The 85,161-nt window shown below is 53.6% G+C and carries 78 protein-coding genes, 7 tRNA genes, 1 rRNA gene, 1 other RNA gene and 1 pseudogene; 21 read left to right on the top strand and 67 right to left on the bottom strand.

The annotated features are described in order from the left end of the window. Positions 1 to 357 (top strand): hypothetical protein (locus F3J29_RS22675; RefSeq protein ID WP_205246884.1); only part of this gene is annotated, 357 nt, incomplete at its 5' end. Here F3J29_RS22675 and hemG read toward each other — a convergent pair. The 4 genes from hemG to pepQ are packed head-to-tail and all read right to left on the bottom strand — an operon-like array spanning position 343 to position 4,326. Then, on the bottom strand, positions 343 to 876 hold the full coding sequence (hemG, locus tag F3J29_RS21910; protein ID WP_166869249.1) for a menaquinone-dependent protoporphyrinogen IX dehydrogenase: 534 nt from the start codon (positions 874 to 876) through the stop codon (positions 343 to 345). The genes F3J29_RS22675 and hemG overlap by 15 nt on opposite strands. Before the next feature lie 11 nt (positions 877 to 887). Next, positions 888 to 2,339, bottom strand: coding sequence for a Trk system potassium transporter TrkH (trkH, locus tag F3J29_RS21905; protein WP_008455438.1), 1,452 nt, complete (start codon positions 2,337 to 2,339; stop codon positions 888 to 890). Between the two features lie 41 nt (positions 2,340 to 2,380). Continuing rightward, the gene (locus F3J29_RS21900; RefSeq protein ID WP_166869247.1) at positions 2,381 to 2,995 is read right to left on the bottom strand and encodes an IMPACT family protein; all 615 of its coding nucleotides are present in this window, start codon (positions 2,993 to 2,995) and stop codon (positions 2,381 to 2,383) included. After that, positions 2,995 to 4,326, bottom strand: coding sequence for a Xaa-Pro dipeptidase (gene pepQ / locus F3J29_RS21895; protein ID WP_166869245.1), 1,332 nt, complete (start codon positions 4,324 to 4,326; stop codon positions 2,995 to 2,997). The genes F3J29_RS21900 and pepQ overlap by 1 nt, the downstream gene beginning before the upstream one ends. A gap of 190 nt (positions 4,327 to 4,516) precedes the next feature. Between pepQ and fadB the strand changes: the two genes are divergently transcribed. Next, complete coding sequence (gene fadB / locus F3J29_RS21890) at positions 4,517 to 6,706, top strand: fatty acid oxidation complex subunit alpha FadB (RefSeq protein WP_166869243.1); 2,190 nt, start codon at positions 4,517 to 4,519, stop codon at positions 6,704 to 6,706. 9 nt (positions 6,707 to 6,715) lie between these two features. Continuing rightward, positions 6,716 to 7,879, top strand: a complete 1,164-nt coding sequence (gene fadA, locus F3J29_RS21885; protein WP_008455446.1) for an acetyl-CoA C-acyltransferase FadA — start codon at positions 6,716 to 6,718, stop codon at positions 7,877 to 7,879. A 118-nt stretch (positions 7,880 to 7,997) separates the two neighbouring features. On the opposite strand, the gene fre is transcribed toward fadA, so the two are convergent. Beyond that, a complete protein-coding gene (gene fre, locus F3J29_RS21880) occupies positions 7,998 to 8,699 on the bottom strand; it encodes an NAD(P)H-flavin reductase (RefSeq protein WP_166869241.1) in 702 nt (233 codons plus the stop codon). Positions 8,700 to 8,746: 47 nt separating this feature from the next. Next, positions 8,747 to 10,240: a 4-hydroxy-3-polyprenylbenzoate decarboxylase gene (ubiD, locus tag F3J29_RS21875; RefSeq protein ID WP_166869257.1), complete on the bottom strand. Its 1,494-nt coding sequence runs from the start codon at positions 10,238 to 10,240 to the stop codon at positions 8,747 to 8,749. A gap of 179 nt (positions 10,241 to 10,419) precedes the next feature. Between ubiD and rfaH the strand changes: the two genes are divergently transcribed. Continuing rightward, positions 10,420 to 10,908: a transcription/translation regulatory transformer protein RfaH gene (gene rfaH, locus F3J29_RS21870; protein WP_166869239.1), complete on the top strand. Its 489-nt coding sequence runs from the start codon at positions 10,420 to 10,422 to the stop codon at positions 10,906 to 10,908. 46 nt (positions 10,909 to 10,954) lie between these two features. On the opposite strand, the gene hemB is transcribed toward rfaH, so the two are convergent. The 10 genes and pseudogenes from hemB to udp all read right to left on the bottom strand — a co-directional run bounded on the left by hemB (position 10,955) and on the right by udp (position 19,950). Continuing rightward, on the bottom strand, positions 10,955 to 11,977 hold the full coding sequence (hemB, locus tag F3J29_RS21865; RefSeq protein ID WP_166869238.1) for a porphobilinogen synthase: 1,023 nt from the start codon (positions 11,975 to 11,977) through the stop codon (positions 10,955 to 10,957). Continuing rightward, positions 11,974 to 12,774: a 3'-5' ssDNA/RNA exonuclease TatD gene (gene tatD / locus F3J29_RS21860; protein ID WP_166869236.1), complete on the bottom strand. Its 801-nt coding sequence runs from the start codon at positions 12,772 to 12,774 to the stop codon at positions 11,974 to 11,976. The genes hemB and tatD overlap by 4 nt, the downstream gene beginning before the upstream one ends. Before the next feature lie 43 nt (positions 12,775 to 12,817). Beyond that, positions 12,818 to 13,600: a Sec-independent protein translocase subunit TatC gene (gene tatC, locus F3J29_RS21855; protein ID WP_008455457.1), complete on the bottom strand. Its 783-nt coding sequence runs from the start codon at positions 13,598 to 13,600 to the stop codon at positions 12,818 to 12,820. Positions 13,601 to 13,602: 2 nt separating this feature from the next. Continuing rightward, positions 13,603 to 14,160, bottom strand: a complete 558-nt coding sequence (tatB, locus tag F3J29_RS21850; RefSeq protein ID WP_166869234.1) for a Sec-independent protein translocase protein TatB — start codon at positions 14,158 to 14,160, stop codon at positions 13,603 to 13,605. 3 nt (positions 14,161 to 14,163) lie between these two features. Next, positions 14,164 to 14,418 carry a twin-arginine translocase TatA/TatE family subunit gene (tatA, locus tag F3J29_RS21845; RefSeq protein ID WP_039289241.1) on the bottom strand — a complete coding sequence of 85 codons (255 nt, stop codon included), beginning with the start codon at positions 14,416 to 14,418 and terminating at the stop codon, positions 14,164 to 14,166. Between the two features lie 77 nt (positions 14,419 to 14,495). Then, the gene (ubiB, locus tag F3J29_RS21840; RefSeq protein ID WP_166869232.1) at positions 14,496 to 16,136 is read right to left on the bottom strand and encodes a ubiquinone biosynthesis regulatory protein kinase UbiB; all 1,641 of its coding nucleotides are present in this window, start codon (positions 16,134 to 16,136) and stop codon (positions 14,496 to 14,498) included. After that, on the bottom strand, positions 16,133 to 16,738 hold the full coding sequence (gene ubiJ / locus F3J29_RS21835) for a ubiquinone biosynthesis protein UbiJ (protein ID WP_166869230.1): 606 nt from the start codon (positions 16,736 to 16,738) through the stop codon (positions 16,133 to 16,135). The genes ubiB and ubiJ overlap by 4 nt, the downstream gene beginning before the upstream one ends. A gap of 13 nt (positions 16,739 to 16,751) precedes the next feature. Further along, positions 16,752 to 17,522: a bifunctional demethylmenaquinone methyltransferase/2-methoxy-6-polyprenyl-1,4-benzoquinol methylase UbiE gene (gene ubiE / locus F3J29_RS21830; protein WP_008455469.1), complete on the bottom strand. Its 771-nt coding sequence runs from the start codon at positions 17,520 to 17,522 to the stop codon at positions 16,752 to 16,754. 181 nt (positions 17,523 to 17,703) lie between these two features. Beyond that, a pseudogene (gene rmuC, locus F3J29_RS21825) lies at positions 17,704 to 19,047 on the bottom strand (DNA recombination protein RmuC); the annotation flags it as partial. 141 nt (positions 19,048 to 19,188) lie between these two features. Beyond that, the gene (gene udp, locus F3J29_RS21820) at positions 19,189 to 19,950 is read right to left on the bottom strand and encodes a uridine phosphorylase (RefSeq protein ID WP_166869226.1); all 762 of its coding nucleotides are present in this window, start codon (positions 19,948 to 19,950) and stop codon (positions 19,189 to 19,191) included. Positions 19,951 to 20,204: 254 nt separating this feature from the next. On the opposite strand from udp, the gene F3J29_RS21815 reads away from it, so the two are divergent. Continuing rightward, positions 20,205 to 21,032: a dienelactone hydrolase family protein gene (locus F3J29_RS21815; protein WP_166869225.1), complete on the top strand. Its 828-nt coding sequence runs from the start codon at positions 20,205 to 20,207 to the stop codon at positions 21,030 to 21,032. A gap of 69 nt (positions 21,033 to 21,101) precedes the next feature. Here the strand turns inward: F3J29_RS21815 and F3J29_RS21810 are convergent, their stop codons facing one another. From F3J29_RS21810 to metE, 3 genes are all read right to left on the bottom strand, one after another. Continuing rightward, a complete protein-coding gene (locus F3J29_RS21810; RefSeq protein WP_286175470.1) occupies positions 21,102 to 21,383 on the bottom strand; it encodes a hypothetical protein in 282 nt (93 codons plus the stop codon). 1 nt (position 21,384) lies between these two features. Next, positions 21,385 to 21,963, bottom strand: coding sequence for a peptidoglycan-binding domain-containing protein (locus F3J29_RS21805; protein ID WP_286175469.1), 579 nt, complete (start codon positions 21,961 to 21,963; stop codon positions 21,385 to 21,387). Positions 21,964 to 22,173: 210 nt separating this feature from the next. Then, positions 22,174 to 24,435 (bottom strand): 5-methyltetrahydropteroyltriglutamate--homocysteine S-methyltransferase, encoded by a 2,262-nt coding sequence (gene metE / locus F3J29_RS21800; protein ID WP_166869221.1) that lies wholly within the window; start codon positions 24,433 to 24,435, stop codon positions 22,174 to 22,176. Between the two features lie 117 nt (positions 24,436 to 24,552). Between metE and metR the strand changes: the two genes are divergently transcribed. Continuing rightward, entirely contained in the window at positions 24,553 to 25,506 is a 954-nt protein-coding gene (gene metR, locus F3J29_RS21795) for an HTH-type transcriptional regulator MetR (protein WP_166869219.1), read from the top strand. Here metR and F3J29_RS21790 read toward each other — a convergent pair. The 3 genes from F3J29_RS21790 to pldB form a co-directional block, all read right to left on the bottom strand. Then, positions 25,394 to 26,293, bottom strand: a complete 900-nt coding sequence (locus F3J29_RS21790) for a carboxylate/amino acid/amine transporter (RefSeq protein ID WP_008455487.1) — start codon at positions 26,291 to 26,293, stop codon at positions 25,394 to 25,396. The two genes, metR and F3J29_RS21790, sit on opposite strands and share 113 nt — an antisense overlap. 111 nt (positions 26,294 to 26,404) lie before the next feature. Beyond that, positions 26,405 to 27,211: a sugar/pyridoxal phosphate phosphatase YigL gene (gene yigL, locus F3J29_RS21785; RefSeq protein ID WP_166869217.1), complete on the bottom strand. Its 807-nt coding sequence runs from the start codon at positions 27,209 to 27,211 to the stop codon at positions 26,405 to 26,407. Positions 27,212 to 27,244: 33 nt separating this feature from the next. Beyond that, positions 27,245 to 28,237 carry a lysophospholipase L2 gene (gene pldB, locus F3J29_RS21780; protein ID WP_166869215.1) on the bottom strand — a complete coding sequence of 331 codons (993 nt, stop codon included), beginning with the start codon at positions 28,235 to 28,237 and terminating at the stop codon, positions 27,245 to 27,247. A gap of 100 nt (positions 28,238 to 28,337) precedes the next feature. On the opposite strand from pldB, the gene rhtB reads away from it, so the two are divergent. Continuing rightward, positions 28,338 to 28,958: a homoserine/homoserine lactone efflux protein gene (gene rhtB, locus F3J29_RS21775; protein ID WP_008455495.1), complete on the top strand. Its 621-nt coding sequence runs from the start codon at positions 28,338 to 28,340 to the stop codon at positions 28,956 to 28,958. On the opposite strand, the gene rhtC is transcribed toward rhtB, so the two are convergent. The 3 genes from rhtC to pldA all read right to left on the bottom strand — a co-directional run bounded on the left by rhtC (position 28,959) and on the right by pldA (position 32,403). Further along, the gene (gene rhtC, locus F3J29_RS21770; RefSeq protein ID WP_166869213.1) at positions 28,959 to 29,579 is read right to left on the bottom strand and encodes a threonine export protein RhtC; all 621 of its coding nucleotides are present in this window, start codon (positions 29,577 to 29,579) and stop codon (positions 28,959 to 28,961) included. Positions 29,580 to 29,643: 64 nt separating this feature from the next. After that, the gene (gene recQ / locus F3J29_RS21765) at positions 29,644 to 31,473 is read right to left on the bottom strand and encodes an ATP-dependent DNA helicase RecQ (RefSeq protein ID WP_166869211.1); all 1,830 of its coding nucleotides are present in this window, start codon (positions 31,471 to 31,473) and stop codon (positions 29,644 to 29,646) included. 63 nt (positions 31,474 to 31,536) lie between these two features. Further along, positions 31,537 to 32,403 carry a phospholipase A gene (gene pldA / locus F3J29_RS21760; RefSeq protein WP_166869209.1) on the bottom strand — a complete coding sequence of 289 codons (867 nt, stop codon included), beginning with the start codon at positions 32,401 to 32,403 and terminating at the stop codon, positions 31,537 to 31,539. 167 nt (positions 32,404 to 32,570) lie between these two features. Here pldA and yigI point away from each other — a divergent pair, with 167 nt between their 5' ends. The 3 genes from yigI (at position 32,571) to F3J29_RS21745 (ending at position 35,413) form a co-directional block, all read left to right on the top strand. Continuing rightward, positions 32,571 to 33,041 (top strand): acyl-CoA thioesterase YigI, encoded by a 471-nt coding sequence (gene yigI, locus F3J29_RS21755; RefSeq protein ID WP_008455502.1) that lies wholly within the window; start codon positions 32,571 to 32,573, stop codon positions 33,039 to 33,041. 52 nt (positions 33,042 to 33,093) lie between these two features. Next, positions 33,094 to 33,987 carry an EamA family transporter RarD gene (gene rarD, locus F3J29_RS21750; protein ID WP_166869207.1) on the top strand — a complete coding sequence of 298 codons (894 nt, stop codon included), beginning with the start codon at positions 33,094 to 33,096 and terminating at the stop codon, positions 33,985 to 33,987. Positions 33,988 to 34,129: 142 nt separating this feature from the next. Next, positions 34,130 to 35,413 (top strand): hypothetical protein, encoded by a 1,284-nt coding sequence (locus tag F3J29_RS21745; protein ID WP_166869205.1) that lies wholly within the window; start codon positions 34,130 to 34,132, stop codon positions 35,411 to 35,413. A gap of 65 nt (positions 35,414 to 35,478) precedes the next feature. Here F3J29_RS21745 and corA read toward each other — a convergent pair whose 3' ends face one another. The 8 genes from corA to lptM all read right to left on the bottom strand — a co-directional run bounded on the left by corA (position 35,479) and on the right by lptM (position 42,421). Then, positions 35,479 to 36,429: a magnesium/cobalt transporter CorA gene (corA, locus tag F3J29_RS21740; RefSeq protein ID WP_166869203.1), complete on the bottom strand. Its 951-nt coding sequence runs from the start codon at positions 36,427 to 36,429 to the stop codon at positions 35,479 to 35,481. 165 nt (positions 36,430 to 36,594) lie between these two features. Further along, the gene (gene ysgD / locus F3J29_RS22890) at positions 36,595 to 36,651 is read right to left on the bottom strand and encodes a YsgD/CorL family protein (RefSeq protein ID WP_353591484.1); all 57 of its coding nucleotides are present in this window, start codon (positions 36,649 to 36,651) and stop codon (positions 36,595 to 36,597) included. A 149-nt stretch (positions 36,652 to 36,800) separates the two neighbouring features. Further along, the gene (uvrD, locus tag F3J29_RS21735) at positions 36,801 to 38,963 is read right to left on the bottom strand and encodes a DNA helicase II (RefSeq protein ID WP_166869202.1); all 2,163 of its coding nucleotides are present in this window, start codon (positions 38,961 to 38,963) and stop codon (positions 36,801 to 36,803) included. 69 nt (positions 38,964 to 39,032) lie between these two features. Then, the gene (gene yigB, locus F3J29_RS21730; protein WP_166869200.1) at positions 39,033 to 39,749 is read right to left on the bottom strand and encodes a 5-amino-6-(5-phospho-D-ribitylamino)uracil phosphatase YigB; all 717 of its coding nucleotides are present in this window, start codon (positions 39,747 to 39,749) and stop codon (positions 39,033 to 39,035) included. Next, complete coding sequence (gene xerC / locus F3J29_RS21725) at positions 39,749 to 40,654, bottom strand: tyrosine recombinase XerC (protein WP_166869198.1); 906 nt, start codon at positions 40,652 to 40,654, stop codon at positions 39,749 to 39,751. The genes yigB and xerC overlap by 1 nt, the downstream gene beginning before the upstream one ends. Beyond that, positions 40,651 to 41,355 carry a DUF484 domain-containing protein gene (locus tag F3J29_RS21720; protein ID WP_166869196.1) on the bottom strand — a complete coding sequence of 235 codons (705 nt, stop codon included), beginning with the start codon at positions 41,353 to 41,355 and terminating at the stop codon, positions 40,651 to 40,653. Before F3J29_RS21720 ends, xerC begins: the two co-directional genes overlap by 4 nt. After that, complete coding sequence (dapF, locus tag F3J29_RS21715; RefSeq protein WP_166869194.1) at positions 41,352 to 42,176, bottom strand: diaminopimelate epimerase; 825 nt, start codon at positions 42,174 to 42,176, stop codon at positions 41,352 to 41,354. Before dapF ends, F3J29_RS21720 begins: the two co-directional genes overlap by 4 nt. A gap of 38 nt (positions 42,177 to 42,214) precedes the next feature. Next, complete coding sequence (gene lptM, locus F3J29_RS21710; RefSeq protein WP_166869192.1) at positions 42,215 to 42,421, bottom strand: LPS translocon maturation chaperone LptM; 207 nt, start codon at positions 42,419 to 42,421, stop codon at positions 42,215 to 42,217. Between the two features lie 305 nt (positions 42,422 to 42,726). Here lptM and cyaY point away from each other — a divergent pair, with 305 nt between their 5' ends. Further along, positions 42,727 to 43,047, top strand: coding sequence for an iron donor protein CyaY (gene cyaY / locus F3J29_RS21705; protein ID WP_166869190.1), 321 nt, complete (start codon positions 42,727 to 42,729; stop codon positions 43,045 to 43,047). Here cyaY and cyaA read toward each other — a convergent pair whose 3' ends face one another. Next, positions 43,048 to 45,597 (bottom strand): class I adenylate cyclase, encoded by a 2,550-nt coding sequence (gene cyaA, locus F3J29_RS21700; protein WP_166869188.1) that lies wholly within the window; start codon positions 45,595 to 45,597, stop codon positions 43,048 to 43,050. A gap of 288 nt (positions 45,598 to 45,885) precedes the next feature. On the opposite strand from cyaA, the gene hemC reads away from it, so the two are divergent. The 4 genes from hemC to hemY are packed head-to-tail and all read left to right on the top strand — an operon-like array spanning position 45,886 to position 49,972. Continuing rightward, on the top strand, positions 45,886 to 46,827 hold the full coding sequence (gene hemC, locus F3J29_RS21695) for a hydroxymethylbilane synthase (RefSeq protein ID WP_166869186.1): 942 nt from the start codon (positions 45,886 to 45,888) through the stop codon (positions 46,825 to 46,827). Continuing rightward, the gene (gene hemD / locus F3J29_RS21690; RefSeq protein WP_166869185.1) at positions 46,824 to 47,570 is read left to right on the top strand and encodes a uroporphyrinogen-III synthase; all 747 of its coding nucleotides are present in this window, start codon (positions 46,824 to 46,826) and stop codon (positions 47,568 to 47,570) included. The genes hemC and hemD overlap by 4 nt, the downstream gene beginning before the upstream one ends. An 18-nt stretch (positions 47,571 to 47,588) precedes the next feature. Further along, positions 47,589 to 48,773 carry a uroporphyrinogen-III C-methyltransferase gene (hemX, locus tag F3J29_RS21685; protein WP_166869183.1) on the top strand — a complete coding sequence of 395 codons (1,185 nt, stop codon included), beginning with the start codon at positions 47,589 to 47,591 and terminating at the stop codon, positions 48,771 to 48,773. Positions 48,774 to 48,775: 2 nt separating this feature from the next. Then, positions 48,776 to 49,972, top strand: a complete 1,197-nt coding sequence (gene hemY, locus F3J29_RS21680) for a protoheme IX biogenesis protein HemY (RefSeq protein WP_166869182.1) — start codon at positions 48,776 to 48,778, stop codon at positions 49,970 to 49,972. Between the two features lie 688 nt (positions 49,973 to 50,660). Here the strand turns inward: hemY and F3J29_RS21675 are convergent. From F3J29_RS21675 to trxA, 19 genes are all read right to left on the bottom strand, one after another. Then, positions 50,661 to 50,774, bottom strand: a non-coding RNA gene (locus tag F3J29_RS21675) — RtT sRNA. Between the two features lie 34 nt (positions 50,775 to 50,808). After that, positions 50,809 to 50,885 (bottom strand) — tRNA-Pro (locus F3J29_RS21670). A gap of 94 nt (positions 50,886 to 50,979) precedes the next feature. After that, positions 50,980 to 51,056, bottom strand: a tRNA-Pro gene (locus F3J29_RS21665). A 33-nt stretch (positions 51,057 to 51,089) separates the two neighbouring features. Then, positions 51,090 to 51,176: transfer RNA gene (locus F3J29_RS21660), tRNA-Leu, on the bottom strand. 15 nt (positions 51,177 to 51,191) lie between these two features. Continuing rightward, positions 51,192 to 51,267: transfer RNA gene (locus tag F3J29_RS21655), tRNA-His, on the bottom strand. A gap of 60 nt (positions 51,268 to 51,327) precedes the next feature. Continuing rightward, positions 51,328 to 51,404, bottom strand: a tRNA-Arg gene (locus F3J29_RS21650). A gap of 114 nt (positions 51,405 to 51,518) precedes the next feature. After that, a complete protein-coding gene (gene thrP / locus F3J29_RS21645) occupies positions 51,519 to 52,904 on the bottom strand; it encodes a bifunctional threonine/serine APC transporter ThrP (protein ID WP_166869180.1) in 1,386 nt (461 codons plus the stop codon). Positions 52,905 to 53,160: 256 nt separating this feature from the next. Beyond that, positions 53,161 to 53,901, bottom strand: a complete 741-nt coding sequence (gene wecG / locus F3J29_RS21640) for a lipopolysaccharide N-acetylmannosaminouronosyltransferase (protein ID WP_166869178.1) — start codon at positions 53,899 to 53,901, stop codon at positions 53,161 to 53,163. A gap of 11 nt (positions 53,902 to 53,912) precedes the next feature. Further along, complete coding sequence (wzyE, locus tag F3J29_RS21635) at positions 53,913 to 55,268, bottom strand: ECA oligosaccharide polymerase (protein ID WP_166869176.1); 1,356 nt, start codon at positions 55,266 to 55,268, stop codon at positions 53,913 to 53,915. After that, positions 55,265 to 56,344, bottom strand: a complete 1,080-nt coding sequence (locus F3J29_RS21630) for a TDP-N-acetylfucosamine:lipid II N-acetylfucosaminyltransferase (protein ID WP_166869174.1) — start codon at positions 56,342 to 56,344, stop codon at positions 55,265 to 55,267. The genes wzyE and F3J29_RS21630 overlap by 4 nt, the downstream gene beginning before the upstream one ends. Beyond that, positions 56,341 to 57,591, bottom strand: coding sequence for a lipid III flippase WzxE (wzxE, locus tag F3J29_RS21625; RefSeq protein ID WP_166869172.1), 1,251 nt, complete (start codon positions 57,589 to 57,591; stop codon positions 56,341 to 56,343). Before wzxE ends, F3J29_RS21630 begins: the two co-directional genes overlap by 4 nt. A 1-nt stretch (position 57,592) precedes the next feature. Continuing rightward, positions 57,593 to 58,723, bottom strand: a complete 1,131-nt coding sequence (gene rffA, locus F3J29_RS21620; RefSeq protein ID WP_166869170.1) for a dTDP-4-amino-4,6-dideoxygalactose transaminase — start codon at positions 58,721 to 58,723, stop codon at positions 57,593 to 57,595. A 4-nt stretch (positions 58,724 to 58,727) separates the two neighbouring features. Beyond that, positions 58,728 to 59,405 (bottom strand): dTDP-4-amino-4,6-dideoxy-D-galactose acyltransferase, encoded by a 678-nt coding sequence (gene rffC / locus F3J29_RS21615; RefSeq protein ID WP_166869253.1) that lies wholly within the window; start codon positions 59,403 to 59,405, stop codon positions 58,728 to 58,730. Positions 59,406 to 59,411: 6 nt separating this feature from the next. Beyond that, positions 59,412 to 60,674, bottom strand: a complete 1,263-nt coding sequence (gene wecC, locus F3J29_RS21610) for a UDP-N-acetyl-D-mannosamine dehydrogenase (RefSeq protein ID WP_166869169.1) — start codon at positions 60,672 to 60,674, stop codon at positions 59,412 to 59,414. Beyond that, positions 60,671 to 61,801: a non-hydrolyzing UDP-N-acetylglucosamine 2-epimerase gene (gene wecB / locus F3J29_RS21605; RefSeq protein WP_166869167.1), complete on the bottom strand. Its 1,131-nt coding sequence runs from the start codon at positions 61,799 to 61,801 to the stop codon at positions 60,671 to 60,673. The genes wecC and wecB overlap by 4 nt, the downstream gene beginning before the upstream one ends. Positions 61,802 to 61,862: 61 nt before the next feature. Next, a complete protein-coding gene (wzzE, locus tag F3J29_RS21600) occupies positions 61,863 to 62,909 on the bottom strand; it encodes an ECA polysaccharide chain length modulation protein (RefSeq protein ID WP_166869165.1) in 1,047 nt (348 codons plus the stop codon). A 22-nt stretch (positions 62,910 to 62,931) separates the two neighbouring features. Next, positions 62,932 to 64,020 (bottom strand): UDP-N-acetylglucosamine--undecaprenyl-phosphate N-acetylglucosaminephosphotransferase, encoded by a 1,089-nt coding sequence (gene wecA, locus F3J29_RS21595; RefSeq protein WP_166869163.1) that lies wholly within the window; start codon positions 64,018 to 64,020, stop codon positions 62,932 to 62,934. Positions 64,021 to 64,272: 252 nt separating this feature from the next. Then, entirely contained in the window at positions 64,273 to 65,532 is a 1,260-nt protein-coding gene (rho, locus tag F3J29_RS21590; RefSeq protein WP_008455558.1) for a transcription termination factor Rho, read from the bottom strand. A 361-nt stretch (positions 65,533 to 65,893) separates the two neighbouring features. Beyond that, a complete protein-coding gene (gene trxA / locus F3J29_RS21585) occupies positions 65,894 to 66,223 on the bottom strand; it encodes a thioredoxin TrxA (RefSeq protein WP_008455560.1) in 330 nt (109 codons plus the stop codon). A 131-nt stretch (positions 66,224 to 66,354) separates the two neighbouring features. Here trxA and rhlB point away from each other — a divergent pair, with 131 nt between their 5' ends. Beyond that, complete coding sequence (gene rhlB, locus F3J29_RS21580; RefSeq protein ID WP_008455563.1) at positions 66,355 to 67,623, top strand: ATP-dependent RNA helicase RhlB; 1,269 nt, start codon at positions 66,355 to 66,357, stop codon at positions 67,621 to 67,623. Between the two features lie 8 nt (positions 67,624 to 67,631). Further along, positions 67,632 to 69,116, top strand: coding sequence for a guanosine-5'-triphosphate,3'-diphosphate diphosphatase (gene gppA, locus F3J29_RS21575; RefSeq protein WP_166869161.1), 1,485 nt, complete (start codon positions 67,632 to 67,634; stop codon positions 69,114 to 69,116). 1 nt (position 69,117) lies between these two features. Here the strand turns inward: gppA and rep are convergent, their stop codons facing one another. After that, positions 69,118 to 71,139 carry a DNA helicase Rep gene (gene rep, locus F3J29_RS21570; protein WP_166869159.1) on the bottom strand — a complete coding sequence of 674 codons (2,022 nt, stop codon included), beginning with the start codon at positions 71,137 to 71,139 and terminating at the stop codon, positions 69,118 to 69,120. Positions 71,140 to 71,222: 83 nt separating this feature from the next. On the opposite strand from rep, the gene ppiC reads away from it, so the two are divergent. Further along, positions 71,223 to 71,504: a peptidylprolyl isomerase PpiC gene (ppiC, locus tag F3J29_RS21565; RefSeq protein ID WP_039289207.1), complete on the top strand. Its 282-nt coding sequence runs from the start codon at positions 71,223 to 71,225 to the stop codon at positions 71,502 to 71,504. A gap of 29 nt (positions 71,505 to 71,533) precedes the next feature. Here ppiC and F3J29_RS21560 read toward each other — a convergent pair whose 3' ends face one another. From F3J29_RS21560 to ilvC, 3 genes are all read right to left on the bottom strand, one after another. Further along, a complete protein-coding gene (locus F3J29_RS21560; protein WP_166869157.1) occupies positions 71,534 to 71,911 on the bottom strand; it encodes a DUF1360 domain-containing protein in 378 nt (125 codons plus the stop codon). Continuing rightward, positions 71,908 to 72,348, bottom strand: a complete 441-nt coding sequence (locus tag F3J29_RS21555) for an Rrf2 family transcriptional regulator (protein WP_166869155.1) — start codon at positions 72,346 to 72,348, stop codon at positions 71,908 to 71,910. The genes F3J29_RS21560 and F3J29_RS21555 overlap by 4 nt, the downstream gene beginning before the upstream one ends. A gap of 89 nt (positions 72,349 to 72,437) precedes the next feature. Beyond that, positions 72,438 to 73,913 carry a ketol-acid reductoisomerase gene (gene ilvC / locus F3J29_RS21550; RefSeq protein WP_008455576.1) on the bottom strand — a complete coding sequence of 492 codons (1,476 nt, stop codon included), beginning with the start codon at positions 73,911 to 73,913 and terminating at the stop codon, positions 72,438 to 72,440. A 165-nt stretch (positions 73,914 to 74,078) separates the two neighbouring features. Between ilvC and ilvY the strand changes: the two genes are divergently transcribed. Continuing rightward, on the top strand, positions 74,079 to 74,972 hold the full coding sequence (gene ilvY / locus F3J29_RS21545; protein ID WP_166869251.1) for an HTH-type transcriptional activator IlvY: 894 nt from the start codon (positions 74,079 to 74,081) through the stop codon (positions 74,970 to 74,972). Here ilvY and ilvA read toward each other — a convergent pair. From ilvA to ilvL, 6 genes are all read right to left on the bottom strand, one after another. Further along, entirely contained in the window at positions 74,969 to 76,513 is a 1,545-nt protein-coding gene (gene ilvA / locus F3J29_RS21540; RefSeq protein WP_166869153.1) for a threonine ammonia-lyase, biosynthetic, read from the bottom strand. The two genes, ilvY and ilvA, sit on opposite strands and share 4 nt — an antisense overlap. A gap of 2 nt (positions 76,514 to 76,515) precedes the next feature. Next, positions 76,516 to 78,366 carry a dihydroxy-acid dehydratase gene (gene ilvD, locus F3J29_RS21535; RefSeq protein ID WP_166869151.1) on the bottom strand — a complete coding sequence of 617 codons (1,851 nt, stop codon included), beginning with the start codon at positions 78,364 to 78,366 and terminating at the stop codon, positions 76,516 to 76,518. Between the two features lie 73 nt (positions 78,367 to 78,439). Beyond that, the gene (locus tag F3J29_RS21530; RefSeq protein ID WP_039289201.1) at positions 78,440 to 79,369 is read right to left on the bottom strand and encodes a branched-chain amino acid transaminase; all 930 of its coding nucleotides are present in this window, start codon (positions 79,367 to 79,369) and stop codon (positions 78,440 to 78,442) included. Positions 79,370 to 79,388: 19 nt separating this feature from the next. After that, entirely contained in the window at positions 79,389 to 79,646 is a 258-nt protein-coding gene (gene ilvM, locus F3J29_RS21525) for an acetolactate synthase 2 small subunit (RefSeq protein ID WP_166869149.1), read from the bottom strand. After that, entirely contained in the window at positions 79,643 to 81,289 is a 1,647-nt protein-coding gene (gene ilvG / locus F3J29_RS21520; RefSeq protein ID WP_166869147.1) for an acetolactate synthase 2 catalytic subunit, read from the bottom strand. Before ilvG ends, ilvM begins: the two co-directional genes overlap by 4 nt. Before the next feature lie 140 nt (positions 81,290 to 81,429). Further along, positions 81,430 to 81,528, bottom strand: a complete 99-nt coding sequence (gene ilvL, locus F3J29_RS21515) for an ilv operon leader peptide (RefSeq protein WP_071530467.1) — start codon at positions 81,526 to 81,528, stop codon at positions 81,430 to 81,432. A gap of 354 nt (positions 81,529 to 81,882) precedes the next feature. On the opposite strand from ilvL, the gene F3J29_RS21510 reads away from it, so the two are divergent. Then, positions 81,883 to 83,403: a YifB family Mg chelatase-like AAA ATPase gene (locus F3J29_RS21510; protein ID WP_166869145.1), complete on the top strand. Its 1,521-nt coding sequence runs from the start codon at positions 81,883 to 81,885 to the stop codon at positions 83,401 to 83,403. 24 nt (positions 83,404 to 83,427) lie between these two features. On the opposite strand, the gene F3J29_RS21505 is transcribed toward F3J29_RS21510, so the two are convergent. Next, the gene (locus tag F3J29_RS21505; RefSeq protein ID WP_039289198.1) at positions 83,428 to 83,766 is read right to left on the bottom strand and encodes a MaoP family protein; all 339 of its coding nucleotides are present in this window, start codon (positions 83,764 to 83,766) and stop codon (positions 83,428 to 83,430) included. 119 nt (positions 83,767 to 83,885) lie between these two features. On the opposite strand from F3J29_RS21505, the gene hdfR reads away from it, so the two are divergent. Next, the gene (gene hdfR / locus F3J29_RS21500) at positions 83,886 to 84,710 is read left to right on the top strand and encodes an HTH-type transcriptional regulator HdfR (protein ID WP_166869143.1); all 825 of its coding nucleotides are present in this window, start codon (positions 83,886 to 83,888) and stop codon (positions 84,708 to 84,710) included. A 78-nt stretch (positions 84,711 to 84,788) separates the two neighbouring features. On the opposite strand, the gene F3J29_RS21495 is transcribed toward hdfR, so the two are convergent. The 3 genes from F3J29_RS21495 to rrf all read right to left on the bottom strand — a co-directional run. Beyond that, positions 84,789 to 84,864 (bottom strand) — tRNA-Trp (locus F3J29_RS21495). 51 nt (positions 84,865 to 84,915) lie between these two features. Then, positions 84,916 to 84,992: transfer RNA gene (locus F3J29_RS21490), tRNA-Asp, on the bottom strand. Positions 84,993 to 85,047: 55 nt separating this feature from the next. Further along, positions 85,048 to 85,161 (bottom strand): 5S ribosomal RNA (rrf, locus tag F3J29_RS21485); the annotation flags it as partial.

Here is an 85,161-nt window from a genome sequence, read left to right as displayed (position 1 = left end):
ATTAAAACTGTTTATAAAATCAGTAGTCACTCTTCAAGACTTGATATTTGTTTGCATCCGGAGATGCTGAGATATCAATCCTGCGAGTGCCCACACAGATTGTCTGATAAATTGTTAAAGAGCAGTGCTACTTTCTCAGTAGCGCGGGGTGTGCATATTACGCTTTCCCGCTGCGTAGTCAAGCATTTATTTTTCGCTTCACTCCGCCTGACACGCCGCTTTGCAAGCCGTTGTTCCGTGTCAGTGGAGGCGCATTATAGGGAGTTCTTCGGCGGTGACAAGCGTTTATTTAAAAAAACTTTCCGACCGCATTCTTTTTCGCCAACCCGCTTATTTACAACGCTATTTGGTGCTTAACTGTGCAATTTCACGGGCAAATCGGGCGACCTGAGGCCAATCGGTATAAACCACTTCTTTACTTGTATCGGTTTCACCATCGGTCATTTTCATAATTAAGCGAATCATGAAGCGATCCAGCCAACCATAACGAGGATAACGCAGTGCACCGGCAAACACGGCACAATGGTCGGGCTGCCAAACCGAGTTAAGCAAAAACTTGCGGGTATAAGGGTTTGTCTGCGGCGAGCGCTTTTCAGGTTTACGGGCAACGAGGTTGACCGCGAAAAATGCACTCGCGCGCTCCTTCAGCTGCAGCTGATACTTTTTCACGAACGCCTCAACGGCAGCATGAAAATGACCGTAACGAATAGAAGCGCCAATGATCACTCGGTCGTAATTAGCCCAGGTAATTTCCTCGCAGCGATGAAGATTGATCACATCACTCTCCACGCCCAGCTCTTTCAGTTCAGAAGAGATATAAGAAGCAATCTCACGAGTTTGACCATCTCGGGTCGAAAACAGAATTAAGGTTTTCACACAGGCTCCGGTTACTCGCGCCAGAAAGTAGGCGTGAACAGTACTAGCAGGGTAAATACTTCAAGGCGGCCAAACAGCATATTCACAATCAGGATCCATTTAGCCACGGGATTCATGCTGGCAAAGTTGTCGGCAACGACGCCAAGGCCCGGGCCCAGGTTATTAAGCGTTGCAGCAACAGAGGCAAAAGCAGAGAAGTCATCGACGCCGGTCGCGATGATAGCCAGCATACTGACGATAAACACCAGCGCATAGGCAGAGAAGAATCCCCATACGGCTTCAAGAATTCGTTCCGGCAGGGCCCGATTCCCAAGCTTAATGCTGTAAACGGCATTCGGGTGCACCAGGCGCTTTAACTCACGGTTGCCTTGTTTAAACAGCAACAAGATTCGAATCACTTTCAGGCCACCACCGGTAGACCCGGCACAGCCGCCGATAAAAGCAGAACAGAGCAGCAAAACCGGCAAGAATAATGGCCAGCGAGCGATACTGTCCGTGGTAAAGCCCGCAGTGGTCGCCATCGACACGACCTGGAAGAAAGCCTGGTTCAAGGTCTGCCATGCTGACTGGTAGGTATTATGGAACCAAAGTACCAGCGTGCAGACCAGAACCAGCGAGAGCTGGACGCCAATGAACATCCGAAATTCCGGGTCGCGCCAGTACACCTTGAGGCTACGCCCGCTCAGCAGTGAAAAGTGCAGGCTATAGTTACAGCCAGAAATCAGCAGGAAGATAGCGATGATGGTGTTGATGGTTGGACTATTGAAGTAGCCCACGCTGGCATCGTGCGTCGAGAAGCCACCAATCGCAATCGTCGAGAAGCTATGTCCGATAGCGTCAAACGCTGGCATCCCCGCGAACCAAAGCGCCAGCGCGCAGGCAATCGTCAGCAGGACATAAATAAGCCAAAGCGTCTTTGCCGTTTCAGCGATGCGCGGGCGCATTTTGTTATCTTTTAGCGGCCCCGGCATTTCTGCCCGGTACAGCTGCAGCCCGCCGACGCCAAGAATAGGCAGGATTGCCACCGCCAGGACGATGATCCCCATCCCGCCGAACCATTGCAGCATCTGCCGATAGAAGAGAATCGCGTGGGGTAAAGAGTCCAGCCCCACCAGCGTTGTCGCCCCGGTCGTTGTCAGGCCAGAAAAGGATTCAAAAAAGGCGTCTGTTACGGTGAGATTTGGCCGCTCGGCGAAGACAAACGGCAGCGCACCCACGCTGCCCAGCACGGTCCAGAACAGGACCACAATCAGGAAGCCTTCCTTCGGTTTGAGATCCCTTTTTTCACGGCGATTCGGCCACCACAGCAAAGAGCCTATCGCCAGCGCAACGAAAAAGGTTTGGGTAAAGGCGCGGCCGGCACCGTCTCGATAGATTAGAGCCACTAAGCCGGGGAGGATCATGGTTCCGGAAAAGAGGATAACCAACAGGCCAACGATTCGGGTAATGGCGCGAAAATGCATTTCAGCCGCTTCCTTAAATATCTATAAATAACGAGGTGGGATTATTGTTCAAACGGCAATAAATGCAACGCACCACGGCTCAAATCACTCAACCTGGCGCTGAAAGTAGCTACCTGGGTTTGCGGCAACGCTACGCGCATAGCAACGATGACCTGGAAGTCGCTTTCCACGATAAGGCCATCACTTTGCTTGAGCAGCGCTTCCACACCCGCCAGCTGCGAATAGTCGCACTGCAAAGTATATTCGGTTAACGGCACTTTAAGCACGGTTGGAAGCTGGTTTAACGCCAGCTGTACGCCACCGCCATAGGCTTTCACCAGGCCACCGGTGCCCAGCTTCACCCCACCGTAGTAACGCACCACCACCGCAGTGATTTCACCAATACCTTTCCCCATCAGCTGGGCAAGCATGGGTTTCCCTGCTGTGCCGGCAGGCTCGCCGTCATCTGAGAAACCTAACTGCTGCGAGTCATCGGGCGCGCCAGCAACCCACGCCCAGCAGTGGTGACGGGCATCCGGGTGTTCGGCCCGGACCTTCTCAACAAACGCTTTAGCCGCTATTACCCCGTCCGTATGAGCCACAAGGGTAATAAAGCGGCTTTTCTTAATCTCCTCGCTGACCGTGACGGGCTCAGCGGGGATTGGCCAGCTTTCCATTACGCGAGCTTCAGGTTACGCGTCATATTTTCGAGGCTGTTTTCATAGATAACCACGTTATCTTCAATGCGGATGCCGCCAAACGGCTTCAGCGCTTCAATACGCTTCCAGTCAAAGTGCTTGCTGTACTGCCCTTCACGCCACGGTGCCAGCAGCGATTCGATAAAGTACAAACCAGGCTCGATGGTCAGTACCATGCGAGGTTCCAGCACGCGGGTACAGCGCAGGTAAGGATGTTGCGAAGGTGCAGCCAGATGCGTGCCGGTATCGTCCTGCATAAACCCGGCGACGTCGTGAACCTGCAACCCAAGCGGATGCCCGATGCCGTGCGGCATGAACGGGGTAGTGATCCCGGCTTCCATCATCGCCTCTTCACTGATGTCGTTCACCAGCTTGTGGCGACGCAACAGCTTAGCCAGGCGCTGATGGAACTGGATGTGGTAATCGGTATAGCGCACGCCGGACTTCATGGTGTCGATCAGCGCCAGTTGCTCTTCGTTCACGTCTTTAATCAGGTGGGCAAAATCGCTGTCGCTTTGGGTGGTCCAGGTACGCGTCAGGTCGGCAGCATAGCCGTTATACTCTGCGCCAGCATCCAGCAGGAAGCTGCGAATTTCGGCAGGTACGCGGTGATCCAGCTTAGTGTAGTGCAGCACCGAAGCATGTTCATTAAGCGCCACGATATTGCCATACGGCACATCGGTATCGCGGTGGCCGGTGGCCGTCAGGTAAGCGATGTTAATATCGAACTCGCTCATGCCGGACAGGAAGGCTTCGTGCGCTGCGCGGTGGCCGACAACTGCCGTTTTCTGTGCTTCGCGCATGCAGGACAGTTCGTAGTCCGTTTTATAAGCGCGATAATAATGCAGATAGTCGATAACCCCTTTCGGGTTGATGTTGGCTGGCGTGATATCCAGCTGCAACGCACGTTCTGGTACCGGGCCAATATAGCCAATATTGCCACGTGCAGCAGGCAGCTGGCTGCCAATACCGTCGGCTTTTGGCAGCGCGATCACGTCAATATCATCTGTCCAGAAGGATTCCGGCAGTGGCTCCACGTTGTGCCAGTAATCCACCGGCAGATAGAACCACAGCTTCGGCTTATTCACGCCGTCCACCAGCAGCCAGCAGTTAGGCACCTGGGTCACCGGCACCCAGGCCTTGAACTGCGGATTTACTTTAAACGGATAGGCATGATCATCGAGGAAGACGTTGAACAGCTCCCCGGAGTGAATAAGTAATGCATCAAGGTTAAAACGCGCCAGAACGTTGCGGGTACGCTCTTGTAGCGTTGCCACATGATCTTTATACAGCGCGGCCAGTGATTCCATAATTTATCCTTCTGTTTTTGTCTCTGTTCGCATCGCATCTTAGCATACCGGACAAACCACCGAGTTATTTCCGCCGCCTGTGATCGAGTTTGCAAATATTTAAAGAGAAATTTGCATTTCATTAACATCAATTCCACACTCCGCTTCATCTGGTACGACCAGATCCCATTGCTGGATTCAGGAGACTGACATGCTCTACCAAGGTGAAACCCTACATCTCGACTGGCTGGAAGACGGCATCGCCGAACTGGTTTTTGATGCCCCCGGCTCCGTCAACAAGCTGGATACGGCGACCGTCGCCAGCCTCGGCGAAGCGTTGGCTGTACTTGAAAAACAGCCGAACCTCAAAGGCCTGCTGCTGAGCTCCAGCAAATCCGCCTTCATCGTTGGCGCCGACATTACCGAATTCCTGTCGCTGTTCCTGGTCCCTGCCGAACAGCTGACCCACTGGCTACAATTTGCAAACAGCGTGTTTAACCGCCTGGAAGATCTGCCCGTCCCAACCATCGCCGCGGTGAATGGTTACGCGCTGGGCGGCGGATGTGAATGCGTGCTGGCAACCGATTATCGCCTGGCAACGCCGGACGCCCGTATTGGCCTGCCTGAAACCAAGCTAGGCATTATGCCTGGCTTCGGCGGTTCCGTTCGCCTGCCGCGTTTATTGGGTGCCGATAGCGCGCTGGAAATCATCACTGCAGGTAAAGATGTCAGCGCTGCAGAAGCGCAAAAACTTGGCCTGGTCGATGGGGTGGTAAAAACCGAAAAACTGCGCGACGGCGCGCTGGCAGTCCTCCGCCAGGCGATCAAAGGCGAACTGGACTGGCAGGCAAAACGCGCCCCGAAACTTGAGCCGTTACGCTTAAGCAAAATCGAAGCCGGGATGAGCTTCACCATTGCTAAAGGCATGGTGGCGCAAATTGCCGGGAAGCATTACCCGGCGCCAATGACCGCGGTGAAAACCATTGAAGCCGCCGCCGGTCTTGGCCGCGATGAAGCCCTTAAGCTGGAAACTCAAAGCTTTGTGCCGTTGGCTCGTTCCAATGAAGCCCGCGCGCTGGTTGGCATCTTCCTGAACGATCAGTTCGTCAAAGCAAAGGCGAAAAAACTTACCAAAGATATCGAAACGCCTGAACACGCGGCCGTACTCGGCGCGGGTATTATGGGCGGCGGCATTGCCTATCAGTCGGCCTGGAAAGGCGTGCCGGTCTTAATGAAAGACATCAACGAGAAGTCGCTGGCGCTGGGCATTAATGAAGCCAGTAAGCTGCTGAACAAGCAGCTTGAGCGCGGCAAAATTGATGGCATGAAGCTGGCTCAGGTTATTTCGACTATTCAGCCAACGCTGGAATACGCCGGGTTCGATCGTGTAGATGTTGTCGTCGAAGCCGTAGTTGAAAACCCGAAAGTGAAAAAAGCGGTGCTGGCAGAAACCGAAGATAAGGTTCGCCCTGATGCCGTGCTGGCTTCCAACACCTCAACCATCCCGATTAGCGAACTGGCCAGCGGGCTGAAACGCCCGGAAAACTTCTGTGGGATGCACTTCTTCAACCCGGTGCATCGCATGCCGCTGGTTGAAGTCATTCGCGGAGAAAAAACCTCAGACGCAACCCTGGCTAAAGTTGTGGCATGGGCAAGCAAGATGGGCAAAACCCCTATCGTGGTCAATGACTGCCCGGGCTTCTTCGTCAACCGCGTGCTGTTCCCCTACTTTGCAGGCTTTAGCCAGCTGCTGCGCGACGGCGCGGATTTCCGTCAGATCGATAAGGTGATGGAAAAGCAGTTCGGCTGGCCAATGGGCCCGGCTTACCTGCTGGACGTGGTCGGGATTGATACCGCCCATCACGCACAGGCGGTCATGGCGGCAGGCTTCCCACAGCGCATGAGCAAAGATTACCGTGACGCGATCGACGTTCTGTTTGATGCCGGCCGCTACGGCCAGAAAACCCAGCAGGGCTTCTACCGCTTTAAAGAAGACAGCAAAGGCAAACCGCGTAAAGAGCAGGACGAAGCTGTTGATAGCCTGCTGGCAGACGTGAGTCAGCCTAAGCGCAGCTTCAGCGAGGAAGAAATTATCGCTCGCATGATGATCCCAATGGTCAACGAAGTGGTTCGCTGCCTTGAAGAAGGCGTGATTGCCAGCCCGGCAGAAGCCGATATGGCGCTGGTTTACGGCCTCGGTTTCCCTCCGTTCCACGGCGGCGCGTTCCGCTGGCTGGACACGTTGGGCAGCGCGAAGTATTTCGATATGGCGCAGCAGTACCAAAACCTCGGCCCGCTGTACGTCGTGCCTGAAGGCCTGAAGGCCAAAGCATCACGCAACGAGCCGTACTATCCCCCGGTCGAGCCTGCCCGCCCGGCCAGTGATCTGAAAAGCGCCTGAGGAGTGAATATGGAAAAGGTTGTTATTGTTGATGCCATCCGTACGCCGATGGGCCGCTCTAAAGGCGGCGCGTTCCGCAACGTTCGCGCTGAGGATCTGTCGGCGCACCTGATGCGCAGTATTCTGTCCCGTAACCCGGCGCTCGAAGCCGCAGCGCTGGACGATATTTACTGGGGCTGCGTCCAGCAGACGCTTGAGCAGGGTTTCAATATTGCCCGCAACGCATCGCTTCTGGCGGAAATCCCTCATTCGGTGCCTGCCACCACGGTGAACCGTCTGTGTGGTTCCTCCATGCAGGCGCTGCACGATGCCGCACGCATGATTCAAACCGGGGACGCACATGCTTGCCTGATCGGCGGCGTGGAACACATGGGCCACGTGCCGATGACCCACGGGATTGATTTCCATCCAGGCCTCAGCCGCAATGTGGCAAAAGCCGCGGGAATGATGGGCCTGACCGCTGAAATGCTCTCCCGCCTGCACGGCATCAGCCGTGAAATGCAGGATCAGTTTGCCGCGCGTTCCCATCAGCGTGCCTGGGCCGCCACAGAAGCCGGGCACTTCAAAGCGGAAATTATGCCAACCAGCGGTCACGATGCCGACGGCGTTCTGAAGCGTTACGACTACGATGAAGTGATTCGCCCGGAAACCACGGTTGAAGGCCTGGCGGCGCTGAAACCTGCTTTTGATCCGGTTAACGGCACCGTCACCGCGGGCACATCTTCGGCACTCTCCGATGGCGCATCCGCGATGCTACTGATGAGCGAGACCCGTGCTAAAGAGCTGGGCCTGAAAATTCGCGCACGCGTTCGCTCGATGGCCGTCGTCGGCTGCGATCCGTCCATCATGGGTTACGGCCCGGTACCGGCATCCCGACTGGCGCTGAAAAAAGCGGGCCTGACTGCCCAGGATATAGACCTGTTTGAGATGAACGAAGCGTTTGCCGCCCAGATCCTGCCGTGTATTAAAGATCTCGGCCTGATGGATAAGATCGACGAGAAGATCAACCTGAACGGCGGCGCGATCGCGCTGGGCCACCCGTTGGGCTGTTCAGGCTCTCGTATCAGCACCACGCTTATCAACCTGATGGAGCGTCGCGACGCGCAGTTTGGCCTGGCGACTATGTGTATTGGCCTTGGTCAGGGCATCGCGACCGTATTTGAACGCGTTTAATAAAAAACGAAACTGAGTTTAGTTGCCGTGTTTCCCGCCTGTCAGGGGCGGGTTTTTTATATTTGAAAGATAAAAAAACCACCGACGATGCGGTGGCTTATTCTGACGAGGAACGGCTTTAAATAAAGGAGAAAGCGTCGCCGAACATGTGCTCAACCAGCGCCCCGCGCTCGTTGCAGAACAGCTCACGGGCGATTTTCGCCATTTCGAAACGGCCCGCGATATAAATATCGTGCCCGCTCAGTGAAGCGTGATCCTGCATAACGGCGGTGAGTACCGTCCCGCTGCGGCCGCGCCATCCCTCTTCCGGCTGCTCCACCACGGCTTCAACGCGAAGATTAGGGTGTTGCAGGCTCAGCCCTTCCAGTTCGGCCAGATCGTAAAGATGCTTCTCTTCACGGCCGCCCCAGTAGATTGCAATTTCACGCTCAGGGTTACGCGCCAGCGCCGTCAGCAGAATCGAACGAACGTAAGAGAACCCTGTGCCGCCGGCAATCAGGATAAGAGGACGATCTTCATCTTCGCGCAGCCACGCATCGCCGTGTGGCATATCAACCACAATTTCCTGTTCTTTCAAAATACGGTCCATTACCGCCATGGCGTAGAGGTTGAGCTCAGAGGCACCAATATGTAACTCAATGAACTCACGCTCGCTCGGCGTGGAAGCCATAGAGAACGGGCGCTTATCCCGCTCATCCATCACCACCATCAAATACTGCCCGGCCTGGAATGAGAAATCGCCTTCCGGCAGCAATCGAACGCGATATACCGTGTCGGTTATCGCTTCTACCGAGGTCACTTTACAGCTTAAGGTTGTCATGCGTCCCCTCTGTCGGGTCAATAATGCTAAACCGTAAAGGTCGCCGCTCAGGCGCCTTTGTCATTATCAAAAATAGCCAGTTCATCCCAGATTGCATCAATACGCGCGCATACCTCAACATCTTTCTTGATTGGGCGCCCCCATTCACGCTGGGTTTCGCCCGGCCATTTGTTGGTGGCGTCCAGTCCCATTTTAGAGCCCAGCCCGGAAACCGGGGAGGCAAAATCCAGATAGTCTATCGGCGTGTTATCCACCAGCACCGTATCACGGGACGGATCCATGCGCGTAGTAATCGCCCAGATAACATCGTTCCAGTCACGCGCATTCACGTCGTCGTCGCACACGATAACAAACTTGGTGTACATGAACTGGCGCAGGAACGACCAGACTCCCATCATCACTCGCTTGGCATGCCCGGCATACTGTTTTTTGATTGTCACTACCGCGAGTCGGTATGAACACCCTTCCGGCGGGAGATAGAAATCAATAATCTCCGGAAATTGCTTTTGCAGGATTGGCACCAGCACTTCATTAAGCGCCACGCCTAGCACTGCAGGTTCATCCGGCGGGCGGCCAGTGTAGGTTGAATGGTAAATCGCGTCCTGCCGCTGGGTGACATGGGTCACAGTGAAGACCGGGAAGCTATCCACTTCGTTGTAGTACCCCGTATGGTCGCCATACGGCCCTTCCGGCGCCATTTCACCAGGCTCAATGTACCCTTCCAGCACAATTTCCGCACCTGCAGGAATTTCAAGATCGTTGGAAATACATTTCACGACCTCGGTTTTGGTCCCGCGCAGCAGCCCGGCAAAAGCATATTCGGACAGCGTATCAGGCACCGGCGTCACCGCCCCAAGAATGGTTGCAGGGTCTGCGCCAAGTGCCACGGAAACAGGGAAACGTTCACCCGGGTGCGCCTCACACCACTCCTGGAAGTCCAGCGCACCGCCGCGGTGAGATAACCAGCGCATAATCAGCTTGTTTTTGCCAATCAGCTGCTGCCGATAAATGCCCAAGTTCTGCCGCTCTTTATGCGGGCCGCGGGTGACCGTTAACCCCCAGGTAATGAGCGGGGCAACGTCTTCCGGCCAGCAGCGCATGATCGGAATACGATTAAGATCGACTTCATCCCCTTCCCAAATCTGTTCCTGGCAAGGTGCATTCCGCAGACGTTTCGTCGGCATATTCAGAACTTGTTTGAACTGTGGCAGCTTATCAAACAGATCGCGGAAACCTTTTGGCGGCTCAGGTTCTTTGAGGAACGCCAGTAGTTTCCCGACTTCACGTAAAGCAGTAACGTCTTCCTGCCCCATCCCCATCGCTACGCGTTTCGGCGTCCCGAACAGGTTACACAGCACCGGCATGCTGTAGCCTTTCGGGTTTTCAAACAGCAGAGCCGGGCCGCCAGCTCGCAGCGTGCGATCGGCAATTTCAGTCATTTCCAGATTCGGATCGACAGGCAATGCGATACGTTTGAGTTCGCCCTGCTGCTCAAGCAGCGCAAGAAATTCGCGTAGGTCGTGGTATTTCATGCAATTTATCGTGACGTCGGATTTTGCCATCATTATACGGACTTCACCGCCGCCATGCTGTATTTTTGTTAAATTAGCGTGAAACTGGCCTCCTGCGGCCGCGCCCGGACAGGTTATACTGAAGCTGAGTATCTCTGCGAAGGACGTTTTGCTATTCTGACGCGCTTAAGCGGGCGAAAAGAGAAATTATGCAATCCTGGTATCTTCTTTACTGTAAACGTGGCCAATTACTGCGCGCCAAAGAGCATCTTGAGCGCCAGGAAGTCAATTGCCTTACGCCAATGATCACGCTGGAAAAAATGGTGCGTGGCAAAAGAACTGCGGTCATCGAGCCTCTGTTCCCTAATTATCTGTTCGTCGAGTTCGATCCGGAATCGATCCATACCACCACGGTGCATTCCACCCGCGGCGTCAGCCACTTTGTTCGCTTCGGTGTGCAGCCAGCAACGGTTCCGGAAACAGTGATTCATGAGCTGATGCACTACCAAATAGAGAATATTACCGACCCGGAAACACCGTATCCCGGGGATAGCGTAGTGATTACCGAAGGTGCCTTCAAAGGGTTAGAAGCCATCTTTGCTGAACCTGACGGCGAAGCCCGCTCGATGTTGCTGCTGAACTTACTGAACAAGCAGGTACAACAAAGCATCAGGAATACCGACTTCCGTAAGGTTTAATGCAAAGAGGCCAGCAAGCGCTGGCCTCTTACTTCCTTGATCGCAACTAGCGCTGCATCTGCTCATCGTGCAGCCATTGAGCAACACGTTTTGAGAAGTACGTCAGCACGCCGTCCGCGCCGGCACGCTTAAAGCACATCAAAGATTCCATAATGGCTGGTTTTTCGGCCAGCCAGCCGTTCTGAATCGCAGCCATATGCATGGCATATTCACCGGATACCTGGTAGGCAAAGGTGGGCACCCCGAAGGTGTCTTTCACACGGCGCACAACGTCGAGGTAAGGCATCCCAGGCTTCACCATCACCATATCAGCCCCTTCCTGTAGATCTTGCGCCACTTCCTGCAAGGCTTCGTCGCTGTTAGCCGGATCCATCTGGTAAGTCTTTTTATTCCCGCCCTTCAGGTTACCGGAAGAGCCAATTGCATCCCGGAACGGGCCGTAGTAGCAGGAAGCATATTTTGCGGCATAAGACATGATCTGGGTATTCACAAAGCCATCAGCTTCTAACTGATCCCGGATGGAGCCAATACGGCCATCCATCATGTCGCTAGGCGCGACAATTTCGGCCCCGGCTTCAGCATGGGAAAGTGCCTGACGAACCAGAATCTCGCGAGTGACGTCGTTTATCACATAGCCATCAGCATCAATTACTCCGTCCTGCCCGTGAGTGGTGTAAGGGTCAAGGGCAACGTCGGTCAGCAACCCAAGCTCAGGCACAGCATCTTTCAGCGCACGCACAGCGCGCTGTACCAGGCCATTTGGGTTATAGGCTTCTTCCGCATGCAGGGATTTCCCGTCGCTTTCAATGACCGGGAACAAAGAGAGCACCGGTACACCCAGTTTCGCGACCGCCTCTGCTTCTTTCAGCAATTGATCGATAGTCATACGATAAACACCCGGCATTGACGGCACTTCCTGCTGCTGGTTGTGGCCTTCCATGACAAACACAGGGTAAATAAGGTCGTTTACCGTCAGCTGGTTTTCAGCCACAAGACGACGGCTGAAGTCATGACGACGTACGCGGCGCATACGGCGCCCAGGAAACGTACCGGGAAATGCATAGCTCATTTAACTTTCTCCTGATTAAAACCCAGTCGGAATAACCGACGAGCATTGTCATCTGTTACCTGCGCAAGCCAGGCCGGGTCTTCACCGCGCCATTCGGCGACCTTATTCAGGATATGGGGCAGATAACAGGGTTCGTTGCGGCGGGACGCAGGTTTTGGTTGTAGATCCCGGGGCAACAAATAGGGCGCATCGGTTTCCAGCAGCAGTTGCTGAGCGGGGATAACCGGAAGTAACTCTCTTAATGCCAGGCCACGGCGCTCATCGCAAACCCAACCGGTAATGCCGATAAATAGCCCGCGCAGCAGGCAATCACGGACTTCTTCTTCAGTTCCGGTAAAGCAGTGCAGCACTACGCCGGGTAGCTGATCAAGCCAGGGGTCAAGCAGCGCAAGAAAGCGTTCGTGTGCATCCCGGCAGTGCAAAAATACCGGCATCATCAGCTCCGCGGCCAGCGCCAGCTGGGCGGTGAAAGCACGTTCCTGCTCTGCCGGAGTGGAGAAGTTACGGTTAAAATCCAGCCCGCATTCACCGATAGCCACGACCTGGGGTGCCGCCGCTAAGCGGCGTATGGCGTCCGCAGTTTCGTCATTCCACTGGCTGGCATCGTGGGGATGCACTCCGGCAGTGGACCAGCAGTTTTCATATTGCTGCGCCATGAGCAATGCTTGCTCACTTTCGTGGAGGTTAGTACCGGTCAACATCATGCCGCTCAGGCCAGCCTGCCATGCGCGAGCGACCACATCCTCGTGATCTTTTGCGAATTGAGAACTGGTCAGATTAACGCCAATATCAAACATATCTCCCTCCAAACGACAACCGCCCCTAAGGGCGGTTATTTAATTACTGCTCTTTTTCCGAGCGCGTCTCTTCAGATTCAGGTTCATCATCTTCATCGCCATTACGCCCTTTGCCGACGTAGAAGCGTGAGAAGAAGACGCCAACCTCAAACAGGCAGTACATTGGCACCGCCAGAAGGGTTTGCGAGAAAACATCCGGCGGCGTTAACAGCATACCGACAACAAAAGCCCCGACCAGAATATAAGGGCGCTTCTGTTTCAATGATTCCGGCGTCGTCACCCCCATCCAGCACAGCAGGATAATGGCAACGGGTACCTCAAACGCCACACCAAAGGCCATGAACAGCGACATCACAAAGTCGAGATATTTCGTGATATCTGTCGAGACAACCACCCCTATTGGCGCGGTTTTTGTCAGGAAGCCAAAGGCAAGCGGGAAGACCACAAAATACGCAAAGGCAATGCCGATATAAAAAAGCAGCGTGCTGGAGAACAGAAGCGGCATCACCAGCTTACGCTCATGCTTGTACAGTGCAGGGGCAACAAAAGCCCAGATCTGATACAGAATGACCGGCGCGGCCAGGAACACCGAAACGTAAATAGTTAACTTTATAGGGGTAAAGAACGGTGACGCAACGTCAGTCGCAATCATCGTTGAGCCCAGTGGCATATGTTTGATCAGCGGCGCGGAAACCACCTGATAGATGTCATTGGCGAAATAAACCAGCGCCAGGAAAATCACCAGCACGGCGATCATGCTGTTCAGCAGGCGCTTACGCAGCTCGATCAGATGGCTAATGAGCGGTTGGGTATCTTCAACAGCCATAGTTACGATTTTTCACCTGGAGGTTGCGTTGGAGTGACAGCAGGTACAGCTTCGGGCAACGGCTTCACCTGAGCCTCGACAGCTGGTTCAACGACGTTTTCGGCCGCCACTTGCTCCGGTGGCACAGCCTCTGACGGTACGGCATCAGGCGCGGCCGCCTGATGTACCGCATTGGCTGGCGTGACGCCTTCATGGCTTTGCTGCTCATCCTTCACCAATGGGTTATGGATGGTATGCGCTTCGTCGCTGTTCTTTTCAGGATCGTGCTGGGTATAAGAACGCTTCATCGACTCGGCGGCCTGGCGCAGTTCGTCCATTGACGCCTTAAGCTCTGGCGTCAAATTATCCATACTGGCTTTCTCGACCTTTTTCAGGCTGTCCTGCAGCTCCTGCAGTTTCAGTTCCTGAGCGAGTTCGTTCTGCACCGTGGTAGCCAGAGAACGCAGCGCGCGCACCCAGCCAACAACTGTTTTTACCGCCACCGGTAAGCGCTGTGGACCCAGAACAATCAGGCCAATCACAAACACCAGCAGCAGTTCGCCAAAACCAATGTCGAACACGGTTTATACCTGCTCTTTATCGTTGCTTTTCGCTTCGTCTTTTTTCACGTCGCTCGGTTTTTCAGAGAGGGATTTGGCTGTGAAATCAGCATCCTTCTCACCATTTTCTTTCTCTTTGCTGTCGTCGTCGCTCATGGCTTTCTTAAAGCCCTTAATAGACGCGCCAAGGTCTGAACCTAAAGAACCCAGCTTCTTGGTGCCAAACAATAAAACAACGATAACAACAATGATTAGCAATTGTGGCCAACTGATGCCCATACCTACTCCTGAATAAAGATGTTAAGGCAATGAGAACCGCTATTATACGGCAATCACCCGTTAATTCCGATTAAAGTTCAGGCAGAGCGCCGCCAGCCAATCAGCCAGACAACGATTCCCCCCGCCATCAACCAGGCAGGCATAAAGTCCCACTCAGGTTTGTTGATCAACAGCAGTGTCCCGCTCAAGATAAGCGTGGCACCAATGCCGAACAGGTAACGCGACTGTCCCTGCCGCACGTGATGAAGTTGCAGGTCGCGCTGAATTTTATCAACGCTAAGCTGTAATTGCTTGCCCTGGCGCAAACTGTTGTACACCAGTTCCGGCAATTCCGGCATTTTTTCCACCCAAAAAGGTGCTTTTTCTTTGAAAGCGCGCACCAGAGCAGGAATACCAACCTGATCTTTGATCCAGCTTTCCAGAAAAGGTTTCGCCGTTTTCCACAGATCCAGCTGCGGATAAAGCTGCCTACCGACGCCTTCGACGTATAAAAGGGTCTTCTGCAGTAAAACTAACTGCGGCTGAACTTCCATGTTGAAACGACGCGCGGTATTGAACAGGTTCAGCAGCACATGGCCAAAGGAGATCTCCGCCAGTGGCTTCTCAAAAATAGGTTCACAAACGGTGCGAATCGCAAACTCGAACTCTTCGACATTCGTATCTGCCGGCACCCAGCCGGAATCCACATGCAGCTCTGCTACTTTGCGGTAATCCCGGTTAAAGAAGGCAATAAAGTTTTCTGCCAGATAGCGCTTATCGTCTTTGTTCAGCGAGCCAACGATACCGCAGTCGATACCAATGTATTGCGGATCTTCCGGATGATCGTAGCTCACGAAGATGTTGCCGGGATGCATGTCCGCATGGAAGAAGCTGTCGCGGAAGACCTGCGTAAAGAAGACCTGCACGCCACGTTCGGCAAGCAGCTTCATGTTGGTGCCCTGAGCTTCGAGCGCCACGGTGTCTGAGACCGGAACGCCGTAAATCCGCTCCATCACCATCATGTTCTCGCTGCAGTAATCCGAATAAACCTCCGGCACATACAACATTGGGCTATTTTCGAAGTTACGGCGCAGCTGGATGGCGTTTGCCGCTTCACGCAGCAAATTGAGTTCATCTATCAAGGTCTTTTCGTATTCACGCACCACTTCCAGCGGGCGGAGACGCCGGCCATCCGGCAGCAAACGCGGCACCCAGCGGGCGAGACGATAGATAAGCTTCATGTCGGCTTTGATCACCGGCAGGATGTCAGGTCGAATAACCTTAATCACGATCTCTTTGCCGCTCTCTTTCAGGCGTGCGGTATGCACCTGAGCAATGGAGGCGGAGGCCAAAGGCTTGATATCAAAATCGTCAAACCAGCTTTCAACGGGAATGCCGCCCATCGCCAGCTCAATCTGCTTTTTCGCCAGCGTGCCGTCAAAGGGCGCAACTCTGTCCTGCAGCATGGCCAGTTGGTCAGCAATGATCGGTGGGAACAGATCGCGACGGGTGGAAAGCATCTGACCAAACTTGATCCATACGGGTCCAAGCTCCTGCAGTGCAAGGCGAAGACGTTCTCCCAAAGGCTTATCGCGGTGACGATTCGGCATCCAGAAAAGGCAGCGCCGCCACAAACGTAACGGCAGCGTAATGCGCATTTTGGGAATCAGTTCATCAAGGCCATAGCTCAGAAAGGTACGGACAATGAAATAGAGGCGGCGAATTTCTCCTGGCGTCATTTACCCTCCAGCTTATCCAGCCGTTTGCTGAGTGCATCCACCGAGCGTGCCAGCGCTTCGGTTTCCTCTGCGAACCAGGCCACTTCCAGCGAACCCGGCGCAACACGCCACTCTTCAGTGAGCGCTTCCCCCAGATACTGCTGATTACGGAGCAATCCTTTTTTCAGCAGCTTTCCGCCTCGACGCGCAAACTTACTGATTCCTTCAGAGGCAATATCGCCTATATACGGAGCCAACAGTTCCGCAGGGTCAAACTCCGCGAGATCCATCAGCGATGCCAGATTTTGGACAACCTGAATGTCACCCGCCACGTCCAGTTCACCGCTGCGAATCAGGGCGGTAAGTTGCTGACGATCGCGCAGTTTCGGCAGCACGCCGATATGGGTTGTGACGCTACAATCCGCCTCACCTTCCCACTGGCTCAGGACGTCCAGCTGTTGTTCACTGAACACCAGCACCAGCGGCGCTGAAAACTCTTTCAGGCTAACGCGTAACGTCTTGCCCTGCAGGCGTTGACGCGCGGATTTCAGGCTACGATCGCGCCAGAGGAAGGTGTTCAACACACCTTCGATTCCAGCAGTCATCAGCGACATAAATGGCATCGCGGCTCCCTGGTTAGAATTTATAGCCACGGTGCAGAGCGACAATCCCACCGGTCATATTGTAATAGGTGGTGTTTTCAAACCCGGCTTCTTCCATCATGCCTTTCAGCGTTTCCTGGTCCGGATGCATGCGAATGGATTCTGCCAGGTAGCGATAGCTTTCGCCGTCCTGAGCGACCATTTCACCGATGCGCGGCAGAATGTGGAAGGAATAAGCGTCGTAGGCTTTGTTCAACGGCTCGAAAGCCGGTTTGGAGAACTCAAGCACCAGCAGGCGGCCACCGGGTTTGAGCACGCGGAACATAGAGCGCAATGCGGCGTCTTTATCCGTGACGTTACGCAGGCCAAAGGAGATGGTGATGCAGTCAAAGGTGTTGTCCGGGAATGGCAACGCTTCGGCGTTAGCCTGCACGTATCTGACGTTCCCCACAATGCCGATATTGCGCAGCTTTTCGCGACCCATTTTCAGCATTGAATCGTTAATATCGGCCAGTACAACTTCACCGGTCTCACCAACCAGACGAGAGAATTTCGCCGTCAGATCGCCCGTACCGCCCGCAAGATCCAGCACGCGCTGGCCACGACGCACACCGCTACAATCTATCGTGTAGCGTTTCCACAACCTGTGGATACCAAAAGACATCAGGTCGTTCATTACGTCGTATTTCGCCGCAACAGAGTGGAACACGTTCGCCACCATATCGACCTTTTGCTCTTTAGCTACGGTACGGAAGCCAAAGTGCGTTGTTTCCTGGGATCCGGACTCCTGGGATTCATCAACCATCTCAATGCCTGCTTAATAAAGAAAATGTTCGGGAAGTGTAACAGAATGGGCGTGAAAGCCCTATGATTCAACCGTGCTACTCGGCCTCAGTTTAACGCTCTTCACCCGTGCGTGATGAAGACAACGCATCGAATTCAGCCTCAGGCTCTTCGCCCTCATGGCCGAACCGAGCTGAATCATCCTCATCTTCCTGACGAGCGCGTTCGACCAGATCTGGATTCATCTCACGTTTGACTTCTACGCCAAGCCCGCGAAACGCATCCGCCTGAACCAGGATATTCCCACGCCCGGATGAAAGTTTTTTCATCGCCTGCCGGTAGTTATCCTGCGCCTTATCGAGACTTTGCCCAATCGCAGACATATCATCCACGAACAGGCGCATTTTATCGTACAAGCGCCCCGCCCTGTCAGCGATTTGCTGGGCATTACGGCTTTGATGTTCATAGCGCCACAGATTGGCAATCGTGCGCAGCGCCACCAGCAGCGTCGTCGGGCTCACCAGCATAATGTTATTTTTCAGCGCTTCGCTAATCAGTTCAGGCTGCCTGTCGATAGCCAGCAGGAAAGCGGGCTCAACGGGAATAAACATCAACACGTAGTCCAGAGAACGTAGCCCCGGCAGCTGTTGGTAATCTTTGCGCCCCAGCAGGCGGATATGGCTGCGGATAGCGGCGATATGCTCATTCAGCGCACTTTCACGCGTGAGTTCATCTTCACCATTGAAGTAACGTTCATAGGCCACCAGCGTCATTTTTGCATCAATAACAACGTCTTTGCCCTGAGGAAGGCGAACGATAACATCCGGCTGCATGCGGCTGTTGTTTTCAAGCTGAATGTTCACCTGAGTCTGGTATTCATGCCCTTCTCGCAGGCCAGAAGCTTCCAGTACTCGTGTTAATACCACTTCCCCCCAGTTACCCTGGGTTTTGTTGTCGCCTTTTAGCGCTTTAGTGAGGTTGAGCGCCTCTTGCGCCATTTGCGCATTCAGCTGCTGCAGATTGCGGATTTCGTGCGTCAGCGTATGCCGTTCGCGGGCTTCCTGGCCAAAACTCTCCTGGACCTGGCGTCGGAAGCCATCGAGCTGTTCTCGAAGTGGGGAAAGCAACACGTTCAGGCTTTGGCGGTTCTGCTCTTCAACCTTACGCCCGCTTTGCTCAAAAATACGGTGGGCCAGATTCTCAAACTGCTCGTTCAGGCGCTGCTCGCTGTTAAGCATTTGGCGATGCTTGTCTTCGGCATTGAGCCTGGTTTGCTCGAGCAACGTGGTCAGCTCACGAATATCTGCTTCCTGCCCGCTGTTAATTTCCATTTGAGCACGGACTTCACGGTTAAGCTGGTCGCACTCATCTCGCCAGTGCTGGTTTTGCTGAAGCTCCTGCCGCGCGGCTGTGAGCTCACCGTAGATTTCACGCTGTTCTTCATGCAAAGCCGACAGCCGCTGCGCCGCTCGCAGACTGGCGATAAGCCAGCCGGTCAGCAAGCCCACCAGCCCGATGCCTAGCCCAAACAACAGTGAATTATCCATGCTTCCCCCAAAACGATATCAACATCGGCAAAATAAAATTCTGCTGTATAAATGTCCAGATGAAAAGGGATTTTCCGGAAGGGAGTGCGCAAAGCATAAAAAAAGCCGGCGAACGCCGGCCTTATGAACGGAAAAGCAAAACTACAGCAGGCGACGTGCCGCCTCGACCACGATTTTCACCGCGTGGCTTTCCGTTTTCTTCATGGTTTCCGCATTGGGGATCTCTTGCTGAGTACGGTTCACGATGACCCCGGCCACCATACCCGCACGCAGACCCTGGCTGGAGCACATGGTCAGCAGCGTGGCGGATTCCATTTCATAGTTCATCACGCCCATTTCCTGCCACTCTTTCATTGAGCCTTTGAAGCGGCTAACTACGCGGCCGGACAGCGTGTCGTAACGCTCCTGACCAGGGTAGAAGGTGTCGGAGGAGGCGGTCACGCCGATATGCGTCGTTGCGCCCACGGCTTTTGCCGCTTCAACCAGCGCAGTAGTACATGCGAAGTCTGCCACAGCCGGGTATTCCATTGGCGCGAAGTGCAGGCTGGCACCATCCAGGCGAACAGATGCGGTGGTCACGAGCACATCGCCCACGTTGATGTTCGGCTGAATCGCCCCAGTAGTCCCGACGCGCAGGAAAGTACGGATGCCAAGCTGTGCCAGTTCTTCAACCGCGATAGAGGTAGAAGGACCACCGATGCCGGTAGAGCAGATGATAACCGGCTTGCCGTCGAGTTCAGCACGCCAGGAAGTGAATTCACGGTGGGAAGCCAGCTTAACCGGCTTGTCCATCAGCGCGGCGATTTTTTCCACACGCTCAGGATCGCCAGGGACGATGGCAAGCGTAGCCCCTTGCAGGTCACTTTTAGTGAGGCCGAGATGGAAAACATCAGACTTGGACATAACAGACTCCTCTGTTGAGTAGGTTTCAGGAGAAGCAAAGCGACACTTTACAGAACCCCTGAGCATAATTTCGTGATAGCGCTCACTTTGAATGAAACAAATTACATTATTTGTATTCACATAAGAGACATAAGTCACAATTAAGTGTCGATCGGGCTATTTTTTGAACTTTGACAGCGTTTTTTGCCCGCCAGATTTGCTACTAATCCTGGCTATAGTTATCACACTGCGCTAATGCTGGTTCGGAGAAAACCATGAAACAAAAGCAAACAACACATAACACACCGGGCGATGGCTTCGCACCGGCGGCCTCCCCCATCACCCCCACTGCTTTGCTAACGCCAGACGACGCTATTCTTTCTGGGGAAACGTCTATTCCAAGTCAGGGCGACAATATGCCGGCTTACCACGCCAGACCTAAAAATGCCGATGGCCCGCTGCCGGTGGTGATTGTCATTCAGGAGATTTTTGGCGTTCACGAACATATCCGCGATCTCTGTCGCCGGCTGGCGCATGAAGGCTATCTGGCCATCGCCCCGGAGCTTTATTTTCGCCAGGGAGAAGCGGGGGATTTCGCTGATATCCCCACATTATTAAGCGGCCTTGTCTCAAAGGTGCCGGATAACCAGGTGCTGGGCGACCTTGATCATGTGGCCAGTTGGGCTTCACGCAACGGTGGCGACGCGCATCGCCTGATGGTCACCGGTTTTTGCTGGGGCGGGCGAATTGCCTGGCTTTATGCGGCGCACAATCCACAGCTGAAAGCCGCCGTCGCCTGGTACGGCAAGCTGACGGGTGAGAAAACGTTGAACTCTCATCACCATCCGGTCGATATCGCCGTCAATCTTAATGCGCCAGTGCTAGGCCTGTATGGTGGTCAGGATACCGGGATCTCTCAGGAAAGCGTTGAGACAATGCGCCAGGCACTAAGAGCGGCCAATGCCAGGGCGGAAATCATTGTCTACCCGGAAGCCGGACACGCTTTTAACGCTGACTATCGCCCGAGCTACCATGAAGCGTCGGCCAAAGATGGCTGGGAAAGGATGCTGGCGTGGTTTAAACGGTACGGTGTAAGGAAGTAAAGCCGGTCGGTTACCCCGAACTGCATAACATAACGGGTCGTCCGTCACGGCCCGTTATATCCCTGGCATCTAAAAATCGTATTCGTTAATCACATCTAGAATACTTTTTTCATTTTGGTAACGAGCTCTTAGGGCATCTTGCTGCGACTTTGCTTTACCACAGATAACATTAACCTGCTTTTCAATATTCTTTTGCTGCTCTTTGGGTAAGCTCGAATCCCATTCACCAGATAAATGCTGGCAGTCATCTGCATTTATTAGAAACTCAGTAACATCTTTTGGATATTTATCCGCAGCCTGAGCGCAGGAAACCAAAAAGAATAACGCACAGAAAATTAGGCTTTTATTCATATTATCGACCATCCGTTGACCAATGAGGTTTATCGTTAGCACCGCCGTGATACTTTATCACATCAAAGCTTTTCCCGACTTCATGTAATTGAGCGTTCATGCCATCACGGGGCATCGTTTTGATAATAACAGTCTCACCTTTATTATCTTTAATCTGCAGATTACCCATCCACGACAGCGTCATATCGATGGCATGACCTTCCGTATGTCGGCTCCTTAACGCCGGAGCAACGTTGAGATTGGACATACCATAAGCCCGGACCATCGCTTTTGCCGCATTAATGCTTTTATTTCTGTCAGCCTTTCCGTTCGCACCATTATGCACCCATTCAATTTCCACACCCGATTTTTCAGGAATATTGGCGGGTTCAACCATTCCTCGTGCCAGCTTCCAGGACCAGTGCATTAAATATGCCCTTTCCGGCGGACGTAACGTCGCCGAAATAGTTATCCTGACGCCAGCATCTTCAAGGCTTTTTAGAAAATTATTAACATTTGCCCGGAATATTGGACTCAGGGTTTGCGTGTCACTACTTCCCTGGAATCGACTCACCCAGCTTTCACCGCTTAGCTGCTTCATAAGTATCCTTTTATTTCACAAAAAAAAGACAAACCGCGCAGTAAGCTTCTCAAGAAAAAATTCAGCGTGACAAGGTGAATGTTGGATAAATACGACTTTCAGAAAAGGGTAAGGGCATTATTCCTGGCATTAGCATGCATTAGTGAACAGGGCGATGAGGGCGTGATTTTAACTATGTGAAAAACGGAGGCTCTCACCTCCGTTTTAGTATTAAGCCTCGCGCAGATTCTGCGCCGCTTGCACCATGTTTGCCAGCGCCGCACGGGTTTCTGGCCAGCCACGGGTTTTCAGGCCGCAGTCCGGGTTAACCCACAGGCGCTCTGCCGGAACAGATTCCGCCGCTTTCTTGAGCAGGGCTTCAATCCATTGCACATCCGGAACGTTTGGAGAGTGGATGTCGTACACGCCCGGCCCGATTTCATTCGGGTATTCGAACTCTTTAAACGCCTCCAGCAGATCCATATCGGAACGGGAAGTTTCGATGGTGATCACGTCCGCATCCAGCGCCGCAATGGAGTCCATGATGTCGTTGAACTCGCAGTAGCACATGTGGGTGTGGATTTGAGTGTCATCTCGCACCACGGCGGCGTTCAGACGGAAGGCTTCCACGCCCCACTCCAGATAAGCCTGCCAGTCGGACTGGCGGAGCGGTAAACCTTCACGCAGAGCGGGTTCATCAATCTGGATGATACCGATACCTGCGGCTTCCAGATCCGCTACTTCGTCACGCAAGGCCAGCGCAATCTGCTTCGCGATAGTCTCTCGGGAAACATCTTCACGCGGGAAGGACCAGCAAAGAATCGTCACCGGGCCGGTCAGCATGCCTTTAACCGGTTTGTCGGTCAGGGACTGCGCGTATTTGGCCCACTCAACGGTGATCGGCTCTGGACGGCTGATATCGCCGATAACAATCGGAGGTTTCACGCAGCGGGAACCGTAGCTCTGCACCCAGCCGTTCTGAGTAAAGACGAAGCCATCCAGATGCTCGCCGAAATACTCAACCATGTCGTTACGCTCAGCTTCACCGTGCACCAACACATCAAGTCCCAGACGTTCCTGCTCTGCAATCGCCTGTTTAATATGTTCGGCGATACCGGTGCGATAGTTGTTCGCGTCCAGCTTGCCTTTTTTGAAGTCCAGACGCAGGCCGCGAATTTCAGTTGTTTGCGGGAAGGAGCCGATGGTCGTCGTTGGCCAGGCCGGCAGGTTGAAGCGTTCACGCTGGGCTGCTGCACGGGCAGTGTAAGCATTCTGGCGCTGGCTGTCCTGAGCGGTAATTTTAGCCAGACGCTCGCTGACAGCGGCATTGTGCACACGCTTCGACTGACGACGAGCCTGAATCGGCGCACTCCATTCAGCAATTTTGGCGGTATTCCCGCTGTTTAACGCTTCAGTCAGCAGAGACAGTTCGGCACACTTCTGCAGCGCAAAAGCGAACCAGCTTTTAACTTCGGCATCCAGACGAGTTTCTACGCTCAGGTCGATTGGACTGTGCAGCAGAGAACAGGAAGATGCCACCCACAGCTCACGTTGACCCACCAGATCTTTTAGCTGAGCGTATTTCTCCGTCAGATCGGCGCGCCAGACGTTACGGCCATTGATAACACCCGCCGACAGCAGCCAGTTTGCAGGCAGTTTTTTATGGATATCATTCACGTCATCTTTGCCATGCACAAAATCAACGTGCAGACCCTGCACCGGCAGCGCAGTGATGGTGTCCAGGTTTGGCCCTACGCCTTCGAAGTAGGTGGTAAGCAGCAGCTTCACCCGGCCGGTCAGCGCGTCATAGGCCGGTTTGAAAGCGTCCAGCCACGCTTTTGGCAGCTCCAGCACCAGCGCAGGCTCATCGATTTGTACCCACTCAACGCCACGCTTCGCCAATTCGGCCAGCACCTGCTGGTAGACAGGCAAAATATCTTTCAACAGGCTCAGGCGGTCAAACTGTTCGCCTTTCACTTTGCCCAACCACAGGTAAGTCACTGGCCCAAGCAGGACAGGTTTTACCTTATGGCCCAGCGCAAGCACCTCATCGACTTCTTCCAGCAGCTGAGTCCAGGTCAGTTTGAACTGCTGCCCCTTAGTAAATTCCGGCACCATGTAGTGGTAGTTGGTATTGAACCATTTGGTCATTTCTGCGGCGGCAGCAGGCTCGCCGGTTGGTGCCCGGCCACGGCCGATGCGAAACAGCGTATCGATATCGACGCTGCCGTCTTTGTTCTGATGACGAGCCGGTACGTTACCGAGCAGCAGGCTGGTGGTCAGAACATGGTCGTACCAGGCGAAATCGCCCACCGGCAGTAATTCAACGCCAGCTTGTTTTTGCTGGTCCCAGTGGCGGGCACGCAGTTCGCGGCCAACCGCCAGTAATTCTTCGCGGGAGGTACTCCCTGCCCAGTAGCTTTCCTGTGCTTTTTTCAACTCGCGCTTAAGGCCGACGCGAGGGAACCCCAGAGTGTGATTATGGATTGTCATGGTCTTTCCTCTATTCGGTGCGATGTATTTAGCCATCCAGATGTTTACACTTCTATAATCAGCAGGTACTGTATAATCCTCAAGCGCAATTTGTTCATGCCGAAGTGAAGGACTTTCATGATCGAGATTAAACACCTGCGGACGCTGCAAGCGTTACGACACAGCGGTTCGCTGGCCGCCGCTGCTGCCGCCCTGCATCAGACTCAGTCGGCCCTCTCTCACCAGTTCAGCGATCTGGAGCAGCGGCTCGGCTTTCGCCTGTTTATCCGTAAAAGTCAGCCACTTCGCTTCACGCCGCAGGGGGAGATCCTGCTGCAGTTGGCGGAACAAGTATTGCCGCAGATTGGCCGCGCCCTGCAGGCCTGCAATGAGCCGCACCAGACCCGGCTGCGTATTGCGATTGAGTGCCACAGCTGCATTCAGTGGCTAACGCCTGCGCTGGAGAATTTCCGCCAGCACTGGCCGCAGGTGGAGATGGACTTTAAATCTGGCGTAACGTTTGATCCGCAGCCTGCGCTGCAGCAGGGAGAGCTGGATATCGTTCTGACATCGGATATTCTGCCGCGCAGCGGGCTACATTATTCGCCGATGTTTGATTTTGAAGTGCGCCTGGTGATGGCGACCGACCACCCGCTGGCGAAGAAGCAGAGCATTGAGCCTGATGACTTAACGCTTGAAACGCTGCTTATCTACCCGGTACAGCGCGAGCGTATGGATATCTGGCGTCATTTCCTGCAGCCCGCAGGGGTTAGCCCGTCGCTGAAAAACGTCGATAATACGCTGCTGCTGATTCAGATGGTGTCGGCGCGGATGGGGATTGCCGCCCTGCCGCATTGGGTGGTGGAAAGCTTTGAGCACCAGGGCCTGATTGTGACCAGAACCCTGGGTGAAGGTTTATGGAGCCGCCTCTACGCCGCGGTACGTGACGGCGAACAGCGCCAGCCGGTGACCGAGGCGTTTATTCGCTCGACGCGTCAGCACGCCTGCGACCATTTACCGTTTGTGAAGAACGCGGCGCGACCCATCGGCGATGTACCCACAGCGAGGCCATTATCACCGTTCCCCCAATAATAAAGCTCGGCCAGTGGGGCTGCTCCTGCCAGATGGCAAGATTCACCAGCAGCCCGGCCGGGACGTGCACGTTGTTCATGATACCGAGCGTGCCGGCGTCCACCTGAGTTGCGCCGTAGTTCCACATAAAATAACCCAACCCGGAAGCGACAACGCCAAGCCAGACCAAAATCCCCCACTGTAGCGTCGTGGTGGGGAGTTTCTGCGGATTGCCAAGCGCAAACCAGGCAACAACGGCGACAATAAACGCCCCCAGATAGAACCACGAAAACGCGCAGTGCTGCGGCATCGGGTGCGTTTCCATCAGGCGCTTGTAGCCCACCATGCCGATAGCGAAGCAGATGTTCGCCCCCTGCACCAGCAGCAGGCCGATCCAGAAGTGATCGCTGACTTTATCGTAGCGAATAATCGCCGCGCCAATCACCGCCAGCCCTGCACTCAGCGCATAGCCCCAGCGCAGTTTATTGCCGCTCAGCAGGTCGTAAATCAGCGTGACGTACAGCGGCGTCATTACCGTGAAAAGCAGGAATTCGGATACCGTGAGATAGAGGTAAGCGCGGAAGCTGAAGAGGTACATCACGCCCAGCTGTAGCGCGCCCACCAGCATATACAGCAGCAGGGTTTTGAGCGGGTAACCTTTAAAACGCAGGAACGGCAGAAACACCAGCGCCGCCAGGCCAACGCGCATCAGCACCGAGAAATAGCTGTCCACATGCCCGGCGAGGTACTCCCCAATCAGGCTAAACGAGAAGGCCCACAGAATCGTGGTAATGATGAGTAATGGCACAATAAGCAATCCACAACGAACAAGATTGCGCCATTGTACTGAGAGGATGCTACATTGGCTTAACTATTTAGTTGACGAGTGGTCATTAATAAACCACCCATCATTTACCCATCATTCAGCCTTGAGGAACAGCCTGCGCAGATAGTGTGGCACTGCGTTGTCGCCGTTGGTGCCAATCACTTCCAGCTCCGGCAGCAGATCTTTCAGGCGCTGGTGAGCGTTGCCCATAATGCACCCTTTGCCCGCCATGCTCAGCATCTCGGCGTCGTTCATGCCGTCGCCGAAGGCAATGCAGTCCTTCAGGCCGTAACCCATGGCTTTCGAGACCGCTTCCAGCGCGTGTCCTTTGGACACACCACCCGCCATCACTTCGAGGCAGGTCAGCGTCGAGAAGCTGACGTTCACGCGGTCACCCCAGCGGGCGTTAATTGCCTGTTCCAGCGGCAGCAGCGTGTCGTGATCGTCGCAGGTAAAGAATACTTTGCTGACGCCGTCGGCTTCCAGCAGGCCTGGTTCAAACAGGGTGTAGCTGAATTTGGCCTCCTGGAAGTATTTCATCTCTTCCGGGCGATGGCGGTTCATAAACCACTCGTCGCCTTTGTAGACGTTGGTCACGATGTCCGGGTTGTTATGCACCACGCCAAACAAGTCCTGAGCGATGTCGTGGTCGAGATCGTGAGAGAAGAACAAGTTGCCGTCGGTATCGTGCACGCGCGCGCCGTTCGAGGTGATCATGTACGCCTTGATCTCAAGATTGTCGCGAATTTGCGCCACGTCGATATGGTGACGACCGGTGGCAAAAACAAAGTTAACGCCTTCAGCGGTGAGCAGTTTTAACGTTTCTTTCGCATAAGCGGAGAGGAAATGATCGGGAGACAGCAAGGTGCCATCTAAATCTGAAGCAACGACGTGGTACATAGGGATATTCAGCCTCTGGAGAGATATTTTCAATTAGTTATGCCGGTCGAAAAACTCAAGCACGGCAGACAATGCTCTGGCTCGCATAGCGTCCTTCTCAAACAGGATCTCATGATACGCGCCTTCAATGACGTAAGGTGTTTCCCCCTCACAAGGGTGGCCCGCCGCGACCATAATTTCGCAGAATTGCTGGTGCGCGCGGTTATCAACCACTCGCTCCTCTTCCGCCTGGAGTAAAAAGATCGGCGTGGTGATGGCAGTGGCTCCTGCTAACACCTTTTCTCCGGCGAGGATCCCTTCTCGTACCCAATGGAACGTTGGCCCGCCCACCCGCAATGCTGGCTCATCAGCATAAAAACGCAGGCTGCGGCGGTACCGCTCTTCGCTGTGGGTCAGGACGTTAACGCTAAACGGCAACGCACGCCAGCGGCCCGTCCCAATGGCGTATCCTTCCCGAATACGTGGATGCCCTTCGGCCCAGTCAAGAATATGGCGAACCATCCATTCCGGCCAGCGCAGAATAATACCAAACATCGGGGCGCAGAGCGCGGCCGCATCAAAAGCAGCCGGGGCTTGCTGTAACCATAACGCGGCAATGGCGCCCCCCATCGAATGGGCCAGCAGGTAGCGTTTACGCCAGTGCCCTGACGCCACTTCCTGTTGGTAAAAGTGGTCAAAATCTTCGACATAGTCACTAAAGTTGACGACGTGGCCACGGTGGCTGTCCGACAGCATCCGTCCTGAACGCCCCTGCCCGCGGTGGTCGATGATCAACACATCAAACCCGCTGTGGAACAGGTCATACGCCAGCTCAGCATATTTCACGTAGCTTTCTATTCTACCCGGGCAAACCACAATCACGCGATCGTGCTGCGCCGAGCAAAAGCGAACATAGCGAACCGGCACGTCATCCACGCCGGTGAATTCGCGCTCTTCGCGCTTACGCCAGAAGTCCGTCAGTGGACCCGTGGCAAAAGCGGCAAATGCGCCTTCCCGTTCTAACCATCCATTTTTATGCTGAGACATAGGGGTCGGCATCAGGTATCTGTGGTTTTTTTATGGCCCGTGGCACGCTTATCAACAATAGCGTATTGTGGCACAAAAGCGCGCGTTCAGGGAGTTTCGCATGACCTTCGAGTGGTGGTTTACCTATCTGCTAACCACAATAATTCTTAGCCTTTCCCCCGGCTCCGGGGCCATCAATACCATGACTACCGCTATCAGCCACGGCTATCGCGGAGCGGCAGCGTCAATTACCGGGCTGCAAACCGGGCTGGCGCTGCATATTGTACTGGTCGGCGTTGGGCTTGGGGCCCTGTTTTCACGCTCGCTGCTGGCCTTTGAAGTGCTGAAGTGGGCGGGCGTTGCCTATCTTATCTGGCTGGGCATCCAGCAATGGAGAGCCGCTGGCGCACTGGATTTAAACACGCTGGCCACCACGCAACCGCGCAGCAAACTGTTCAAGCGCGCGGTGTTTGTTAACCTGACCAACCCGAAGAGCATCGTGTTTCTGGCCGCGCTGTTCCCGCAGTTTATCGTCCCACATCAGCCCCAGGCGATGCAGTACGTTGTGCTCGGTGTTACCACAGTCGTCGTCGATATTATTGTGATGATTGGCTATGCGACCCTGGCCAAACGGATTGCCGCCTGGATTAAAGGGCCGCGCCAGATGAAAGCCCTGAACCGGGTCTTTGGCTCGCTGTTTATGCTGGTTGGCGCGCTGCTTGCGGGAGCGCGCCAGGCCTGATTATCGGGAGATGATCAGGTGAATACCAAACCCGGTGAACAGAGCGCCCGCCATACCGTCGATCCATTTGGCGAGGCGCTGATAGCCGCGACGCATTTTGGGTAAGGCGAACAGGCTCGCCACAATCGTGAACCAGGCGAAAGTTTCAATCGCGATCAGCACAAACAGGCCCCAGCGCTCAGCGCTGCCGACGTTATCGCCGACAAACAGCGAGAACACGCTGCCGAAGTAAATAATCGCTTTCGGGTTAGCCAGGTTCGTCAGCAGCCCTTTCACAAAACTCTTCCCACCGCTCGCCAGCTCGACTTTTGGCGCGTCTTCGCCTTTAGCTTCTTTCTTGAACGCGCCGCGCAGCATCTGATAGCCCATCCAGCACAGATACAGCCCGCCGCCGACCATGATGATGTTATGCAGCCAGGCCATTTTTTCGAGGATCAGGTGCAGGCCAAGCAGCGCCACACCCGCCCAAACCATAACACCAGCGGTGATACCCAGCACGCCCATCATCGCCTCTTTGCGAGAGCGGCTCACGGCTGTCTGGGAAACAAAGAAAAAGTCAGGACCCGGGCTCATCAGGGCAACGATATGCACCAGCGCCACGGTCAGAAATAGCATTAACATAGGGAATAGCTCGCGTGCAGATAATTCGAAGAGTCATTATCCTGCCACTTTTCCTCGCGGCAGGCTACTCTTCATCCACGCCGTCAACGTGGTCGCGGATAAGCGTCATAAACGGGCGACCAAAGCGCTCAAGTTTACGCGTCCCCACCCCGTTAATGCCCAGCATCTCGCCGGGAGACAGCGGCATCTGCTCCGCCATTTCAATCAGCGTCGCATCGTTAAACACCACATAAGGCGGGATATTTTCTTCATCCGCGATGGATTTGCGCAGCTTTCTGAGTTTGGCGAACAGCTTGCGATCGTAATTACCACCAAAGACTTTCTGGCTGGCGCGCGGCTTGATGGCGACAACACGGGGCACCGCCAGCATCAGCGGCTCTTCACCACGCAAGTAAGGACGTGCCGCTTCCGTGAGCTGCAGCGCCGAATGCGCGGCGATATTTTGCGTCACCACGCCGAGGTGAATGAGCTGGCGGATCACGCTGACCCAGTGTTCCGTCGTGTGCTCGCGGCCTTCACCGTAAATTTTCAGTTTGTCGTGGCCGAGATCGCGAATTCGCTGGTTGTTGGCACCCCGTAGAACCTCAACCACGTAGCCCATCCCAAAGCGCTGGCCGACGCGGTAAATGCAGGACAGCGCTTTTTGCGCGTCCATCAGGCCATCATAGCGGCGAGGTGGATCGAGGCAGATGTCGCAGTTGCCGCAGGACTGTTGGCGACCTTCGCCGAAGTAGTTCAGCAGCACGAGGCGGCGACAGGTTTGCGCTTCCGCAAACGCGCCCATGGCATTGAGCTTATGGCGCTCGATGTCCTGCAGCTGACCCGGCGCTTTTTCTTCAAGGCATTTACGCAGCCAGGCCATATCCGCCGGATCGTAAAACAGCATCGCTTCCGCAGGCAGGCCATCACGCCCGGCGCGACCCGTTTCCTGATAGTAAGATTCGATGTTGCGGGGAATATCGAAGTGGGCGACAAAACGCACATTCGGCTTGTTGATGCCCATGCCGAAAGCGACTGTCGCGACCACAATTTGCAAATCGTCACGCTGGAATTTTTCCTGCACCTCACCGCGCACCTGATGCTCCAGGCCCGCGTGATAAGCGCCGGCGCTGATGCCTTTGCTTTGCAGTCGGGCGGCAATGTCTTCCACTTTCGCCCGGCTGTTGCAGTAAATAATCCCGGACTTACCGCGCTGTTCCTGAATATAGCGGGTGAGCTGATCGAGCGGCTTAAATTTCTCCATCAGCATGTAGCGAATGTTCGGCCGGTCGAAGCTGCTGATTTGGATAAACGGATCGTGAAGCCCGAGCAGGCGCACGATATCGAGCCTGGTGGTGTCGTCCGCCGTGGCCGTTAATGCAACAAAGGGGACGGCAGGCAATCTTTCGCGAAGCTGACCAAGGGCAGCATATTCCGGGCGGAAGTCGTGCCCCCACTGCGAAATACAGTGTGCTTCGTCCACCGCCACCATCGAAAGCTGCCAGTTGCTGAGATGGTCGATGAAGTTGTCCATCATCAGGCGTTCAGGCGCGATATACAGCAGACGAATTTGCCCGGTGCGACAGCCGGTCATCACTTCCAGTTGCTGTTCACGGGTTTGGGTCGAGTTAAGGCAGGCCGCCGCCACGCCGTTAGCCAGCAGCTGATCGACCTGGTCTTTCATCAGGGAAATCAGCGGTGAGACCACTACGGTCAGGCCGCCAAACACCAGGGCAGGAATTTGATAGCACAGGGATTTACCACCGCCGGTTGGCATCACTACCAGACAGTCACGCCCCTCCAGCACCGTGTCGATGATGGTTTCCTGACCCGGACGGAACTGTTGATACCCGAAGGTATCCTGCAGAACCTGTCTCGCCAGTGACGCCTGATTGATTACTTCCGCCTGTGCCACGCTATCCCCACTACCTAAAATTCAGGCGCCATTTTCAGCGCCTGGAAGAGAAACTGCAATGCTTTAGAAAAGATCGTTTAGCATAACGCCTACGCCAACCCGTGTCTGGTTAAAGTTGTAATCGATGAGCGATTCGCCGTAGCCGCTATAGACCTGGGTATAGAAGCGAACGTTTTTCGAGATCGGGTAACTCACGCCAAATTCTGCCCCACCGTAGCCACTGTTCCAGTTGTATTGCCCCTTCACGCTGAAAATCGCATCGCCCAGCGCATAGCCCACCTTAAGCTGGTAGTAACCCATGTATTTGGTGATGTCCGGGTTATCCTCAACGCTTCCCACCACATACCAGGGTTTCACTTCCACCTGCCAGTCGCCGTTTTGTGCCATCAGGCGGGCGTACAGACGGTTCCAGCCGCGGGATGTAGGGTCAGAGCGACCGTTTGAGTCGTGGTTGTAGCCAAATTCAACGTCCCGCAATGTCCAGCCAGCGAAGGTCTCATCCGTTGCAAAGCCGAGGAATAGCTGAGGCTCATAGTTGGTTTCACGAAACGGGGAGGACTCATTGCGGTTAGACAGCTGCCACCAGGATTTCTGGGTATAGGAGGCGGCCAGCACTGAATTATCCCCCAGAATTCCGCGCCAAAGCGGGAAGGCCAGGCTGAGCTGGAACTTCACCTCGTCTTTACGCGCGTTGCTGGCCCAGTCATAAGAGCTGATTGCCTCTTTGTTCATATCGCTGGTCCAGGTATACAGCAGGTAATTCGTGTCGTACGGGTACAGCGTGAAAGGATTGTCATGTTCCTGCAGCAGATTGGCAATGATGCTGCCTCGCACCGCGGGCTTGTCGTGGATCTTATCGATGGTGGTTTCTTGTGCGAAGGCGGTCAAGGGCAGCATCGCGGCGACTCCCCACCCCAAAGGTTTCAGCATTAGTCCCGTTCTCCATAACAAAAAGTGTCTAAATATTTATCGTCAAACATTTTACAGCAGGATGGGCCAAAGCACGTCTCTGCGGTTCCGAAAGTGGAAAGCAACAATTGAGAAGCATAAACTACACACTTTGTTAACTTATTCGTTATTTGTTCGAGGAATGAACGATGTCTTCCCCCGTATTGACCACAGAAGCCGCCCTCAAGCTGGTGGGCGAAATCTTCGTGTATCACATGCCGTTTAACCGCGCGCTTGGCCTGGAGCTGGAGCGCTACGAAAAAGCGTTCGCCCAGCTGAGTTTTAATAATCAACCGATGATGGTGGGCAACTGGGCACAAAGTATTTTGCACGGCGGCGTTATTGCCTCCGCGCTGGACGTGGCGGCTGGCCTGGTCTGCGTAGGCAGTACGCTGACTCGCCACGACACCATCACCGAAGACGAGCTTCGTCAACGTCTGTCCAAAATGGGCACCATCGATTTGCGCGTGGATTATCTGCGTCCGGGCCGCGGAGAGCGCTTCACGGCCAGCAGCAGCCTGTTGCGCGCCGGTAACAAAGTTGCGGTAGCGCGAGTAGAGCTGCATAACCAGGATCAACTGCACATTGCCAGCGCAACGGCTACCTACATGGTAGGGTAAGGATGTAAACCCTGTTATTATTTGCTCACTATTTTTTTGCTGAGTTTTCTTCATGGATCCGAAACAGACACGTCAGGGGATCTTGCTTGCCCTGACGGCCTACTTTATCTGGGGCATCGCGCCGGTATATTTCAAACTGATTCACTATGTACCGGCGACAGAAATCCTGACCCACCGCGTTATCTGGTCATTCTTCTTTATGCTGGCGCTGATCACTGTCTGCCGCCAGTGGCCGCAGGTTAAACGCGCCTGCCAGAACCGTAAAAAGATCCTCGCGCTGGCGTTAAGCGCCGTGTTGATTGGCGGTAACTGGCTGCTTTATATCTGGGCGGTGAATAATCAGCACATGCTGGAAGCCAGCCTGGGTTACTTCATCAACCCGCTGGTGAACGTGCTGCTGGGAATGATCTTTTTGGGTGAACGCTTCCGGCGGATGCAGTGGCTCGCTGTCTTGCTGGCCTTCTGTGGCGTGCTGGTTCAGCTCTGGACTTTCGGTTCGCTGCCGATTATCGGCCTGGGTCTGGCCTTCAGCTTCGCTTTCTATGGCCTGATCCGCAAAAAGATTGCCGTCGATGCCCAAACCGGGATGCTTTTTGAAACGCTATGGCTATTGCCGATCGCGGGCATTTACCTGTTCGGCATCGCCGACAGTGCCACCAGCCATATGGGAATGAACCCGTGGACGCTGAACCTGATGCTTATCGCCGCCGGGGTGATCACCACGGTGCCGTTGCTTTGCTTTACTGCCGCCGCGACCCGCTTACGCCTTTCGACGCTGGGCTTCTTCCAGTATCTGGGGCCGACGCTGATGTTCCTGCTGGCGGTGACGTTCTACGGCGAAGTGGTAACTGAAGATAAGCTGATTACTTTTGGCTTTATCTGGGCGGCGCTGGCGCTGTTTATTGCCGATGCGATTTATACCCAGCGGCGTCTGCGTAAGGTATAAAATACGCTAACCGTTATAAGTTTAATTTTTTGAGTAATGTGCCTGTGAAGCAACAGGCACAAATCAATATACGGAGTAGTGACGAAGAATTATTCATGATAATGTAAAAAATTAATGGATTAATAATATTTAAGGACAATAAATGTTTTCATCATCGAGTGATTTTTATATATTCCTTGCAATTATAGCAATTATCTACACAACTCCTTTTATTTATACACTAATCACTATTTATGGTATCTTTAAGAAAAAAGAACAAATTATATTCATCAAAATAATATTATCTGTCAATGTATTGGTAATAGTTAACATACTCTATTATTTTTTCTCACCAAATAGTTTACCCTATAGCTCCCATACGATTTTTTTTATCACCATGAGTCTGATAACTTTCCTTCCAGCCTCTTTGTCCTTGTTAATTAACCTACCCAAAAAAGTTGGCATTTATACGTACATAATACTGTTTAGCTTATCACTTTGTGTATATAATTTTTATTGCTTTTCAGAAAAATTAAAGCAAGATCACCGCGCAATGATTTTTTCTGCGTTGGAACAAGGGAATATAAAAAAACTTCAGCAAGTATTTAATGATGAATGCTCAAATAATAGTATCACTTTTGATTATCTAAACGAAATGGCTGAGGTTGAAACTTATCCTGCAAAATCGTTTGCCTTTATGCTGGACTGTATGGCTGGAAGCACCGAGACGGAACATGTCCCATTTCAGTTTATAATCTTTTACAAAAACGCATTACTTCGTGAAAATACAAACGCAGCACTATTAAACCTACTCTACGCTGATTATTATCATAAACTCAATGAAAGTGATAAAAATAATCTTGTAGAAGAAATCACTTCCGAAATAAACAACCGCTATTCAGCTAAAAATACATGGCTCGTAGAGCGCCTTAACTTCCTTATCAAAAAACATCCAGAACTAGCTAACTATATAAAAATAGATGAGCAAGATATCATAAACGCAATAGATTACGGCAATATAACCTTTATTAATTACGCCCTCCCATATCATTCTACTAAAAATGAAAATCTGCTTTTGGCAACAAGTGTCTTAAGCCATGCAGATGAAAAAATCATGAAAAAGATTGAGGAAAATAAAAACTTTCTAAATATCGAGCTGTTGAGCTCAGATCATCACGTTTGGAGGAACAGTAAAATAGATCTATTAAGCTATATATTCAGATATGGCTCAGAAAATTTAATCATCTGGTTACTCGCCCGAGGGATGGATGACACGGCCACATTTGATTATCAGGAGAGTTATGTCAACTCTACTAATGATCAAAAGGAATATTCTTGTAGAAATTACCTGATGGATCACATCCGTGACAATCCCGAAATAAGTCGTGAAAATAAATGGTCAATTCGCACAGTACTAAAGCTGAGAAGCAACTGCCCATCAAGATAATCGCAAAGACAAGATAATAAATGCTATCGACAGATGCGGCTTTCAGGACGAAAGCCGCAACCGGTTTAAAGCCAGTTCTTACGCTTAAAGTAGAGATAGGGCGCTAAGCCAGCGAGCATCATAAAGATAATCGCGCCGGGGTAGCCAAAGCTCCACTTCAGCTCAGGCATGAACTCGAAGTTCATCCCGTAGCTGGATGCCACCAGCGTTGGCGGCAGGAAGACAACCGAAACCACCGAGAAGATCTTGATGATGCGGTTCTGCTCGATGTTGATAAAGCCCATCGCCGCCTGCATCAGGAAGTTCACCTTCTGGAACAGAGATTCGTTATGCGGCAGCAGGGATTCGATATCTCGCAGGATTTCGCGAGCCTGCTCCAGCTGGCTGCCCGGCAAACGTGCCTTACGCACCAGGAAATTCAGCGCGCGCTGGGTATCCATCAGGCACAGACGAACCTTCCAGCCGATATCTTCCAGCTCCGCCAGCGTCGAAAGCGCGGCGTCATATTCATCGCCCTGATGCCCTTCCATGATCACGCGGCTGAGCTGCTCCAGGTCGCTATAAATGTTTTCGATTTCATCCGCCAGCTGTTCGATTTTGGTTTCAAACAGATCCAGCAGCAGCTCCCACGCGTTGCCGTCCGCCATGGACTGATTGCGGGCGCGCATGCGGTAAAGGCGAAACGCCGGTAGCTCACGTTCACGCAGCGTGTACAGGCGGCCTTCACGAATGGTAAAAGCGACCGTGCTGTTACCGGCGTGGTCATCGGCATCTTCAAAGAAGAAAAAGGAGTGGATGTGAAGGCCGTCTTCGTCCTCAAAAAAACGCGCGGACGCTTCGATGTCTTCCAGCTCTGGTCGGGTTGCCAGGCTTTGGCCAAGTTCCGTTTGCACTCGCTCTCGCTCGCTCTCTTCCGGCTCGACGAGATCGACCCATACCGAATTGGCAAGGGTATCCGTTTCCTCCAGCTCAATGCGGGCAAGGCGATTATTTTCCAGTTGAAATGCGCTCAGCATGACCGGGACTCCCAATGCAAAAAAAGATCAGGGACAATTCGGTTGGCACACAGACAGAAACAATAGAGGTTTCAGACCATTAAACAGTCTGACTCAAGGGGCGACGGAATGAAAATACATGAGGTCGCTGACAACCACGAAGGCTATCAGCATCAGAGGATAGCCTTAGAAGTTGTACCTGGATGACAGGTTATTGAGCCAGCATCTACTGGGTGTGTCCAAGGCGAGTGTCCTCTTAGCGTATTCGTGCGCGCATGTTACGCCACCGCTAATATGGCGTCAACACGCAACGGGACACGGCTGAACAAGTTCATGCCAGTGACATATTAAGGGTAGCCCACGCACAAAAAATTGTAATTAATTTCTGTAGGTTACACGGTTTCCAGACGTGCATACGCGGCAACCAACCACTTGATTCCCTGCCCCTGGAACGCCACCTGCAGGCGGCTATGCTCCCCGCTGCCTTCCAGGTTCACAATGGTGCCTTCACCGAATTTAGGATGGCGTACGCGCTGCCCCAGGCTGAAGCCAGAATCGTTCTGCGCAATCGGCGTGCCCATACGCTGATGGCTGACCGGACGGCTAATACTTGCGCGCAGGCGAACCTCTTCCACGCAGTTTTCAGGCAGCTCACCGATAAAGCGCGACGGGCGATGGTAGGCTTCTTTACCGTACAGGCGGCGCGTTTCCGCATAGGTCAGCGTTAGCTTTTGCATTGCGCGGGTTACGCCCACGTAGGCCAGACGGCGCTCTTCTTCCAGGCGCCCACCTTCGTCCAGGGACATCTGGCTCGGGAACATGCCTTCTTCCATTCCCACAATAAACACCTGCGGGAATTCCAGGCCTTTGGCCGAGTGCAGCGTCATGAGTTGCACCGCATCCTGCCAGGTATCCGCCTGGCCTTCCCCCGCTTCCAGCGCGGCGTGGGAGAGAAATGCCTGCAGCGGCATCAAATCTTCGTCTTCGTCGTTGTAGCTGAACTGCCGCGTGGCCGTCACCAGCTCTTCTAAGTTCTCAATTCGGGTCTGGCCTTTCTCGCCTTTTTCCTGCTCATACATAATGAACAGGCCGGAATCTTTAATCACCCGATCCGTCTGGACATGCAGCGGCATATCCGCCGTTTCATGGGCGAGCGCATCAATCAGCTCCATAAAGCGCTGCAGCGCGGACGCCGCACGACCGGCCAGCGCTTTTTCCTGCAGCAGCAGGCGGCAGGATTGCCATAACGTTAGCTGCTGGTCGCGCGCGGTCTGTCGCACAACGTCGAGCGTGCGGTCACCAATGCCGCGGGTGGGCGTATTTACCACGCGTTCAAAAGCCGCATCGTCGTTGCGGTTGGCAATCAGCCGCAGATAGGAGAGTGCGTCTTTGATTTCCTGACGTTCGAAGAAGCGCATCCCGCCGTAAATACGGTACGGCATACTGCCCTGCAGCAGCGCCTCTTCCAGCACGCGCGACTGGGCGTTACTGCGGTACAGAATGGCGCATTGCTCCAGCGCACCGCCGTTTTCCTGCCAGGTTTTAATGCGGTTAACCACGAAACGGGCTTCGTCCAGCTCGTTGAAGGCGCAGTAAATCGAGATTGGTTCGCCGTCGCTGCCGTCGGTCCACAGCTCTTTGCCAAGGCGGCCAGAGTTATTGGCGATCAGGGCGTTGGCCGCGTTCAGAATGTTGTTCGTCGAGCGGTAGTTCTGCTCCAGACGGATAGTTTGTGCGCCCTGAAAGTCATTCAGGAAGCGCTGGATATTTTCAACCTGCGCCCCGCGCCAGCCGTAGATCGACTGATCGTCATCGCCCACGATCATCACTTTGCCCGTGTCCCCAGCCAGCAGGCGGATCCACGCATACTGAATGCTGTTGGTATCCTGGAATTCGTCCACCAGGATGTTGGTAAAGCGCTCGCGGTAATGATTCAGGATATGCGGCTTGTTCAGCCACAGTTCGTGGGCACGTAGCAACAGCTCGGCAAAGTCTACCAGCCCGGCGCGGTCACAGGCTTCCTGATAGGCCTGGTAAACCTTCTGCCAGGTTTGCTCCACCGGGTTGCCGTAGCTTTCAACGTGATGCGGACGCAGACCTTCGTCTTTTTTGCCATTGATGTACCACATCGCCTGGCGCGGCGGCCACTGCTTCTCATCCAGGTTCATTGCCTTAATCAGGCGCTTCAGCAGGCGAAGCTGATCTTCACTGTCGAGGATTTGAAAATCCTGAGGCAGGTTGGCATCCATATGGTGCGCGCGCAGCAGGCGATGTGCCAGGCCGTGGAAGGTGCCCACCCACATACCGCCCTGGCTGGTGCCCATCAGTTGGCCAATACGGTGGCGCATTTCCGCCGCCGCTTTGTTGGTAAAGGTCACCGCCATGATGGAGTACGGCGAACAGTTTTCAACCGTCATCAGCCACGCAATGCGGTGCACAAGCACACGTGTCTTACCACTGCCCGCCCCGGCCAGCACCAGCATATTGCTGCGCGTGGCGGCAACCGCTTCGCGCTGTTTGTCGTTGAGGCTGTCGAGCAGGTAAGAAACGTCCATTGGCACCGCCGAAAAAGAGAAAGAGTTGGCTCAGCCAACTACTGGTGATTTGTACAGAGTTGCTGTTGATTATATCAGCGCAAGTAGGGATGCCAACCGCGAAATCTCCAGATGCGGTAATAAACGGCTGTCATCTATCTGCATCAGGTCGCCTTCGCGCAGGTTAATCCAGCAGGACAGCATCCCGCAGCGCACGGCGCCCGCCACGTCGGTGGTCAGGTCATCGCCGACATGCAGGATTTGCTCCAGCGGCACACCTAAACGCTGCGCTGCGGTATGATACATATCGCTGAAAGGTTTAGCCCGCCCATCCGGCCCGGCCCGCAGAATGAATTCGAAGTAGTTGTCGAGCCCGAACAGGTGCGGCTCTGCGTTACCGTTGGTGATCGCCACCAGCGGCCATTTTTTAGCAAGCTTTGCCAGCGTGTCGTGCGTTTCCTGTGGGATGTCGATGCGGCTGCGCCATTTTGCGAAGTTCTCCATGGCGGCACTGGCACCGGCAAAGGCCTCTTCCGGGCTAAGTCCGGCATCCAGCATTATCTGCTCGACGGCGCGGCGACGCCATTCGGTGACATCATGATAAATTTCCGGTTCTTTCACGCGCAGCATCTCACGGCTGCGATGAAAATCCAGGGCGGTAAACGCGCCGAGCTTTGGGTGATAATTCTGCACAAAGGCCAGCGACTCCTGAGTGGTACGCAGAATCACCGGATGATTATCATAAAGCGTATCGTCGAGATCGAACGTCAGAGCAGCAATTTGCCCGAGCGGGCGGTAAAAATGCATTACGATTTCCCCCGTTTGGCGCGTGGATGCGCGGCATCATACACCGAGGCTAAATGTTGAAAGTCGAGATGGGTATAGATTTGCGTAGTAGACAGGTTGGCGTGCCCAAGCAGTTCCTGCACGGCGCGTAAATCGCCGCTGGATTCCAGTATGTGGGTGGCAAAAGAGTGCCGGAGTTTATGGGGATGCACATGGCTGCTCAGCCCTTGCTTGATACCCCATTCACCAAACCGTTTTTGCACATTGCGGGCGGATATTCGCTTTCCCGTCTTCGCCAGAAATAGCGCATCGTCGTCCGGGCCAAAAAGCTCCCGCAGATCGAGCCAGTGTTCAACCCAGGTCACCGCACTCCGGCCAACGGGTACGCGGCGCTCTTTGCTGCCTTTTCCCATTACCCAGACCTCTCCGGTCGAAAGATCGATATGCCCGCAGTTCATGTTCACCAGTTCGGAAAGACGCAGGCCAGCACCGTACATCACTTCCAGCATTGCCCGGTCGCGCACGGCCAGCGGATCGTTCAGATCGATATCCAGCAGATGGTTCACATCATCGACTTCGATATTTTTAGGCAAATGCCGACCGGCTTTTGGCGTAGTGATGCCTTTGGCGGGGTTCGCTTTTAGCTCACCCTGGCTAACCATCCAGTCGAAAAAGCTGCGTAGTGCCGACAGTCTTAACGCCAGGCTGGAGGCCTGCAGGCCGGCCCTGCGGCTGCGCACGGCCAGTGAACGCACGGCGGCGGCATCGCATTGCTGCCAGCCGGTGAGCTTCATCTCTTCGGCAATGTAGATAATCGCCGCAAGCTGGCGCTGGTAGTTCAGGAGAGTGAGCGGGCTGAGCTGACGCTCAACCTTGAGGTATCGAAGAAAACCATCAACGTGAGGCGTTAAAACGGAAGTGGTCATGCCCGTTCAATCCAACGCTCCAGCAAGTCTGGCAGCATCAGCGCCAGCTCGTGCAGCAGCTGAGTGCCCTGCCCCTGTTGATAATGCTGCGGGTCGCGGCTGCTGAACAGCAGAACGCCAAGATCGCCTTCGCTACCCATCAGCGACAGGGCAACGGAACCAATGGCTTTTGCCTGCGGCAAGACCAACAAAAGTTCCGGGCCATTAAGCGGGCCGAGGTAGTGCTGGCTTTCGCCAAGACGCTGAATACGCAGCGGCTCAAAAGCCTGCCGATTCAGCGCGAGATGCGTGAAGTCCGATGGCGCACCGATACGCCAGCGGTCAGCAAAAAGCCGGATATTCGCCCCGGCGAGTCCCATGTCCCGCGCCCAGCGATGAAGCCGGTTCAGCATTTCCTGCAGGCTGGAAGCCGAAGCCAGCCGCCCCTGAAGCTTCAGTAGCCGATAGAACAGACCTTCGTTAGCGCTCGCCTGCTCCATCAGCAGCGTCATGTTCTCTTCGAGGTGATTGATGTGGTTACGGCTGCGGGCCATATGCCACTCCACCAGCGAAACGCTGCCGCGCACCGGGTGAGGAACCTGCATGCTCTCCACCTGGTGGGCATTGCGAATAAAGAAATCGGGGTTGCGCTGTAAGTATTCGGCAACCGCGACATCGTTAAGCTCAAGAAGGGCTTCTTGCTGTTCCTCGGCATTCTTCATAGATGTATAAATCCATCATAGACGTGGGCCGCCGGGCCGGTCATGTACAGCGGTGACCCAGGCCCTTTCCAGGCGATATCAAGACGGCCGCCAGGCAGCTCAACGCGCACCTGCTCCGCCAGTAATCCTTGCTGAATACCAACCGCCACTGCGCCACAAGCGCCGCTGCCGCAGGCCTGGGTTTCACCTGCGCCGCGTTCGTAGACACGCAGCCGGATGTGTTCCCGGCTCACCACCTGCATGAAGCCGATGTTGGCTCGCTCAGGGAAGCGTTCATGGCTTTCCATCACCGGGCCCAGGCTTTCAACTGCAGTGGTTTCTATGTCATCAACCTGAATGACGCAATGCGGGTTACCCATTGAAACGACGCCGCACATAATGGTTTGCTCGGCCGCTCGCATAATATAGGTCTTTTCTGCTTTGTTTGCCCGAAACGGTACCTGAGAAGGCTCGAAGTTGGGTTCGCCCATATTGACGCGCACCATCTCATCCTCCGTCACGCTCAGTACCATTCTACCATTGGCGGTACTGACGCGAATCTCGCGCTTATTGGTCAGCCCTTTCAGGCGCACAAAGCGGGCAAAACAGCGCGCACCGTTGCCACATTGGGAAACTTCACTGCCGTCGGCGTTAAAGATCCGGTAATGGAAGTCCAGATCGGGATCGTAAGGAGGCTCCACGATCAGTAACTGATCGAAGCCGACGCCAAGATGACGATCCGCGAGCCGACGGATCAGCTCCGGAGAGAAATAAACATTCTGCGTCACCGCGTCGACGACCATAAAGTCATTACCAAGGCCATGCATTTTAGAGAACTGCATCTTCTGCTCCATTAGCGCGGTTACAAAGCACGATTTAGCTAGTAAATAACCTGAGTCGGCGCATCATCAATGCCGCGACCGTTGCGGACGGGTGCCGTCTGGACAGGTTGTTCAACGGTTGTGCTATGCGTTGTCGGCGTCGCTTTTTTATCAGCCGGAGGGAAATACAGAGGCCCCTTCAGGCCGCAGCCGGTGAGGCTGACAAGCGTCAGTGCCAAAGCTAGAGGGCAGAAAATCTTCTTCATTATCGGGTAGCCTGTGATTCACTATTCTGCCGTCTATCATCGCAGGTGAACCCTGAAAAGCAATACTCTTCATCATCCAGACAGCTGAAAATCACCTGTCAGCAAACCGGGCAAGAAAATAATCTCTGGTTTTCGCCAGCCGTTCGGGAACGACCGGGTCCCTCTCACTACCGATCCCCGGCGCCCCAGGTTGTCTGGCGCAGATGAAGCAAATGGGCATGACAGGCCTTGATGATACCTGAGCCGCAGTTTCTAATTCCCGGCGATGCTCTTATACTGCCCTGAAATCCCAACAGGAAGCAGACATGAACGACAGCGAATTTCACCTTTTAGCCGATAACCTGTGGCGCACGATTGAAGAGCGCCTGGATGACTGGGACGGCGATAGCGATATTGATTGTGAGATCAACGGTGGCGTGCTGACCATCAGCTTTGAAAACGGCAGCAAAATCATTATCAACCGCCAGGAGCCTTTGCATCAGGTTTGGCTGGCCACCAAAAGCGGCGGCTACCATTTCAATCTCAAAGGGGACGAATGGATTTGCGACCGGAGCGGCGCAGAGTTTTGGCAGTTGCTGGAAGAAGCCAGCACGCAGCAGGCGGGTGAAACGGTTAGCTTCCGCTGATTACGGCTGGTACTGCTGCAGCAGCGGCGCTGAGTTATCGTCCTGATTAACCGGCGCGGCTGGTGTGATTGACTGGGTGCGGAACGGAATGACCTGCACCCGCCCTTCCGTTTTCACAATCTGATAGAACTGCGGAAGGTTGAAGTTGATGAAGCTTGAGCCGTAGGTAAAACGATCGTGGGACGAGGAGTAGAAGCGGCTGACGTCGCGCACCAGCTCTTCTTTGCTGCCTTCGCAATGATGATAAACTTCCGCCCGGTTGCTTTCATCCAGGATATAGATGTTGAAGCCCTGGTCTTCACTGGCTTCTTCAAAGAAGAACTGAATAATCCCTTCACTGGCAAAGCCATCCACCACCGCCGGCAACTGTACCTGGTTGGTACCAACCTGCACCGACAGGCCATGCAGCTTGTTGTGCGAGATGGCACCATAAAACTCAACGGCGTTTTCCAGTTTTTGTACCGAGACATTCAGGCGCTCGAAGAACAGGCCCCATGTCTGCCCGGAGACGCGCAGCGCTTTAAAGCGGCCCGGCTCCTGGCGCGTGCTGGAAAGGCGGAATTCAATGCATTCAGACACCAGCTGCTGCACGCGAGTGCGGATCAGGCCACGCAGATGCTGGCTGTAGCAGAAGACTTCGACGCTATCCGGCGGCGCGGCGTCCTGGTGCATTTTCCCGAGAATGGTTTTTAATGCCTCGATCATCGCCTGCTCGCCGTTAAAGTGCAGGGTACGCACTTCGTTCCACGAGTTGCGATACAGCAGGTCAACGCTGCCAATCAGGCACTGCTGCTGCTCGCCGAAGCTGAACACATCCAGTTTACGGAAGTCGAAATGCACAACCTGATTGCGGAAGGCGGCCGTCGGATCGTATTCAAGGTTGACGATAATTGCCAGATGGCGAATCTCACACGGGCTATACAACGCTTTTGGCGTCGGCGCCGGGAGCCGCAGCGGGAAGTGATGGGAGACATCGGCCACCATCTCCTGCAGCTTCGGCAAATCACAAATACCGTTGCCCTTAATAAACAGGCGGGTACGCGAGGTCAGCAGGCCATTAAAGTAGGCCCACGCCACCAGCTTATTAAGATAACGGTTATATTCCAGCGGTTGATGGCTGACAATGGAGTCCATGTTCGGCGCGCGGTTGTAAAGATACCAACCAGAGCGGTTCGCACGGCCAAGCGGCACATGGATAAAGGTCAGGTTCGGTTCGGAGAGGTCCGGGGAAATCTGCGGGTTTACCAGCGTCACTTTGCCCGGCAGCGCCTCAAACGCAGCATACAGCTTACGCGTTAATACGCCGATGTCCTGCGGGCTGGCGGAAACGCTAAGGTTATTGCGGCGCGCAAAGCGGATCAGATTACGGTAGCTTTGCATCATCGCGTCGAGCAGTTCGTTGTGCGCTTCGCGGACCTGGTCGATTTTCCAGTTTGCGCGGTTGTCCAGCATCGCCAGACGCGCTTCGTCCCAACCCCAGCTCTTCACCAATTGACTAAGTACTTCACGGCGCCAGCCAACACAGGCTCGCTCGCGTGATAGTTTTTCGCAAACTTTCAGATAGAAACAGCGGCGAACCAGGTCCAGACGCGCATGATCTTCGATTTGCGTCAGGTACTCGGTAACGCGTTCCAGCATCATGCAGTACGGATCGAGGCCAAAGGAGACAATTTCGCCGTCGTGCAGGCGCTGTTTAATGTCTTTTGCCAGCAGACGCGTGTTCGGATATTCCCAGGAATAGGCTTCCAGCAGCAGCGTTTTCAGCACGGCTTTATACGGCGAGTCGATGCTTTTATAGAGCTGCCACAGGCTGGCACCAAAGTACTCTTCCGCAGACAGCGAGCTTAAACCGCCGAGATCCAGCCATTCGTTAGGCGTCAGGACACCCTGCGCATAGAGGCTCATCACGTAATCGTCGTAATGCTCTTCTTCATCGCCCGGCACCATGTTCCACAGAATGCGCTTCCCGGCCAGACGTACCGCTGTGCGATAAAATTCGTCCAGCAGCAGGATGTGCTGGGTAGAACCACAGTCTTCACCGCCCAGGCTGCCGCTTTCGTTGTGGCGGAAGCGGTTCTCATCAATAAGGAAGAAACTGACCTCAACGCCGAGGGAAGCCGCCCAGCTTTCCAGCAGACTGCATTTCCGCTGCAGCAGCTGGCGCTCGTCGTTATCGAGCCAGGCCTGGTGGCAAACCCAGATATCCAGGTCAGAAGAGCAGCTCTGCCCCACGGAGGAGGTGCTGCCCATAGAATAGAGGCCGGTGATCGGCAGTTCGCCCGCAGGCGTCTCCTGAGGCGGCATGCCGCGCTGCAGTTCAAGCTCGTCCAGGTAATGGCGTTGGGTTTCATCAGGCGTGTAGAGGCAAATGCCGCGGGGAACGTTACCGTCAAGGTAACCCGGCATCAGCGGGTGATGATAATGTAATAACGTTGGCAGTAGACTGTAGACCTGTTGGAAGGCAGGCCCCATAGCAGCAAGCGCACGATCTACGCGCAGTTGGTTGATGGCATCCAGTCTCTGTTTAAGTGTCTCAATATAGAGGTACAAGACGTATCGCCTGATGGTTTCAGTATTACGAAAAAAACCCGTTTCCTGGTTGTTGTCCCCGTTATTATAAACGATCGGGACAGCAATTGCTGGAAACGTGATCAATTTAACACCTTGCCTGTTGACCGTAAAGAAAGATGCGCTACCAAAGTGGTAGATGCCCTGGCCACAGGCTGTTTCTTCCATAATACGAATCACGTCCCTCTGTTGCCGGAAAAACCGCCGAACCTGACAGCCTTCCGCTAAGAGTGGTAGGATGGTCGGTGGACGATAATTACGGTAACAAGCATGTTAGACAATATACTCAGAATTGCCACTCGCCAAAGTCCCCTTGCACTCTGGCAAGCACATTATGTTAAGCAACGTCTTGAAGCTTTTCACCCGCAGCTCACCGTTGAGCTGGTGCCCATGGTCACCCGCGGCGATGTCTTGCTGGATACGCCGCTTGCCAAAGTCGGCGGGAAAGGATTGTTCGTTAAAGAGCTGGAGCTGGCAATGCTGGACGGGCGCGCGGACATCGCCGTCCATTCCCTGAAAGATGTGCCGGTGGCATTCCCTGAAGGTCTGGGATTGGTCACCATCTGCGAGCGCGACGATCCCCGCGACGCTTTTGTTTCCAATCATTATCAAACGCTGGATGAGTTACCCGCCGGCAGCATTGTGGGCACCTCAAGCCTGCGCCGTCAGTGTCAGATAGCCGAGCAGCGTCCAGATCTGGTGATTCGCTCCCTGCGCGGCAATCTTGGTACCCGCCTCGGTAAACTGGATAAAGGCGAATACGATGCCATTATTCTTGCCGTCGCCGGGCTAAATCGCCTTGAGATGCAGGATCGCATTCGCTACGCCCTGCCGCCGGAAGTGTCTTTACCCGCGGTCGGCCAGGGTGCCGTCGGCATCGAATGTCGTCTGGACGATGAACGCACCAAAGCGCTGCTGGCACCGCTGAATCACCATGAAACCGCCGTTCGCGTTAGCGCCGAACGTGCGATGAATATGCGCCTTGAAGGCGGCTGTCAGGTGCCGATCGGCAGCTATGCCGAGCTGAAAGATAACGAGCTTTGGCTACGTGCATTAGTGGGCGCACCGGACGGCTCCATCATGGTACGTGGTGAACGTCGAGGTAAGCCGGAAGATGCCGTGGCCATGGGGATATCTCTGGCCGAAGAGCTGTTGAATAACGGCGCCAGAGAAATACTTGCCGACGTTTATGATGGAGACGCTCCCGCATGACGATCCTCGTCACCCGCCCCTCCCCAGCCGGGGAAGCGTTAGTGAGCCGACTGCGCGCACTCGGGCAGGTGGCTTACAGCTTCCCGCTTATCGAGTTCTCGCCCGGTCTGCAGCTATCGCAGCTTCCAGCCCGGCTTACGGCGCTTGCGCCAGGCGATCTGGTCTTTGTCCTCTCACAGCACGTCATAGACTATGCCGCCCCACTTCTGCGCCGGAACGGCATCCCGTGGCCGGACAATCTCAGCTGGTTCGCTATCGGCAGGACTACCGCACTGGCTTTTCATACCGTCAGCCATATTCCGATTCGCTATCCACAAGATCGGGAAACCAGCGAAATCTTGCTACAATTACCGGAATTACAAAATGTTGCTGGTAAGCGCGCATTGATTTTACGTGGTAATGGCGGACGCGAACTGTTGGGCGAAACGCTTGAAGCGCGAGGAGCCGACGTCAGTTTCTGTGAGTGCTATCAGCGAAGCGCTATTATTTACGATGGAACAGAAGAAGCCCACCGTTGGCACGCCCGGGGGATCTCAACGCTGGTCGTGACCAGCGGCGAAATGCTACAGCAGCTTTATACGCTGACGCCTGACTGGTATCGCGAGAACTGGTTGCTTCGTTGTCAGTTGCTGGTTGTCAGCGAGCGTTTGGCAAGCCTTGCCAGGGCATTGGGTTGGCAGAATATTCGGGTCGCCGCGACTGCGGACAATGACGCGCTGCTTCGTGCGTTACAACACACCTAACAATAACAGGACGCCACAATGACGGAACAAAATACTTCCTCCGCCATAGTTGAGGAAACGACACCCTCGGCGGAGACGCCATCACACTCTGAGCCCATGACGAAGAAAAATCGTTCTGGCATTGCGGGTATTGCGCTGGGAGCAATTGCGATCGCCATCGCCCTGGCATTAGGTGGCGGACTTTATAGCTATGGTAAGCACCAGGCATCTACTCAGACGGCCACCAGCGATGCGCTGGCAAATCAGCTGATTGACCTGCAAAAACAGCAAGAAGAACAAAAAAGCGAATTTGAAGCGGCGCTAAAACAGCAGACGACCGCACTTAGCGACGCGAACAAACAGCAGGCTGCGCTGGCCCGTCATCTGGACGAAGTGCAGCAAAAAGTCGCGACGATTTCCGGCAGCGACGCCAAAACCTGGCTGCTGGCACAGGCCGATTTCCTTGTTAAGCTGGCAGGCCGCAAACTGTGGAGCGATCAGGACGTCACAACGGCCGCCGCGCTATTGAAAAGCGCTGATGCCAGCCTGGCGGATATGAACGATCCAAGTCTGATAACCGCTCGCCGCGCGCTGACCGACGATATTTCAACGCTGTCGACAATCACCCAGGTCGACTACGACGGGATCATTCTCAAGCTGAATCAGCTCTCTAACGGCCTGGACAACCTGCGTCTGGCCGACAACGACAGCGATGAATCCCCGATGGACTCTGACAGCAGCGAGCTGTCGGGCACCATCACCGAATGGCGCCAGAACCTGGTGAAGAGCTGGCACAGTTTTATGGATAGTTTTATTACTATCCGCCGCCGCGATGAAACCGCCGTTCCGCTGCTGGCGCCGAATCAGGATATCTACCTGCGCGAAAATATCCGCTCCCGCCTGCTGGTTGCCGCACAGGCGGTGCCACGCCATCAGGAAGATACTTACAAGCAGGCGCTGGATAACGTTTCGACATGGGTTCGCGCCTATTACGACACCAATGATTCCGCCACCAAAGCGTTCCTTGAGGAGCTTGACGGCCTGAGTCAGCAAAGTATTCATATGGATATTCCGCAATCGCTGCAAAGCCAGGCGCTGCTTGAAAAGCTGATGCAAACCCGGGTTCGCAATTTGCTTACCCAGCCGGCAAATCCTGTAGCCAATAACGCACAGCCAGAAGCGGCACCGACTCAGCCGGCTCCTGCCGTAAGCCAGGGGGAATAAGTATGATTAAAGTCTTATTGCTCTTCCTGCTGTTGATTGCCGGTATCGTGCTGGGCCCAATGCTGGCAGGCCATCAGGGCTATGTTTTAATCCAGACCGATAACTACAACGTTGAAACCAGCGTAACCGGGTTAGTTATTATTCTGATCCTGACGATGGTGGTGTTGTTTGCCATTGAATGGGTATTGCGTCGCATTTTCCGTACCGGCGCCCGTACCCGTGGGTGGTTCCTGGGTCGCAAGCGCAGCCGCGCCCGTAAGCAAACCAAAGCCGCGTTGCTGAAACTGGCTGAAGGCGATTATCAGCAGGTCGAGAAGCTGATGAGTAAGAATGCCGATCACGCCGAACAGCCCGTGGTCAACTACTTACTGGCCGCCGAAGCGGCACAGCAGCGTGGCGATGAAATTCGTGCGAACCAGCATTTAGAGCGCGCAGCCGAACTGGCGGATAACGATCAGCTCCCGGTCGAAATCACTCGCGTTCGCCTGCAGCTTGCCCGCAATGAAAACCATGCCGCACGCCACGGCATTGATAAGCTTCTGGAAATTGCGCCGCGCCATCCTGAAGTACTTCGTCTGGCTGAGCAAGCTTACTTGCGCACCGGCGCATGGAGTTCCCTGCTGGATATTCTGCCGGCCATGGAAAAAGTGCAGATTGGTGATGAAGCCCACCGCGATGCGCTGCAACAGCAGGCGTGGATCGGTCTTATGGATCAGGCGATGGCCGGGCAGGGTAACGAAGGCCTCAAGACCTGGTGGCGTAACCAAAGCCGCAAAACGCGCCACCAGACCACGCTGCAGGTAGCCATGGCAGAGCATCTTATTGAGTGTGATGACCACGACACCGCCCAGGAGATTATCCTTGACGGACTGAAGCGCCAGTATGACGATCGTCTGGTCATGCTGATGCCGCGTCTGAAGTCAGGTAATCCAGAACAGTTAGAGAAAGCATTGCGCCAGCAGATCAAAACTCAGGGCGATCGCCCTCTGCTACAGAGTACGCTCGGACAACTGTGGATGAAACATGGCGAATGGCAACAGGCGTGTGATGCATTTCGTGAGGCGATTAAACAGCGCCCGGATGCCTACGATTACGCCTGGCTGGCAGACTCTCTCGACAAACTACATAAGCCTGAAGAAGCAGCTCTCATGCGTCGTGACGGCCTGCTGCTCACCCTGCAAACACCCTCTAACACCTGATCCCCAGGGCGGTGTTCTACCGTCCTTTTCTTTTCCCCACGCAAAAAAAAACACCTGCCAAAAGGCAGGTGTTAAAACAGGTCTGTTTGACAACTAAGTGGTGCTTCACTCAACGTTATGTCCAGGGTGTTCGATGAGACCCCATGGGGGCGACATCTGTCGGTGGACGATAAGCACCGTAATTGGCTCTGCGTCATTCCTGGGTTTATGAAGCCGAGGCAAACATAAGAAGTGGAATGAGCATCTACGCGTTTATTATTGCACAATACATGCCAGGTTTGCATGCAGAAACGGACTCAACTACCAAAATTAGTATTTTCATAGTATTAGCGCCGCAAAGCTTTCTCCCCCGGGCTTTCCCGCCGGCCTGCACCGGCAGAAATAAACTGTCTCCCCCAGGAGACAAACTGTGGCCTGAATAAAAAAATCAAATAAAAACATGAGATTAAATGTCTCCATTTGAAGACATAAAATCACCCGGTTGTCGCACCTAAGCGACAATTTCAGCGGCAGAATGACAAGAGTGGGTTTGCGACCGCGGGAATTTGCGAGAGGAGATATTCCGCTGCGGGATATTGCTAAAGCAACGTTGTCTCGCTGCGCTCGGCTCAAACCGCCTTCGGAAGTTCTCATCCTCTTTGATATCCAGATGCAAAAAGGCCAGCTCGAAAGCTGGCCTTTTCTAAAATGGTCGGCGAGAGAGGATTATTCCCCTGCGGGCCGTTGCTGAAGCAACGTTGTCTCGCTGCGCTCGGCTCAAACCTCCTTCGGAGATTCTCATCCTCTTTGATATCCAGATGCAAAAAGGCCAGCTCGAAAGCTGGCCTTTTCTAAAATGGTCGGCGAGAGAGGATTCGAACCTCCGACCCACTGGTCCCAAACCAGTTGCGCTACCAAGCTGCGCTACTCGCCGATATACTGCTTTTACTTCCGCGTTCAACGCATTAAAGCTTATTAAGGCTTCAGGCTGAAAGCAAAAACCCTTCTTCAGAAGGGCTTTTAAAATTTGGTCGGCGAGAGAGGATTCGAACCTCCGACCCACTGGTCCCAAACCAGTTGCGCTACCAAGCTGCGCTACTCGCCGAAATACTGCTTTTACTGCTGATTAATTTAGGTGTGGTGCGAAGAGAGGGACTTGAACCCTCACGTCCGTAAGAACACTAACACCTGAAGCTAGCGCGTCTACCAATTCCGCCACCTTCGCATACATCTAAATTAATGGGGTGGCTAATGGGACTCGAACCCACGACAACTGGAATCACAATCCAGGGCTCTACCAACTGAGCTATAGCCACCACTGTAAAACTTTCACGCGGTACATGATACCACCGCAGCTCTCGCGCCATTATAATAAATGGTGCGCCCGACAGGATTCGAACCTGAGACCTCTGCCTCCGGAGGGCAGCGCTCTATCCAGCTGAGCTACGGGCGCGTAGCGCCGTTGCGGGGTCGGATAATACGGGCTTCGTGCTCAGCTGTCTAGTGCTTATTTCAATAAAATACTCGCAAAACTGCGCGTTTGGTTATGCTTTGTGCATCCTGGTGCTTATCCGTTCAGTTTTTCACTAACGGCATGCTTATTCAGGCCAAACACCTTATAAACCAACGTCACGGCAGCAAGGAAAACGACGCCAACCGTCAACGACATCCGCGTATCTTCATTCAAGCCCATTCCTACCAGCACACACGCAAGGAACGCCATAGTCAGGTAGTTTGCCCACGGGAATAGAATAGATCGGAACGGGTGGCTGGCAATGGCTTCACGGTGCGCCTTACGGAAGCGAATCTGGCTAATCAGGATCACAAACCACGGCACCATGCCCGGTAATACGCTGGCACTGTAGACGTAAACGAAAACGCGCTGTGGATTTGGAATAATGTAATTCAGACAGGAGCCGAGCAGCAAAATACCGATAGAAACTGCTACCCCAACGACGGGCACACCGCTGCTGGAAACTTTCGCCATTTTGGCCGGGAGCTGGCGATTTTTCGCCAGGGCATACAGCATACGTCCACAGCTGTACATACCGCTGTTACAGCCAGACAATGCCGCCGTCAAAACAACAAAGTTAATAATCCCTGCCGCCGCAGTGATGCCTATTTTGGCAAAGGTCAGTACAAACGGGCTACCTGTAGTACCAATTTGGTTCCACGGGAAAATAGTGACGATAACGAAAATCGCACCCACATAGAAAATCAGAATACGCCACAGCACTTTCCCTACGGCACTGCGTAAGGTGACCTGCGGGTTCTTCGCTTCGCCGGCGGTAATACCGATTAGCTCCACGCCCTGATAGGAAGCAACAACAATACACAACGCGGTCAGGAAGCCTTTCCAGCCGCCGGCAAAGAAGCCACCGTGCTCCGTAAGGTTGCTAAAGCCAGTCGCCTGACCATGATTTCCAAAACCGAAAAAGATAACGCCCAGGCCAACGACAATCATCACGATGATGGTTGTCACTTTAATCATTGCAAACCAGAACTCGATTTCCCCGTAAAGGCGGACTGCCGCAAGGTTTGCCAGCGCCACAAGCCCTACCGCAAAAATGGCGGGAAGCCACTGAGGAAGATCCGGGAACCAGTACTGGACGTAGACGCCAATCGCTGTAATTTCGGAGATGCCAACCGCCATCCACATAAACCAGTAAGACCAGGCCGTCAGATAGCCGAAAAAGGGGCTCATATAGCGGTGCGCGTAGACGGCAAACGACCCGGCTACGGGTTCAAGGAACAGCATTTCTCCCATTGAACGCATAATAAAGAACACGAACAGGCCCGCAATAATGTACGCCAGCAGTACCGACGGTCCGGCCCATTTTAGGGTACTGGCGGCGCCCATAAACAGGCCAACACCAATGGTTCCCCCCAGGGCGATAAGTTCGATGTGTCGAGCTTCCAGCCCGCGCTGCAGCTCTGCTTTTTTCTCTGCCATAAATCCTCTGTATTGTGTTTGCTTTACTCCGGTTTTTACCGGTTATTGTGTTTGGTTGTTGCCAGGGTCAATAACAGGCCATGCAGCGTCGGCAAGAGATTTGCTGGCGCAACATCACTACGGCACTGCATCGAGTGGGCGCAATGGTTCCGTATTTTTTACAAAATTACAAATAACTGCGTAACAAACTGGAATAAGTCTGGTTGAAAATCGTGCAGAGAAAGCAAAACGCGCCCGAATGAGCGCGTTGAAAGGTTTAAAGCTTGCCGGTCAGATGCCAGCGCTGGTAGCGAAGCAGTCTGAGCTGTCTTTTGATTCTGGTTGGCTGGGATAACAGCCGGTATAACCACTCCAGTCCAACGTTTTGCCAGACCTTAGGTGCCCGCTTTACTCGTCCGGTAAATACGTCATATGTTCCGCCCACGCCCATATAAAGCGCATGAGGATGCACCTTTCGACACGCCTGCATCAGGATCTCCTGACGTGGCGAGCCCATCGCGACGGTAACAAGCTCCGCCCCACTTTCCCGAATGCGTTCAAACAAGGCTGACCGCTGTGCATCGGTAAAATACCCGTCCTGGCTGCCGACAATATTGACCTGCCAAAGCTGTCGTAGCTTAGCTTCGGTCTGTGCAAGGACATCGGGCTGACCGCCCACCAAAAATACCGGGGTTCCTTCCTGACCCGCCCGCACCATCAAGGCTTCCCACAGGTCGGCCCCCGCTACGCGATTAACCACGGCTTCAGGGTATTTTTTCCGGATGGAGCGAACGACGCTGATGCCGTCGGCGTATTTGTATTCCGCTGCCGCAATAAGGCCGCGAATTTGCTCATCATCTTCTGCCGTCAGCACTTTTTCTGCATTAATCGCCACTAATGTCCCCTGGCGCAATTGCCCCCCCGCATAGAGATAATCCAGCGCATGCTGCATATCTCGCCATCCCAACAGGTCAAGGCCACGAAGAGTATAAAAAGGGGCTTCAGTAGAGTTGTTCATGAATATCCTTGTCATGCATTTTGCGTGTCGACTGAGGGCACGCGGCGCAGGCGCTGATGAATAAGCCCCGCACTTTCAAATAGCCAATAAAGTAATTTTGCCACAACCAGGCAGGCGCCAAAAATGACCATGAAGAACACCACCCGTGAAACAAAAGAGTCCAGCCCCTCACGAGCCAGAACGATCATATTGAAAATCGCCCCGAAGCAAAACGCATAGATTATTGCCGCTTTATAGCGATTGCTTTCTCTGTTCGCCAGCTCGTACAGCCAGTCAAACCATTTGATAATCAAGCCGACGGCAACCGCCCCGAGCGGGATAAACCACACGCCGCCCATCACCACCAGCGAGCCTATCAACGTTGGGGAAATGGCCAGCCCCGAGTGATTGTTCAGCACCTGCCAGGTGAAATAATTCGCGGTGTTCAGCACTGTGCCAGGACGATCTGGCCAGACCCAGCTGGGGATGAATACGTAAAAATCGCGAATGATGGGCGCCAGCCCCTGGAATTCAATCTTGTCGTAATTTTGCAGCAAGAGACCAAGATTTTCCCACGGAGAGAACGTATCCCGAGTCAGATAAAGGAATGTATAAAACGCTTCGTCACCGCTCACGTTCAAGCCGTAGCGCTTAAGCGCCAGCCAGAACATTCCAACAATGCCGAACACGCCCGCCGCCGCCAGCATCCAAAGAGAGATCCACCCGCGAATAATGCCGATAAACAAGAAGATGGCGAAGGCGATGATGATGTTGGCCCGCGTCCCGCCGACAATCATGTACGTTAACAGACCGAAACCCACAGTACTGACCAGGAAGAAGATCCAGGCCCGACTGTCCTGACGCAGGAAGTACACCACCAGCATGGCTGGTATAAAGAAATAGAAAAAGCGTTTAAGCGCCACGCCTGACACTTCGCTGGAGAATATTTGACTGTAAGAATGCAGCTTAAATAACAAGAAGCCGTTATGGGCAAAGAAGATACCGACGCTGATCAGAGCCACTAACACCAGCATGATCCACGTCAGATGCGTCTCAACGCGGTTCATGGTAAACAACGGACGCCGTTCCCTATGCCCCGTCTTCGCCCTAAGCCGCGTTTTATAGGTCACATAGTAAATCCCATAGAAACAGGCTGCCGCGAGTTGAGCTTGTAAAAGCACATCCGCAGGCACCACCGATACCCCAAAACGAAACACCAAAGTACAGGTAAACGGAAAGCCGAAGAAAAAGGTCAACAGATAAAGCAGTGAAAAGAAGACGTTGAAGTTGAAGCGTACGCGGCGAAACTCCTGATACGTCAACAATCCGATGAACCCGACCGATAAGAACCAGACAACAAATAACCCGCCAAACTGCGTCAGACTCATTTTTGCTCTCCAGCCGCGGTGCTCAACGCGCGATGCCACCCATCGATATAGTTAGGGTTAAAGAAAGCGATGCTTTGTTTATCCAGTAAGCGTAGCTGGCGCTGGGCTTCCCGCACGGTTGCCTCATCAAGGATATCTCCGGTAAAGAGCACCGGAATATGCTGCTCAACCATGTCCTGCCAGAAAGGATTTTTTCGGTTCAGCACACAGGGGATCCCGGCCTGAATCAGTAAACAAAGCGTGCCGATCCCCTGCTGGCGTTCAAAGATAAAATAGCCGAGATCGCACTGACGCAGCAGAGTCAGGTAATCATTGAATTCGATTTTTTCCGTCAGCACGTCGACGTTTTCTGGGCTAAACAAACCGCTGCCAGCCTGCTTTACCTCTGCAATATAAGCTTCGTTATTTGCCGGGTATCCCATCGGCACAACAATGCGTACCGTGTCGCCAAATTGCTGATGAATAGCCTTCAGTGCACCAACATGCTGGTTACTGCGGTCACCAGAATTGCCCACGAGCAACGTCAACTTCCCGCTGCCTTGACGATCAACAGCCATCGTATTAAGGCTCGGATCCATACGCGTTGGGAAATACAGCAGCTCGCCAGGCACCTGCGGGTGCCGCCGGTGGAAATAGCTTAAATCCCCACGCGTGGCAAAAACACGCCCAACTCGCCCCTGCGCAAAACGGCGTAACTGGTAAAAAAGCCGAAATTTAAAGCTGCGTGAAACCTCATAAAGGTCGGCCCCCCAGATATGCCAGTTCACCTGCTCCGGCTTTAGCCCCCCGGTTAGCAAGGCAATCCAAAGGCTGCCGTTAAACTGTCCGTGAAAAAAGAAACGTTGCTGCCGGTTAGCGCGCGCTTTTGCCAGAACTTCTGCGGCTATAGACTGCTTTGAAGGGCATAGAGAAATCGACAGCGCCGGAAAAGCGGACAACAAAGTTCGGTCCTCTGAAACCACGATAAATTCTCGTGCATGAGGTGTCGTGGCGGCCAGAACGTCGTTAAAAAAACGCAATACCGTCTGATTATGATGCGGGATGTCAGATCCCAATACGTGAATCAGTGTTGTCATGCTCGTCTACGATAAATGAGGAATACGCCACAGCAGAGCGCAAAATAAACAATATAGGTAGCCATATAAGCCTGGGCCGCCCCTAGCGCACCGTGGGCGGGGATCAGCCAACGCGAAAAGCCGGTTAACAAAATAAACTGACTGATTTCAGTCAGAATATAAAAGCGCAGAGACGCCTTCGCGATAACCAAATAGCCAAACACATAGGCGCCGACCTTCAGCACGTCCCCTACCAACTGCCAGGCAAACAAATCACGCATGGCGATAAATTTTGGTGAAAACAGTAGCCAGATGGCGAAATCACGCAGCAGCCAGACTGTCAGACTTGCTGCCGCCACGGCGGGCAGAACAAACCTTAACGAGCGCGCAATTTCACGCGTAATGGCGCTTTTTTCTTTCAAGCGAGCAAGCGTCGGCAATAGGTAAACGCTAAAAGATGCAGTGATAAACTGCAAATACGCATCAGAAATGCTGCTAACCCCTTGCCAAATACCGACCTCATCCCAGCTATAGTGTTCCGCCAGCAGGTTACGCATCATCACATAGGCCACGGGGAGCGTGACTGAAGTGATCAGCGCCATGAGCGTGAACTTCCCAAGATGACTGGCCAGTAGCTTATCCCAGCTCGGTTTCAAATAGCTCAGCGGAACATGTTCACGCCGGACCAGCATCAGCATCGAAGGAACGACCACCAAAGCGGGAACTAACGCGAGGCCGAGCAGCGCCCCCGGATAGCCGCCTAAACGATAGCAAACATAATAAGCCAGCACGCCAATTACGCTGCCTGCAATTAACGCAAGTGCGTTACCCGCCGCATCACGAAACCCCTTCATAATGGCAAGCGACAGGTTTGCCCAGGCAATGCCCATCTGGATCAGGGCCACCAGACGCACCAGATTCTGGTAGTCCGCATGACCAAACAACCCAATGCTTATCGGTCGCGCGGCCAGAACGAAAATCACGGCCAGCAGCGAGGAAAAACCTAACACCATCGCCGAAGAGGTGCCGAGTATTCGCTTTAACTGAACCGGATTGTCATGATGTTCAGCAACATATTTAGTAACGCCGTTAAAAATCCCTGCACCGGCCAGCACGCCCAATACGGTCACCATTTGGCGAAAATTACCGGCCAGCCCCACTCCTGAAGGGCCAAATGCAACGGCCAGCATTTTTACCACCAGCAAACCGGCGCCAATTTTTACCAGCGTGGACCCGGCGGTCCACGCTGAAGCTTTAGCTAGCGACATCTCAGGCGAAGTAACTTTGTAGCGTATTGATGACGGTGCGTTGGTTCACCGGCGACAGGTTATAGAACAGCGGCAGACGGAGCAAACGCTCGCTTTCACGAGTCGTGAAACGATCTTCCCCATGGAATCGACCAAATTTCTCGCCAGCCGGGCAGGTATGAAGCGGAATATAGTGGAACACCGCCATGATCTCAGCTTCTTTCAGGTAAGAAATCAGCGCGCTGCGATCCTCCATATCTCGTAGCTTGATATAGAACATATGGGCGTTCTGCACGCAGTTTTTAGGTATGGCCGGAAGCTCGATACGCCCGGCTTTTGCTAAAGGCGCAAGAGCATCATGATAGGTTTGCCACAGCTTCAGGCGCTGCTGATTAATTTGCTCTGCCGCCTCAAGCTGTGCCCAAAGATAAGCGGCCTGCAGGTCGGCCATCAGGTAGCTTGAACCAATATCACGCCAGGTGTATTTATCCACCTGACCGCGGAAGAACTGGCTGCGGTTGGTGCCTTTTTCACGAATAATTTCTGCCCGCTCGATTAAAGCTGGGTCGTTAATGAGTGTCGCACCACCTTCACCACCCGCAGTATAGTTTTTCGTCTCATGAAAACTGAAACACCCGATGTGGCCAATTGCACCCAGCGCGCGGCCTTTATAAGTCGACATCACGCCCTGAGCGGCATCTTCCACCACAAACAGGTTATATTTTTTGGCGATAGCCATGATGGTGTCCATTTCACAGGCCACACCAGCGTAATGAACCGGCACGATAGCACGCGTTTTTTCAGTAATTGCCGCTTCAATTTTTGTTTCGTCAATGTTCATGGTATCAGGGTGCACGTCCACAAAGACGATGGTGGCCCCTCTAAGCACAAAGGCATTAGCCGTAGAAACAAAAGTGTAGCTAGGCATGATCACTTCATCGCCAGCCTTGATATCCAGTAGGATAGCGGCCATCTCCAGCGAAGCTGTGCAAGACGGCGTGAGCAGCACTTTCTTGCTGCCAAAACGTTGCTCCATCCATTGCTGGCAACGGCGAGTAAACCCCCCGTCTCCGCACAGTTTGCCGCTACCCATTGCAGCCTGCATGTATTCAAGTTCTGTTCCAACGACCGGCGGAGCGTTAAATGGGATCATTTTTTCACCTGTATAACCAGAAGGCGGTGCTTTCTATGGTGGCACCGCTTTTAATGTAGCGACGCAGCGCGGCGGTATTGCTCACCTGAGTTGCCACCCGCAGGGTTTGCAAACCACGCTGACGACACCAGTCTTGCGCAGCAGCCATCAGTTCCTCGCCTAAACCTCGTCCGGCAAGCAGGCCAATTCTGGCCTCTGCATCATTTAGCTGCCGCAACGTCACAAAGCCCGGGAGCTCATCGCCGTTCCGCAGCAACAGACACTGATGGTCAAACGTGCCAAGGACGGCATTTTCGATCCATTGCGCATAGAAACGACCGCTGTCCCCGGCCTTATACCAGGGCGTACGAAAGCGGCTTTGCGTGAATACCTGAGAAGCCGACTGACGAAGCGAAGGGATATCATTCGGCTGGGCGATATCGACGGTAATATCTGCATTTTGCGTGCCAACAGAAAGAACCAAATCCACCTCACCTTCGACAAGCTGGAAGCCAAGCTGCTGCAAGCCATCCAGCCAGTCGGTGCGATGAGACGGGATTTTTGCCTGGACGCGCGACCAGGTATTTAACTGTTCTTCCTGCAGCGCAGGTGCTTCTTCGGAGAAATGAACCACACAGCTGTTGACATCAAAGAAACGGTTTTCCCACTCAAGAGAAGCCAGGGTGCCGTGAATTGGGTTCATCATCCGTTACCGCCAGACGCCTTTGGTATCTACAATCCACGGCTGATGCACCTTGTCGGCAGGAACAGCTTTAAACTCTTTATGATCGACCAGCATCACCAGCACGTCAGCCTGCGCAAGCGCGACTTCTGCCGAAGTTAACTCACAGTGGCCGGCAAGCTTCACAGGCAACTCGTGGATATTGGGTTCCACCACCAGCGTTTTACCGCTGTGCCATTCGGCCAGTATCTCGGCAATTTCCATTGCCGGACTTTCACGTAAATCATCAATGTTGGGTTTGAAAGCAAGACCGAAGCAGGCGATGGTTAATTCGCTGGCGCGGCGGCCTGTTTCAGCCAGGCAATCGGCTATCGCAGCTTTAACCTGATTAATGACCCAGAACGGCTTGCCGTCGTTCACTTCACGTGCGGTACGGATAAGACGAGCCTGCTCCGGATTTTGCGAAACGATAAACCATGGATCGACCGCAATACAGTGCCCGCCAACGCCGGGCCCAGGCTGCAGCACATTCACGCGAGGATGGCGATTGGCCAGCCGGATAAGTTCCCAGACATTAATCCCCTGATCGGCACAAATAAGGGAGAGTTCGTTAGCGAAAGCGATATTGACATCGCGGAAGCTGTTCTCCGTCAGCTTGCACATTTCAGCTGTACGAGAGTTGGTGATAATACATTCACCTTTAAGGAAAATGTTATACAACTCGCTAGCACGGGCAGAACATACCGGCGTCATACCGCCAACGACGCGGTCATTTTTGATCAGTTCAACCATAATCTGCCCCGGTAAAACGCGTTCCGGGCAATAGGCGATATTGATATCCGCAAGCTCCCCTACCTGTTGAGGGAAACTCAAATCCGGACGCAGGGCAGCCAGCCATTCCGCCATTTGCTCCGTCGCGCCAACGGGAGACGTTGATTCCAGCACCACAAGCGCCCCCTTTTTCAGTACGGGAGCAATGGATTCTGCAGCAGATTTCACATAAACCATGTCGGGTTCATGATCGCCCTTAAAAGGGGTTGGCACCGCAATCAGATAAGCATCGGCCTCGACGGACTGCACGGTAGCACTCAGGTATCCACCCTCAACGGCAGCTTTCACCACCTTGTCCAAATCAGGCTCAACAATATGAATTTCACCTCGATTGATGGTGTCCACCGCCCGCTGGTTAATGTCCACGCCGATGACTTTTCGCTTACTGGAGGCGAACGCGGCAGCGGTAGGCAGGCCTATATACCCAAGGCCAATAACGGAGATGGTGGAAAAACTCATGATCTCACCTGATGTTGTTTTAAGGCATTCAAAATACGTCTGCAGGCTTCTCCATCCCCGTAAGGGTTATGGGCACGGCTCATCGCCTGATATTCCCGATCGTCACTGAGCAGTCGAGTAACTTCTGCCACAATTCGCTCTTCATCAGTTCCCACCAACCGCACGGTACCTGCGGCAACAGCTTCAGGACGTTCAGTGGTTTCACGCATCACTAAAACGGGTTTCCCCAAAGAAGGTGCCTCTTCCTGAATCCCGCCGGAATCCGTCAAAATAAGCCAGGCGCGATCCATGAGATAAACAAACGGCAGATACTCCTGAGGCTCGATCAAAACCACATTATCAACGTGTCCCAAAATTCGTCTTACCGGCTCACTGACGTTTGGGTTCATATGCACAGGATAAACGATCTGCACATCGCTGTTTTGAGAGGCAATTTTTGCCAGCGCGCGGCAAATACGTTCAAACCCCTCACCGAAACTTTCCCGACGGTGTCCGGTGACCAGGATCATTTTTTTTCTGGCATCAAGGAAGGGGTGTTTCGCCTCTATTTCCTGACGCACAGCTTCCTGAGTCAGCACGCGATCTCGTACAGAGAGCAAGGCATCAATAACGCTATTGCCCGTAACAAAAATATTTTGCTCGCTGATATTTTCTTTCAACAGGTTCTGACGCGAGTTTTCCGTCGGTGCAAAATGCCAGGAAGCAAGATGTCCGGTTAATGTACGGTTGGCTTCCTCCGGCCACGGGGAGTAAAGGTCGCCGGTACGCAGCCCCGCTTCAACGTGTCCAACAGGAATACGCTGGTAGAATGCAGCAAGGCTTGCAGCAACGGTCGTGGTTGTATCGCCATGAACCAGAACAACATCCGGCCTGAAGGATTCCAAAATAGGCTTCAACCCTTCCAGAATACGGCAGGTAATTTCCGTCAAGCCCTGCCCCGGTTTCATAATGTTTAGGTCATAGTCTGGCGTAATGGAAAAGAGGTGTAATACCTGATCCAGCATCTCACGATGCTGTGCCGTTACACATACTTTCGCGTCAAAAAACGCGTCTTTTGCCAACGCATCCACCAACGGCGCCATTTTAATAGCTTCCGGGCGCGTGCCAAAAACGGTTAATACTTTCACGGTGATTCTCTTATGTTGAATAAAGTGGAGGCATTCCATCGCCCCGCCACAGGGTATAGGCCTAAGCGGTTTTCGAACGGCGAGATAACGCTACGCCAGCACCAACAAGCGCCCCAACCGCACCCCACATAATCAGCAAGAATGCACGGCGGGGACTGTCACGCTTAACGGGTTCTTCTGGCGTGCGTAAATAACGGTAGGTCTGGAAACGCGCGTCAACGGTCGGGCCAACATTCAACGTATTAAGCATTGCCCTATTTTGATCGTAATCGATATCAAAATCAGGGCCTACGGCCTGAAGGCTCTCCAGCCGCGCCTGCAACATAGGCCGGCCTAGCATGAACATTTCCGAATCTGGAAGCTCTTCTGCGGGGACGTTTGTTTCGCTACGGGTGATATTTTGCTGCTGTGCAACTTTCAGCGCCTGCTCGAGACTTTTTACTTTACGGTCATAGATAGACTGCGCGACGGCTTCCTGCCGTTTCACCTGCGCTTTCATCTGAACGGTACGCGCCGCCCAGGCCCCAGTAAGCTCTTCGTTCAGGTGACTGGCCGCACGCTGACTCGCGAAAGCAACGTATTGCCGTAAAAGGTTATTGGCATCCGCTGCGGTTTCAGCCACAAGCTTAACGCTGTCGCTGATATTGCGTGCGCTATCGCCCGGGGTGTACTGGATATTGTCGACAATCTCATCCAACAGCGCGGCATCCGCTTTACTGTTACCTACCTGACGCTGCTTGTAGTAATCCGTCTGTAGCCAGAAATCCCTGCGGGTATCATACGCAGAAAGCTGCACAACGAATTCTTTATAGGCTTCGTCCATGACCGAAGGCTGATCCGCCGTCGCCATATTAGCTTTCACATCGAGGTTGCGCAGGAACTGTTGCTGAGAATAGTAGCCCCCCAGCATATTGACCGTTGGACGGTCAGTGATAGCCGTTGCACTCCACTCTTGTTTCGCTAAAAAGGTGTAAATCAGCGCAATAAGGGCAAACACAAAGGCAATTCCGATAATCCAGAATTTGCCCTGCCACAGCGTACGGAACAGGCCGCGGATATCCAGCTCGTTCTCTACTACCGGGTAATTACCTGGCATATGCTCTTTCATCGCTTCCCCAATTCAAGTCAGACTAAATGTTTACGTTGTTTCTGCGAATGCGACGTTTATGGCGCCTGATAAAACGAGCGACTTTCCAGGCTCGTTTAATACAAAAATCGTATAGCACAAATGCTAGCAAGAACAATGCCAACATCAGCCATTCTGGAACAAAGTGCACATATTCACCGGCAACGCCGATACCAGCAAGCAGCGCTGCGGCCAGAGTAATCAGCACAAAAGCCTGCCTTGAGGTAAACCCCGCCCGCATAATCAAATGATGAATATGCTGCCGATCCGCGGAGAACGGACTCATACCTTTGCGCAACCGTCGATACATAATCGCAATCATGTCCATCAGCGGAATCGCGATAATCCATAACGCGGTGACCGGGCTGATAGGATGTGTTTTACCCTGGGTGGTTTCCAGCAGGATCCAGATAATTGTAAAACCAAGCAGCGTACTGCCGGCATCGCCCATAAAAACTTTATAGCGCCGACCCAACAGGCCAAGATTCAAAATGATATAAGGCAAAATGGCAACGATCATGGCAAAACACCACATCGCCAGGCTGTGCTGACCATCCAGCAGAAGGATGATGCCCATGGCTGCAAAAGAAACCGAAGAGAGTCCCCCTAACAACCCATCAATGCCATCCACCATGTTGAAAGCGTTGATTGCCGCCCAAACCGCAAACAGAGTCAGGAAGTAACCAAAAGGCCCCAACATCAATTCCCAGGGGCCTAAAATATAGCCGAGGCTACCAAGGTAAAGATTGCCGATGACCATCATTACAATCGCAATAATTGCCTGAACCGCAGCACGAATTTTCACGCTAATGTCGTAACGATCGTCCAGGGCACCTACCAGTACCAGCGTGCCGGCACATAACAGGTATAGCCAAAGATGCGGGATATAATAATTGCCGATCAAAAAAGTAAAGCAAACACCGGCAAATACGGAAATACCGCCTACCAGCGGGACCGTCCCCTGATGGCGTTTACGGAAATTGGGTTTATCAACCAGGCCAACGCGGCGGGCAACTTTGCGCGCACAAAAAAGGAATGCAGTAGTGAATAAAAAAATGAGGATCAGGTCAGTTCCAGCGGTGAGTAGATTCACAGTGCAGGCTCTCGGAAAAATGGAAGACCAGACGCAACAACATATTTAAATCTCCCTGCAAGACAGGTATTAGTCACAAATTCCTCCCTGAAGCTGCAGCAAATAATACAGGCAAACAAAATAATCAAAGATGATGACGCAGTATCTACTGCCATCATAAAGCTGGCTATAGGAATTAGCCGCGTACATATCGTATAGAGCAGAAACGAAAAACGCCACGACTAAGCGTGGCGTTCCCCGAGTTTTTGTTGCTTACGAGCGCTTCATCATATCGAAGAAGTCATCGTTGGTTTTGGTCATCGCCAGCTTGTTGATGAGGAATTCCATCGCATCAATTTCACCCATTGGGTGAATGATTTTGCGGAGAATCCACATTTTCTGCAGCTCTTCCTGCGTGGTAAGCAGCTCTTCTTTACGCGTACCGGAACGGTTGTAATCAATGGCCGGGAAGACGCGTTTTTCAGCGATCTTACGGGACAGATGCAGTTCCATGTTACCGGTGCCTTTGAACTCTTCGTAGATGACTTCATCCATTTTAGAGCCGGTATCAATCAGCGCGGTGGCGATAATGGTCAGGCTACCGCCCTCCTCCACATTACGCGCAGCACCGAAGAAGCGTTTTGGACGATGCAGGGCGTTCGCATCCACCCCCCCCGTCAGGACTTTACCCGATGCCGGAACAACGGTGTTGTAGGCACGAGCCAGACGAGTGATGGAATCAAGCAGAATGATAACGTCTTTCTTATGTTCAACCAGACGTTTCGCCTTCTCGATAACCATTTCAGCAACCTGAACGTGGCGAGAAGCCGGCTCATCAAAGGTAGAAGCAACAACTTCACCTTTAACCAGACGCTGCATCTCGGTTACCTCTTCAGGACGTTCGTCGATCAGCAGCACCATCAGCACACAGTCTGGGTGGTTGTAGGCAATGCTCTGCGCGATGTTCTGCAGCAGCATGGTTTTACCGGCTTTTGGCGGTGCCACGATCAGACCACGCTGCCCGCGACCGATTGGCGAGGCCAGATCCAGTACACGCGCGGTTAAGTCTTCGGTAGAACCGTTGCCACGCTCCATACGCAGACGAGAGTTTGCATGCAGAGGCGTTAAGTTTTCGAACAGGATCTTGCTACGGGCATTTTCCGGCTTATCGTAGTTAACTTCGTTAACCTTCAGCAGCGCAAAGTAGCGTTCGCCTTCTTTTGGCGGACGAATCTTACCGGAGATGGTATCCCCTGTGCGGAGGTTGAAACGGCGGATTTGGCTGGGAGAAACGTAGATGTCGTCGGGACCGGCGAGGTAGGAGCTGTCTGCGGAACGGAGGAAACCAAATCCATCCTGCAGTATCTCCAGCACACCGTCACCAAAGATATCTTCGCCACTCTTAGCGTGTTGCTTCAGGATGGAGAAAATGATGTCCTGCTTGCGCATGCGGGCTTGGTTTTCCAGCCCCATATTTTCGCCGAGAGTAATCAGCTCAGAAACCGGCGTATTCTTTAATTCGGTAAGATTCATAATGGTGGGTTCTTAAACTCGGGGTAAATCTCGAACTTAGTTTCGTGAATGGTATGGCAGGGTCATCCATGCCTGTTTAATGGCTACCACACATGTCTGATCGCTGCCTGGTCATAGGAAAAACGCAGAACTGAAACGACGAGACGGAATGGGTGATAAGCCCGAATTCGGTTATGCGTCCGTTGTGATTGCTGTAAAAGCGAGTTGATTTGACAGCGAACGGGAAGCATTAAGGTAATACAAAGATTCAAACTTAAGGGCAAGTTTAAAGCGAAGTCATAGGTAACTTAGCATGTGTGACGCCGGGCGTCCAGCAGCTCGCAAAAAAATGCAAGTGCGGCACGCACCGGCTGAGATTCCATTATGCCAGGTTGGCGTCGAGGAACTCTTTTAACTGGCCTTTAGACAGCGCACCAACTTTGGTCGCAGCGACTTCGCCATTTTTGAACAGCAACAAGGTTGGGATACCGCGGATGCCGTACTTCGGTGCCGTGCCCGGGTTCTGGTCGATGTTCAGCTTAGCTACGGTGATTTTGCCCTGATATTCATCAGCGATCTCGTCGAGAATCGGGGCGATCATTTTGCATGGACCACACCACTCTGCCCAGAAATCAACCAGAATCAACCCTTCAGCTTGAAGCACGTCCGTGTCGAAACTGCCGTCAGTCAGGTGAATAATTTTATCGCTCATGTTCAACTCCACAGGATTATGTCTACCTTGTTGGTGTAGCATTAACCAACTTGGGGTGACTTTATTTCACCCGGTTTATTTCAACGGATGTGCTTTCGTAAAGCAATAGTAAACTGATATTCTACCACACTATGAGCAAAACACATTTGACCGAAAAGAAGTTTTCCGACTTCGCCCTGCACCCTAAGGTGATTGAAGCCCTTGAAAATAAAGGGTTCCATAACTGCACCCCAATTCAGGCACTGGCACTTCCGCTGACTCTGGCGAATCGTGACGTTGCAGGGCAGGCGCAAACCGGTACAGGCAAAACGATGGCGTTTCTGACGTCCACGTTCCACTATTTACTTTCTCATCCGGTTCCAGAGAACCGTCAGGTGAATCAACCGCGCGCCTTAATTATGGCGCCAACCCGCGAGTTAGCGGTACAGATTCACTCTGATGCGGAACCGTTAGCTCAGGCGACCGGCCTGAAGCTTGGCCTTGCCTATGGTGGCGACGGCTATGACAAACAGCTGAAAGTGCTGGAAAGCGGCGTCGATATTTTGATCGGCACCACCGGCCGACTGATTGACTACGCCAAACAAAATCACATTAATCTCGGCGCGATTCAGGTTGTGGTCCTTGATGAAGCGGATCGCATGTACGATCTCGGCTTTATCAAAGATATTCGTTGGCTGTTCCGCCGCATGCCGCCGGTAACCCAGCGCCTGAACATGCTGTTTTCAGCCACGCTTTCCTACCGCGTACGTGAACTGGCTTTCGAGCAGATGAACAATGCGGAATATGTAGAAGTTGAGCCCGAGCAGAGAACCGGTCACCGCATTAAAGAAGAGCTTTTCTATCCTTCTAACGAAGAGAAAATGCGTCTGCTGCAAACGCTGCTCGAAGAAGAATGGCCGGACCGTGCCATCATCTTCGCTAACACTAAACATCGCTGTGAAGATATCTGGGGCCATCTGGCTGCCGACGGTCATCGGGTTGGGCTGCTGACCGGCGATGTCGCGCAGAAAAAACGCCTGCGTATTCTGGAAGAGTTTACTCGTGGCGATCTGGATATTCTGGTCGCAACAGACGTGGCGGCTCGCGGCCTGCACATCCCAGCTGTTACTCACGTTTTCAACTACGATCTGCCTGATGACTGTGAAGATTACGTTCACCGCATCGGCCGTACCGGTCGTGCTGGCGCCAGCGGTCATTCGATCAGCCTCGCTTGTGAAGACTACGCGCTGAACTTGTCGGCAATTGAAACCTATATTGGCCATGCTATTCCGGTGAGCAAATATAACGCTGAAGCACTGTTAAATGAGTTCCCACCGCCAAAACGTCTGACCCGAAGCCGCCCTGGCAACGGCCCACGCCGCGGTGGCGCTCCTCGTGGTAATCGTCGTCGCGCAGGTTAAAAAAATCTATGCTTAGTACCGCCTCACTCTATGCAGCAATTGATCTGGGTTCTAACAGTTTTCATATGTTGGTTGTGCGTGAGGTGGCAGGAAGCATACAAACCCTGACCCGCATTAAGCGAAAAGTTCGCCTCGCTGCTGGCCTCAACAGCGAGTGCGTTCTCTCCCCGGAAGCCATGGAGCGCGGCTGGCAATGCCTGCGCTTATTTGCCGAACGACTCCAGGATATTCCTCAGAATCAAATTCGCGTTGTGGCTACAGCCACGCTGCGCCTCGCCGTTAATGCCGATGTTTTTTTGCAAAAAGCGCAGGAAATACTGGGTTGCCCGGTGCAGGTTATTCGTGGTGAAGAAGAAGCTCGTCTGATTTATCAGGGCGTTGCCCACACCACCGGCGGCGACGATCGACGTCTGGTCGTTGATATCGGTGGAGCAAGTACCGAGCTGGTGACGGGCATCGGGGCGCAAACAACCTCGTTATTCAGCCTCTCAATGGGCTGTGTCACATGGCTGGAGCGTTTCTTTAGCGACAGAAATCTCGGTCAGGAAAACTTCGCGGCTGCAGAAGCGGCGGCTGCAGAAGTGCTCAATCCGGTCATTGCCGAGCTTAAAAGCCACGGCTGGAAGATTTGTGTTGGCGCGTCTGGAACCGTGCAGGCACTGCAGGAAATCATGATGGCGCAGGGAATGGATGAACGCATTACCCTTGCAAAACTGCAGCAGCTAAAACAGCGAGCAATTCAGTGCGGCCGGCTGGAAGAGCTGGAAATTGAAGGCCTTACGCTTGAGCGCGCGCTGGTTTTCCCAAGCGGTCTGGCCATTCTCATCGCTATCTTCCAACAGCTTGATATTGAATGCATGACGCTTGCTGGTGGCGCGCTGCGTGAAGGTTTGGTCTATGGAATGCTGCATCTTGCGGTTGACCAGGAGATCCGTCAGAGAACGCTGCGTAATGTCCAGCGCCGTTTTATGGTGGATACCAGCCAGGCGGCTCGAGTGGAACAGCTTGCGCAGAATTTTGCTTCACAAATCGCAGAACCGTGGGACCTTGATCCCCTCAGCCAGCAGATGCTGGCGAGCAGCGCTCTGCTGCATGAAATTGGCTTAAGCATCGATTTTAAACATGCCCCGCAGCATGCGGCCTATCTGGTGAGAAACCTGGATTTACCGGGATACACTCCCGCACAGAAAAAATTGCTGGCAACGCTGCTGCTTAACCAGACCAATCCTGTCGATCTCTCTTCGCTCCACCAGCAAAATGCGGTTCCGCCGCGCGTGGCGGAAAGGCTTTGCCGCCTGTTGCGTCTGGCGATTATTTTTGCAAACCGCCGCAGGGACGATATCCTGCCCGAAATTAAGCTCCAGGCCGACGGCGAAACGCTGCATCTGTCATTGCCGGACACCTGGCTGGCTGGCCACCCTCTCGGCGCCGAACTGCTGGAACAGGAAAAACTCTGGCAGAGCTACGTTCACTGGCCGCTCAGCGTCAATTAATCTAGCTTTTACGCGCTTTGGCCAGCATCTCGCGGATGTTGGCCACATTACTCTGCCCTTTTTGCATCCGCTCTTCGGCAGAAACCACTTTCCGCTCAGTTTCCCAGCTTAAATCATCCTGTGGCAGCTCCATCAGGAACCGGCTTGGTTCAGGCCGTACCAGCTCGCCATACTGCCGGCGTTCCCGGCAAAGCGTAAACGTCAGCTCTTTTTGCGCCCGGGTAATTCCCACGTAAGCCAGGCGGCGCTCTTCATCCACGTTATCTTCGTCGATGCTGCTTTGGTGCGGTAGAATCCCTTCCTCCATGCCGACAAGATAAACATAGGGGAATTCCAGGCCCTTAGAAGCATGCAGAGTCATCAACTGAACCTGATCGGCTTCTTCTTCGCTTTCACCACGCTCCATCATGTCGCGCAGAGTAAAACGCGTCACCACCTGGATTAACGTCATTGGCTCATTCAGGTCGTTGCCTTCAAGCATCTCGGTCATCCAGCTGAAAAGCTGGTTAACGTTTTTCATCCGCATTTCGGCAGCTTTCGGGCTGGGCGAGGTTTCATACAGCCAGCTTTCGTAGTCGATGCCGTGGATCAGATCTCGCACGGCAGCCACAGGTTCGCGCTCGGCAAGCGTAGCCACCTCCCGCAGCCAGTGGGTAAAACGCTGTAATGCGTCAAGGCCGCGGCCGCTGAGCGTCTGGCTTAGCCCCATATCGAAGCTGGCGGTAAACAAGCCTTTATTGCGCTGCATCGCCCACTCGCCAAGCTTTTGCAACGTTGCCGGGCCAATTTCTCGCTTGGGTGTATTCACAATACGTAGAAACGCGCTGTCGTCATCCGGGTTCGTCAACACGCGCAAATAGGCGAGCAGATCTTTAATTTCCGGGCGAGAGAAGAATGAAGTGCCGCCGGAGATGCGATACGGGATGCGGTTTTGCATCAGCATCTTTTCGAACACTCGCGACTGGTGATTGCCGCGATACAGAATCGCATAATCTTTATAGTTGGTTTTATTAATAAAGTGGTGAGCGATCAGCTCGCCGGTGACGCGTTCGGCCTCATGCTCTTCATGATTAGCCGTCACGACTTTCAATTCTGCGCCGTGTTCAAGTTCAGAGAAAAGCCGCTTCTCAAAAACGTGCGGATTGTTAGCGATCAGAATATTGGCCGCATTCAAAATCCGGCGGGATGAGCGGTAGTTCTGCTCAAGCTTTATCACCTGCAACGCCGGAAAATCTTTGCTCAACAGAACCAGGTTTTGCGGGTTCGCCCCGCGCCAGGAGTAGATTGACTGGTCATCGTCGCCTACAACGGTAAAGCGCGCCCGGGCGCCAACCAGCAGTTTCACCAGCTCGTACTGGCTGGTGTTGGTATCCTGATATTCATCCACCAGCAGATAGCGAATACGGTTTTGCCAGCGCTCCCGAACTTCTGCATTACGCTGCAGCAGCAGCGTTGGCAGCAAAATGAGATCGTCAAAATCCAGCACGTTGCAGGACTTAAGATGGGTATCGTAAAGGCCGTAACAATGGGCAAAAATACGATCCCGTTCGCCCTTCGCCTGCGCGGCAGCCTGTGCCGGAGACAACAACCCATTCTTCCAGTTGGAAATGGTTGAAATCAGCTGCTGAAGCAGTACCTTATCGTTTTCTAACAGGCCTTCAGTTAGCTCTTTGAGCAGTGCGGTCTGATCGGTATCGTCAAACAGCGAGAAATTAGATTTCATACCAAGCGCCGCGTACTCGCGCTTGATAATCTCCAATCCCAGCGTGTGGAAAGTCGAGATCATCAACCCGCGAGCCTCTTTGCGCCCCAGCGTTTGCGAAACGCGCTCTTTCATTTCGCGTGCGGCCTTATTGGTAAAGGTCACCGCCGCAATCTGGCGCGCCTGATAGCCACTTTCGCGAATCAGATGCGCAATTTTATTGGTGATAACGCGCGTTTTACCCGAACCCGCCCCGGCCAAAACCAGGCAGGGTCCGGTGACAAATTCGACGGCTTGTTGTTGGCCAGGGTTTAAACGCATACGGTCACTCAATGAAAGTCAGGAGGGGACAAAAACAGCGTGGTAGTATAGCGAGCGTAATCAACATGACTCAAGGCACTATCATGGCAAAAACCGCAGCAGCACTGCATATCCTTGTAAAGGAAGAAAAACTGGCTCAGGACCTTTTGGAGCAGCTTAAAAACGGCGGCGACTTCGAGAAACTGGCGAAGAAGCACTCTACCTGCCCGTCCGGCAAAAAAGGCGGTCATTTAGGTGAATTCCGTCAGGGCCAGATGGTTCCTGCGTTCGATAAAGTGGTGTTTTCCTGCCCACTGCTGGAGCCTTACGGCCCGCTGCACACTCAGTTCGGCTACCACATCATCAAGGTGCTGTACCGTAACTAAGCCAAAGGCCGGGAGATCCGGCCTTTTCTTTATTTTGTCGACTGTCGCGTCTGCTGGGCTTCATGCTTCAGCAAATGCGTGCCGACCGCCATCTGGAACACTTTGAAAATAATACCGTTGACGAAAGTGGTCAGCGTGAGGGTAATAAACGCCGTCATAATCCAGTCAATCACCGGCATCCCGCTGTGCAGCAAATAAGGGCGGTAAATCAGCATTCCGGCAAACACCACCCAGTGACTAAGGCAGTAGAAACATTGGAAGAGATGGCCCAGCATCGCATGCTTTTTTGCCGTCCAGCTGCGTAACCCTGCAAACAGTTCAGTTTGCGTTATCGTCATCGAAATACTGGCGGCGGCCAGGGCGATCATCAGGCAAACTGGCAGATCCGTGGTTAAGGTTGAAATCATTCCTCGTGCCCCTTTTCATTGAAATAGCTAATAAATTCGCTCCCGATATCTTGCAATGTCAGGCTTTTGAACCGCGCCAGCACCAGCTCTTCAGCCGCGGTAAACGTCTCGGACATCACGCGATTGACCCCCTGCTCAACCAGGCATTGCGGGTTTTCATTGCGGTTGCCTAGCGCAAACAGACCCGGCGATCCCAGCGCCAGATAAATATCCAGCAGCGTCACTTCGCTGGCCGGGCGGCAGAGCCTCCAGCCGCCGTGGTGGCCTTTGGTCGAGCAGACGATGTTGTTGTCGCGCAGACCGGCGAGCACCTTACGAATAAACGCCGGATTGCCGTCGATAAAGGCGGCCATTTGTTCCGATGTGAGCGGTTTGTCCATCTGCTCCAGGTGAAGCAGGATGTGCAACGTTGCTGAGAAGGAGTTATTTGTTTTCATGTAACTTACGATATTACATAAAAAGAGAGGCGGCAAGATAGCGGGCACAAAAAAAGGCGCCGAAGCGCCTTTTTCAGTTCAAAAACATATTAACCAGCGACAGCGATGCGTTTCATGTCGGTCATGTAGCCACGCAGTTTTTGACCCACTTTTTCGATTTCGTGGCTGCGAATGGCTTCATTGACGTCACGAAGCTGAGCGTTGTCTACCGCAGCGGCTGGGATCTCTTTACCCAGATCGCCCGGCTGCAGCGTGGTCATGAACTCTTTCAGCAGCGGAACAGCCGCGTAGGAGAACAGGTAGTTACCGTACTCAGCGGTATCAGAAATAACCACGTTCATTTCGTACAGGCGCTTACGAGCGATGGTGTTCGCAATCAGCGGCAGCTCGTGCAGGGACTCATAATATGCAGACTCTTCAATGATGCCAGCGTCAACCATGGTTTCGAAAGCCAGCTCAACGCCCGCCTTCACCATAGCGATCATTACCACACCTTTGTCGAAGTATTCCTGCTCGGAAATCTTACCTTCAAACTGCGGTGCAGTTTCGAACGCAGTCTGGCCGGTCTCTTCACGCCAGGTGTGCAGTTTCTTATCGTCATTAGCCCAGTCAGCCATCATGCCGGAGGAGAACTCACCGGAAATGATGTCATCCATATGTTTCTGGAACAGCGGAGCCATGATGGTTTTCAGCTGCTCGGACAGCGCGTTGGCGCGGATTTTTGCCGGGTTGGACAGGCGATCCATCATCAGCGTGATCCCGCCCTGCTTCAGCGCTTCGGTGATGGTTTCCCAGCCGAACTGAATCAGTTTTTCTGCATACGCAGCATCAGTACCTTCTGCCACCAGCTTGTCGAAGCACAGCAGAGAACCGGCCTGCAGCATACCGCACAGGATAGTCTGCTCGCCCATCAGGTCAGATTTCACTTCCGCAACGAAGGAAGACTCCAGTACGCCCGCACGGTGGCCACCGGTTGCCGCAGCCCAGGCTTTGGCAATCGCCATACCTTCGCCTTTCGGATCGTTTTCAGGGTGAACTGCGATCAGCGTTGGCACGCCAAAACCACGTTTGTATTCTTCACGCACTTCGGTGCCCGGGCACTTCGGTGCTACCATCACCACGGTGATGTCTTTACGAATGGTTTCGCCGACTTCAACCACGTTGAAACCGTGGGAATAGCCCAGCGCCGCGCCGTCTTTCATCATCGGCTGTACGGCCTGAACAACGGAAGAGTGCTGTTTGTCTGGCGTCAGGTTAACAACCAGGTCCGCCTGCGGGATCAGCTCTTCGTAAGTACCCACTTTGAAGCCGTTTTCGGTCGCTTTGCGCCAGGATGCACGTTTCTCGGCGATAGCTTCCGCACGCAGGGCATAGGAAACATCCAGCCCGGAGTCGCGCATGTTCAGGCCCTGGTTAAGACCCTGAGCACCGCAGCCGACGATGACGACTTTTTTACCTTTGAGGTAGCTTGCTTCATCGGCGAATTCATCGCGCCCCATGAAGCGACATTTACCCAACTGCGCTAACTGCTGGCGCAGGTTCAAAGTGTTGAAATAATTAGCCATCGTAGAACTCCGTATGTGTCGTGTTGTGCTTATTGTAAGGGCTCTGCAGCCGTGTCGTGCTGCCTAGAATGAACCCACTATATGACAGGAAATGCGTTGCTTAAATTGATATATTAACAACATCGCGTTGCAATTATTGCAATGCAAAAATGAGGCCCGATGACCATGGATTTACGCGATCTGAAAACCTTTCTGCACCTGGCTGAAAGCCGCCATTTTGGGCGGAGCGCACGCGCCATGCACGTCAGCCCCTCCACGCTTTCACGCCAAATCCAGCGGCTGGAGGACGACCTGGGGCAACCTCTTTTTTTGCGTGATAACCGCACCGTGACGCTAACTGAAGCCGGTGAGCAATTAAGGCAGTTTGCCCAGCACACGCTGCTACAATATCAGCAGATGCGCCATACGCTTGGCCAGCAGGGGCCCTCCCTGAGCGGAGAGCTGCATCTGTTTTGCTCGGTGACCGCCGCATACAGCCATTTGCCGCCCATTCTGGACCGCTTCCGGGCTGAACATCCTTCCGTTGAAATTAAGCTGACCACAGGCGACGCCGCGGATGCGGTAGAAAAAGTCGACTCCAACGAAGCCGATCTCGCCATTGCCGGAAAACCCGAATCTCTTCCGCCTGGCGTGGCTTTCTCAATGCTGGAAAATTTATCCGTGGCCTTGATTGCCCCTGCTTTGCCTTGCCCCGTTCGGGCGCAGGTCAGTCAACCGGCACCAGACTGGGCCAAAATTCCATTTATCCTGCCGGAGCAAGGGCCGGTTCGCCGCCGAATAGAGCTGTGGTTCCGCCGCCATAAAATCAGTAACCCGGTGATTTACGCTACCGTTGCCGGCCATGAAGCCATGGTGTCGATGGTAGCACTGGGATGTGGCGTCGCGCTGATCCCGGAAATCGTGCTGGAAAACAGCCCGGAACCAGTGCGCAACCGCGTGCTGATTCTGGAACGTAACGACGAGAAAGCGCCTTTTGAGCTGGGCGTTTGCGTACAAAAAAAGCGGCTCAATGAGCCGCTTATCAGCGCGTTCTGGAAACTTCTACCCGGCAGCCATTAACCGGCCAGGAAGAAACGAAACGCCGGGTTCTGGGTTTCGTCGTGACATTCGTAACCCAGTTCGTTGAGCCGGGTTTCGAAGTCCGGCTCATTTTCACCCAACTCAAACGCCGCCAGCACGCGCCCGTAGTCGGTACCGTGGCTACGGTAATGGAACAGGGAAATGTTCCAGTGCGTTCCCAGCGTGCTCAAGAACTTCAGCAACGCCCCCGGTGATTCCGGGAACTCAAAGCTGTACAACCTTTCACGCAGCGGCTTCGAAGGCCGGCCACCCACCATGTAGCGAACGTGCAGCTTCGCCATTTCGTCGTCAGAGAGATCGACCACGCCGTAGCCGCCTTCGCTGAGCTGAGCGATGATCTCTTTACGCTCTTCCAGCCCGCGAGTCAGTCGCACCCCAACAAAAATGCAGGCATTGTCAGAGCTGGCGTAGCGGTAGTTGAACTCGGTGACCGAGCGGCCGCCCAGCAGCTGGCAGAACTTCAGGAAACTGCCTTTTTGCTCCGGAATGGTAACCGCAAGCAACGCTTCCCGCTGCTCGCCCAGCTCACAGCGCTCAGAGACATAACGTAACCCGTGGAAATTCACGTTTGCGCCAGACAGCACATGTGCCAGGCGTTCACCGCGGATATTGTGCTGCTGAACGTATTTTTTCATCCCCGCCAGCGCCAGCGCCCCGGAAGGCTCGGCGACAGCACGCACATCTTCGAACAAATCCTTCATCGCCGCGCAGATAGCGTCGCTGTCCACGGTGATGATGTCATCCAGGTATTCCTGGCACACGCGGAAGGTTTCGTCGCCGATGCGCTTAACCGCAACGCCTTCGGCAAATAGCCCTACGCGCGGCAGCTCAACCGGATGCCCGGCATCCAGCGCGGCTTTGAGACAGGCAGAATCTTCGGCTTCAACCGCAATTACTTTGATCTGCGGCATCAGCTGCTTGATCAGAACCGCTACGCCAGCCGCCAGGCCACCGCCCCCAACCGGCACGAATACGCGATCGAGATGCGCATCCTGTTGCAGCAGTTCCAGCGCAACCGTACCCTGCCCGGCGATAACTGCCGGGTGGTCAAACGGAGGCACGTAGGTGAAACCTTGCTGCTGCGAAAGTTCGATGGCTTTGGCTTTTGCCTCATCAAAATTCGCGCCATGCAGTAGCACTTCGCCTCCGAAGGCCCGCACAGCATCGACTTTGATATCCGCAGTGGCCACAGGCATAACGATCAGCGATTTAATCCCCAACCGCGTGGACGAGAGCGCGACGCCCTGCGCGTGGTTTCCCGCAGAAGCGGTGATCACGCCACAGGACTTTTGCTCGCTGTTCAAGCCTGCAATCATCGAATAAGCCCCACGCAGCTTGAAGCTGTGAACCGGCTGACGGTCTTCACGCTTAACCAGAATGACGTTATCAAGGCGCGAAGAAAGCTTTTCCATTTTCTGCAACGGCGTGACCTGCACGACTTCGTAAACCGGCGCGCGCAATACCGCGCGCAGATACTCAGCTCCGCCGGGGGCATCGGGTAGCGGTTGTGACTCAGCCATAATTAGCCTCCAAGCTTGCTTTTATCACGCACTGCGCCTTTATCCGCACTGGTGGCGAGGCTGGCGTAGGCGCGCAGGGCGAAGGAAACCTGGCGCTCACGATTGCGTGGCGTCCAGGCAGCGTCACCGCGAGCTTCCTGTGCCTCACGACGTGCCGCCATTTCCTGATCGGTAAGCTGCAGCTGAATACCGCGGTTAGGAATATCGATGGCAATCATGTCGCCATCTTCAATCAGCGCAATATTGCCGCCGCTGGCGGCTTCAGGAGAAACGTGCCCGATCGACAGACCCGAGGTCCCGCCGGAGAAACGGCCGTCGGTGACCAGCGCGCAGGCTTTACCCAGTCCCATAGATTTCAGGAAGGTGGTTGGGTAGAGCATTTCCTGCATACCAGGCCCGCCTTTTGGCCCTTCGTAACGAATAACAACCACGTCACCTGCAACGACTTTACCGCCGAGGATGGCTTCTACCGCATCGTCCTGACTTTCATAAACTTTGGCCGGACCGCGGAATACCAGGCTGCCTTCATCCACGCCAGCGGTTTTAACAATACAGCCGTTTTCCGCGAAGTTGCCGTACAGAACGGCCAGGCCGCCATCTTTGCTGTAGGCGTTTTCCAGTGAGCGAATACAACCGTTAGCGCGATCGTCATCCAGCGTGTCCCAACGGCAGTTCTGCGAGAAAGCCTGGGTGGTACGAATGCCAGCCGGACCCGCGCGGAACATGGTTTTAACCGCTTCGTCTTTGGTCAGCATCACATCGTATTGTTCCAGCGTCTGCGGCAGGGAAAGGCCAAGCACGTTTTTCACTTCGCGGTTCAACAATCCGGCGCGATCCAGCTCACCGAGAATGCCGAGCACGCCACCGGCGCGGTGCACGTCTTCCATATGGTATTTCTGGGTGCTTGGCGCGACTTTACACAGCTGTGGAACCTTGCGGGACAGCTGGTCAATGTCGGTCATGGTGAAGTCGATTTCAGCTTCTTGCGCGGCGGCCAGCAGGTGCAGAACGGTGTTAGTGGAGCCGCCCATGGCGATATCCAGCGTCATGGCGTTTTCGAACGCCTCTTTGCTGGCGATGCTGCGCGGGAGCGCGGTGGCATCATCCTGCTCGTAATAGCGCTTGGTCAGTTCAACAATGCGTTTACCCGCGTTCAGGAACAACTCTTTGCGGTCAGCGTGCGTCGCCAGCAGTGAACCGTTACCCGGCTGAGACAGACCTAGCGCCTCGGTCAGGCAGTTCATGGAGTTGGCAGTGAACATACCTGAACAAGAGCCGCATGTTGGACACGCGGAGCGTTCAACCTGCTCGCTTTGCTCGTCAGAAACTTTCGGGTCCGCACCCTGAATCATCGCATCGACCAGATCCAGCTTGATGATCTGATCGGAAAGTTTAGTTTTCCCGGCTTCCATCGGACCGCCGGAAACGAAGATCACCGGAATGTTGAGGCGAAGAGAGGCCATCAGCATCCCTGGGGTGATTTTGTCGCAGTTGGAGATACAAACCATGGCATCGGCGCAGTGAGCGTTCACCATGTACTCAACCGAGTCTGCAATCAGCTCGCGGGACGGCAGAGAATAGAGCATGCCGCCATGCCCCATCGCGATACCATCATCCACCGCAATGGTGTTGAACTCTTTCGCTACGCCGCCGGAGGCTTCGATTTGCTCGGCAACCAGTTTACCCAGATCGCGCAGGTGAACGTGGCCCGGAACGAATTGGGTAAAGGAGTTAACGACCGCAATAATCGGTTTGCCGAAATCGGCGTCGGTCATCCCCGTTGCGCGCCACAGCGCGCGGGCACCCGCCATATTGCGGCCGTGGGTTGTAGTGGCGGAACGATACTTAGGCATGCTTTATTTACTCCAGTCTGTCGGGTAGCAGGCGGTCAATTGCCGCCCACCTGATTATTTTTTTGTTTAAGACTTATGGGTTTACCTGATCTAACCAGCCCCATTTGTCTTCAGTTTCACCGGTGAACAAGCCAAAGAATGCCTGTTGAATACGTTTGGTAACCGGACCGCAGCGGCCTTCGCCGACCTGAATGCGGTCTACGCTGCGAACCGGGGTGATTTCTGCGGCGGTACCGGACATAAAGACTTCATCGGCCAGGTACAGAGACTCACGCGACAGCACCTGCTCACGCACTTCAATACCCAGATCTTTTGCCAGCTTGATGATTGCATCGCGGGTAATGCCAGGCAGCGCTGAAGAGGTAAATGGCGGGGTGTAGATCACGCCGTCTTTTACTTCGAACAGGTTTTCACCCGCCCCCTCAGACAGGAAACCGTTCACATCAAGCGCAATCCCTTCCTGATAACCGTGGCGACGTGCTTCGCTGCCGACCAGCAGAGAGGAAAGGTAGTTACCGCCCGCTTTGGCCGCGGTTGGAATGGTGTTTGGTGCCGCGCGATTCCAGGAAGAGACCATTGCATCAATCCCCTGATCCAGTGCTTCAGCGCCCAGGTAAGCGCCCCACGGGAAGGCCGCAATGATCACGTCGGTGGTGTATCCTTCCGGTGGGTTAACGCCCATACCTACGTCGCCAACAAAGACCAGAGGACGGATGTAAGCGCTGGTGAGATTGTTTTTACGGATAACCGCACGACAGGCTTCCATCAGCTCATCAACGCTTTGCGATACCGGGAAGCGATAGATTTTTGCTGAGTCGCGCAAGCGCTGCATGTGTTCACGATGACGGAACACCACTGGCCCTTTGTGCGAGTCGTAGCACCGGATGCCTTCAAAGACCGAAGTACCGTAGTGCAGCGCGTGGGACATGACGTGAACTTTCGCTTCTCCCCACGGAGTCATCTCGCCATTGAACCAGATGTAATCAGCTTTCTTGGTCGTCATTGTTCTCTTCCTTTTACGCTCAGGCGCGGATTTGTTGTGATGTTGGTTGCTGGATTTCAACGCAGGCAACGTCTACCAGCTTGCTTAATTGAGTAAACAGTAATTCGACTGGCCGCAGGCTAGCAATGGTCAATTCAATATTAATATTGTCGGTATTCCCCGCTGAGGCCATATTCATCGCGCAGATCTGGAAGCCACGATGGCGCACCACGCGTAAAACACGTTCTAACGTTTCCGGGCGGAAGCGAGCCTGCACGGCGAGCTGATGTTGCATCATGATAATTTCTCCAGCATTTGCGAGTTACTGGCACCGGGCGGTACCAACGGCCAGACGTTTTCGTACTCATCGATCGAGACGTGAAGCATGTACGGGCCGTCGCTGTTCAGCAGAGCGTCTAACGCGGCTTCTACCTGGTCTTTACGGGTGATGTGCTGGCCTGGAATGCCAAAGGCGCTGGCCAGCGTGAGGAAATCGGGGTTGTCGGTCAGGGTGGTTTCACTGTAGCGTTCTTCAAAAAACAGCTGCTGCCACTGTCTCACCATGCCCAGGCGTTGGTTATCGAGCAGCAGGATTTTGACCGGCAACTGCTTACGCTTGATGGTGCCTAACTCCTGAACGTTCATCATGAAAGATCCATCGCCGGAGACGCAGATAACCGTATCTTCCGGCCTTGCAACCTGGGCGCCAACGGCGGCGGGTAAACCAAAGCCCATCGTGCCAAGGCCGCTGGAAGTGATGAAGTTCTCCGGGCGGGTGAAGGTCATGTGCTGCGCGGTCCACATCTGATGCTGACCTACGTCGGTGGTCACAACGGCTTCTGCTGGTTTGCGATCGGAGAGCTGCTTCAGCAGCAGAGGGGCATAGATAGCCTGACCTGGATGATCGTAGCGCCACTGGTGTTCTTCGGTCAGGCCAGCGATATGCTGCTGCCAGGCGGTAATTTGCAACGGTTGCTGCAAAGCCGGTAAGAGTTGGTTCAGCGGCCCCTGCAACGCGACATGCGCCTGGCGCAGTTTGCTCAGCTCCGCAGGATCGATATCCATGTGGATAACTTTGGCGTGCGGAGCAAAGGTATTCAGCTTCCCGGTGACGCGATCATCGAAACGGGCGCCAACGGCCAACAGCAGATCGCATTCCTGAACGGCCAGGTTTGCCGCTTTGGTGCCGTGCATCCCCAGCATGCCGGTATAAAACGCATGGTCGGCAGGTACTGCACCCAGCCCTTTCAGAGTGACAGTGGAAGGCAGACCCGTGACGGAAATAAACTCACGAAGTGCCGGAACCGCCTGCGCCATCCCCACGCCGCCACCAACGTAAAGCATAGGCTTTTTGGCCTGAGCGAGCATTTCGCGGGCTCGTTGCAATTCAGCCAACGGCAGATCTGCATCATCTTCAACGGTAGATAGCCAGGTCTCAGGCTCACCGATAGCTAACTGAATATCTTTTGGAATATCGACCAGAACGGGACCTGGCCGGCCGGAATTTGCAATTTCAAATGCCTCGGCAAGTACGCGCGGCAGTTCATCAAGGGATTCAACGAGGAAACTGTGTTTGGTGCAGGCAAGCGACAGGCCGAGGACGTCAACTTCCTGGAAAGCATCAGTCCCGATCAAAGGCGCAGCCACCTGGCCGGTGATGGCAACCACGGGAACAGAATCTAACAGTGCGTCAGCAAGGCCGGTTAACAGATTCGTCGCGCCGGGGCCAGAAGTGGCAATACAGACACCGGTTTTACCGGTTGAGCGGGCATAACCAATGGCCGCCATGGCCGCGCCTTGCTCATGGCGACACAGTAGATGTTCCACACCACCGTCGTACAACGCATCGTACACCGGCATAATCGCGCCGCCAGGATAACCGAAAACTGTTTCAACACCCTGCGCTCGCAACGCATGTACTACCCACTGTGCACCATTCATAGTTAGTTCCCCGTCTCATTACCGGAGAAACAGCATTTTATTCTGCAACACATACTCTGTTCCTCGCTTCACATTCTTCAGTCAACAAAAAACCCCCGGACCTTTCGGTGCGGGGGTTCTTTTCGATTCAGGCTTGATTTTTAAGCCTTTCTTTCTCCAAGTGCAGCCCCGCACGGTGGGATAATAATCACCACCACGCTAATCACGACCAGGCTAATCACTCGTAGAAGGGCTGTCATTTTCTGTATGTTCTAACGTCTAGTTCGAAGTAATGCCTACAGAGTTATCACAGAGTTGACGTAAAGCACAATATTTTTTTATGACGAAAAGATCGTCGTTGAAATTAATTAGCATAAAAATTATTTAATTTCAGTGCATAACGAGAAAGTGAAAATAATTCATAAAACTGGTCTGCTGAGGGTATTTTCTGCGTAATACCAGTAAAAAGTTATTGTTGTGCGATCGACTTCGCAGCCAGAGCCGTAAAAAAGAAAGTCGATAAAAAAAACCAGGGAGATGCTTCCCGGGGCATCAAAAGAACAATATTTAATCTTTTATTGGCGCGGCAGAATGAAGTTTTTCACGGAGGAAAAATGTCACTGTCGGTTGTCTACACCAGAGCAGCACTCGGCGTTCACGCCCCTCAGGTTACGGTTGAAGTACATATCAGTGCAGGTTTACCAGGGCTGACGCTTGTCGGCCTACCTGAAACCACCGTGAGAGAAGCCCGGGATCGAGTTAGAAGCGCTTTGATCAATAGCGGCTACACGTTTCCGGCACGTAAAATCACCATTAACCTTGCCCCGGCCGACCTTCCCAAAGAAGGTGGAAGATATGATCTGCCTATTGCTCTGGCGCTGCTGGTTGCCTCTGAGCAGCTAAATACGCCCAGGCTGGCCCAGCTCGAGTTTATCGGAGAGCTTGCGCTAACGGGAGAGCTACGTGGGGTTTCTGGGGCCATATCATCCGCTATGGAGGCTTTGAAAGCCGGGCGAGAAGTCGTGGTTGCCGCAGAAAATGAAGAAGAGGTTGGCCTGATCGCTAAACCGGGCTGCTTTGTGGCCACGCATCTAACCGAGGTATGCGCCTGGCTGGAAGGAAGGCATGACCTCCGCACCCCGGTTAGCCCTGCGCTGTGGCAAGCGGATAACACAGAAGACATGAATGAGATTATTGGGCAGAGCCAGGGCAAACGAGCGCTGGAAATTGCGGCGACTGGTGGTCATAACCTGTTGCTGATAGGCCCTCCGGGAACAGGTAAAACCATGCTGGCGAGCCGGCTCAATACGCTTCTTCCTCCTTTGAACGATGCTGAAGCACTACAGAGCGCAGCCATTCTGAGCCTGGTGCAATCCTCACATCTTCATCGCCATTGGCGTCAGCGTCCGTTCAGGGCTCCCCATCATAGTGCCTCTTTAACTTCCGTCGTGGGCGGTGGGGCTATCCCGCAGCCAGGAGAAATTTCTTTAGCGCATAACGGCGTGTTATTTCTGGATGAATTACCTGAGTTTGAGCGCCGCGTGCTGGACTCGCTCAGGGAACCTATTGAATCAGGCGAGATTCATATCTCCCGCACTCGAGCAAAAATTACCTACCCCGCAGATTTTCAGCTTATCGCTGCGATGAACCCGAGCCCAACGGGGCACTATGAGGGCAAGCATAACCGTGCCACACCACAGCAGACTTTACGCTATATGAACCGGCTCTCGGGCCCTTTTCTCGACCGCTTTGACCTCTCGGTGGATATCCCGCTTCTTCCAGCCGGAATGCTAAGTAAAACAAATCATCATGAAGAAAAAAGCGAAAGGATAAGGGAAAGGGTTATAGAGACACGTGACAGGCAACTCTCCCGGCAGAACAAGCTGAATGCCCGACTCAGCAACCATGAGATCCGCGAACACTGCGTGCTTGCGCCGGATGATGCAGTTTGGCTGGAGGAAACATTACTCAAGCTGGGCCTGTCGGTCAGGGCATGGCAACGTCTTCTGAAAGTCTCTCGTACCATAGCGGACATCGAGTATTGCGAGAGTATTACTCGGGTACATCTCCAGGAAGCACTAAGCTATCGAACAATCGATCGGCTACTTCTGCATTTGCACAGGCTGGCAGAATAAAAAATGGGGCTTTCGCCCCATTTTTTAATCATCACTATCGCTGTAGTCTTCAACCGTATCCATCTGCGGTTTGCCGCCAGACAGAGTATGAAAACGTTTTGGACGCTTAATACGCGCCATGTACTTGCTCCAGACACGTTCCGCTTCAGTAGCAGGCTCGCGCACACCACGGCATACGGCAACAAACTGCACTTCTTCTTCAGTGCCTGGTTCGCGCTTACCAAGGTCCAGCTCATTGAACGCAAAACCATGACGTTCTAACAGCTGTGCCTCTTTGATGGTGAAATCACCATGGCGAGCAAACCCACGTGGATAATGTTTATTGTCGAAAAACCGATTAGTCGTCGTAAAGCTTTCCGCCATCCTACACGCTCCTGATTTTCTTGGCCGAGCTATTTATGGCGCGGAGTATTAGTTACGCTTGACAGAGTGTAAAACAAAACATTTAAATCATAACGACAAATTATTTTTTGGAGTAAGGCGTGGACACCGAATTACTTAAAACCTTCCTGGAAGTTAGCAGAACACGGCACTTTGGTCGCGCTGCAGAAGCACTTTATTTGACGCAATCTGCGGTAAGCTTTCGCATCCGACAGCTCGAAAATCAGCTGGGCGTAAACCTTTTTACCCGCCACCGCAATAACATACGGCTGACAACTGCCGGGGAGCGCCTGTTGCCCTATGCAGAAAATCTGATGAATACATGGTTAGCGGCAAAAAAAGAGGTATCGCATACTTCTCAGCATAATCAGCTCACGCTTGGTGCCAGCGCATCGCTTTGGGAATGCATGCTTTCTGAATGGCTAATTGCGCTTTATCAACAGCATAACGGCCTGCAGTTCGAAGCACGAATTGCACAACGTCAGTCACTCGTTAAACAGCTTCATGAGCGCCAGTTGGATTTATTACTCACAACTGAAGCACCAAAAATGGATGAATTCTCCAGCCAGCTGCTGGGTTATTTCAGCATGGGGCTTTATGGTCCTGCCGCGGAAAGCCGTAAAGCTTCACTCAACTATTTACGCATCGAGTGGGGGGCGGATTTTCATCAGCATGAAGCAGAGCTCATTGGGAGTGACGACATTCCGGTATTAACCACCAGTTCAGCCAAAGTAGCCTGCAAGCTAATCTCTGAACTTAACGGTTGTACATTCCTACCGATTGAATGGGCAAAAGAAAAGTCTGGGATCTGGCCTGTTCCCGAAAGCACAACCCTGTCCAGACCGTTGTATGCTGTTTGGTTACAAAATGCAGACAAACAGAGCATTATCAAAGAATTATTGAAGACACCATTAATAGCGCAGTAATGCGCTTTTTACAGCAATGAACAAAAGGAGGGAAATTTTGGACAAAAAAAATCCTTTGCCTAAGCAAAGGATTATATATGGCAGGGGCGGAGAGACTCGAACTCGCGACACCCGGTTTTGGAGACCGGTGCTCTACCAACTGAGCTACGCCCCTAAATTTTCCTACTATTAAGCCTGCTTAAGTAGCAGGCTTAATTTTAATAAGTGGCGGAACGGACGGGACTCGAACCCGCGACCCCCTGCGTGACAGGCAGGTATTCTAACCGACTGAACTACCGCTCCACCGAATTTCTTTACAACTACCGGTTTGTTGCCCCGGTTTACTGCTTAATTTGATGCCTGGCAGTTCCCTACTCTCGCATGGGGAGACCCCACACTACCATCGGCGCTACGGCGTTTCACTTCTGAGTTCGGCATGGGGTCAGGTGGGACCACCGCGCTACGGCCGCCA

It is taken from the genome of Enterobacter sp. Cy-643, assembly GCF_011752815.1.
GTDB lineage: Bacteria > Pseudomonadota > Gammaproteobacteria > Enterobacterales > Enterobacteriaceae > Cedecea.
Note: the sequence above shows the minus strand (reverse complement) of the source record. Positions and strands in the feature narration are given on the sequence as shown.

Excerpts from the sequence above, each read along its gene's own strand:
- cyaY (WP_166869190.1), top strand. The coding sequence starts at position 42,727 with ATGAACGACAGCGAATTTCACCTTTTAGCCGATAACCTGTGGCGCACG.
- xerC (WP_166869198.1), bottom strand. The coding sequence starts at position 40,654 with ATGACCACTTCCGTTTTAACGCCTCACGTTGATGGTTTTCTTCGATAC.
- hemB (WP_166869238.1), bottom strand. The coding sequence starts at position 11,977 with ATGAGCTATGCATTTCCCGGTACGTTTCCTGGGCGCCGTATGCGCCGC.
- ubiJ (WP_166869230.1), bottom strand. The coding sequence starts at position 16,738 with ATGCCATTTATGTCGCTGATGACTGCTGGAATCGAAGGTGTGTTGAAC.
- rarD (WP_166869207.1), top strand. The coding sequence starts at position 33,094 with ATGGATCCGAAACAGACACGTCAGGGGATCTTGCTTGCCCTGACGGCC.
- hemX (WP_166869183.1), top strand. The coding sequence starts at position 47,589 with ATGACGGAACAAAATACTTCCTCCGCCATAGTTGAGGAAACGACACCC.
- rhlB (WP_008455563.1), top strand. The coding sequence starts at position 66,355 with ATGAGCAAAACACATTTGACCGAAAAGAAGTTTTCCGACTTCGCCCTG.
- F3J29_RS21810 (WP_286175470.1), bottom strand. The coding sequence starts at position 21,383 with ATGAATAAAAGCCTAATTTTCTGTGCGTTATTCTTTTTGGTTTCCTGC.
- tatA (WP_039289241.1), bottom strand. The coding sequence starts at position 14,418 with ATGGGCATCAGTTGGCCACAATTGCTAATCATTGTTGTTATCGTTGTT.
- fadB (WP_166869243.1), top strand. The coding sequence starts at position 4,517 with ATGCTCTACCAAGGTGAAACCCTACATCTCGACTGGCTGGAAGACGGC.
- trxA (WP_008455560.1), bottom strand. The coding sequence starts at position 66,223 with ATGAGCGATAAAATTATTCACCTGACTGACGGCAGTTTCGACACGGAC.
- rffA (WP_166869170.1), bottom strand. The coding sequence starts at position 58,723 with ATGATCCCATTTAACGCTCCGCCGGTCGTTGGAACAGAACTTGAATAC.
- metR (WP_166869219.1), top strand. The coding sequence starts at position 24,553 with ATGATCGAGATTAAACACCTGCGGACGCTGCAAGCGTTACGACACAGC.
- metE (WP_166869221.1), bottom strand. The coding sequence starts at position 24,435 with ATGACAATCCATAATCACACTCTGGGGTTCCCTCGCGTCGGCCTTAAG.
- F3J29_RS21505 (WP_039289198.1), bottom strand. The coding sequence starts at position 83,766 with ATGGCGGAAAGCTTTACGACGACTAATCGGTTTTTCGACAATAAACAT.
- pepQ (WP_166869245.1), bottom strand. The coding sequence starts at position 4,326 with ATGGAATCACTGGCCGCGCTGTATAAAGATCATGTGGCAACGCTACAA.
- thrP (WP_166869180.1), bottom strand. The coding sequence starts at position 52,904 with ATGGCAGAGAAAAAAGCAGAGCTGCAGCGCGGGCTGGAAGCTCGACAC.
- wzyE (WP_166869176.1), bottom strand. The coding sequence starts at position 55,268 with ATGAGTCTGACGCAGTTTGGCGGGTTATTTGTTGTCTGGTTCTTATCG.
- wzzE (WP_166869165.1), bottom strand. The coding sequence starts at position 62,909 with ATGAAAGAGCATATGCCAGGTAATTACCCGGTAGTAGAGAACGAGCTG.
- corA (WP_166869203.1), bottom strand. The coding sequence starts at position 36,429 with ATGCTGAGCGCATTTCAACTGGAAAATAATCGCCTTGCCCGCATTGAG.
- rho (WP_008455558.1), bottom strand. The coding sequence starts at position 65,532 with ATGAATCTTACCGAATTAAAGAATACGCCGGTTTCTGAGCTGATTACT.
- ilvG (WP_166869147.1), bottom strand. The coding sequence starts at position 81,289 with ATGAATGGTGCACAGTGGGTAGTACATGCGTTGCGAGCGCAGGGTGTT.
- F3J29_RS21745 (WP_166869205.1), top strand. The coding sequence starts at position 34,130 with ATGTTTTCATCATCGAGTGATTTTTATATATTCCTTGCAATTATAGCA.
- hemC (WP_166869186.1), top strand. The coding sequence starts at position 45,886 with ATGTTAGACAATATACTCAGAATTGCCACTCGCCAAAGTCCCCTTGCA.
- gppA (WP_166869161.1), top strand. The coding sequence starts at position 67,632 with ATGCTTAGTACCGCCTCACTCTATGCAGCAATTGATCTGGGTTCTAAC.
- uvrD (WP_166869202.1), bottom strand. The coding sequence starts at position 38,963 with ATGGACGTTTCTTACCTGCTCGACAGCCTCAACGACAAACAGCGCGAA.
- hemY (WP_166869182.1), top strand. The coding sequence starts at position 48,776 with ATGATTAAAGTCTTATTGCTCTTCCTGCTGTTGATTGCCGGTATCGTG.
- ilvL (WP_071530467.1), bottom strand. The coding sequence starts at position 81,528 with ATGACAGCCCTTCTACGAGTGATTAGCCTGGTCGTGATTAGCGTGGTG.
- rffC (WP_166869253.1), bottom strand. The coding sequence starts at position 59,405 with ATGAACCCAATTCACGGCACCCTGGCTTCTCTTGAGTGGGAAAACCGT.
- dapF (WP_166869194.1), bottom strand. The coding sequence starts at position 42,176 with ATGCAGTTCTCTAAAATGCATGGCCTTGGTAATGACTTTATGGTCGTC.
- yigI (WP_008455502.1), top strand. The coding sequence starts at position 32,571 with ATGTCTTCCCCCGTATTGACCACAGAAGCCGCCCTCAAGCTGGTGGGC.
- F3J29_RS21720 (WP_166869196.1), bottom strand. The coding sequence starts at position 41,355 with ATGAAGAATGCCGAGGAACAGCAAGAAGCCCTTCTTGAGCTTAACGAT.
- F3J29_RS21805 (WP_286175469.1), bottom strand. The coding sequence starts at position 21,963 with ATGAAGCAGCTAAGCGGTGAAAGCTGGGTGAGTCGATTCCAGGGAAGT.
- rep (WP_166869159.1), bottom strand. The coding sequence starts at position 71,139 with ATGCGTTTAAACCCTGGCCAACAACAAGCCGTCGAATTTGTCACCGGA.
- F3J29_RS21630 (WP_166869174.1), bottom strand. The coding sequence starts at position 56,344 with ATGACAACACTGATTCACGTATTGGGATCTGACATCCCGCATCATAAT.
- F3J29_RS21530 (WP_039289201.1), bottom strand. The coding sequence starts at position 79,369 with ATGACGACCAAGAAAGCTGATTACATCTGGTTCAATGGCGAGATGACT.
- pldB (WP_166869215.1), bottom strand. The coding sequence starts at position 28,237 with ATGTCTCAGCATAAAAATGGATGGTTAGAACGGGAAGGCGCATTTGCC.
- F3J29_RS21560 (WP_166869157.1), bottom strand. The coding sequence starts at position 71,911 with ATGATTTCAACCTTAACCACGGATCTGCCAGTTTGCCTGATGATCGCC.
- rhtC (WP_166869213.1), bottom strand. The coding sequence starts at position 29,579 with ATGTTAATGCTATTTCTGACCGTGGCGCTGGTGCATATCGTTGCCCTG.
- wecG (WP_166869178.1), bottom strand. The coding sequence starts at position 53,901 with ATGAACAACTCTACTGAAGCCCCTTTTTATACTCTTCGTGGCCTTGAC.
- ubiE (WP_008455469.1), bottom strand. The coding sequence starts at position 17,522 with ATGGTTGATGAATCCCAGGAGTCCGGATCCCAGGAAACAACGCACTTT.
- ilvD (WP_166869151.1), bottom strand. The coding sequence starts at position 78,366 with ATGCCTAAGTATCGTTCCGCCACTACAACCCACGGCCGCAATATGGCG.
- ilvC (WP_008455576.1), bottom strand. The coding sequence starts at position 73,913 with ATGGCTAATTATTTCAACACTTTGAACCTGCGCCAGCAGTTAGCGCAG.
- yigL (WP_166869217.1), bottom strand. The coding sequence starts at position 27,211 with ATGTACCACGTCGTTGCTTCAGATTTAGATGGCACCTTGCTGTCTCCC.
- ppiC (WP_039289207.1), top strand. The coding sequence starts at position 71,223 with ATGGCAAAAACCGCAGCAGCACTGCATATCCTTGTAAAGGAAGAAAAA.
- hemD (WP_166869185.1), top strand. The coding sequence starts at position 46,824 with ATGACGATCCTCGTCACCCGCCCCTCCCCAGCCGGGGAAGCGTTAGTG.
- F3J29_RS21510 (WP_166869145.1), top strand. The coding sequence starts at position 81,883 with ATGTCACTGTCGGTTGTCTACACCAGAGCAGCACTCGGCGTTCACGCC.
- rfaH (WP_166869239.1), top strand. The coding sequence starts at position 10,420 with ATGCAATCCTGGTATCTTCTTTACTGTAAACGTGGCCAATTACTGCGC.
- wzxE (WP_166869172.1), bottom strand. The coding sequence starts at position 57,591 with ATGTCGCTAGCTAAAGCTTCAGCGTGGACCGCCGGGTCCACGCTGGTA.
- ilvY (WP_166869251.1), top strand. The coding sequence starts at position 74,079 with ATGGATTTACGCGATCTGAAAACCTTTCTGCACCTGGCTGAAAGCCGC.
- wecC (WP_166869169.1), bottom strand. The coding sequence starts at position 60,674 with ATGAGTTTTTCCACCATCTCCGTTATTGGCCTTGGGTATATAGGCCTG.
- rhtB (WP_008455495.1), top strand. The coding sequence starts at position 28,338 with ATGACCTTCGAGTGGTGGTTTACCTATCTGCTAACCACAATAATTCTT.
- lptM (WP_166869192.1), bottom strand. The coding sequence starts at position 42,421 with ATGAAGAAGATTTTCTGCCCTCTAGCTTTGGCACTGACGCTTGTCAGC.
- fre (WP_166869241.1), bottom strand. The coding sequence starts at position 8,699 with ATGACAACCTTAAGCTGTAAAGTGACCTCGGTAGAAGCGATAACCGAC.
- udp (WP_166869226.1), bottom strand. The coding sequence starts at position 19,950 with ATGTCCAAGTCTGATGTTTTCCATCTCGGCCTCACTAAAAGTGACCTG.
- yigB (WP_166869200.1), bottom strand. The coding sequence starts at position 39,749 with ATGCATTTTTACCGCCCGCTCGGGCAAATTGCTGCTCTGACGTTCGAT.
- pldA (WP_166869209.1), bottom strand. The coding sequence starts at position 32,403 with ATGCTGAAACCTTTGGGGTGGGGAGTCGCCGCGATGCTGCCCTTGACC.
- tatD (WP_166869236.1), bottom strand. The coding sequence starts at position 12,774 with ATGTTTGATATTGGCGTTAATCTGACCAGTTCTCAATTCGCAAAAGAT.
- ubiB (WP_166869232.1), bottom strand. The coding sequence starts at position 16,136 with ATGACGCCAGGAGAAATTCGCCGCCTCTATTTCATTGTCCGTACCTTT.
- F3J29_RS21555 (WP_166869155.1), bottom strand. The coding sequence starts at position 72,348 with ATGAAAACAAATAACTCCTTCTCAGCAACGTTGCACATCCTGCTTCAC.
- ilvM (WP_166869149.1), bottom strand. The coding sequence starts at position 79,646 with ATGATGCAACATCAGCTCGCCGTGCAGGCTCGCTTCCGCCCGGAAACG.
- fadA (WP_008455446.1), top strand. The coding sequence starts at position 6,716 with ATGGAAAAGGTTGTTATTGTTGATGCCATCCGTACGCCGATGGGCCGC.
- trkH (WP_008455438.1), bottom strand. The coding sequence starts at position 2,339 with ATGCATTTTCGCGCCATTACCCGAATCGTTGGCCTGTTGGTTATCCTC.
- F3J29_RS21815 (WP_166869225.1), top strand. The coding sequence starts at position 20,205 with ATGAAACAAAAGCAAACAACACATAACACACCGGGCGATGGCTTCGCA.
- ilvA (WP_166869153.1), bottom strand. The coding sequence starts at position 76,513 with ATGGCTGAGTCACAACCGCTACCCGATGCCCCCGGCGGAGCTGAGTAT.
- tatC (WP_008455457.1), bottom strand. The coding sequence starts at position 13,600 with ATGGCTGTTGAAGATACCCAACCGCTCATTAGCCATCTGATCGAGCTG.
- F3J29_RS21900 (WP_166869247.1), bottom strand. The coding sequence starts at position 2,995 with ATGGAAAGCTGGCCAATCCCCGCTGAGCCCGTCACGGTCAGCGAGGAG.